This window comes from Salinirussus salinus (assembly GCF_009831455.1).
GTDB classification, from domain to species: domain Archaea; phylum Halobacteriota; class Halobacteria; order Halobacteriales; family Haloarculaceae; genus Salinirussus; species Salinirussus salinus.
Genome location: NZ_WOWO01000003.1, coordinates 326,111 through 435,111, shown reverse-complemented (window position 1 = coordinate 435,111; position 109,001 = coordinate 326,111). Strand labels below are relative to the sequence as shown.

The following is a 109,001-nucleotide window of genomic DNA, read 5'->3' as shown; positions in this document are numbered from 1 at the left end:
CCCTCGCGGAGGGCGAGGAGGTCGGCGCCTTCGCGCTCTCGGAGCCCGGCGCGGGCAGCGACGTCCCCGCCATGGAGACGACCGCCGAGAAGGCCGGCGACGAGTACGTCATCGACGGGGGGAAACTGTGGATCTCCAACGGCTCGGTGGCCGACACCGTCACCGTGTTCGCCAAGACCGACCCCGACGCCGGCAACAAGGGCATCTCCTCCTTCATCGTCCGGCCGGAGGAGGACGACGGCTTCGTCGTCGAGGGGACCGAGGACAAGCTCGGCGACAAGGGCTGTCCGACCGCCGAGTTGCGCTTCGACAACATGCACGTCCCCGAGCACCGCCGGCTGGGCGAGGAGGGCCGCGGGTTCGTCCAGGCCCTGGAGACACTGAATGGCGGCCGGATCACCATCGCCGCCCGCTCGGTCGGGATCGCCCAGGCCGCACTCGACGAAGCCCTGGCGTACGCCGGCGAGCGCGAGCAGTTCGGCCAGCGGATCGGCGACTTCCAGGCCATCCAGCACAAGCTCGCGGACATGGACACCAAGACGCGGGCCGCCCGCCTGCTGATGCACTCGGCGGCGGACAGGAAGATCCGCGGCGAGAGCTTCGCCAAGGAAGCCGCCCAGGCGAAACTGTACGCCTCCGAGGTGTCCCGCGAGGTGGCAAACGAGGGCATCCAGATCCACGGCGGCTACGGCTACGTGAAGGACTTCCCGATGGAGCGGTTCTTCCGGGACGCCAAGCTCAACGAGATCTACGAGGGCACCAGCGAGGTGCTCCGGAACACCATCGCCGGCCAGTTGCTGGACTGAGGCCGCGCTCGTTTCCGGCAGCGTCGGGCACTCCGTCGCTGCTCGCGTCGCTCCCCCGGTCCGAAAGCACCCCTATATAAACGGCCGAATGGCTGAGAGAGCGGCTTAGGCCGGTCCCTCGAAAACGGACGGGTGCATGCCGACGACACAGTCCGCAGACGGAACCGAGATCGCCTACGAACGCCACGGCGAGGGGCAACCGCTGTGCCTGCTTCACGGGGGGATGGCCCCGCGGGAGTACTGGCACCCGGTCATCCCGCATCTCGAAGGGTACAGCGCCGTGGTCCCCGAGCGACCGGGCTTTGGTACCTGTCTCGACGACCTGACGGAGACCGGCCCCGAGGACGTGCTGGCGCGCGAGACGGCGTACGTCGACGCGCTCGCGAGCGCGGTCGACGGTGACCCGGTCCTGTTCGGCCACTCCTTCGGCGCGCTCACCGCCGTCGAGGCCGCGACGGAGACGGCGGTCGAGGCCGTCGTCGCCTACGAGCCGGCGGTCCTCCCGGAGGACTACCGCGAGACGGCCGACCTCGCCGCACGGATGGAGGCACTCATCGCCGAGGGGAACCGCCGCGAGGCGGTCAAACGCTACGTCGAGCAGGTACTCCACTCCGACGGCGTCGACGACCTCGACGCGTGGCTGGCGGAGTGGCCCGTCTGGCCCGACTGCGTCGAACTCGCCGAGGAGGTGGTCCGGATGAACCGCGCCGTCGAGCAGTACCGGCTCCCCGACCGGCTCAACGTCGACGCCCCCGTGCTGGTCCTGACCGGTACCGACGGGCCGGACTTCCTCCGCGAGAGCGCCCGCGCCGTCCACGAGGCGCTTCCCCGCAGCCGCCTCGTCGAGTTCGACGGCGTGAGCCACAGCGGCCCGGGCGAGGCACCGGAACTGGTCTCCGCCGAGGTCGACGCCTTCCTCGGGAGATAGCCGGGAGCGGTCGAGCCCGGTCGCGTCGACCACCCCGCCTGTCGCGCACTACTCCGGGAGCGGCGGCCACGTCGTCGCAACGGTCTCCTCGACCAGCTGTGTCTGTGCGCGGCGCAGGCGCTCGGAGGCCGACGACGCGGAGATGTCCAGTTCCGTGGCGACGTCTTCGAGCGACGCCTTCCGCGGGATCTCGAAGTGGCCGAGTTCGTAGGCCGTCCGCAGCGCCTCGCGCTGGCGGTCTGTGAGGCCGTCGCCGGGCGGTTCGGGGTCGCCCGCACGCGTGAGACGGTGCAGACGGAAGCCGGCGTTGCGCTGCCAGAACTCGCGGAAGGCGTCGAACGCCTCCCGGTGGGCGAACCAGCCGGACTGGCGCCAGCCCGTCCGGAGCACCTCGATGCGCTCGATGACGGCGTCGGTCGTCGCCAGCGCTTCGAGTCCCGAGAGGTCGTCGAGGTGTGGCCCGAGGTGTTCCTCGAGGCTCCGGCCCGGCTTGACCTGGTAGCGACGGGTCTCACCCGCCCTGCCGAGGACGGTGTACTCGCCGGCGACGGCGGCGTCCGCCAGGGCGTCCTCGACGGTCTCGCGGTCGCCGTCGGTCACGGAGAGGATGAACAGCGGCAGTTCGTCGTGGTTGAACTGCAGCGTGAGCACCATCGTCGCGTCGGGGACCGTGGACGCGACGCCGACAAAAGGGAGGTGTTCACAGCCGATGTCGAACTCGGCGACCAGCGGCATGGCCGTCCGATGGCCGGTGACGGACAAATGCGTGTCGCTCGGGTCCGGCTACTGCGTGCCGACCATCCGGTCCTCCTCGCCCCAGTACCGGTCGCGGAGCTCGTACTTCTGGACTTTGCCGGTCGCGGTCTCCGGCAGGTCCTCCACGAAGTCCACACTCGATGGCGTCTTGTAGCCGGCCAGCCGGTCGTCACAGAACTCCAGAATGTCCTCCTCGCTGGGGTCGCTGCCGGGTGCGGGGACGACGATGGCCTTGGGCGTCTCGCCCCACTCCTCGCTGGGGACCGGCACCACCGCCGCCTTCCCGACGTCGGGGTGGTCGTAGAGGGTGTCCTCGAGCTCGATCGAGGAGATGTTCTCGCCGCCGGAGATGATGATGTCCTTCTTGCGGTCCTGGATGGCCACCATCCCGTTCTCGTCCCAGACCGCGAGGTCGCCGGTGTGGAAGTAGCCCTCGGCGCGGGCGTTGAAGGCCTCCTCGGTGGCCTCGGGCTTGTTCAGGTACCGGTCCATCACCTGGTTGCCCCGGACGACGATCTCGCCGACCGTCTGGCCGTCCCGGGGGACGTCCTCGCCGTCGTCGTCGACGACCCGGACCTCGGTGCACAGCGTCTCCGAGCCCTGCTTGATCTTCAGGTCGCGACCGTGCTCGGCCAGCCGGCGCGGGGAGTTGGAGGTGGTGATGATCGGGGCGGTCTCGGTGAGCCCGTAGATGTGGATGATCCGCCAGCCGAACTCGTCCTCGACGGTCTCGATGGTCGCGGTGGCGGGCGCGCTCCCCGCGGTCGCGAGCCGCACCTCGCGGTCGCCGGTCGTCCCGATGTCGTGTTCGTCGTGGTACTGGATCAGGTTGTTCAGCACCGTCGGCGCGCCGCACATGAACGTCACGTCGTACTCCCGGACCCGCCGGAAGGTGTCGGCGGCGTCGAAGGTGCGCTGGCAGACGTGGGTCGCGCCCGTCCCCGTCAGCGCGTAGGTGTGCCCCCAGCCGTTGCAGTGGAACATCGGCAGGGTCCACAGGTAGGTGTCGTCGTCGCGGATCTCCATGTGCTGGTTCAGCACCAGGGCGTGCCAGTGTTCGGTCCGGTGCGTCCGCACCACGCCCTTCGGGTCGCCCGTGGTGCCGGAGGTGTAGTTGATGCTGGCGTCGTCGTCCTCGCTGATCTCGGGGCGCTCCGGTGCCTCCGGGGACGCGTCGGCGAGCACCGCCTCGTAGTCCGCCCAGTCGCCGTCGATGTCGTCGGCCTCGTAGCCGACGAAGGTTTCCGCGGGCACCTCGCCGCGGACGGCCTCCACCTTGTGTGCGAAGTCGTAGTCCGCGATGACTGTCGCGGCCTCGCAGTCGTTGAGGATGTAGGAGACGGTGTCGGGCTGGACCCGGTAGTTCAGCGGGACGAAGACGGCCCCGAGCGTGTTGGTCGCGTACAGGGTCTCGATGAAGTAGTGGGTGTTGGGCGCGAGCAGCGCCACCCGGTCGCCCTGCCCGACGCCGCGGGCCGCCAGGGCGTTTGCCAGCCGGTTCACCCGCTCGCCCACCTCGGCGTAGGTGTACTCCGTCCCGTCGTGGGCGACGACTCCCGTCACGTCGTCGTAGATGTCAACCGCGCGGTCCAGGAAGTCGAGCGTCGTCATCTCCTGTTTCATGCTACCACCTACCGCAGCGATCGTGGGCCTGGGTGAAAATGTTGCCCCTTCCGGCGTCAGTCCCCGCCGCTGGGCCACTCGTCGGCTCCGAGCGGCTCTCCGTCGAGGAAGGCCTCGATCCCGGCCTCGGCGTCGGCCGTCGTACACAGCGCGGCGAACTCCTCGTTCGAGTGCGAGAGCGCCTCGGCGTAGGGCATGCCGTCCATCTGGTAGAACGCACGCTTCCCCCGCTGGACGGCCGCCGGGCTCTTTGCGGCGATGGTCTCGGCCAGGTCCATCGCCCCCTCGACGTGCTCGCCGGGCTCGGTCACGCGGTTGAGCAGCCCCCACTCGCGGGCGGTCTCGGCATCTATCAGGTCGCCGGTCAGCAGGAGTTCGAGACACCGCTTGCGGGTGACCGCGCCCATCAGCGGCACCGCCGGGCCCATACAGAAGAGGCCGACCTTCGGCGCGGTCGCGCCCAGCTGCGTCCCCTCCGCGGCGACGGCGAGGTCACACGCCGCCACCAGGCCGATCCCGTTGGCGGCGGCGTGGCCGTGGGCCGCCGCGACGACCGGCGTCTCCATCTCCGCGAGGGTCAGAAAGGGCCGTTCCATCCGGGTCACCCACTCCTCGTACTCGGCCTCGCCGTCGAACTCGCGGTGCTCCGAGAGGTCGATCCCGGCCGAGAAGGCCTCACCCGCACCGTCGACCACGACCGCCCGTACCGCCTCCTCGGCCTCGAGCTCCAGCAGCGCGTCGTCCAGCGCCGTCGCCAGACCGGTGCTGAAGGTGTTCATCGCCTCCGGGCGGTTCAGCGTCACCAGCCCCACGTGGCCCGCTCTGTCGGTCAGGACTGCCTCGCTCCCGGTCGGGTCGTCACTGTCTGCCATACCCTGACGGGGTGTGCCGCGGGAAAAGAAGATTGCGCACGCAGCCGGCGGGACCCGGGACCGGCACCGGGGCGCCCGAGCCGACCCAAAGGGTTAGGACCGCGGCCGGAGACGGGCCCACATGGAGAAAGTCACCATCGACGAGGTCGAAGTCGAGGTCAATCCGCTGGAGGTTCACGACGTGCGCCGCCCGGTCTCGCGGGCGCTCGGCACCGAGCACTTCGCGATGAACTACTTCGAGCTCGCGCCCGGGGACTCCTTCTCCGGCGGCCTGCACACCCACCACGACCAGGAGGAGGTCTTCTACGTCGAATCCGGGACCGCTGAGTTCGCCGTCGGGGAGGAGCGCGAGACGGTGACCGTCGACGCCGGCGAGGTCATCCGCTTTGCCCCCGGCGAGTTCCAGACCGGCTACGTCCCCGAGGACGCCGAGGAGGATGTCGTCGGGTGGGCGCTGGGCGCGCCGGGCGCGAGCCACGACTGGGAGGACCTCGAGTCGATGGTCTACTGCGACGACTGCGGCGAGGAGCGGGCCCACGCGACCGCGCTCACCCGCGAGGGCCGCTTCGAGTTTACCTGCACCGAGTGTGGCACCGAGACCACACTCTGAGTCGGGGCTGGAGTCACAGCTGTGGGGTGCCAAGCGTTTATGTCGCTCCTCGCGCTTGCAGCGAGCGTGTGCCCTCCGCGCGTCCGGGCGGGAGCCGTGCCCGCTGGCACCGGGCCGGGCGCGCCACAGCCCTGACCGATGAAAGATACGCTCACGTCGGCCGCCACCGCCGTGCTCGGGCTGCTGGCGGTCGGGTTCGCCGCCGCGACCCTGACCTCCACGAGCGACAGCTCCGCGGCCGGGTCGGGCGGCGGCGGTGGCGGGGGCAACGGGAGCCTCATCCCCCTGCCCGAGCCCGACCCGGCCGAGCCGACCACGTTCGACGTCCCCTTCGTCGAGTTCATTCTGCTGGCGCTGGTGTTGACCCTCGTCGCGCTGCTGGTCTACGCGGCCGTCTTCGAGCGCGACCTCTTCAGGCGGGTCGTCGCCGTCGCGGTCCCGTTCGTGGTGGCGGGCGTACTCGCCTACCTCCTGTTCGTCGTGCTCGGTGACCTCTCGCTGGGCACCTCACCCGGGCAGCCGGGGTTCATCGGCGGCGGGTCGACGCCCGGCGGCCCGCCGGGTGGCGGCGACGCCGGCGAGACCTCGTCGCCGTCGCTCCCGCTCGGGCTCCTTGCGGTCCTCGGGCTCGCGCTCGCCGGCGTCGTGCTCGTGGTCCGGCGAGTGCAGGGGGAAAGCGGCGAACCGGGTGTCGAAGAGGTCGCCGACCCCGACGACGGCCGGGCAGCGGCGGTCGGGCGGGCGGCCGGGCGCGCAGCCGACCGGCTGGAGTCGGGTGCCGCCGACAACGAGGTCTACCGGGCCTGGCGGGAGATGACCGACCTGCTCGACGTCGAGGAGCCGGAGACGAGCACGCCCGGCGAGTTCGCCGAGGCCGCCGTCGACGCCGGGCTCGGCGGCGAGGACGTCCACGAACTCACCCGGCTGTTCGAGGACGTGCGGTACGGGGACGCCCCCCCGGAGAACTACGAGGACCGGGCAGCCGACGTCTTCCGCCGGATCGAGGCGCAGTACGCGGAGACAGTCGAGGGAGACGACGACGGCGACGACCGACCGGAGGGGAGAGCGTGAACCGCAGGCTCCTCGCGCTCGCGGCGGGGCTGCTCGCGCTGGCGGTCGGCGTGGCCGTCGCCGTCTCGCCGGGGTTGCTGGGTCTCGATTTCGACCGGGCGCTCGTCACCGCGCTGGGCGTGGTGGTGCTCGTACTCGCCGCCCGGCAGGTGACACTCCGCAGCGGGGTCGACCTCGACGAGGCCGTCACGCCCGACCCCGAGTACCGCGTGCCGACGCCGCCACCGGGCGAGGACCTCCGGGACGCACTCGGGGGGTTTTTCGCCGCCGGTCGGCTCCCGTACAACCAGGCGGTCCGGGGGCTCCGGGCCGCGGCCGTCGAGGTGCTCGTCCAGTACGAGGGGCTGAGCGAGGCCGAGGCCGAACGCCGCGTCGAGGAAGGAACCTGGACAGACGACGGCTACGCCGCCGCCTACCTCGCCGGCGAGGACGGCCCGGACCCCCCGTCGCCCGGCCTCCTCCGGCGGGTCGTCGCCGGCGGCGTCCCGAAACACCGGAAGGTGCGCCACGCCGTCAGCGCCATCGCGGAGCGGGCGGGGCTGGACCCCCGGCCCGACGGGGACGCCGCCCCCTTCCCCGGGGAGCCGCCGGAGGGTTTCTCCGCCAGCCCCTTCTCTGTCACCCGCGAGCGGGCCGCCCGGACCGCCGACGGCGGGAGCGCTGCGGAGCGGGACGGCGACGCCGGCCGTCGCGAGGGACACGGCAGGTCCGGGACCGCCGCCGTCCTTCGGGCGGCAGGTCCGACGAACCGCTGGCAGGGGGTCGGCGCCGTTGCCCTCGTGGGCATCGCCGCCGGCGTCCTCACCTCGGAGCCGGCGGCGCTGCTTGCCGGGGCGGCCGGCATCGGCTTCGCCGCCTACGCCCGGGCGACACCGCTGGGGCCCGGTGCGCCCGCAAGCGACGGTCCGGCCGACGGCGGTGAGGCGGCAGAGAAGCTGTCGGTCGGGCGTTCGCTGGACTCCGGGGAACCCGACCCCGGGGAGACCGTCACGGTGACGGTCACCGTCACCAACGAGGGCGACCGCCCGGTCGCGGACGTGCGGGTCGTGGACAGCGTCCCCGAGGGGCTGTCGGTCACCGGGGGGTCGCCGCGCCACGGGACGGCACTTCGGGCCGGCGAGGACGTGACCTTCGAGTACGAGGTCGGGGCGGGCCGGGGCGTCCACACGTTCGGTCCCGCCGCGGTGATAGCCAAGGACCTGACCGGGAGCGTCGAGGAGACCCGGCTGGTCGGCCCGGAGACGACGGTGACGTGCCGGCCGACGCTGCGGCCGACGACCGAGCCGGTCCCGCTGCGCCAGCGGGCCGCTCGCTTCGCCGGGCGGGTCGAGACCGACACCGCCGGCGCCGGCCTGGAGTTCTACGCCACCCGGGAGTACCGCCCCGGCGACGCGCTGAGCCGGGTGGACTGGAACCGGCGGGCCCGGACGGGCGAGCTCAGCACCGTCGAGTTCCGCTCCGAGCAGGCCGCCACGGTGATGGTCGTGGTCGACGCCCGCGACCCCTCCTACGCCGCGCCCGACCCGGACACGCCCCACGCGCTCGACCGCGGGGTGGAGGCTGCCGGCCGGCTCTACGGCTCGCTGACCGCGACGGGCAACCAGGTCGGCGTCGCCGCGTTTCCCTCGGCGACCTGCTGGCTCGCACCCGGCGCCGGCGTCGAGCACGAGAAGCGGGTCCGCGAGCTGCTCGCCACCCACCCCGACCTCTCGCCGGTGCCCCGCGAGGACGCGATGACGGTCGCGGCGGGGCGGAGCCGCCTGCGCCGGCGGCTCTCGGCGGGGACGCAGGTGGTCTTCGTCTCGCCGCTGTGTGACGGCCGCGGGGCCGACCTGGCCCGGTGGCTCGACGAGTACGGCTACCCGGTGACGGTGCTCAGTCCCGACCCGACGGCCGACCGGACCGCCGGCCACCGGCTCGCGCGGGTCGCCCGCGGACTCCGGCTGCGCGAACTCCGGGGCCGGGGGATCCCCGTCGTCGACTGGGCGGCCGACGAGCCGGTCGACCTCGCGCTCGCGCGCTCGAACCGCCGGGAGGGACCATGACGGACGAGAGGGCGACGGACGGGCGGTCGGTCGACCCGGCTGCCGACGCCGAGGGAGCGCCCGACACCGGGACGGTGACGGTCGACCGCCGCCCCAGTCGGACAGGGGCCGGCCTCGCCCTGGTGCCCGCGCTGGTCGCCGCGCTGGCCGGCGGGCTCTACACCTCGCCCGGCCTGCTCGTCGGCGTGGCCGGCCTCCTCGGGCTCGCGGCGGGGCTGGCACGCGGGTCGCGGACGGCGGTGACACTCGGCGCGAGTGGCCTGTTCGCCGGCGCAGTCCTCGCGGGGGCGGAGGGCGCCCCGGTCGGGCCGGTACTGGTCGGCGCGGCGGCCGCGGCCGTCGCCTGGGACGTCGCCACGACCGCAGTGAGCGTCGGCGAGCAGCTCGGCCGCGACGCCGGGACGGAGCGACTGGAGGCGACCCGCGCGCTCGCGAGCGCCGGCGTCGGCGTCGTGACCGTCGGGCTCTCCTACGGGGTCTACCTGGCCGGCGCCGGCGGCCGACCGGTGGCGGCGCTGCTCTTTTTGCTCGTGGCCGCGGTCCTGCTGGTCGCGGCGCTCGACTAGTCGACCGTCGGGACCGGCACCTCGTCGAGGACGTCCTCGACGACCGACTCCCTGGCGACGTCGTTGACGCGGGCGTCGGCGGTCAGCACGAGCCGGTGGGCGAGCACCGGACGGGCGACCGCCGTCACGTGGTCGGGCGTGACGTACTCCCGGCCCTCGATCACAGCTCGAGAGCGGGCGGCCTCGAACAGCCGCTGCGTTCCCCGGGGGGAGACACCGACGGTGACGCGGGGGTCCTCGCGTGTTTCCCGGCAGACCGCCGAGATGTAGTCGACCAGGTCGTCCTCGACCCGGACCGCCTCGGGGACGCGCTGGAGCGCCGTGACCCCTTCGGCGGAGAGGACCGGCTCGACGGAGGGGCTGCGCGCCGAGCGGTCGGCCCGGCGGTAGAGCAGCTCCCGCTCGCCCTCGGCGTCGGGGTAGCCGATGCTCGCCTTCGCGACGAACCGGTCGACCTGGGCCTCCGGGAGCTCGAAGGTCCCCTCCTGCTCGACGGGGTTCTGGGTCGCGATGACGAAGAAGGGGTCGGGCAGGTCGCGAGTCTCGCCGTCCGTCGTCACCTGCCCTTCCTCCATGGCCTCCAGCAGGGCCGACTGCGTCTTTGGCGGCGCACGGTTGATCTCGTCTGCGAGGACGACGTTCGCGAAGAGGGGGCCCTCGTTGAACTCGAAGGTCCGGTCGCGCTCGTTGAAGACGTGCGTGCCCGTCAGGTCCGCGGGCAGGAGGTCGGGGGTGAACTGCACCCGCGAGAAGGACATGCCGAGCGCCGTCGCGATGCTCCGGGCGGTCAGCGTCTTGCCGGTGCCGGGGACGTCCTCCAGCAGGACGTGTCCCCGCGAGAGAATGCCCAGAAAGACGGTTTCCAGGAACGGGCGGCCGGTGACGACCGCGGCCTCCACCTCGGTGAAGACCTCCTCACAGCGTCGGCTCGCCTCCTCGATGTCCATGTCCCTTCGAGCGCCCGTCGACAAGAAAAGGTTGTCCTCCGGGCGGCTCCGGCCGGCCCGGGTCTACATCTCCGGGTATTCGGTCTCCTTGCAGGTGATGAATTCCAGCACCGCCGGCGTCCCCTGTTCGGTCCGCTCGATGCCCCGCTCGATGGCGGGCACGATGTTCTCGGGTTGCTCGACGCGCTCGCCGTAGCCGCCGAAGGCCTCGGCCATGTCGGCGTAGTTGCCCGAGATGTCGGTCGTGTCGAACTTCTCGGTCGCGGTCGGGAGCAGGTCGATCTCGCAGGCCATCGAGAAGTTGTTGAACAGTATCGAGAGGATCGGTATCTCCTCGCGGACGGCGGTCTCGAAATCCATCCCGGTCATCCCGATGGCGGCGTCGCCCCAGACGTTGATACAGAGCTTGTCGGGGTGGGCGAGCTTCGCGCCCATCGCCAGCCCGAGCCCGTAGCCGAGCTGGGTGGTCTTCCCCCAGCCGATGTAGGAAAGCGGCTCCTCGGGCTGCCAGAAGGGGGCGAGCTGGTCGCGGGGGCTGCCCGAGTCGTGGGTGATGACCGTCTCGCTCACGTCGACGGTCTCCTGGAGGTCGTGGATGACGCGGTACGGCGTCAGGGGCACCTCCTCGGAGGTGAGCTTGTCCTCCCACTCCTCGAGGAAGGCCTCCTGCCGGTCGGCGATATCCTCGGCGAGGTCGTCGTAACGGCCCCGGCCGCCGTCGATTCGGCCGTCGAGTTCCCCGTGGAGCGCGTCGAGGGTCAGCTTGGCGTCTCCGACCAGCGCGAGGTCGGCGGCCAGCCCCTTGTCGATGTCCGCCGGGTCCAGCGTCGAGTGGACGATGGTCGCATCCTCAGGCATGTCGGCGGCGTAGAGGGTACGGGTAAACGAACAGCCGACCCCGAATATCAGGTCGGCTTCCTCGAGGTACTCCCGGACGGGCGTGGGCATCGAGCGCGCCCCCACACCCAGCGAGAGCGGATGGGTCTCGGGGAAGGCGCTTTTCCCCTGGAGGCTGGTGGCGACCGGCGCCTCCAGCAGTTCGGCGACCTCCCGGAGTGCGTCCCAGGCCTCGGCGTAGTGGACACCCTGGCCGGCCCAGATGACCGGGTCCTCCGCATCCAGGAGCGCGTCGGCCACCTCGGGGACCCGCCGGGGGTCCGGCGCCGGGCGGTTCTCGGTCGGCGGGCTGTACTCGATGTCCCCGACCTCCTCGCCGAAGACATCCATCGGGAACTCCACGAGCGCAGGCCGGGGGCGGCCGTTGCGGGCGCTGTTGAACGCGCGCCGGACGGCGTTGACCGCCTCGTCGGGGTCGGTGACCTGCTCGCAGGTCTTGGTCACCTGGTCGTAGTTGTCGGAGGCGTCGAAGTTGGGGTCGACCTCGGTCTTGCTGCGCTCGTAGCCCATCGGCAGCACGACCAGCGGGACGGAGTCGCCGTAGGCCTGCGCGACCCCCGGAAAGGCGTTCTCGGCGCCGGGGCCGAACTGCATGCAGAAGACGCCGATCTCCTCGCCTGCGGTGGTGCGGGAGAAGGCGTCGGCCATGTGCAGCCCGACCCGCTCCTGGCGGACGGGGATGGGGCGGATGTCGACGGCCGCGGCGGCCTCGATGATGGGGTTGATCGGGTAGGTGAACAGGTACTCCACGCCCTCCTCCTTGAGGGTGTGCGCGACGGCCTGGGCGACGTTCATGCGCCCACCTGTGCCGGGCCGTTCCATAACTGTTGGGACGGCGGGCTAGGTCGTATCTAGTCACGCAATCGTACTGCCAGAGGGACTGAAAACAGCAAGAGAGCCCCGGCCTGTTCGACTCGGGGGACTCGCTGCGCGCTTCGCTCCCTACGGTCGCTGCAGTGCTTGCGTCACCGGGAGAGCTTCGCTCTCCCGAGCTCACAGCGGCTGCGCCGCCGTGAACGCCCGCCATCGTCGAACAGGCCGCCCCTTTCAGTCCCGCCCAGCCTGGACAGCCAAATTGGGCGGGACTGAAAGGGGCCGCTCGCTCGGCGTCTGAGACGACGCAAGCACCGCAGGCGAGCGAAGCGAGCCGAGGAGCGCAGCGAGTCGGAATAGCCGAGCGAGCGGGGGCTTTCTTGCTGTTCTCGGTACCCGTAGCAGCACGAATCCCTAACTAAACACGACCGGGGACAGGACTAAGACGGCGCCGCGGGAGGGTGGCGTATGGGACGGATCGACAGTGACGCACTCGAGCGGTTCGCGGCCGCGGTGCTGGCCGAGACCGGTGCCGACGAGGGGGTCGCGGAGACGGTCGCGGCCTCGCTGGTCGCGGCGGACCTGCGCGGGCACCCCTCACACGGCGTCCAGCTCATCCCCGACTACTTCGGGTGGGCCTTCGAGGGACATCTGGAGCCCGCAGCGCGCCACGAGGTCGTCGCCGACCGCGGGGGAGCAGTCCACGTCGACGGCAACCACGCCTTCGGCCACGCGGTCGCCCGCGCGGCGACCGACCTCGCCATCGACCGCGTGCGCGAGGGCGACCATCCGTCGGTAACGGTCGGGCTCCGGAAGGCCACCCACATCGGCCGCGTGGGCTGGTTCGCCGAGCAGGCTGCCGCCGCCGGGCTGGGCTTCGTCGGCTTCACGAACATGACCTCGGGCAACCCGGTCGCGCCGGCCGGCAGCGCCGAACGGAAGTTCGGCACCAACCCCCTGACCTTCGGGCTGCCCGGCTTCGACGCGCTCGACCACCCCGTCGTGATGGACATGGCGACCAGCCAGGTGGCCTACGGGAAGGTCAACGTCCGGCAGATGGCCGGCGAGTCGGACTCGATCGACCCCGAGTGGACCGTCGACGAGGCCGGCGAGCCGGTGCTCGACCCCGACGAGTTCAACGAGGAAGAACGGGGCGCGCTGGCGCCGCTCGGTGGCCAGACCGCGGGCTACAAGGGGACGGGACTGATGCTCGTCGCGGAGCTGTTCGCGGCGACCTGGAGCGACAGCCCCGTCACGCCACAGCCCGACTCCCGGTACGAGAACGCCGCCGCCTTCACCGTCTTCGACCCGCTTGCGTTCACCACCCGGGAGGCCCACGAGGCTCGCCTGCTCGCCTTGGAGGAGTATCTCGACGAGACGGAGTACTCCGATGCCATCAGCGCCGGCACCGGGACCCGGGTCGACCGGGCCTACCTCCCCGGCCGGATGGAACACGACGTCAAAGCCGAGTACGAGCGCGAGGGGATCCCCGTTCCCGAGCGGATCCGCGAGCAGCTCGCGGACCTGGCCCGCGAGCACGGCGTCGACGAGAACATCGTCGCGCCCGTGGCGCCCGAGTAGCGGCAAGCAGGGAAGTGGGGCCGCCGGGCGCTGCCCGCCTATCTGAACGGCCCCTCGTCGCCCGTGGCCTCCTCGGGGATGACTTTCCCGGGGTTGATGATCCCCTGTGGGTCGATGGCCTGCTTGACCGCGCGCATCATCGCCAGGCCGACGGGGCCGTGTTCGCGCTCCATGTGGGCGCGTTTCTCGTGTTGCCCGGTGCCGTGCTCGCCGGTGATGGTCCCGCCGAGTTCGATAGTGCGCTCGAAGATGCGGTCGGTCACCTCGCGAGCGCGCTCGATGGCCTCGGGGTCGTCCTTCGGTGTGAGGATACCGCCGTGGACGTTGCCGTCGCCGGCGTGGCCGAACCAGAAGGACTCGAAGCCGGCCTCGCTGGCCGCCTCCTTCGCGAAGCGGATGATCTCCGGGTAGGCGCTGATCGGGACGACGATGTCCTCCGGCCCCACCGGGATCCGGTCGGGGTCGTACTCGTTGACCGCGTAGGCCAGGTCGTGACGGGCCGCCCAGAGTTCCTCCATCTCGGCCTCGTCCTCGGCGACCTCGAAGCGCTCGACGCCGTGGCTCTCCAGCACCGCCTCGAAGAAGGCGACCTCCTCGTCGACCCCGTGGTTGGCGTGGAACTCGAAGAAGACCAGCGGCTTGTCCGGGAGATCCGTATCCGAGTAGGCGTTCGCGACTTTCGCGGTGGTGTCATCCAGCAGTTCGATGGCCGCCAGGTCCACGCCGGACTGGACGGCGTCGTGGACGGCGGCGGTGGCGTCGTCGAGCGAGTCGAACACGGCCCGCCCTGCGCGGGTCTGCTCGGGGATGCCCGCCAGCTGCATCGTCGCGCGCGTGATGATCCCCAGGGTGCCCTCGCTGCCGACAAACAGGTCCTTGAGGTTGTAGCCGCTGGAGGACTTGACGGCCTTGCTCCCCACCTCGACGACCGAGCCGTCCGCGAGCACCACCTCGAGTTCGAGCACCCAGTCGCCGACCTTGCCGTACCTGACGGTGTTCATCCCGGAGGCGTCCGTCGAGAGCATCCCGCCGATGGTCGAGATGTCCCCCGACGTCGGCAGCGAGGGCAGCGTCAGCCCGTAGCTAGCGAGCGCCTCGTTGAGGTCCTCGCCGACCATGCCGGGCTGAACGTCCACCTGAAGGTCGTCGGGCCGGACCTCCAGGACCCGGTTCATCCGGGTGGTGTCGAGGCTGATCCCCCGCTGGGCGGGGGTCGCGCCGCCGCTGAGCCCGGTCCCGGCGGCGTAGGGCGTGACCGGGACGCCGCGCTCGGCGGCGGCCGCAACGATGTTCGAGACGTCCTCGGTCGACTCGGGGAAGACGACGACGTCCGGTCGGACCTGTTCGTCCTCTGCGGTCCCCCAGTCGCCGGCGTGGTTCTCTGCCGCGGAGTCGCCGAAGGAGACCTGCTCGTCGGGCAACAGGTCCGCGACGAACGAGCAGTCGTACCCGCCCTCTCGGTCGTGAGCCGTTGTCATGGTTGGGACAGGGCCGCGCGCCTACTTGAGTCTGGCTCACCAGCGGCCGCGAGACCACGGCCGGTGCCGGCGTATCCGGCCCCGATAGCAACACTACGCTTATCACGCTCCCGCGGTCGGACGGGGTATGGAGCCACGGACGACGCGCCGGCGGCTGCTGGCCGCGGCCGTCCCGCTCGCGGCCGGGCTCGCCGGCTGCGGAAGCCTGGCCGGGGGGTCGCAGCCGCGCACGGACGCGACGCCCGCTTCCGAATCCACGGCGAGCGACCGGGGCACCGTCCGGCGGGCCGACCTCCCCCCCTTCCCGTCGCTGTCGGTGCCGGAGCCGACCTACCGGGACTGGGTCCCGGGAACCGGGGAGCAACGCGGGGGGTTCGACGCCGCGTACAACATCGCCCGCCTGCGCGAGCGCCGCGAGGCGTTGCCGGCCGACGTCTACGAGGGGGTGAGTTCGTGGGCCATGTTCGGCGGCTACGTCGGCATCGAGTACGGCGAACTCGAGGGGATGCTGGTCGGCCTGTCGTCGAACGTCGTCTATCTGGGCTCCTTCGCCCGCAGCGACGTGGAGTCGCGGCTCGGACCGACGGCTTTCGAGCGATACGCGACCCGCGAGGGGGTCGGCTACTACCGCAGGCAGGGCGATGGAGTCTGGGCGTATCTCGCCGTCAGCGAGGGCGCCGTCGTCGGCGGCGACGAGCCGGTCGACGCCGAGGCGCCGGCGGAGCGGTTCCGCGAGGAGGCGGACACCCTGTTCGCGACGGCCCGCGGCGAGCGCCCCCGCCTCCACGAGGAGTCGTCGGTCTACCGGCGGTACACCGACAGCCTGGGCTGGCCACTGTTCGTCGCCGCCCGGCCGCCGACGACCGTCGACAGGATGGGGGCGGCGTCGGCGCTCAGGCCGCCCCTGGCCGACTTCTTCGCCGACGAAACCCTCGCCGGTGTCCGCGTCGGCGTCGGCCAGTCCGTCAGCGACGGGGACCTCGTCCAGCGGTACTGGCTCTACGTCCCCGAGGCCGCACCGACGACGCCGTCGGAACTCGAGGACGCCTACACGGTCAACGGTATCCAGGGGCTGCTCGACGACGCCGAGTCGCTGGCGGTGCGCCGGGACGGCCGCGCGGTCGAGGTTGCGACGCTCGCGCCCGTCGAGGAGCCGGGCGGCGGGGTCGACCCGCCGCTCGCCTCTCTGGATGCGACGCTGTCGGGCGACCGGATGACCGTCGAACACGTCGCCGGTGACCCGCTCCCGCTTGCCCGGGTCAGGGTCTGGGCCGACGGCGAGACCGTCGACCCGGGTGACGGGACGCTCGCGCCCGGCGACTCGCTGGCCGTCGAGGTGGGTGAAGTCGACCGAGCCGTCGTCGTCTACGAGTCTCCCTCCGGGAATTCGACAGTCACGCTCGCCGACGCCGAGCGGGATGGCGAGGGCTGAGGAGACAGCCGACGGCCCCGGTGCCTTTTTGTCCCGTTCCCCCGCACGCCGAAGCGATGCAGACACACACCAGCAGCCGACGACGCGGGGGGCGAGCGTAATGCCGACGAAACCGCTCGAGGACCTGGAGGCGATGGTCGGCGAGTCGAAGCAGACAGTGGAGGGGCTGCGGGTCGCGCCCGGGAAGGTCGCGGAATTCGCCCGCGCGGTCCGGGACGACAACCCCGCCCACTACGACCCCGACGCTGCACGGGAGCGGGGCTTCGACGCGGTCCCGGCGCCGCTGACCTTCACCCGGGTGTCGGCGTTCCCGCACAACCGCCCGGAGGGCGTCGAGGGGACCGGCTTCGACCTCGGGCTCGAACCCGTCATCATCCACGGCGAGCAGGCCTACGAGTTCGAGCGCCCGCTGGTGGCCGGCGACGTCCTGGACGGGGAGACGACGCTCGCCGACGTCTACCAGCGCGAGGGAGGGCGGGGCGGAACCATGACCTTCGTCGAGTACGAGACTGCCTACTACGACCAGGGCGGCGACCTCGTCGTCACGGACCGGTCGACGGCCATCGAGACCGAGGAGTCCGTCGGCGGCGACGACGGGGACGGCGACGCGGGCGGCGACGGCGGGACCGGCGACGGCCGCGCGAGCGCAAAGACGGCAGCCACCGACGGCGAGCAGATAGAACGGGAGGACCGCACTCGGTACCTCGACCCCGAGGAGGGGACGACCATGACCGGCGAGCCGGTCCGGACCGCCGGGGAGGTGGCCGTCGGAGACGCCGGCCCCGAACTGACCGTCGAGGACGTCCAGCGCCCCGACTTCGTGAAGTACGCCGGCGCCAGCGGCGACTTCAACCCCGTCCACTACTCCGAGCCCTACGCTCACGCGACCGGGAGCCGGAGCGTCTTCGGTCAGGGGATGCTCACCGCGGGCTACGCGGCCCACTTCGTCGCGGACTGGTTCGGGCTGGCGAACGTGTCGAACTTTCGGGTCCGCTTCGAGGAACAGCTCTGGCCCGGCGACACCGTCACCGCCAGCGGCGAGGTCACGGCCGTCGACGAGGGGAGCGAGGGCGCGACCGTCGAGGCCGACATCGCCGTCACGAACGAGGCGGGGACGCGGCTGGTCAGCGGCGACTGCGCGGCACGGCTGCCCCCGGAGTGAGCGAGGGCGCTCCCGGGCGGTCAGATGAGGTCGTCCGCTTCGAGCGCGGCGATCTCCTCCTCGTCGTAGCCGGCGTCGGCCAGCACCGCGCGGGTGTCCGCGCCCAGCCGCGGCGCGTGCTCGGGTTCCTCGATGCCCGTCTCCGACAGCGACAGCGGCGACGACGTCAGCGTGAGTTCCTGAAAGGTGGGGTGTTCGATGGCCCGGAACACATCGCGGGCCGCCATGTGGTCCAGTTCGGCGGCCTCGCCGATGTCGTTGTGTCTGGCGGCAGGGATGCCGGCGTCGTTGAGCGTGTCGACGGCCTCCGCCACGGACCGGTCGGCCAGCCACTCCTCGAAGGCCGCGCTCAGCTCCGCGGCGTCGTCCATCCGGCCCGCGCGGTCCTCGTATTTCTCCTTGCCCGTCAGCTCCGGCCGGTCGACCAGCTCGCGGTAGGCGTCCCAGACCCGGTCCGAGAACAGGAGCAGAGCGACACAGACCCACCCGTCGGCCGCCCGGGCCGCCCCGTAGAGCATGTCGGGGCTGGAGTAGGCGTTGCGCCCGCCGGGCTGGGGCACCTCGCCCTGGTTGTTGTAGACCTCGAAGGCGCCGTCGACGTTGTGGACCAGCGCCTCAAGCAGCGAGACGTCGACCTTCTGCCCGCCGGCGTCGTTGACGTCGCGGTGATACAGCGCCGCCAGCGAACTCGAGAGCGCCGAGAAGGCGGCCATGTAGTCCGCCAGCGAGGACTGCGAGCGGATCGGCGGGCGGTCGTCGTCGTACCCCAGTATGGAGGAAAAGCCGGAGATGTGCTGGGCGATGGTGTCCATCCCGGGGTACTCCGCGAGGGGACCGGTCTCGCCGTAGCCGGTGATGTGGGCGTAGACGAGGTCGGGGTTGCGCTCGCGCAGCGTCTCCCAGCCCAGCCCCAGCCGTTCGGCGACGCCGGGCGGCCAGTTCTGGACGAACACGTCGGCGTCGTCGAGCAGGTCGTACATCACCCCGCGGCCGCGCTCGCGTTTCAGGTCGACGGTCACGCCGCGCTTGTTGCGGTTGTACAGTTCGAACGAGGGGCTGAACGGCTCGCCGTCGATGGTGCGCGCGCCGTCGTACTCCTCGCCCGTCGCGTCCTCCGGCCGAAACAGTTCGCCGTCCGGCGGCTCGACTTTCACCACGTCGGCGCCGAGGTCGGCCATGAAACAGGCACACAGCGGGCCGGCGATCACCTGCCCGCAGTCGACGACGCGGACGTCAGAGAGGGGATACTCCATGCTCCGGCGACAGCCGGGCCGGGCTTGAAGCTTCGGACGGAGTGGGGCCCGCGGTGGCGCTTCGCGTGCCCGGCTCAGAGGGTGTGCTCGTAGTCCTGGTCGACCAGCGGCCAGCGCTCGTCGTCGATCTCTTCCATCCGCTCGCGAGCGGCGTCGGTCAGGCGGTACTCCTTGCCCTCCCGGGTGACGTAGCCGTCGGCCTCGAGGTGTTCGAGGTGGGCGTAGGACTCGCCGGGGCCGTGGAGGATGTGGATCGACTCGAGGTCGCCGAACAGTTCGGCGCTGATCTCCCAGGGCGTCGACGGCCCCCGCTCCCGGAGCACGTCGAGCACGCGCCAGGCTCGCTCCTCGTGATGGTCGATGATGGTCGCCGCGCGGGCGGCGGGGTCCTCGATGGGGTCGCGGTGGCCCGGCCAGGCGCGGTCGTAGTCGGCCTCGATGTACTCCAGCAGCGTCTCGAGGTACTTTCCGAGTGCGCCCTCGACGCGGACGTCCGCGCCGCCGACGTTGGGCGTGTACACCGGCAGGAGCGCGTCGCCCGAGGCGACGACGTTCTCGCCGTCGACGGTCAGCTCGAAACTCGCCAGTCCGAGGGCGTGGCCGGGCGTGTGGCGGGCAGTTATCTCGTAGTCGCCGACCTGGAAGGTGTCGCCGTCGGCGAAGGGCTCGACGTCGGGGCCGGCGCCGAACAGGCCGTTGTCCTCGTGCATGATGGACTTCAGGACCGCCTGCTGGTCCTCCGGGATATCCCACTCGTCGAAGTAGTTGAGCTGTAGCTCCTCCATCTCCTCCTGGGCCTCGGGGTCCTGGCTGATCAGCGCGGCGTCGTCCTCGTGGGCGTAGACGGTCGCACCGCTCGCCTCCTGGATGGTCGCCGCCAGCCCGGTGTGGTCGCCGTGGAAGTGGGTGAGGAAGACGACGTCGATGTCCGCAAAGGTGAGCCCGCGCTCGGCGAGCTCCTCCTCCAGGTGTTCGCGGGTCGCCTCGGTCGCGTCGCCGGTGTCGACCATCGCCGTGGTCCCGTTGCTCTGCAGCAGGTACGCGTTGTTGTTCCCCTCGAAAGCCGTGTTCGACAGCGAGATCCTGTCCATCGTTCGCATTGCACGTCACCCGAACAAACGTATTTCGGAATGCGCGTGACCGGTGTCTTTATGTCGCCGCTGGCGGTGGCATGAGCCATGTCACCGTCTCAACAGACGCGACGGCACAGCCAGCGAACCGCACGACGCCAGGGGGGCGTCTGAGATGGGCGACTACGAGACCGTCCAGGTCGACTGGGACGGCGACCGCGGCGTCGGCACCGTCACGCTCGACCGGCCCGACGCCCTGAACGCGCTCAACGACCAGATCCGCACGGACGTGCTCGCGGCCATGCAGGAACTCGAGGCCCACAACGAGGACGCCGACGGGGTCGCGCTCCGCGTGGTCGTCATCGAGGGCGCCGGGAACCGCGCCTTCTCCGCCGGGGCGGACATCGGCGGCTTCTCCGACGAGTCCGCCGGAGGGAGTTCCGACCCCGGCCTCTACCAGTTCGTCCGGGAGTTCCCCGCGCCCGTGGTGGCGAAGATCGACGGCTACTGCCTGGGCGGCGGGTTCGAACTCTCGCTGGCCTGTGACTTCCGGTTCGCGAGCGAGTCCAGCCGCTTTGGCCTCCCCGAGGTGGATCTGGGACTACTGCCGGGTGCCGGGGCCGTGCAGTACATCACGAAGCTCGCCGGACCGGGACTGGCAAAGGAGATCGCCATGACCGGCGAGCACTTCCCGCCCGAGCGGATGAGCGACGCCGAGGTCATCCACGACGTCTACCCCGACCACGAGTTCGACGACGCGGTCGAGGAGTTCGTCACCGACCTGGCCGGCCAGGCACCCCTCTCGCTGCAGGCGCTCAAGGAGTCCGCCGAGATGGCCACCCAGACCGGGCTCCGGGAGGGGATCGCCCACGACCGAACCATGTTCGAGACCCTGCTGAGCACCGAAGACTTCGAGGAGGGCGCCGCCGCGTTCAACGAGGACCGCGAGCCCGAGTTCCAGGGGAAGTAGGCAGACGGCGCGGGCTTTTTTTTGCCGCAACGCTCACAGCCCCCCGCTCGTCGAAAACGTGGGCGAAAAATACAGAAGGTCAGCGACGTGACTCAGTTCGGCAGCTTGAACTCGATGGCCGCGCCCTGGCTCGACCACCTTTTCTCCTCGGGTGGCGAAGCCACCGCTCGTCGAAAACGTGGGCGAAAAATACGGAAGGTCAGCGGCGTGACTCAGTTCGGCAGCTTGAACTCGATGGCCGCGCCCTGGCCGAAGCCGACACACTCCGTGGCGATCCCGCGGTCGACGTCCTCGCGGTTCATCTCGTGGATGAGCGTCACGGGCAGGCGCGCGCCCGAACAGCCCAGCGGGTGGCCGATCGAGATGGCGCCGCCGTTGACGTTGAGGATCTCGTCGTCGATCCCGAGTTCGCGCTTCGAGGCGATGACCTGGCTCGCGAAGGCCTCGTTGAGCTCGACCAGCCCGTAGTCGTCGATCTCGGTGCCGGCGCGCTCGAGCAGCCCCTCGGTCGCGGGGACGGGGCCGATCCCCATGATGGTGGGGTCGACGCCGTGGACGTGGTGGGTGCCCACCTCCGCCAGGATATCGAGGTCGTGCTCCTCGGCCAGCGCCTCACTGGTGATCAGGACGCCGGCGGCGCCGTCGGAGATCTGGGAGGCGTTGCCGGGCGTGACCGTGCCGTCCTCGCGGAAGACGGTCGGCAGCCCCGCAAGCGTCTCCATGTCGGAGTCGGGCCGGATCCCCTGGTCTTTCTCGATGACCTCCTCGCCGTTGTCGATCGGGACGATCTCCTCGGCGAACTTCCCGCTCTCGGTGGCCTCGTGGGCGCGCTGGTGGCTGCGGACGGCGTACTCGTCCTGCTCCTCGCGGGTGACACCGAACTCCTCGGCGACCTTCTCGGCGGTCTGGCCCATCGGGAGGTTCTCCATCCCGTAGCGCTCGTCGAGCCCGGGGTACATCTCGCCGGAGCCCCCGCCCATCTTCACGCGGCTCATGTTCTCGACGCCGCCGGCGACGATCGCCTGCCGGGTGCCCGCGCGGACCTGGTCGGCGGCCTGGATGATCGCCTGCGCCGAGGAGGCACACTGGCGGTCGACCGTCGTCCCCGGAACCTCCTCGCCGAGCTCGGAGAACATGGCGATCTGGCGGGCGATGTTGGTCGACTGCTCGTCGCGCTGCTGGGCACAGCCCCAGACGACGTCGTCGACTTCCTCGCCGGTGAGCCCCGTCCGGGCGAGCATCTCGTCGACCAGCGGGATCGACAGGTCCTCGCTGCGCACGTCCGCGAAAACTCCGTCCTCCTTTCCTTGCGGCGTTCGCACCGCTTCTACGATGACTGGCGTATTCATGGTTGCACCTCGACCAATCACGACGTGGACGCAATACTCACCGGAAAGGGGCCAGTGTTGCCGTCTACCCGGACGCGTACGTGTCAATCCGAATTGATTTTAGCAGCGGGCCGCCCCCGCTTGCCGGGTCAGTAGAAGGTCTCGCCGTTTTTGGCCTTCTCGACCAGCAGGTCACAGGGCAGTGTCTCGGCGAGTTTGTTGGTGTCCTCGTGGCGGCTCGCCACCTCGGTCAGCTTCGCCAGCACGGTCTCCAGCCCGACCTCGTCGGCCTTCTCGAGGGGCCCCATCGGCCAGTTGCCGCCCAGCCGGGCGCCGGTGTCGATGTCCTCGACGCTGGCGACGTCGTTCTCGACCATCTTCGCGGCCTCGTTGACGATGGGCGCCCACACCAGCAGCGTGTCGAAGCCCTGGCCGGCGTCGACGGGGATGTCGGGCTCGTCCTGGTCGCTGTAGTCGTAGTAGCCGGCGCCGGCCTTCCGGCCGTAGCGGCCCTTCTCGTAGAGCTGGTGGAGGATGGGACACACTTCGGTGTCGTATGCCATCGGGCGGTCGTCTTCCAAATGGTCGCCCTCGCCCTCGACGCGGATCTGGATGCCGCCGGTGTAGTCCGCGAGCTCGAAGGGCCCCATCGGGAACCCCTCCTTGTACTTCATCGCGGAGTCGACCTCCCGCATGGAGTGTTCGCCGCGGTAGACCATCCAGGCGGCCCCCTCGCCGTAGGGGCGCATCAGCCGGTTCACGATAAAGGAGGGGATGTCCATCTTGCAGCGGATCGGCGTCTTGCCGAAGGAGTCGATGAGCGCCTCGGCGGTATCACCGACCTCCGTGGGGGCGTACTCGGTCATGATGACCTCCACCAGGTCCATCAGCATCGGGGGGTTGAACCAGTGGGTGCCCACGACCTGGTCGGGGCGGTCGGTGACCTCCGCGAGCCGGGTGATGTTCAGCCCGGAGGTGTTCGTCGAGAGGATCGCCTCTTCGGGAGCGACCTCGTCGAGCGTCTCGAAGATGTCCTCCTTGACCGACTGCTGCTCGACGGCGGCCTCCGTCACGAAGTCGGCGGTCGCGACCGCTTCCTCCTGGTCGGTGGTGAAGGAGATCCGGTCGAAGGCCGCCTCGGTGTCGGCCTCGGTCACGTCGGGGTCGTTCTCGGCGGCTTTCTCGTAGGACCACTGGATCTGCTCGCGGGCCTCCTCGAGCTGGGACTCGTCGATGTCGTTGATAGCGACGTCGTAGCCGGCCAGCGCGGCGACCGCGCCGATACCGCGCCCCATCTGTCCGCTGCCGATGACTGCGACCTCCTGGATGTCGTCGATGTCTACGACCATGTCCGACGGGACTCCGAGCACCGGCATAAAACCTGTGAGAGGGCGTGGCGAGGGTGACCCTCACTCACCGCCGGCCGGGCCGCCGGACGGTCACAGCCCCAGCAACCCGGCCGCACCCCCACCCAGTACCTGCTCGAGTTCGGCCTCCGTGAGCGCGTGTTCGTCCTCGCGGTCGGCCAGCGCGCGGGTGGCCTCGAGCCACTCCTCCTTGGGGTAGGCGGCGTCGAAAGCGGGGTCGTCGGTCCCCCAGTGGACCCGGTCGGCCCCCAGCGCATCGACAAAGCGGCGGACCGCCCGGGCGAACTCCTCCGGGTACTCCTCGGCGCGGCCCTGCCAGCCCGAGATGTCCACGCGCATCCGGGTGTTCACGTTCACGTCCGCGACCGCGAGCAGGTCTCGCCACCAGCCAAGCGAGATGTGGGCAACGACGAGGTCCAGCTCCGGGAAGTCCGTGACGACTTCGTCGACGTGTGTCGGGTGGGAGTACTTGCTGTACAGCGGTGCGGCGATCGGTCCGGAGTCGGTCAGGACGGGCACGTCGCGCTCGTCACAGAGCTGGAGCAGGCGGTAGGTCTCGGGGTCGTGGAGGTGAAACCCCGACGTGGGGTGGAGTTTCAGGCCGCTCATTCCCCAGTCGTCCAGCGCCGTCCGGACGTGTTCGACGGCGAACTCCCGGCGCGGGTCAACAGTGACAAAGCCCGTCAGCTCGTCGTGGTCGCCGGTGAACTCCGCGACCTTGCGGTTGTACTCCCGGACGGCAAGCGGCGGGTCGCCCAGGGGGATCCCCCAGTCGAGTCCGAAGACGACCTGGTGGTCGATGCCTGCCTCGTCCATCCGCTCCAGGAGTTCCTCGCCGGTCGGGTCCCAGTAGGTGGGGATGTACTCCTCGCGGACCCGCTGGCGGTCGGGGTCGCGGCCGCCCTTCTCCATCTCGCGGACGATGATGTCGGTCATCGCCTCCCAGTACGCCTCCGGGATCCAGTCCTCCGCCCACCAGTGGGAGTGAACGTCGACGACGTGTGACATGCCCTGTCAGGGAAGGCGGCGGGCCATATAGATGGCGGTCGCCCGGCAGGTGAGGGGTCGGAGCACCGGGGAGCTCACGCCGCGTCGCCACCAGCGTCTTTGTCGGCCCGCCCGAAACACAGGGTATGGCCGACCTCCGGCTGGAACCGGCCGGCGAGCGCCAGCTCGACGACGTCGAACGGCTCCTCGCGGCGAACGGCCTCCCGTCGGCGGACGTGCGCTCCGGGTCCGCACAGTTCTACGTCGCAGCCGCGGGTGGCGGCGTCGTCGGAACCGGCGGGCTGGAGCTGTACGGCGACGCGGGACTGCTCCGGTCGGTCGCCGTCCGCGAGTCGGAGCGGGAATCAGGTATCGGCACGGCCATCTGCGATGGGCTGGAGGAGATAGCCCGCGCCGAGGGCGTGGAGGCGCTGTACCTGCTGACGACGACCGCGGCGGGCTTCTTCGCGGACCGCGGGTACGAGGAAACCGAGCGGTCGGATACGCCTCCGGACATCCGGGAGACGAGGCAGTTCGAGGACCTCTGTCCGGCGACGGCGGTCTGCATGCGAACGCGGCTCTGAGCCGCGCCGCGCAGTCGCCGCGACGGCCCCGCAGCCACGGTAGCTCCGCGGTGACGGCAGTCCCGCGGTGGCGATCCACACACCTAACACCGGCCCGGTCGAACCGGGGTCATGCCCGACGTACTCGTCGTCTCCAGTTCCTCTCACCCCGTCGAGGTGGAGACGTTCGCAGACGCGCTCGGCCCCGACTACACGATTTCGGAACTCGAACTCCCGCCGGGGACGCTGCACGTCCGCGCGGACGACGAACTGTCGGCTGCGCTCGACGGCAAAGCGGGCGTCTTCCTGCGCGCTGGCGAGGTCACGGAGACAGTCATCGAATCGGCCGACGACCTCGACGTTATTGCCGTCCACGGGTCAGGCTACGACCACATCGACCTGGAGGCCGCCACACGCAACGGGGTGGTCGTCGTCCACAACCCCGAGGGGCCGGGGCCGGCGGTCGTCGAGCACACCGTCGGGATGATGGTGACGCTCCTGCGCGGGTGGCCCGACCGGCTGGAGCGAACGAGCGAGGGCGAGTGGTCCCGCGAGCCGGTGCTGGAGCTCGGCCAGCGCACCGTGGGGGTCGTCGGCCTGGGCTTCGTCGGCTCGCGGGTGGCGCGGGCGGTCTCGGAGACCTTCGGCGCGGACGTGCTCGGCTACGACCCCTACGTCACCGGGGACCTGGAGACCGGCCGGTGGCCCCGGGTGACCCAGGCCGAGATGGAGGCGGCGGGCGTCGACTTTGTCGGCCGCGAGGAACTGTTCGAGCGGGCGGAGCTGGTGACGCTGCATACCCCACTCACCGAGCGGACCGAGGGGATGGTCGGACCGGCCGAACTCGACGCGCTTGCCGGCGACTACCTCGTCAACACGGGCCGCGGGAAGGTCGTCGACCAGGCCGCGCTGCAGGAAGCGATGGCGGAAGACCTGCTGGCGGGCGTTGCGCTGGACGTGCTGGCGGAGGAACCCCCCGGCGAGGACGAACCCCTGCTGTCGCACCCGGACGTCCACGTCACGCCTCACATCGCCAGCGCGACCGACGGCTACCCGCCGCGTGCCGCCCGGGCCGGCGCCGAGAAGATCAAGGCCGTGCTCGCCGGGGAGCGGCCCGACACCGTCGTCAACCCCGACCTATAAGCGACCGGGCCGACCAGCCCGGGCATGGTCACACCCAGGTCCCGACCCACACCCCCCGAAACGGTCCTCTGTTTCGACCGCGACTGGACCGTCTCGGTCAACCCCCACCCCGAGAAGGAGGTGGTCCCGCTGTCGTGGGTGAAACACTTCGCCCACGAGCGTCCGGACGTTGACGTCTGGGCGACCGGCAACCAGCGCCTGCGGGTGGAGGCCGCCGTCCCGGGCGTGGAGGCCGCCAAGGAGATGCGGGCAGACCTCCGGACGCCCGAGGTCGACAGCACCATCGTCGACCCGGTGACGGGGCAGGACGTCTCCCGGCCGGAGACCAGCCCCAGCCGCCGGGACCGGCTGCGGCTGGTCCAGTCGGTCTACACGGACCACACCGACGCGGTCGAGCACTTCGTCGTCGTCGACGACGTCGACCTCACCGACCTCGAGCCCGAGGGATGGACCCACTACCACTCCTGGGACTTCGTCCCCGCGGCGGAGGCGGGGGAGACGCCGGTCGCCGCCCCCGACTCGACGCCGTTTACCGACACGCCGGCCCCGCGGGCCACCGAGGAGCGCGATATCCACCCGGCAGCGTTCGACCCGCGGGAACTGGAGTGACAGCTTGCACCCGCGTATCAGTCTTGGGAGAGCCGGAACGGATTCAAGGCTCGGGACCGTTCGGGCGTCCATGACGACGCTCGCACGGAGGGGCTGGCCGGCGACGCAGCCGGTGGTGAGACGGTGAACGCCGCGAACTTCGGGCCGCTCGCGGAGGACGAGCCGGTCTGTGGCGCCTGCCGGCCGGGTCACCTCGGCGCCGACCTGGAGCACTGGACGGGACTGTTGCGCGGGAGCGGCGTCTCGACGGTCGTCTGCCTGCTCTCGGAGGGCGAGAGCAAGCGCTGGGGGCTGCCCGACGCCTACGGCGACCGCTTCGAGACCGCACACCTCCCCATCCAGGACCGCCACCTCCCCGACCCCGACCGGCTCGCGGAGACGGTCGACTTCCTCGACCGGGCGGCCGAGAACGGCCGGGTCGCCGTCCACTGCAACGCCGGCCTCGGCCGGACCGGCGTGGTGGGCGCGGCCTGGCTCGCCCGGCAGGGGTACGCACCACGGGAAGCCGTCGAGGCCGTCGAGAGTGCACCGGCCCCGCGCGCGCCACGGGAGGCCGTCCGGGAGGGCAACGCGACCGAGGCCGACCTCTACGACCTGTTGACGACGGTCTGAGACGGAGCAGCTACGGACGGACGACCCCGGGCCGCTCGCCGCTACCGGACGAGGTAGCCGCCGTCGATGAGCACCGATGTCCCGGTCACGTAGGAGGAGGCCTCGGAGGCGAGGTAGACCGCGAGCGGCGCGATCTCTTCCGGGTCGGCGAGACGGTCGAGTAGCGTCTCCTCGCGCCACTGCGGCGGGCGCATCTCCTCGGGCGGGAGCATCTCCGTCTCGACGTAGCCGGGGTTGATGTTGTTGACGCGGATCCCGTACTCGGCCCACTCGGAGGCGAGCTGGTATTTCATGCCTTCGAGGGCAGCCTTCGAGGACTGGTAGCCGGCCTGGTGTTGGGGGTAGTTCGCCATAAACGCAGACATCGATGAGACGTTGATGATGGAGCCGCCGTCGCCCTCCTTCATTTCGCGGGCGGCGTGTTTCGAACAGAGGAAGGCGCCTGTGGTGTTGACCTCGAGTGTCCGCCGGAACTCCTCGACGGCCATCTCCTCGGCCGGGCCGGTGGAGGAGGTGCCGGCGTTGTTCACGAGCACGTCCACGCCGCCGAACTCCGCGGCGGTCTCGGCGACCAGGGCCTCGACGGCTGCCTCGTCGGTCACGTCGGCCGGGACGGCGAGGGTCTCTGCGCCGGTCGACTCGGCGATGTCCGTGGCCGCCGCCCGGCCGGCCTCCGCGTCGCGGTTCGCGACGACGACGTTCGCGCCGACCTCCGCCAGCCCCTCGGCGATGGCGTAGCCGATCCCGCGGTTGCCACCCGTGACGACCGCCGTCTCCCCGTCGAGCCTGAACCGGTCCAGCACTGACATTGCCTACCCGTTTCGTGGGGACCGCATAAGCGTAGCGCCCCGGGAGTGCGGCCGGCGACCGCACCACAGAGGGGTCGCTACACCGTCGCCAGCCAGTCGAACAACCGCGTCCGAAGCCGCCGCTCGCCCGCCTCGGAGAACCGGTGTCCTTCCCCCTGCACTTTCTCCAGCAACACGTCAGTCTCCAGCGCTGCCGCGGCCTCGAAGCTATCGGCGATGTCGATCGACTCGTCCTCTGTCCCGTGGACTACCAGAACCGGGCAGTCCACGGCCGCGACCGCGTCCGCGAAGGGGTGGTCGGCGAGGTCCTCGAAGAAGCGGCCGTCGATGGTCTGTCCCGTCTCGAAGGTGAGCGAGCCCTCCCGCTCGACCTCGCGGCGGGCCTCCGCGAAGGTGCGGTTGTACGTCACGGGCGCACGGGTGGCGATGGCCTCGATAGCCACGTCGTTGACCTCCGCACCGGGGCCGCTGTCGACTGCCAGCTCCGCCGCCGTGTGGAAGGCCACCTTCCCGCCGAAGCTGGAGCCGAACAGCACTGCCGAGTCGGGGTCGAAGTGCGCGAGCACCGCTCGCAGGTCCGCCACCTTGGCCGAGAGCGTCTGGTCGACGAAGTCGCCGTCGGCCTCGCCACAGCCCCGGAAATCGAAACGGATGGCGTGGTACCCCTCCTGAGTTGCCCGCTCGCACCGGCCCTCGTAGCTGCCGGATTTGTCGCTGAGAAAGCCGTGACAGAAGACGAGCCAGGGCGAGCCGTCCGCACCTGCACCGGGCGAGCCGTCACGACCGTCGGGCGCGTGGTGGACGGCCACCACCCGTTCACCGTCGGCGACCGGGATGGCGTGTCGGGTCGGCATCAGGCGTCGACGAGCTCGAACTCGATGCGCTCGACGTCGGCGCCCTTGGATGTCCGGTCGAGAATCGAGATGTGCCCGACCTCGCCAAGCCGGTCGACGTGGGTCCCGCCGCAGGGGCAGATGTCGAACTCCTCGATCTCGACCACCCGGAGCGGGTCGACGTGGTCCGGAATGAGGTCCAGCTGGGTGCGGCCCTCGGGTGTCTCTTGCTCCACTTCCTCGCGAGGGCGCTCGGCCTTCGAGACCGCCAGGTCGCGGTCGAGGACGGCGTTGGTCTCGGTCTCGATAGTCTCCAGGTCGGCGTCGTCGAAGTCGGCGGGCTCGAAGTCGATCCGCGAGCGGTCCTCGTGGATCTGGTTGCCCGCGGTGGTGGCGTCGAACTCCGCGAGGACGACCCGGGAGACGACGTGCTGGGCGGTGTGCATCCGCCGGAGTGTCTCGCGGCGCTCGGCGTCGACTTCCCCGGCGACCGTCTCGCCCTCCTCGGGGAGCGTGCCCTCGAGGGTATCGAGGTAGTGGCGGACGTCGCCGTGATTCTTCCGGACGTCGCGCACGGTGGCCTCGCCGCCGCCCCAGGAGAGCGTGCCGCGGTCGGCGGGCTGGCCGCCGCCCTCGGGGTAGAAGTAGGTCCCGTCGAGAACGATGTACTCCTCGGTCGCCTCCGTGACTGTCGCCTCGAACTCCGTGATGCCGTCGGCGTCGGGCAGGTACAGCAGCTCCGTCATACCACGGGGTTGGCGTCGGGGTAGTAAAAACGCACCAGGTGTCGTCGAAAGCGAGAGAGTGGGGCCGGAACCCAGGCGCCTACGCTATACCGCTCCAGCCCCTACAGGGAGTATGGTCGAAGTCACGTACCACTGCCCCTACTGCGGGGCGGTGACTGGCGTCGAGCGGGAGGGGTATCTCGACGACAAGTGCGTCAGCCGCGAGCCCCTGGAGGGGTGGGAGTACGCCGCCCCGACCGACGACGTCGAGGATATCGAGGCCGCAGACGGCGTCGAGTTCGTCTGTCTGGGCAACGGAGGCGAGAGGGCGACCGGAGACGCCGAGCCGGCGGGACCGGTCGACGGCGGCGGCGCGAACGACCCCGACCCGGAGAAGGACGGCTGCGGGCGGACCTTCTATCTCAGCTTCGTCCGGTACGAGGACGGCCGGCCCGTCGACCACCGGACGCCGAACATCGACCCGCCGCGGTTCGACTTTCGGGGCTGATTTTTTAATAGGATCATACATCGGATAAAAAGAGTCGAGCAGCATGAAAGCCCCAAGCCGTTCGGCTCGGGGGCTTCGCTGCGCTCCTCATTCGTTGCACTCACTGCGGTGCTTGCGTCAGCCGCCGTCGCCGAACGGCTTGCCCCTTTCAGCCCCGCCCAGCGCCACAGACCTCCCCAGCCGATTCGCTCCTTCGCTGGGCTCAGTCGCTCATCCCTCGCACGGTGTCGTCGCGGCCGGAGCCGCGACAGCGTGCGCCCAATTGGAACGTCCAGATCGGGCGGGACTGAAAGGGGCGAGGCGTTGCGGGAAGCACGGCGTTCACGGCGGCGCAGCCGCCGTGAGCTCGGGAGAGCTTCGCTCTCCCGGTGACGCAAGGACCGCAACGAACGGAGTGAGTGAGGACCGCAGCGAGCGCGAGGTCGACCGAAGGGAGACCTCGGCCTGCTCGAACGGTGACCGCAGGGAGCCGTGAGAGCCCCCCGAGTCGAACCGGTCGGGGCTTTCTTGCTGTTCTCGGTTCTTCAGTCAAGGGAGTGAGCGAACAACCCGCATCGCCCGAACGCCAAACCGTTACGGACACCGGCACGAAAGAGAGGGTATGGACGCGGCACGCTACCTCCGGCGGGTCGGCGTCGACCCCGAGGGGGTGACCACCGACCTCGAGAGTCTCCACCGGCTCCAGCGGGCCCACGTCGAGACCGTCCCCTTCGAGAACCTCTCGATCGTCGGCGACCCCTTCGCCGAGGGGCGCGGCGAGGGGGTCACTCTCGACCCCGACGCGCTCTACGAGAAGGTCGTCGGCCGCGAGCGCGGCGGCTACTGCTTCGAACTCAACGGGCTGTTTCACGGCCTCCTGCGCGCGGTGGGGTTCGAGGCCGACCGGGTCGCCGCCTGCGTGCTCAACGAGGACGGGAGCGTCGGCACGCCAGCGAACCACCACACCAACATCGTCGACCTCGACCGGCGCTACGTCGTGGACGTGGGGCTCGCGGTCCCGCCGCTGCGCCGGCCGCTGCCGCTTGCTGGCGGAGTACGAACCGACCGGGCGGGGGTCGACTGGCGGGTCGTCGACAGCGACCGCCCCGACGCGGGCTACCTGACACAGTTCCGCAAACCCGGCGGGGAGTGGACCGACCGGTACGTCCTCCAGGAGCGGCCCCGCGAGCTCTCCTATTTCCGGGCCTCCTGTGACTACCTCTCGAGGGCTCCCGAATCGCCGTTCACCGGCGACCCGGTCGTCACCGTCGGGACCGGGGAAGGGTACAAGAAACTCGACCACGAGACGCTGACGGTCTACCGGGAGGGTACGGAGACCGAGCGCGCCGTCCCGGAAGCGGAGTGGCACGACACCCTGGCCGCGGAGTTCGGGCTGCGGGTCAACGGCGCGGAGTGACAGCCAGGGTCACCGGTACGCACTAAGCGGCGCGGGTCGTACCCGCACTCACAGGATGGCACGGGAGCGGGCCGAACCCTCGGGACCACTCGACGCCTTTCGACAGTTCTTCGCGCTCCAGCGGGACGTGCTCGTGCTGTCACTTGCGATGTTCGCCTTCAGCCTCGCCTTCCAGATGACCAGCCGCTTTCTCCCGCGGTACATCGAGTTGCTGGGCGCGTCGGGCTTCGTCGTCGGCCTGTTCGGGACGGCGAGCAACGTCGTCTCGGCGGTCTACCCCTACCCCGGCGGTGCCATCTCCGACCGGGTCGGCTCGCGGACGGCACTGACGCTCTTCGGCCTGCTCGCCACCGCCGGCTTCGCGGTCTGGCTCGTCGCCCCGACGGTCGGGCCGCTCTCGGTCGCCGGCCTGACCGTCGAGCCGTGGGTCTGGGTGTTCGTCGGCCTCCTGCTCGCCCAGGCCTGGAAATCCCTGGGGCTCGGGGCGACGTTCGCGGTCGTGAAGCAGGCCACCGAGCCCTCCCGGCTCGCGGCCGGCTTCGCGAGCACCGAGACCTTCCGCCGGACCGCCTTCCTTCTGGGGCCGGCGCTGGCGACGGTCCTCATCGGCCTCAGCCCCGTCTTCACGACGAGCTTCCGGTACGTGCTCGCTGCGGCAGTCCTGTTCGGCGCGGTCGGGACCGTCGTCCAGCACCTGCTGTACGACGCCAGTTCGGACACCGTCGGCGACTCGTTTGCGGGCCTCGAGGGGGTCCGCCGGGACCTCCGGGAGATGCCCCCACCGCTCCGTCCGCTTCTGGTCGGCGACACGCTGGTCCGCTTCGCCAACGGGATGGTCTACGTCTTCTTCATCCTCGTCGTCACGGACCTCTACGCCGTGGGCCTGGAGACGACCCTCTCGGTCGGCGGCTTTTCGTACGCGCTGGAGCTCTCGCCGGAGGCCTTCTTCGGGCTGCTGCTCTCCCTGGAGATGGCCGTCGCCCTGCTGGTGATGGCTCCCGCCGCGAAGGCCGCCGAGCGAGTCGGGCTCAAGCCCGTCGTCGCGCTGGGATTCGCCGTCTACGCTGTCTTCCCCGTGGTGCTGATCGCCGCCCCCGCGACCCCGCTCGCGATGGCGCTCGTCTTCGCGTTCTCGGGGCTGCGCTTCGCCGGCCTGCCCTCCCACAAGGCGCTGGTCGTCGGCCCCGCAGAAGCCGACGCCGGCGGCCGGGTCACGGGCACCTACTACCTCCTGCGGAACACCGTCGTCATCCCCAGCGCCGCCCTCGGGGGGTATCTCTGGGACTTCGTGAGCCCCGAGGTCGCCTTCGGGCTCGCGGCCGCCATCGGCCTCGTCGGGACCGGCTACTTCCTCGTCTTCGGCGAGGAGTTCGAGGCCTACCGGTAATCGCGTCCGCTACGACTCCAGTTCCTCGCGCAGGAGTTGATTCACGTCGCCGGGGTCGGCGCTCCCGCCGGTGGCCTGCATCACCTGGCCGACCAGGAAGTTCAGCGCTCCCTCCTCGCCGTCGTGGTAATCCGCGACGGCGTCGGGGTTGTCCTCGATGGCCGCCTCGACGGCCGCCTGGACCTCGTCGCCGGAGGTCTTGCCCAGCCCCTCCTCCTCGACGACGGTGTCGGGGTGGCGCCCGTCGTCGAGCATCGAGCGCAGCACCGTCTCGCGGGCGTTCTTGGCGGTGATCTCGTCGGTCGCCACCAGTTCGACCAGCCGCTGTATCTCGTCCAGCCGGTCGTCGACGTCGGTGACCGCCATGTCGCGGTAGTTGAGTTCGCCGAGCAGGTTGTCGGCGACCCACGTGGCGGCGAGGTCGGCGTCGAACGCCGCGGCCACGTCCTCGAAGAAGTCCGCGACCTGCTTGGTGGAGGTGAGCTTGTCCGCCGCTTCCTCGCCGAGGCCGTACTCCTCGCGAAACCGCTCGCGGCGGGCGTCGGGGAGTTCGGGGATCTCGATGCGCTCTTTCCAGTCGGCGACCTCCAGCGGCGGGAGGTCGGCCTCCCGGAAGTACCGGTAGTCTTTCTCCTCTTCCTTCGAGCGCATCGAGACGGTTATGCCGCGGGATTCGTCCCAGTGGCGGGTCTCCTGCTCGACCGCGCGCCCGCGCTCGATGGCGTTTTTCTGGCGCTGGGCCTCGTAGGAGAGAGCCTTCTCCGCCGCCTTGTGACTGGAGATGTTCTTCACCTCGGTCCGGTTCGCGGCTTCGAGGGTGGCGTCGTCGATCTCCCCGTCGGGGCCGACCTCCTCGCCGTCCACGACCGAGAGGTTGGCGTCGACCCGGAGACTGCCGTCGCGTTCGGCGTCGAACACGCCCAGATACTCCAGTACTTCCTCCAGTTTCGCGAGGAAAGAGCGCACCTCCCCCGCGTCCCGGAAGTCCGGCTCGGTGACGACCTCAAGAAGCGGCGTCCCGGCGCGGTTGTAGTCGACCAGGGTGTACTCGGCAGTGTCGATGGAGCCGCCCTTGTGTTTCAGCGAGCCGGGGTCCTCCTCGAGGTGGGCTCGCTCGATCCCGACCGTCCGGCGCTCGCCCTCCACGGCGAACTCCAGTTCACCGTCCTGGCAGATGGGGGCGTCGTACTGGGAGATCTGGAAGTTCTTGGGGAGGTCGGGGTAGTAGTAGTTCTTCCGGTGAAACCGGGTCCGTTCGGGGATCGAGGCGTCGATCGCCTTGCCGACCTTGACGGCGGCCTCGACGGCCCCCTCGTTGAGGACCGGCAGCGCGCCGGGCAGGCCGAGACAGACCGGGCAGGTGTTGGTGTTGGGCTCCTCGCTGGCCCCGGTCGAACAGCCACAGAAGATCTTGGTGTCGGTTTCGAGCTGGACGTGGACCTCCAGCCCGATGACCACGGCGAGGTCGCGGTCGGCCTGTACCTGAGCCATACCCCGGGTTCGGGAGCCGCTCGCTAAAGGCTAACGCACCCGTTCGGGCGCCGGCCGTCACGGAGCGGCGCCGCGGGGACAGCCCCCCGTTTCACCTCCAGGTGTGGAGACGTCCGTCCGGTCGGCCAAGAGGACGGGTTGTGGCGCGAGAGACGCCGAGCGGGCCGGCGTGGAACGTATCCGCTGGCGAACCAATGTCTGACGCACGTTTATGTGGACGGGGTGAAAGGTGGGGCACATGTGCGGCAACCGCGTCGAGGAACTGGAATCACGCGTCAAAGAGCTCGAGGCGTCGGTCGAGGGGCTGACGGACGAACTCGTCGAGTGCAAGGTCCGGGTGCGCGAACTCGAGAGCGCGGTCGACGAGGAGCTGGATTTCGTCCCCGGACACGAGTTCGACGGGACGGAGTCGGACCCCGAAACGGACCCCACGGAGGCCGACAGTACTAAAGCCGAGCCGGCCGACGGGAAGACCGAAGAGGCAGAGGACTCGGACATCATCATCGCGTAGGCGGCGCGGCCCGCGAGCACCCCAATGCACATCAAAGAGCTCGTCCTTGACAACTTCAAGAGTTTCGGCCGGAAAACGCGGATCCCCTTCTACGAGGACTTCACGACCGTCAGCGGCCCGAACGGCTCGGGCAAGTCGAACATCATCGACGCCGTGCTGTTCGCGCTCGGGCTCGCACGCACCTCGGGCATCCGCGCGGAGAAGCTGACCGACCTCATCTACAACCCCGGCCACCAGGAGGGCGACTCCTTCGAGGGCGAGCGCGAGGCCAGCGTGGAGGTCATCCTCGACAACACCGACCGGACGCTCGACCGCGCAGCGGTCGTCTCGGCAGCGGGCACCGAGGACGTCGGCGACGTCGACGAGGTCGCCATCCGTCGCCGGGTCAAGGAGACCGAGGAGAACTACTACTCCTACTACTACATCAACGGCCGGTCGGTGAACCTGGGAGACATCCGGGACCTGCTCGAGCAGGCCGGCGTGGCCCCCGAGGGGTACAACGTCGTGATGCAGGGCGACGTGACCGAGATCATCAACATGACCGCCGGGTCCCGCCGGGAGATCGTCGACGAGATCGCCGGCGTCGCCCAGTTCGACGCCAAGAAGGAGGAGGCCTTCGAGGAACTGGAGGTCGTCGAGGACCGGATCGACGAGGCCGAACTCCGCATAGAGGAGAAGGAGACCCGCCTCGACCAGCTGGAGGACGAACGGGAGACGGCGCTCCGGTACCAGGACCTGCGCGACGAGAAGGCCGAGTACGAGAGCTACCGGAAGGCCGCCGAACTCGAGGACAAACGCGAGGAACTCGCGGCGGTCGGGGAGGGGATCGAGGACCTGGAGGCCACCCTCGAGGAACGGCAGGCGACGCTCGATGAACGCCAGGGGACGGTGATGCGCCTCGAGGAGGAGCTCGAGGATCTCAACGCCGAGATCGAGCGGAAAGGCGAGGACGAACAGCTGGAACTGAAACGGGAGATCGAGGAGATAAAGGGCGACATCGCCCGCCTGGAGGACAGCGTCGAGAACGCCAAGCAGCGCGCCGAGGAGGCCGAGAACGACCGTCGCCAGGCCTTCGTGAAGATCGACGGCAAGCAGGAGACCATCGACGACCTCGAGGGCGACATCCGCGAGCGAAAGGTCGCCAAATCGTCCATCCAGGCCGACATCCAGGAGACAGAAGCGGACCTGGAGACCGTCGAGGCCCGGATCGACGAGGTCGGCGAGGAGTTCGAGGAGGTCAAAGAGCAACTCGAAGCCGAGAAGGAGGCCCTGGAGGCCGCAAAGGGCGAGAAAAACGACCTCCAGCGCGAGCAGGACCGGCTGCTCGACGAGGCCCGCCGGCGCTCCGACGAGTACGACGAGACCGAAGCCGAAATCGAGGAGCTGGAGGAGCGGATCCCGGAACTCGAAGCGGAGGTCGAGGACCTGGAGGTCGAACTCGAGAAGGCCGAGAAGAACCGCGAGGCCATCGAGGAGGTGGTCGACGACCTCCGGACGGAGAAACGGGAGCTCCAGGACGAACTCGACGACGTCGAGGACGACCTCACCGCCGCCCAGCAGGAGTACGCCGAACTCGAGGCCAAGGCCGGCGAGTCCGGCGACTCCTCCTTCGGCCGCGCGGTCACGACGGTGTTGAACGCCGACGTCGACGGCGTCCACGGCGCGGTCGGCCAGCTTGGCAGCGTCGACGAGGCGTACGCCACGGCCTGTGAGACGGCGGCCGGCGGCCGGCTGGCGAACGTCGTCGTCGACGACGACAGCGTGGGCCAGCACTGTATCGAGTACCTGAAATCCCGCAACGCCGGCCGCGCGACCTTCCTGCCGCTGACGGAGATGGGGCAGCGGTCGCTCCCCCCGCTCCCGGACCGGCCGGGCGTGGTCGACTTCGCCTACGAGCTGGTCGACTTCGACCCCGAGTACGCGGGCGTGTTCTCCTACGTGCTCGGGGACACACTGGTCGTCGAGGACATCGAAACGGCACGGGACCTGATGGGCCAGTTCCGGCTGGTGACCCTGGACGGCGACCTCGTCGAGAAGTCGGGCGCGATGACCGGCGGGTCGACCTCGGGCTCGCGGTACTCCTTCTCGGGGACGACCGGCAAGCTCGAGCGGGTCGCCCAGCGGATCACCGAACTGGAAGACGAGCGGGCCGACGTGCGGGAGGAGCTTCGTGACGTCGAGAGTCGGCTGGACGACGCCCGCGACCGGGAGGCCGAGGCCGCCGAGCAGGTCCGGGACCTCGAGGCCGAAATCGAACGCCGCGAGGACGACATCGCGGAGACCGAGGGGCGCATCGAAGAGCTCGGCGAGCGCCTGGAGGAGATCGAGGCCGAGCGCACGGAAGTCTCCGACCGGATGGACGAGCTGGAGGCCGAAATTGCGGAGAAAAACGACGCGATCGCCGAGATCGAGGCGACGATCGCCGGCCTGGAGGCGGAAGTCGAGGACTCCGAACTACCCGAGCTGACCGCACGGGCGGAGTCACTCCGGGAGGACATCGACGACCTCGAGGCCGAGAAGGAGGAGCTGGACGCCGAGCTGAACGAACTGCAACTGGAGAAGGAGTACGCCGAGGAGGCCATCGAGGACCTCCGCGAGGAGATCGAGGCCGCCCAGGACCGGAAGGCCGCCGCCGAGGAAGAGGCCGAGGAGCTACGGGAGGGGATCGCGGAGAAAGAGGAGCTGCTGGCCGAGAAGGAGGAGGCCGTCGCGGAGCTCGAAGACCAGATCGCCGACCTGAAAGCCGACCGCGAGGGGCTGAAAGCCGACCTGGCAGAGGCCCGCGAGGCCCGCGACGAGGCCAAATCCCGGGTCGACGCCGTCGAGAGCGAGCTCTCGGAGGCTCGCGAGGAGCAGGAACGGCTGGCGTGGGAGGTCGACGAACTCGAGGCCGAGGTCGGGGAGTACGACCCCGAAGAGATCCCCGACCACGAGGCCGTCGAGGCGGAGATCCAGCGGCTGGAAGGCGAGATGGAGGCCCTCGAACCTGTGAACATGCTCGCCATCGAGGAGTACGACGAGGTGCAGGCCGAACTCGAGGACCTGCTCGAGAAGAAGGGAACGATGGTCGAGGAGGCCGAGGGGATCCGCGAGCGCATCGAGAGCTACGAGGCCCGCAAGAAGGAGACGTTCATGGAGGCCTTCGAGTCGATCAACGGTCACTTCGAGGACATCTTCGAGCGACTCTCGAACGGGACCGGGCACCTCCACCTCGAGGACCCCGAGGACCCCTTCGAGGGTGGGCTGACGATGAAGGCCCAGCCCGGCGACAAGCCAGTCCAGCGCCTGGAGGCGATGAGCGGCGGCGAGAAGTCGCTGACCGCGCTGGCCTTCATCTTCGCCATCCAGCGGCACAACCCCGCACCCTTCTACGCGCTCGATGAAATCGACGCCTTCCTCGACGCCGCCAACGCCGAACTCGTCGGCGAGATGGTCGACGAACTGGCCGGCGAGGCGCAGTTCGTCGTCGTCTCCCACCGCTCGGCGATGCTCGAACGCTCCGAGCGGGCCATCGGCGTCACCATGCAGGACGACAATATCTCCGCGGTGACCGGGATCGACCTCTCGGGCGGCGGGAAGGAGGTGCCTGCGGATGACTGAGGACGACATCCCGCTGGACATCGCGGGTCACGAGGAGCGGGAACCGCCTGACGATTCCGAACGGTCGACCGGGGAGCGAAGCGACCCGGAAGACAGCGAGCCACCCGGTGGCTCGGACGGAACGGTCGACGAGCGAACCAACGGCCACGACGCTGGGGCCGACGTGGGAGCGGTATCGGACCTGGCAGACGGGACCGGGAGCGACGGGCAGCAGAACGGAGGGCCAGAGGCCGAGGAGGACGAGGAGGTCGAGCCGGTCGAGGTGCTCGTCCAGCTCGCCGAAGATGGGGAGATTGACCCCTGGGACATCGACATCGTCGCCGTCACCGACAAGTTCCTCGACCGGCTGGACGAGGCCGACCTGCGCACCTCGGGTCGGGCGCTCTTTTATGCGAGCGTGCTCCTGCGGATGAAAGGTGACGCGATGCTCGCCGACGACGAGGAGGAAGAGCCCGAGCCCGAGCCCTGGGAGGAGGCCGCGATGGGCGGCGGGGAGTTGCCCGTCGGGGGCGAGGGCCCGGACCCCTTTGCCGCGCTGGAGTCGGAGATCGACCGCCGGCTGGAGCGCAAGCGGGCCCGCGGGATGCCCCGGACGCTCGACGAACTGGTCCGGGACCTGCGAGAGGCCGAACGCGACAACTGGTGGAAAGAGTCCCGGGAGTACGACACCAGCGACTCCCCCAGCGGCTTCCGGCGCGGCGCCCAGGAACTGGACTACCGGGCGGCCGACGACGTGCGGATGGACGACGAGCCCACGGCCGCCGACGTGACCGGCACCCAGCACACCGAGGACATCGACGAGGTGATCGACGACGTCTACGCGGCGGTCCGGGAACACTACGAGGCGGGCCGGAAGGAGGTGCTCTACCGGGAAGTTTCGGAGGCCGGCGGCTCCCGCGTGGAGACGTTTCTCGGGTTGCTCTTTCTCTCCCATCGCGGCCGGGTCCGCCTCCGGCAGGACGAACTGTTCGGGGACCTGTGGGTGCAGGACCCCAGCGCCGTCAGCGGCTCCGGCGAGGCCGTCGCGGACTGAGCCGGCCGCTCGCTGCTCCGTCAGTGCGTCCGCTGGCCGCTTCGGTAGCTGGGAGGTCTCGGAACCCTCTTTTCGGGTCCGGCCGTACGGAGGGGCGTGTCACGGAACGAGGAGTCCGGAACCGACCTCCGGTTCGAGTCCGACGCCGGGTCCGATGCCGGGGCCGGCGGCGAGGGAACCAGCGACGACGAGGGCCGCGGCGACGCCAGCGAGCCCGGTGACGCCGACGGCGAGGTCAGCGACGCGCTGGCGGTACTGGCCGAGGAGACCCGGGTTCGCATCCTCCGGACGCTCGCGGAAGCGGAGGACCCGATGGCGTTCAGCGAGCTGCGGCGGGCGGTCGGCGTGGCGGACGCCGGGCGGTTCAACTACCACCTCTCGCGGGTCTGCGAGCACTTCGTCCGGGAGGTCGAGGACGGGTACGAACTCGACCGCGCGGGGGCGCGGCTGGTGACGGCGGCGGACGTCGACGTGGCGGGCCGGGAACCCGAAGCGACGGACGCCGTCGAACCCGACCCCTGCGAGCCCTGCCCGGTCTGCGGGGAACCCGAGTGCGGGAAGCTCTTTCACGTCCACCTCTCGCCGGGCAGCCCGGCGACACGATAACGCAGCCGACCCGGGCGTGAGGTGGTTGCCGGCGAGCGAGCCGGCCGGAGACGGCCTCTTTCACGGAAAATCGCGGCACCGGGCAGTCGAGGGGGTCGGCACCGGAATGCTTGATATGATACCTCACCAATAGTATCGCGTATGACCACGGAATCATTCGAAACAGCCGTCGGCGCCGACATGGCCGACAGTCTCGTGAGTGCCACCCGTACCAGTCTCGGGGACACCCTCCGGAGCGTCGTGTATTTCAGCCCGTCGGCGTTCGACGTACTGTACGTCAGACAGGACCTCTACGCGTCCGGGGATGTCGCCCGGGAGGCGAAGGCGCAGCTGGTGGACCTCGAACAGGTGGGGTTCGCCGAGCGGCCGGTTCGGACGGCGCTCGCCCACAGGGAGACCGGGTCGGACATCGGACCGTACAGCTTCACCGTCCGGTTCCACGAGAACGGGTTCGTGGTGAGGGTCCTCGAAGACGATGCCGGTGTGCTCTTTACTGCCGACAGGATGGACGTCTCCGCGTTCAAGGAGGCGGTCAGTGCTATCCGGGGGTTGCTTCGCGGCGAGTGACGCCGTGCCCCCGGCCCCGGTTTCGGGCCCGGCGGGCGTCACCTCCGGCCACCGGTCCCCCTGTCGTGTGTGACGCCAGTCCGTCTCTGACCGCGGGGTCAGTTGTCGAAGCCCCCAGCCGAACTGGACCGGTTCCCCTCACATGCCGGCGAAACCGGCGTTCGGAGACCAGTGGGGTTCACAGGGACGACCGACGGGTCACCTGACGACGGTTACTGGCACTGGGGCCTCCCTGACGACGGTCTGGGCGACGTCGCCGAGCAGAACTCGGGAGAGAAGCGACCTGCCGTGACAGCCCATCACGATGAGGTCGACGTCGTGCTCCGCTGCGTACTCCGGGATGACCCGTGACGGTTTCCCGAACTCCGTGACGGTCCGTACTTCTTCCCCGTGGTCAGCGGCGCGCTCACGGACCTCGTCGAAGAGTTCCTCGGCCTTGTCGGCTGCACGTTGCCGGATCGTTTCGGGACCGACGAGTATCTCGGCTCCGTAACTCTCCTCGACGTAGTCGATGACGCGGAGAACGGTGAGCTCAGCATCCGCGTGAACGTCGAGTACAAACTCGAGTGCGCGCTCGGCGAGCGGGGAATCGTCCATCGGAACGAGCACGTGGTTGACCATGAGACACCTACTACCCGAGGGGGTGTTAGGCTCTCGCACGGACGGCCGCCGGGGGCGAAGACGGTTGCGAAGTAACCCCGCCACAGCGGCGGTCTATCGCAGAGCCAGCGGAACGAGGAGAAGCGCGAGTGGAACCAGCAGGAGCATCAGGATAAACGCGGTAAACGCCGTTCGGTCATCGAGGAGACGGTCGTAAACGGTAGCGATGAAGCGACTGTACGTATCATGAACGGTGAGCGCCCCGAGCGTCACGAGCGTCGCGATGGCCAGCAGTTCGAGAACGACCGCGGCGCCAAACGGCAAGTCGAGGACGACTGCCACGACGAGCGTATCGAACAGTGTTCCGAGATTCGCACCGAGGACGTACGGAATGAGCTCGTCCCGTTCGACGTAGCCGCGGTTGTACAGCGGAACGATGACGCCGAGTGAGAACGCGACGCTGGTCGTGACCGTGGTGACCGCCAGGCCGATCGCAAACGACACCCACGCGTGCTGGAACTGGCTGAAGAATCGCTGACGGAGGGTCGCCGTGTCGACCTTCGTCAGGAGGCGGTCGAACAGCTTCAGGCTCCCGAACAGTATCCCGACTGCCACGAGAACCGAGAGTACGGGCCCGATGCTGGTCGTGATGGCAACCGTGAACGGATCGAATACCGCCAGTGGCTGGAATCCGATGGTCCAACCCCGGCTGGCAGCACGAAACGGCGCGTGGAGATAGGGCGACGTGACGTACCCGAGAACCGTGACGGGGAGATATATCGAGAGTGTCAGCAGGAAGGTGAGAAGACCCATACTGACTGCTTTCCGCAGGGAGTATCGCTTCTTCTGGAAGTAATCGAGTGCGCCGATGAAGACGACGACCGCCGCGGCGCCGAGCCGCGACCCCGCGACCATCAGGAACAGCTGCGGTGGAGAGACGATATCGACGGAGAACAGCGAGAGAGCGAGCGCCGCGATCACCGACCCGTTGGCGAGGACGTACGCCCCCAGCCAGCTCACCCCGAGCGCCGAGGCGTCCCCAACGACGACCTGAAAGAACACCCGTTCGATGGTCGGTGCTGCGGCCTCCGTCGCCGTCCCCAACAGGTGGACGGCGAACAGGAACAGCAGAATGACTCCGACTGCACCGAGCGGAAGACGGGCAGATGAGAGCCGGTCGAACACACGGGACGATCGAGGGCTCATGGGCGGAAATCCGTCCCTGTTCGACCGGCCGGTAGAGAATCACATATCATACAAAACGGTTTTCATTTTGCCAGGACATCTACCTTCGGGTTGCCGACCGCGCTGACTACGCGCGCTGTACTCGTCACACTGTCACCTGCGGGAAGGACACAGCAAAGCTAGCGGGCGCCCCGACGATACCGGCGTGTGGCTCCCGAGAACCGTGACGACACGCTTAAGCCGCTGCTGGAAGCTGTTCGAGTATGTCGCGGGTCGTCGACTGGCGGGTCAGCGTCGGCCTCGTCGGGTCGGTCTACCGCTACCTCTCCGTTCCCCTCGCCGTCCCGGTGCTGGTCGCGCTGGTCTACGGCGAGGACCCCCTCCCCTTTCTGGTCACGATCCTGATTGCGGTCGGCGTCGGCACGGGTCTGGAGCGGCTCACGCCCGACCGCGACCTGGGCCACCGGGAGGGGTTCCTGCTCGTCGCGCTGACCTGGCTGGCCGTCCCGCTTCTGGGTACCATCCCCTATCTCGTGGCGGGCAACGGGACCGTCGCCGCGCCCGCGAACGCCCTCTTCGAGAGTATGAGCGGATTCACCACGACCGGCGCGACCGTCCTCGGTGACATCTCCTTCGACACCCACTCCCACGCGATGCTCATGTGGCGCCAGCTCAGCCAGTGGCTCGGCGGGATGGGCATCCTGGTGCTGATGGTCGCCATCCTCCCCGACCTCTCCGTTGGCGGCGCGGCGGTCATGCGCGAGGAAGCGCCCGGCTTCGGCATCGACAAGCTCACCCCGAAGATCCGCGAGACGGCGCGCATCCTCTGGCTCATCTATCTGGGCTTTACCGTGCTCGCGGCACTGGTCTACTACGGGCTGCACCTGGCCGGCATGGCCCCGGAGATGGGCGTCTACAACGCCGTCGCCCACGCGCTGACGACGCTGCCGACCGGCGGGTTCTCCCCGGAGGCCCGCTCGGTCGAAGCGTTCTCGCCGGCCATCCAGTGGGCGGTCGTCCCCTTCATGGTCGTCGCGGGGACCAACTTCGCGCTGTTCTGGTACGCCGTCGTGGGCCAGCCCCGGCGACTGCTCGCGAACGAGGAGTTCCGGTCGTACCTGCTGGCGATGGTCGCGCTCGGCGCCGTCGTGACGGCGCTGCTGTACGCCGGGCTCGACATCGGGCTGTCGTCTGTCGCCGAGGAGGTCGCACCGGTCGCCGGCGAAATCGAGCGGGCCGCGCGCCACGCCGCCTTCCAGACCGCCGCCATCGTCACCACCACCGGCTACGCGAGCATGGACTTCAACACCTGGAGCGAGGCCGCGAAGGTCCTCCTCCTCTTTGCGATGTTTCTGGGCGGGTCGGCGGGCTCCGCTGCGGGGTCGGTCAAGGTCATCCGGTGGTTGCTGGTCGGCAAGGCCGTCCGCCGGGAGCTGTTCACGACCGTCCATCCCGAGGCCGTCCGGCCGGTCCGGGTCAACGGCAGGGTGCTCGACGAGTCGACGCTGCGGGGGCTGGTCGTGTTCGTCCTCCTCTTCCTGTTGCTGTTCGTGCTGACGACGTTCGTCCTGTTTCTGGACGGCGTCACGAACCCCGAACTGGAGCTGTCGGCGCTGGAGGCGATGAGCGCCGCCATCGCCACCGTCGGCAACGTCGGCCCGGGCTTCGGCGTCGTCGGCCCGATGGGCAGCTACCTGGACTTCTCGGCGCCGGCGAAGGGCTGGATGGTGCTGGCCATGTGGCTGGGCCGGCTGGAGATCATCTCGGTCGTCGTCGTCCTCACGCCGTCGTACTGGCGGCCCTGACTACTCTTCGACCGCCGACCGCAGCTCCTCGATATGGCCGCCCAGTTTCCGGAGGGTCGCGTCGGCGTCGGTGTACCCCTGCTCGTACTCCTCGTAGCAGCTGTCGGCCCGGTCGAGGAAGTCGGCGACCGCCTCCGTGGGTGTGCTCATGTCCGGGCGTAGACGGGCCGGCCCGAAAGCCCCGTCGACTCCGGCCGTCGTCCACGGCCGCGTCGATTCGCCGGAGCCGTCCGTGGTCGTCAGGCCTTTCGCCCTCCCGCCCGGAGCGTGGGTATGGACGCGGTCGCCGACCTCCGGTTTCGCGACCGGGCACTCCTGCTCGAGGATACCCTCGTCCTCGCGGACCTGCACGTCGGCCGCGGCGCCGACTCCGGCGTCGAGGTTCCCGTCGGCGACGGGGCCGACATGGTCGAACGTTTCGAGGCGCTGCTCGCCCGGTTCGAGCCCGGGGAGGCCGTCGTCGCCGGCGACCTGCTGCACTCGTTCCGGACCGTCCCCCGCACCGTCCGGGAGACCGTCGACGGACTCGCCGCGGCCGCCCGCGAGGCCGGCACGCGGCTGGCCGTCGCGCCGGGGAACCACGACACCATGCTCGATTCGGTCTGGGACGGACCGACGGCCGACAGCTACCGGGTCGGCGACACCCTCGTCTGTCACGGCCACGTCGAGCCCGAGGGCGACGTTCCAGACGGCGTCGGGCGCTACATCGTGGGCCACGACCATCCGACGGTGACGATCGAGGGGCGGCGCCGGCCCTGCTATCTCGCTGCCGAGGGGGTCTACCGGGGTGCGGACGTGGTGATACTGCCGGCCTTCAACCGCCTCCTGCAGGGCGTGGAGGTCAACGACATGTCCGCGGGCGATTTCATGTCGCCGCTGGTGACCGACGCCGACGCCTTCGCGCCGGTCGTGCGCGACGAGGCCGGCGGCGAGACGCTCGCCTTTCCCCCGCTCGGGGAGTTTCGTCACCGGCTGTGAGCCGAACGGGGGGTCGGAGCCGGCACGCTTTTCAGGGAGAGCGGGAGTAGGGACAGACATGGTGAACATGGGTCTCGTCTTCGTCGGCATCACGGTGCTGGTCCTCCTGCTGCTGTTGCTCGCCTCGATCTACTTCATCCCCGAGGCGCTCCGGGAGGAAGACCACGGCGGGGAAGACGAAAACGGGCAGGGCGGACAGGGCGGCCACCCCTCGTAATCCTCCCGGCTACCGGCCGTCGAGGACGGCCGCCGCGGCCCGCCGCCCGCTCTCCATCGCGCCCTGGATCGACGACCAGCGGGTGTAGTCACCGGCCAGGTAGACCGCTCCCGCGGGGTCATCGACATCGGGCAGGGACGCCCGGAAGCCCGGCGGCTGGGCGAACTGGGCCACGTCGACCCGGTCGACCGCCACGCGCTCCAGGTTCGCGAACTGGTTCTCCGGATACCACGAGGACAGCGCCTCGCGGACCTCCTCGAGGAGGGTCGTGTCGTCGGCCGCCTGCGAGCCGAGGAAGGTGGCGCTCAGCAGCTGCTGGCCCTCGGGGGCGTACTCGGGAGCCACTTCGGACATCGGCGCGACCTGGTTCGGACGGTCGTCCGCGGCGTTCAGCAGGATCCGCCGGTCCGTGTCGAGTCGCTGGGTGTCCGGAAGCGCGAGGTGGAGGGTGACACAGCCGACCGTCTCCGCCGGGACCCCCGCCACGCCGGTCAGCTCCCGGGCCGTCGGCGGGTCGGTCGCGACAACCGCGGCGTCCGCGTCGAGCGTCTCCGCGGCGGTCTCGACCGTGACGCCGCTGTTCCCGGTGGTCGCCGCGTCGTCGACGCCGGCCGCGTCGACGGCTGTCACCTCCCGCCCGGTCTCGATGGTCGCGCCCGCGGCCCGGGCGTGCTCGGCGAGCTGGGCGGGGATCGCGCCCATCCCGTCGGCCGGGACCGCGGTCGCGCCCTCCGAGAGCATCTTGAAGGTGTACTCGAAGACGGCCTTCGAGGTCGACAGCGAGCGGTCGAGCGTGATCCCCCCATAAAACGGCGCGGCGAAGTTGTCCCGGAACTTCCGGGAGAAGCCCCAGTCGGCGAGTGCCTCGTCGATGGAGCCATCGTCGGCCGAAAGCGCCTCCTCTGGGTCGGTCCGCCTGAGCCGGCGCTGGTGTTGAAACAGCCGGAGCTTGTCGCCGGTGGTCACGTCCCGGTTGAACAGGGTCGCGGTCGCGGCCCGCGGGTCCCGGAGCGGGTCCGACAGCGTCGAGCGCTCGCCCGGACGGGCGATGACCGCGCCGGGCCGGAACCGTCGCAGGGAGAGCGCGCCCAGGTCGAGTTCGCGCTCTACCGCGGGATAGGCGGTGAAGAGCACCTGGAAGCCCCGGTCGAGGGTGTAGCCGTCGGCGTGCTCGGTGTGGACCCGGCCGCCGACGGTCTCGCGGCGTTCGAGCAGGGTGACCTCGGCGCCCCGGTCGGCGAGGTGGCGGGCGGCGACGAGGCCGGCGAGGCCGCCGCCGACGACGACTGTGTGCATGCTCGCCCGTTCGGCCCTGCGGGCAAAAAGGGGACGGAGCCGGTCGGCGACGAGGAGCGTCACCCGCCGGCCGGCGGGTGGCGGGCAGATGCGGGCCGCAGACGGACAGGGCTTAGTCGCCGGCGGCCGTGGCAGGGATATGAACACGACCGCGGCCTTCGCCGGGCTGCGCTGTACCGACTGCGGGACGACCCACGACCCCGCGGCGGCCGGCCGCTGCCCCGAGTGCGGCGGGCTACTCGACGCCGTCTACGACCACGACGGCGACGTGGAGTTTTCCGGTCACGGTCTGGGCCGGTACGCTCCCCTGTTGCCCTTCCGCCGCGAGGCGCTGGTCAGCCTCGAGGCGGGCGGGACGCCGCTGGTCGCCGTGCCGGCCCTGGCCGACGAGCTGGGCGTCGCGGCCGCCTACGTCAAAGACGAGGGGCGAAACGCCACGGGCGCGTTCGTCGACCGCGGGGTGGCGCTCGCGGTCACCGCTGCCAGCGAGGCCGGCGCGAGTGACGTCGCGTTACCGACGACCGGCAACGGGGGGCAGGCCGCGGCCGCACACGCCGCCCGCGCGGGCCTGGCCTCCCACAGTTTCGTCCCCTCGCGGACTCCCTTCGTCAACAAGGCGATGATCAACGTCCACGGCGGCGACATGACCGTCGTCGAGGGGCGGTACCCCGACGCCCGCGCGGCCTTCGAGGACCAGGGGGAGGACTGGTACTCGCTGGCCCCCTTCGAGAACCCCTACCGTCACGAGGGTGCCAAGACCCTGGCCTACGAACTCGCCGAGGCGGTCGACCTCGACGGCGCCCCCGACGCCGTCGTCCACCCGACCGCCCACGGGACCGGCGCCGTCGGCCTCCACAAGGGGTTTCGGGACCTCCGCAAGCACAACCGGGTCGACGCGGCCCCCCGCCTGTACGCGGTCCAGCCGGAGGGGTGTGCGCCGGTGGTCGACGCCGTCGAGCGCGAGGCGGAGACGGTGACGGCCGTCGAGCATCCCGACACCATCTGCGGTCCCCTGGAGGTCTCCGAGCCGACCGGCGGCCGGCAGGTGCTTGAGGCACTCCGGGCGAGCGGGGGCGGGGCCGCGGCGGTGAGCGACGACGCCCTCCTGGAGGGCGCAACCGACCTCGCGGCGGGCGGGCTGACGATGGGTGCGACCGGCGGTGCGGCGGTCGCCGGCGCCCGACGGCTCGCCGACCGGGGTGCGTTCGACCCCGACGACATCGTCGTCCTGGTCAACCCCACCACCGGCAACAAGGAGGAGGACATCCTCCGGAGCCACCTGATGAAACAAGGTATCTAAGTTACCGGGTCAGTCGGCGGCGTACTGCTTGGCGGTGGTGTAGGCCTCCCGCACCCGCTGGAACTCCTCCTCGTCGCCGCCCTGGTCGGGGTGGACCTCCTTGACCTTCCGGCGGTAGGCCCGCTTGACCTCCTCGAGCGTCGCGCCCGGAGTCACGTCCAGTTCGGCGAAGGCCGTCTCCAGCGGGTCCAGGTCACGCTCCCGCTCGAGGTCGGGCGTCTCGAAGGGGAGGCGGTCGCCGAGCATCGCGCCCGGCATCTCGTGTTCGACGAGCACGGGGTGGGTCGGGGAGCGCTCGAGCCGGTAGTAGGCGCGGGCGTCGAAGGTGACCGCGACGTCCCGCTGCGGGAGGTAGAAGGCGACCGGCTGTCCCTCGACGGGGTGGTCCTCGGCGTAGGGCTCCTCGATCGCGTCCAGGTACTCCCGGAACTCCGCCCGGCGCCGGGACTCGCCGGACTGGCGTCCGCCCGCGCGCTCGCGGCCGGGGAACAGCCGGTCGGCCACCAGGAAGGCCGCAGCCACCAGGAGACTCCCCGCCACACCCAGGAGGACCCCGACGACGAGCCACGATGGCAGCCCCGCGCTCACCGTCGCTGACACGGTACCTCGTTGGGTGTCATCGATAAAGAGTGTCCCGCTTTCGGCCGTCGTTGCGGGGGTCTTTTACCGGACCAGTCGGGCCGGGACGGTAGCTCACCCCCGGTACGGTTCCTCGATGTCGGCGTCGCCGCCGACCCACCGGCTCAGCCGCCGGGTCAGCCCGTCGAAGACCCACACCAGTGGTCCGAGGGTCCGTTCGACCATCGCCAGCGGGCGCGCGACCCGAAGCGCCCACGTCCGGGCGTGTCCCAGCCCGTAGGCCTTGGGGACGATCTCCCCGCAAACGAGGATGAGCGTGCTCCCGGCGACGATCGTGACGGCCACCGCCGCCGTCGCCGGGAGATACTGGGTCGCCAGCACCGTGATGATCGACGAGACGGCGATGTTGACGAGGTTGTTCCCCACGAGCAGCGTCACGAGCAGCCGGTGCGGGTCCGCCCGGAGGCGGGCGAGCGTCGCCGCGTCGGGGTCGCCCGGGTCGGTCCCCTCGCCGGAACCCGCCGGCAGCGAGAAGATCGCAGTCTCGCTGGAGGAGAAAAACGCGCTCAACGCGACCAGCGGGACCAGCACGACCGCGCCCAGAAGGAGTGTCTCGACCATACGGACGCGACCGGCGGCGCGGGGAAACCGTTTACGCGGCGGCCGCGTCGGCTACCGGTGCGACACGCGGGCCGCTGCCGATTATTCCGTGCTCGTCACGCTGAACCCGATGACGGCCGCGAGCGACCCGACGGCGACCACCAGCGCGACGACGGCGGCGACCTGCCGGCCCGAGGCGAGCGTCTCGGTACCCAGCGCCCACAGCGCCCCGGCGGCGAACGCGAGCACGACCAGGGCACCGACCGCGGCGAGCAGGCGCTGGAGGCCCATCGACTCGACGACGCCAGTCGGGATACCGCCGATCCGGGGCGCCCACTCCGTCCCCGGCAGCTTCGACCATTGCATACTCCCCGGTAGGCCGACCGGATACATAAAAGGCCGCGACACGACCGGGCGCGGAAACCGGGAGCGACCCAGCCCGTCTCGCTCAGCTGTAGGCGGGGATGCCGGTCAGGTCCTCGCCGAGGATGAGGGTGTGGATGTCGTGGGTCCCCTCGTAGGTGTAGACGGTCTCGAGGTTGGCCATGTGACGCATCGGCGAGTAGTCCGCCGTGATCCCGTTCCCGCCGAGGATCTCGCGGGCGATCCGGGACTGGTCGCGGGCCGTCCGGACGTTGTTGCGCTTTGCCATCGAGACGTGCTGGGGGCGCATGTCGCCGCGCTCCTTCAGGTCGGCCAGCCGGTGAGCGAGCAGCTGGGCGAGGGTGATCTGGGTGGCCATCTCCGCGAACTTGTCCTGTTGCATCTGGAAGCCGGCGATGGGCGTCTCGAACTGCTCGCGGTCGGTCGCGTAGTCGAGTGCGGTCCGGTAGGAGTCCTGGGCCGCGCCCACGGCCCCCCAGGCGATCCCGTAGCGGGCCTGGGTGAGACAGGACAGCGGCCCCTTCATCCCCTCGACGCCCGGCAGGACGTTGTCCTCGGTGACGTGGACGTTCTGGAGGCTGATCTCGCCGGTGATCGAGGCCCGCAGGGAGAGCTTCTCGTCGATCTTGTTGGTGGTGACGCCGTCGCGGTCGGTCTCGACGAGGAACCCGCGGACGGGCGTGTCCGGGTCCGAGGTGTCCCGGGCCCACACCACGGCAACGTCGGAGATGGGGGAGTTGGTGATCCACATCTTCGAGCCGTTGAGGACGTAGCCGTCGCCGTCAGCCTCGGCGGTGGTCTCCATCGCCGCGGCGTCGGAGCCGTGTTCGGGCTCGGTCAGGCCGAAACAGCCCACCTTCTGGCCGGTCGCCAGGTCCGGCAGGAACCGGTCTTTCTGCTCTTCGCTGCCGTAGGCGTGGATGGGGTACATGACCAGCGCCCCCTGGACGGAGGCCATCGAGCGCAGCCCCGAATCGCAGGCCTCCAGTTCCTGCATCAGCAGGCCGTAGGCCTTCTCGCTGACGTCGGGCAGGTCGTAGCCGTCGAGGTTGGGGGCGTAAAACCCCATCTCGCCCATCTTCGGGATGAGCTCGGTGGGGAAGGTGCCCTCGATCCAGTGCTCGCCGATGTCCTCGCGGACCTCCTCCTCGACGAACTCCCGGGCGGTGTCCCGGATCATCTTCTCCTCCTCGGAGAGGTCCTCTTCGATACCGTAGTAATCCAGCATACCCCGACATTCGACTACGCTCACATAGACCTTTGCCACCACGTCGGCGGCGTTGTGGACGGGTGTGGAGAAAGAAAGCGAGCGCCGGTCAGGACGCCGTCAGCGCTTCCGCCAGCAGTTCCGTCGTGCCGACGACCTCGATGTCGTCCTCGTAGCCGCCGGTCTTGCGGCCGTCCTCGTACATCGTCATGCACATCGGACAGGCGACGACGAACTTCTCGACGGCACTGCCGGCCTGGGTGTCCTCCAGGGCCTCCCGCAGCCGTTCCTCGCTGGGTTTCTCTTCCTCCTCGTGGTCGAGCCAGAGGCCGCCACCGCCACCGCCACAGCAGTAGGAGTTGTCGCGGTTGCGGGGCATCTCGTGGAGGTCACAGCCCGTCTCCTGGACGAGCTTCCGGGGGGCCTCGTACTCGTCGTTGTACCGCCCCAGGTGACAGGGGTCGTGGTAGGTGACGGTGTAGTCGAGCGCGCCCGGCACCCGGAGCCGGCCGGTCTCGACCAGCCCTTCGACGACCTGGGTGTAGTGGGCGACGTCCTCCTCGCCCCAGCCGCAGGCCTCGAACTCCGGGTACTCGTTTTTGAACGTGTTGAACGAGTGGGGGTCGGTACAGACGATGGTGTCGTACTCGCAGTCCCCGATGGCCTCGCTGTTCTCCTCGACGAGCTGCTCGTAGAGGCCTTCCTCGCCGACCCGACGGACGTCGTTGCCGTCGGTCTGTTCGTCCTCGTAGAGGATCCCGTAGTCGACGTCGGCCTCGTGGAAGACCCGCGCCAGGGCCTTCGCGACTTCCTTGTTGCGGCCGTCGTAGCTGGGGTAGTCGCCGACGTACCAGAGGTACTCGACGGCCTGGTCGCGGGCGTCGGGCACCTCGAAGTCGAGGTCCTCGGTCCACTCCGGCCGGGTGCGCGCGGAGTCGCCGAAGGTGTTGCCCTCGCGGAAGACGTTCATCATCGCCTCCTGGACGTTCTCGTCCATCTGGCCCGACTCCGTCAGCCGGCGGTTCATGTCCGTGAAGTGGGTCAGGTGCTCGATGTCGACCGGACAGGCCTCCATGCAGGCCATACAGGACATACACGACTCCATCGTGGAGGCGTCGATGACGCTGGTGCCGCCGTCGGCGATGATCGGGACGTCCCCGTCGTGCTCCGAGCGGCCTTCGCGGTACTCCTTGATGTCGAGGATGACCTTCCGCGGGTCAAGCGGGCGCCCGGAGGCGTTTGCCGGACACGCCGAGGAACACCGCCCGCACTTGGTGCAGGCGTCCTGGTCCAGCGTCTGCTTCCAGGAGAAGTCCTCGACCTCGCTGGGCCCGATCTCCTCGGGGCTGGCGTCGGCGGGCACGCCGGGCAGCCGGACGCCGGCCTTGTCGTCGCTGGTCATCAGGTTGGCCGCCGAGGCCAGCATGTGGAACGGCTTGCCGTAGGGCACCCAGGCGACGAAGCCGAGCGCGAGCAGGGCGTGTGACCACCAGATGACCGGGTAGGCGGCGGTCGCCATCCCCTCGGAGATGCCGACGGCGCTGAACGCCGAGGCCAGCCCCCAGCCGACGAAGGAGACGGTCTCGAAGGAGGGGAACCCTTGCCCGAGGATGCGCAGCGCCTCGACGGCGTACCCGCCCACCCCGAGGACGAACAGCGTCCACAGGAAGAGGACGTCCTCGTTGCCGCTGTGGTCGCCCCACAGCCGCTCCATCGAGAGGCCGTGCCGGCGGTAGATGGCGATCCCGATGCCGATGACGAAGAGCAGCCCCATCGCGTCGACGACGAAGGAGTAGGAGAGATAGAAGTCGCCGACGAAGAAGGACTCGCCCATCACCGGCTGCCAGAAGTCCATGTCGATCCCGAGGATGGTCGTCGCGATGAGCAGGGTCAGAAAGCCCCAGAACACGAAGATGTGCCAGAGGCCGGCGAAGGTGTCCCCGCTGAACAGCGTCCGGTTGGAGAACATGTCGGTGATCCCCTTCCGGAGCCGCGTCGAGACGGAGCCGACCCGCTCGAAGGGGTCCTCGCTCGCGGCACGGTAGCTGTTGACCCGGCGGGCGACCCCCACGAGGAGTACGAGGATGGCAACGACCGCCAGGTAGTAGAAGACGGCCTTGCCAGTCGGGCCGATCTGCCAGAACGTCTCCCGGGTCACCTCCGCCTGTAGGGGGATCATTATTCGAACAGCTCTGTGAGTTCGGGGACGACCTCGAAGAGGTCACCCACGATGCCGTAGTCGGCGACGTCGAAGATCGGCGCGTCGGGGTCCTCGTTGATCGCGACGATGGTGTCGGCGCCGCTCATGCCGGCGAGGTGCTGGACCGCACCGGAGATGCCGATGGCGATGTAGACGTCGGGAGTGACGACCTTGCCGGACTGACCGACCTGGCGATTCTGGGGGAGCCAGCCGTTGTCGACGATCGGCCGGGAGGAAGCGAGCGTCGCCCCCAGCGCGTCCGCGAGGTCCCAGACCATGTCGAGGTTCTCCTCCTCCTCGATCCCGCGGCCGATCGAGACGATGAAGTCGGCCTCGCTGATGTCGACGTCGCCGCCGGCGACCTCCTCGAAGCCGGTGACCGTCGACCCGACGGCGTCCTCGTCGATGGCGGCGTCGAAGGCCTCGACCGCGGCGTCGCCGGCCTCGGTGGCCTGCTCCCACTCGGTCGGGCGCAGCGTCACCGCGGCGTTGTCACCCTCGATCTCGATGTCGGCCTCGACCTTCCCGCCGTAGGTCTCGCGGGTGACCGACAGCGAGCCGTTGTGGCTGAAGTCGATGACGTCGGTCGCAAGCGGCAGGTCCAGCGACGTCGCCACGGCGGGCGCGTAGTCCAGCCCGTTGACCGTGTGGGGCATCACGAGGTACTGCGGGTCGAGCTCGGCGTAGAGCTGCTCGACGGCCTGGCTGTAGACGTCGTGGTTGAACTCCTCGCCGTGGTCGACGGTGTGGATGGCGTCGACGCCGGCGCGGTTGACCGCCTCGGCGTAGGCGTCGACGTCGCCGCTGATGACCGCGACGTGGAGGTCCCCGCCGCTGGCGTCGGCCAGCTCGCGGCCGGCGGTGACCAGTTCGTGGCTGACGGGGCGGAGCTCGCCCTGGCGGTGCTCGGCGACGGTCAGAACGTCGCTCATCCCTCGACCACCCCCTCGTCCTCAAGGAGGTCACCCAGCTGCTCGGCCTGCTCGCCGGCGTCACCCTCGAAGAGCGTGGTGTCGCTCTCGGACTCGGGCTCGGCGATCGAGGTCAGCGTCAGTGCGCTGTCGAGCTCCGCGACGTCGACACCCAGCTCGTCGGGCGTGTGGACGTCGAGCGGCTTGGACTGGGCCTGGCGGATCCCCCGCAGACTGGCGTAGCGGGGCTCGTTGATCCCCGTCTGGATGCTCAACACGGCGGGCAGGTCGACGTCGGTCAGCTCCTCGACCCCGCCCTCGAGCTCGCGGTGGACCGAGGCGACCCCCGCGTCGGCGTCCAGGTCGAGGTCGTTGACGACGGCGGCCCACTGGTAGTCGACGGTCTCGGCGAGCGCGACGCCGGTCGCGCCGAAGGCGTCGTCTCCGCCCTGCACGCCCGTGAGCACGAGGTCGGGCTCGACCTCCTCGACGACGCCGGCCAGCAGCCGGGCCTTCATCGTCGGGTCGAGCACGTCCACCTCCGCGAGGTCGTCGTCCCACACGCGGACCGCGCGGTCGGCGCCTTTCGCCAGCGCCTGCCGGATGGTCTCCTCGCTGCGCTCCGGGCCGATGGTGGCGGTGACGACCTCCACCTCGTCGTCTTCGTCGGCCTCGCTGAGCTGGACGGCCTCCTCGACCGCGTAATCGTCCCACTCGTTGAGCTCGTAGGAGACGTACTGTTCGCCGATGTCGAGCCCGTCGATCTCGAACTCGTCGTCGACGACCTCGTCTTCCTTGACTGTTACCAGCACTCGCATACTCGTTGGGTTGGAACCTTCCGGATTAAGCGTTTCCGTTCCCGCTACAGCGCGGATGTAGCGCGGTTTTTTCCGTCGTTCGCGGAGCGCCCCGGGACGGCGGCTCTCGGCCGCCGTGGCACGCCCGCCCTGCCACGCGAACGCCCCGCCCTCGCCCGTGACGACCTCCGCTCGCGGCGGTCTTCGGCCCGCACTGGCCCCCGCAACGTTTAGTTGCCGTTCGGCCGACAGTGCGGGTATGACCGAGCGGACCGAACTCCTCGCCCGCGCCGTGGCCGACGCCGACGCGGTGACCGTCCTGACCGGGGCGGGGGTGAGCACGGCCTCCGGGATCCCTGACTTCCGGAGCGACGACGGCATCTGGGAGCGGTACGACCGCGACCAGTTCGACATCCGGCGCTTCGAGGACGACCCCGGCGGGTTCTGGAACGACTGGCTGGCCGCCCGCGGCGAGGTCTTCCCCGCGGACCCCGACCCGAACCCGGCCCACGGGAGCCTGGCGGACCTGGTCCGCGCGGGCGCGGTGGACACGCTCGTCACCCAGAACACCGACGGGCTCCACCAGGCGGCGGGCGCGCCCGACGATGCCGTGGTCGAGCTCCACGGCTCGGGGGACCGGGTCGTCTGTTCGGGGGCCGCCTGCCGGTACCGCGGCCCGGCCGACCCCGCCCGCGAGCGGGCCGAGGGCGGCGAGCGGCCGCCGGCCTGCCCGGACTGCGGGAGCCCGCTGAAGCCGGGCAGCGTCCTCTTCGGGGAGTCGCTGCCCGAGTACGCACACCTCACGGCCCACGCCGCCGCCGAGCGAAGCGACCTCTTTCTGGTCGTCGGCTCGTCGCTGACCGTCGAGCCGGCCGCGAGCCTCCCCGAGACCGCCGCCGACCGCGGCGCGACGCTCGCGGTGGTCAACCTCGACCCGACCCCGCTCGACGGCCGCGCCTCCTACGTCTTCCAGAACCGCGCCGAGACGGTGCTCCCTGAGGTGCGGGACCACGTGCTCGACGGGGAGTGAGGGGAGACAGCGGCCGAGAGCGGTGGTGGCTGAGTCGTGTTCCAAGCCTGTTCCTGATCCGTCACCGCAACAATGGGCGGAGAGTACGACCCGCTGACAGAAGAGACGTGACCGATATAGAGAGTGTATCTAGCCAATGATTTAAAACCGTACAGGCAGATGCTGGTGAGAGATCATGGACCTGCAGGGAGCGCTTTACAAGGTAGCGGCGGTCGCATGGATAGGACTCGTAATCTGGGCGGGGCTCGCCGTCGGCGACGGCGCGGCAGAGCCCTGGCTGACCATCTCGGACTTCCCAGGTGGTTCGTATGGGGCACTCATCGCCGCTATCGGAGTCGCCTTTGCCGGGTTGCTCGTTCTCCGCTTCATCCAGGAGCGACACGAGGCCAAGCAGTGGGAAGCGGCGGGCCGGCAGGCGGGGCTCAGCCCAGTCGGAGACGGCTCGTCCGATGGCGCACTGGAACTGACGGGGAGCATCGACGGCCGGCCCGTCACTATCCGCTACGTGTATCGCCGTGAGAAACAGGGCAATGAGGGGAGACACCAGTCAGTCAGAAGCGATGGGGATACCAGTACTCATCGAGTCACGTACACGATCGTAGAGGCGGAACTGTCCGGCGCTGCAGACGGGGGAGTAATCGCCTCTCCAGCCAGCCGAGGGGACGGCAGCGCCGGGGGGTCCGGAATGCTCGGAATCGACGACACGTCCGAGACCGACTCCGGCGCGGAGGGGGTCTTCGCCGTCGCCGAGGACGGCCTCTTTCTCAAGGGGACCCCGCCTGCGGCCGTGGAGGCCGTCAGCGAGGGCCAGTCGGGGAGGGCGTTACGCGCGATTCGAGACTTCCAGATCGCTGCCGTCGGGGACGCGTCCGGCGTGGCCGCCAGGTTGACCGAGGAGGCAGGGGGTTCCATGTTCGGGGTTGGAATGGGGGACGCTATCCTAAAGGACATCCCGAGTGACGAGACGATGGTGTACGTCGAGACGATGGCGTCCATACGGGACGGCGACGAACTCAGACGATTCGCCGAAGGAGCCGTCGCCGTCGCAGACGCCTTCGAGGCGGCAACTGCCCGTACTCCGGCCCCTGAATAGAGGGCGAACTCGTCCCACTCGATGTAGTCCTCCGTGCGCGCTCACCCCTCACCATATGCTGACTATGCGCTCTGTATCTTGCACCGTGTGAGAGCAATGGATTGCGTTTGGCAGTTTGATGAAGAAGTGACGTGCCCGCAAATCCACGGCTAAAGTTATACTGAGACGGGGCGGTCGTCAGTCGTGGACGAGCACGTCCACCACGTCGACGCCCTCGCTGTCCATCGCTTCCTCGACGGTGGGGGCGATCTCCTCGGGTGTCTCCACCAGGTGGCCGTCGGCGCCGTGGCTCTCGGCGTTCGCGACGAGGTCGACCGGTGGCTCGAAGTCCATCCCCGTGTACTCGTAGTCCTCGGCGTCGCCGCCGTAGATGTTCGCGGTGTTGTTCTTGAGGATCCGGTAGTTGCGGTTGTCGGAGATGACCACCGTCAGGTCCAGGTCGTACCGCGCGGCCGAGTAGATGGCGTGGGGATAGTACAGGTACGAACCGTCGCCGACGTAGCCCAGCACGTCCCGGGGCTCATCGCGCATCGACTCCGCGAGCGCCGCGCCGATTGAGGCCGGTAGCCCGTAGCCCAGGCCGCCGCCCTTGTTCGAGATGTACTGCTGCGGGGCAAGCGGCCAGCGCACCAGCAGGGGATACTTGGAGGTGACCCCCTCGTCGACGATATAGGCGTCGGGGGCGACCTCCCGGAGCGCGTCGACGAGTTCGTGTTTGCCCGCGCGGCTCTCGCCCTCCTCGGCCTCGTCGACGCTGATCGACATCATCAACTCCGAGAGCGATTCCTTGGTCTCCCGGACCACGTCGAGCCGGCGCTCGCGCTCGCGCTCGGAGACCCGTTCCTCGAGGCGGTCGGCGAGCTGTTCCATCACGAGGCCGGTGTCGCCGACGACGGCCGCGTCGGCGTGGTAGTTCTTGCCGACCTCCCAGGCCTCCGGGCTGACGTGGATGCAGGTGGCGTCGGGGCTCACCAGGTCGTCCTCGTGGTGCATCAGCGTGGTGTGGGTGGAGGTACCGACGAAGACCAGCGTGTCGGTGTCCATCAGGCTCTGGAGGAGGCTCTCGGCGGCGGGCATGTAGGAGATCCACTGCGGGTGGTCGCCGGGGAAGTTCACCTCGCAGGCCAGCACCTCGGCGTAGACCGCGGCCCCGGCGGCTTCCGCGAAGTCGACGGCGGCGTCGACGGCGTCTCCTCCCGCGCGCGCTACCTCGTCGCCCAGCACGAACACGGGCTCGTCGGCCTCCGCGAGCAGGTCGGCGGCCTCCGCGACCTGGCCCGGGTCGCCCGCCCCCGCCGACGGGATCGGGCCCAGGGGCTCGACCTCGGAGGGGTCGGTCTCCTGGAGCATCACGTCCTGTGGAAGGCCGAGGAAGACCGGCCCCTGTGGAGGGGTCAGGGCGACCCGGAAGGCCCGCCGGAGCATCGTGGGCAGCGCCCGGACGTCGAGCACCTCGTCGGACCACTTGCAGAACTGGTCGACCATCTCCTCCAGTTCGCCGTACAGAAGCGGCTCCTCGTGACGGAAGTCGCGCTCGTGGTTGCCCGCCGTCACCACGAGCGGCGTGCCCGCGAAGCTGGCGCCGTAGATGTTGCCGACCCCGTGGGCCAGCCCGGGCGTGATGTGGAGGTTGACCACGCCCGCGGGGTTGATCGACGGGTCGTCGTCGGTGTGGTACCGGCGGGTGGCGGCGTAGCCCGAGGCCATCCCGACCGCGACGTCCTCGTGGGCGCCCAGGATGTACTCCAGCTCGCTGTTCACGATGGACTGCATGATCGGGAGTTCGGTGGTCCCGGGATTGCCGAAGACGTGCTCGACGTCGTAGGCCTCGAGGGCGTCGGTAAACAGGTCCGCACCGGTGTAGCTGTCTGTCATGAGATGTCCGCTTCTGCACGCCCCACGGGCAAAATAGTTGGCGTAGCCGCCACACACCGGGACGGGCCCCCCGCCACCGTCCAGCGAGGGAAGCTTTTACTCCCCGGCGCGCGTCGGCCGGCCACGAGGCAACCAATGAGCGACGCAGTACTACTCGACGTCGAGGACGGCGTAGCGACACTGACGATGAACCAGCCCGACCGGATGAACCCCGTGACCGGCCCCATCTCCGAGGGGATCGAGAACCACCTCGACACCGTCGAGGAGCGGGACGACGTCCGCTGTGTGGTCGTCGAGGGCGCGGGCGGGGCCTTCTCGGCCGGCGGCGACATCCAGGGGATGAAAGACCGACTGGAGGGCGACGAGTCCCTGGACGAGGCCGTCGACCAGCTCGAGCGCGGGCTCAGCGAGACGATGGTGAAACTGGTCACCTGCACCTACCCCACGGTCGCGAAGGTCGACGGGCCCGCCGTGGGCGCGGGCGCGAACCTCGCCATCGGCTGTGACGTCGTGCTCGCGAGCGACTCGGCGAGCATCGGCTTCGTGTTCAACCAGGTCGGCCTGAGCGTCGACGGCGGCACCTCATACCTGCTGCCGCGCGTTGTCGGCGTCAACAAGGCCAAGGAGCTGGTGTTCACCGGCGAGATCCTCGGCGCCGCGGAGGCCGACGACCTCGGACTCTTCAACCACGTCTACCCCGACGAGGAGTTCGAGGACCAGGCTGGAGCCATGGTCGACCGGATCGCCGCCGGCCCGACGGTCGCGCTGAGCCGGGCCAAGCGGCTCATCCAGGACGGCATCGAGAAGGACCTGGAGCAGGCGCTACACGACGAGGCCGCCGCCCAGGGCGTCGTCTTCGACAGCCACGACCACCGCGAGGGCGTCGAGGCCTTCCTCGAGGACCGCGAGCCCGAGTTCGAGGGGCGGTAAGCGTCGGGCCAGGGTCGTGCCTGCGGGTCGCGCCGACAGGCCGACTACCCCGGTTTCGTTCGACACCATTTAAGACGGTCCGGGCGGACACCTGTGTATGGACAACCCGCTCGCGGACTTCGACCACCCGGCAGTGCGGACAGGACTGCTGACCGCCGTCGGCTACGGGGTCGTCATCGGCGTACTGTTCGTCATCATGTTCCTGGTCCCGCTGCTCGTGTTCAGCCTGCTCTGAGCCGGCCGCCGGACGGCCCCACCCGAACTGGTCAACGCCACGAAAACTGTTTTCACCTGTCCGCCCCTCCATTGTGTCGATGTCGAAACAATCATCGGAAGCCGACGCCGAGTGGAGCAGACTCTACATCGACGGCGAGTGGACCGGGCCGTCAAGCGGCGAGACGATCCCGGTCGAGAACCCCGCGACACGGGAGACGGTCGCGGAGGTGCCGGCGGCGACCGAGGACGACGTCGACGCTGCCTACGAGGCCGCCGACGCGGCCCAGCCCGAGTGGGAGGCGATGGGCCGGGAGAAACGGGTCGAACTGGTCGGCGCGTTCCTCGAGGAGTTCGAGGCCCGCCTCGCCGAGGTCGTCGACCTCCTGGTCCGGGAGGGCGGCAGCACCCAGGGGAAAGCGGGCCAGGAGGCAACCATCGCGATGGTCGACTTCCAGACCGCGCTCGAACTCGAGCCGCCCGAGGAGGAGGTCCGGGACTCCCAGTTCTTCGAGGGCAAGAAACACCACATCGTCCACGAGCCGGTGGGGGTCGTGGGGGTCATCTCGCCGTGGAACTTCCCGCTCCACCTGACCACGCGGGCGCTGGCGCCCGCGCTGGTGCTCGGGAACACGGTCGTCGTCAAGCCCGCCTCCGACACGCCGATCACGGGCGGGCTGTGGCTGGCGCGGGTCGCCGACGAGGTCGGCCTCCCCGACGGCGTCGTCAACGTCGTCACCGGCCGCGGCTCCGATATCGGCGACCGGATGGCTGGCCACCCGATTCCGCGGACCATCTCCTTCACCGGCTCGACGAGCGTCGGCAAGCGGGTCGCCAGCCAGGCCGGCAGCAGCATCGCCCTCCCCGCGCTCGAACTCGGGGGCAACGGCCCCAACGTCGTCACCGCCGACGTCGACGTCGAGCAGGCGGCCGAGGTCGGCGCCGTCGGCTCCTTTACCCACCAGGGCCAGGTCTGCATCTCCATCAACCGTCACATCGTCCACGAGGACGTCTACGACGAGTACGTCGACCGGCTGGTCGAGCACGCCGAGTCGCTGACGGTCGGCGACCCCGCCGAGGACGGCGTCGACTTCGGGCCCGTGGTCAACGAGAGCCAGCGCGACGACCTGCTCGCGTACGTCGAACAGACCGTCGAGGAGGGCGCGACGCTCGAAACCGGCGGCGAGGCGGAGGGGCTCTTCGTCGAGCCGACGGTCCTCTCGGACGCGACGAACGACATGGCCGCCTCCTGCAACGAGCACTTCGGCCCCGTCGCACCCGTGATCGAAGTGTCCTCGACGGAGGAAGCCATTGAGGTCGCCAACGACACCGAGTACGGGCTGGCCGCGGCGGTTCAGTGTCGGGACCTCGACCGCGCGCGCGAACTCGCGGACCAGGTCGAGGCCGGGATGGTCCACGTCAACGACCACCCGATCCAGGACGAACCCAACGCCCCCTTCGGCGGCGTGAAGGAGTCGGGGCTGGGCCGGTACAACGGCGAGTGGGTGATGGACGAGATGGTCGAGCCCAAGTGGGTCTCTGTCCAGCACGAGGACCGCGACTACGACCTGCTGGAGTAGGCCACCGCGTTTCTCCCGGCGCCGCCCGCTCAGTCGCCGCCGTCGGCGCCGACGATCTCGAGGACGTCGGCGAGGTCCTCGACGACGAAGTCGACGTACTCGTCGTCGACGCGGTAGCCGTCGCCGGGCTCACCAGCGTTCTCGGCGGCGGTCCCGCCGTAGGCGACCGTCCACAGGCCCGCCTCCGTCCCTCCCCGCATGTCGTGCTCGTAGCGGTCGCCGACCATCAGCGACCGGGCCGGGTCGACCCCGTGGCGCTCGGCCGTCGAGAGGGCGTCCTCGAACATCCGCCCGTCGGGCTTCTTGTAGCCGACCTCCTGGGAGGTGGTGATGCCCTCGAAGGCCGTGTCGAGTCCCTGGTCCTCCAGCATCCGGTGGGCTTCGGCGGTGTCGATGTCGGAGATGATCCCGAGGTACAGGCCGGCGTCGTCGAGCCCCCGAATGGTCTCGGCGGCGTTCGGCTCCAGCTCGCGGGCGGCCCGGAGCGTCCGCTCGAAGTCCGGACGCCACGCCGATTCCTCGATGTCGCCGTCGGCGATGTGCTGGAAGGCCTTCCGGTACCCTTCCTCTGCCGAGCGGTACTCCCGGCCCTCGGCAGCCTTGAAGTGCTCGCCGAGACGGTCGCGCCACGCCTCGAGTGCGGGCTCGGGGTCGAGGCCGCGCTCGGCGGCGAACTGCTCGACGTAGTCGACGTACCCGGCGCGGATCGCCGGGAGGCTGACGATGACACCGCCGATGTCGAAGAAGACCGCGTCCCACTCCGCGGGGGGTTCGCTCATGGACGTATCCCACCAGCCGGGGGTATTTGAGGGCACCGGGACCGCAGTCCCCGGCTACCGGTAGCTTATTCGGCGAGGGGGTGGACCGGCACGGTGTGAAACGCGACGTCTTCCTCCCGGTGGCCGCACAGCCCAGCGTCCAGACCCTCGTCGAGCAGGCCCAGCGCGCCGAGCGACTGGGCTACGACCGCGCCTGGCTCCCCGAGACCTGGGGCCGGGACGCCGTCACCGTCCTGACCAGCATCGCCCACGGGACCGAGGAGATCGGGATCGGCACCTCGATCATGCCGATCTACTCCCGGTCGGCCGCGCTCATCGGGCAGACCGCCGCCACCCTCCAGGAGGTCTCGGGGGGGCGGTTCCGGCTCGGGCTCGGTCCCTCCGGCCCCATCGTCATCGAGAACTGGCACGGCGAGGACTTCGCCAACCCCCTGCGGTACACCCGCGAAACCGTCGACGTGGCAAAGCAGGTGCTCGCCGGCGAGCGGGTGAGCTACGACGGCGAGTACTACGACCTCGACGGCTTCCGGCTGCGGTGCGAGCCCCCCGAGCCGACCCCAGCGATCGACGCTGCCGGCATGGGGCCGAAGGCCGTCGAACTCGCCGGGCGCTTCGCCGACGGCTGGCACGCCCTGATGCTCACCCGCGAGGGGATCCGTGACCGGCTGGCCGACTTCGACCGCGGCTCGGAGATGGGCGACCGGGACCGGGGATCCCAGGAGGTCACCCTCTCGCTGACCTGCTGTGTCGACGAGGACCGCGAGCGCGCCCGCCGCCTGGTCAAACAGCACATCTGTTTCTACGTCGGCGGGATGGGGACCTTCTACCGCGACGCGCTGGCCCGGCAGGGCTACGAGGAGCTGGCCCACGAGATCCACGACAACTGGAACGACGGCGACCGCGACCGGCTCGTCGCCGAATTCCCCGAGGACCTGCTCGACGAGCTGGCCGTCGCCGGCACCCCCGAGGAGTGTCGCGACCGGATCGCGACCTTCGAGGCCATCGACGGCCTGACCGTCGCCTCCGTCTCGTTCCCCCGTGCCGCCGAGCCCGAGGATATCGACCGGACCATCGAGGCCCTGGCTCCCGAGTGAGGTCACTCGGAGCACGGGGCCCGGGCGGAGAGCGAAGTGGCCTCCCGCGACCGCCGACCATCCGGCTTTATGCTCCGTCGCTCCCCCCGGGTTGGTATGCAAGCGATCGAGGTGACCGACTTCGGCGGCAACGACGTTATCGAGGTGACCGACCGCGATGTTCCCGACCCCGGCCCGGGACAGGTCCGGGTCGAGGTGAAGGCCGCGGGCATCAACTTCGCGGACATCATGCAGCGACGCGGCCACTACCAGGGCGGGCCGGAGCCGCCCTACGTCGCGGGGATGGAGGTCGCGGGCGTCGTCGACGCCGTCGGCGAGGGCGCCGACCGCGAGGTCGGCGACCGGGTGATGGGCTTTGCCGATGGTGGCGCCTTCGCGGAGTACGCCGTCGCCAGCGCGGGCGGGCTGCTCGACGCCCCCGAGGGGATGTCCTTCGCCGAGGCCGCCGGCGTCCCCGTGCAGTTCCTGACCGCCCACAACTGCCTGTTCGAGTGGGGCGGCCTGGAGGAGGGCGAGCGCGTCCTGATCCACGCGGCCGCCGGCGGGGTCGGTACCGCCGCCGTCCAGCTCGCCAGCAACGCCGGCGCCGACGTGTTCGGGACGGCCTCCACCGCCGAGAAGCTGGACCTCGCCGCCGACCTGGGCTGTGACCACCCGGTCAACTACACCGAGACCGACTTCGTCGAGGCAGTCGAGGAGATCACCGACGGCGAGAACCTGGACCTGGTGCTCGACGGCATCGGCGGGGAGACCAGCAGCCAGAGCCTCGAGACCCTGCGCGAGTTCGGCCGCATGGTCTGTTACGGTGCGGCCTCGGGCACACCCGGCCAGCTCGACACGGGCGAACTCCTCTTCAACAATTATACCGTGTACGGCTACCACCTCGGCCGCGGGCTGGTGAAGGAACCGGGCCGAGTGCTCTCGGCCGTGGAGCCGCTGAACGAGGGGCTCGCGAGCGGCGACCTCGAAGTGATCGTCGGCCACGAGTTCGACCTGGCGGAGGCGGCCGAGGCCCTGCAGTTCATCGAGGACCGCAACTCCAGTGGCAAGGTCGTCCTGAAGCCCTGAACGGCGGTGAGTAGGCCGGTGCGGTCAGCGACCGCCGGCTACTCCAGCAGCGAGATGAACTCCGCGGAGATGACCGTCTCGTCGTCCTGGTTGACGATGTCGACGTCGTAGCGGACAGTGCCGCCCGCGGTCGGGTGGTCGGGGGTGGGCTCGGTCTCGATGACCTCCATCTCGACGTGGACCGTGTCGCCGATGAAGACTGGACTGACAAAGCGCAGGTGGTCGATCCCGTAGAAGGCGACCACGGCCTCCCGCTCCTCTTCCGACCGGGAGCGCCAGAGCAGGCCCGTGGCGACCGAGAAGACCAGCGCCCCGTGGGCGATCCGCTCGCCGAAAGGCGACTCCTTCATCCGCTCGGCGTCGGTGTGGATGTGGTTGAAGTCGCCGCTGACGCCCGCGAAGTTGGTCACGTCGGCCTCGGTGATCGTGCGGGCCTCCGTCACGCGGGAGTCGCCGACCTCGACGCCGGCGAAAAAGCTGTCCCCGTCCGAATCCCCGCTCGAACTGTCCCCACTCATGTCTCCCCCGCGTGGTCGACGTTCTCGAACATCCGGTAGGTGGTGCCGCCGGTGGCGACGACCTTCTCGGAGCCGTCGGGCGCGGTGCCGGTCACCTCGACGTGGGTCATCCCCATTGACTCGCCCGAGCGGACCACCTCGGCGTCGACCGTGATCGTGGAGGTGGCCGGCCGGACGTACCGGACCGTGAGGTCGGTGGTCACCAGCATCGGGTCCAGCGGGTCCGGGAACGTCGTCCGGAGGGCAAAGGCCGAGCAGCTGTCGATGACGGTGGCCGTGACGCCGCCGTGCAGCGAGCCGCCCGACCAGTTTGCCAGTTTCTCCTGGTGGGGGACCCGCATCACGGCCCGACCCTCCTCGACCTCGACGAACTCGATGCCGAGCCAGGAGAGGAAGCCGTGCTGGTCGAGCACCGCCTGTGCGGCCTCCAGGTCCGTGTGCCGGCCGGACCCGAACTCGCCGTCCTCGGCAGGGTCGCTGACCTCCCCGGAGGCGTCGGCCTCGCGGTCGGCGTCGACCTCACCGTCGGTGTCGGTCATCTCGTCACTTCCCCTCGAACTCGGGCTCGCGGTCCTCGGCGAAGGCCGCGGCGCCCTCCATCATGTCGTCGGTCGTGAGCAGCAGCGAGAACGACTGGCTCTCCAGGTCCAGGCCCGTCTCCAGGTCCTGGTCCTGGCCGCTGTTCATCACGCGTTTGGCGTGGCGGAGCGCGACCGGCGGGCCGTTGACGAGGTCGTCGATGAACTCCCCGGCGACCTCCTCGAAGTTCTCGTCGCTGACGGCGCAGTTGATCAGCCCCCACTTGTGGGCGCGGTCGGCGTCGATGTGCTCGCCGCGGAAGACCAGTTCCTTCGCGCGGGCCTCGGTCAGCATCCGCATCGAGCGCTGGGTCCCTCCGCCGCCGGGGATCAGCCCGAGGTTGATCTCCGGGAAGCCGAACTCGGAGGACTCGGTGGCGACCCGGAGGTCGCAGGCCATCGCGAGCTCGAGCCCGCCGCCCAGACAGTAGCCGTCGATCTTGGCAAGCGTCGGCCGCGGGTAGTTCGCGACCGTCTCGAAGAACTCGCCGGGCTCGGCCTCCTTGGCCGGCTCGATGTCCGAGAAGCCGGAGATGTCCGCGCCCGCACAGAACGCGCGGTCGCCGGCGCCCTCGAAGGTGACCGCCCGGACCTCGTCGTCGTCGATGGAGTTCAGCAGGTCGACGACGGCCTCGGTCAGGTCGCCGCTGAGCGTGTTCATCCGCTCGGGCCGGTCGAGTTCGACCTCGAGCAGGCCGTCCTCGGAGAGCTCCCAGTTGATTGTGTGGTAGTCACCAGGACCGCTGCCGGTGTCGTACTCGTAGAAGCCCTCGCCGGCCTCTTTGCCGGTCTTGCCCTCCTCGACGAGTTCGACGAGATAGTCGACAGGCTCGTAGCGGTCCTCACCGGTGGCCTCGAGCTGGTCTTCCAGCTTCTCCAGCACCGTATCGAGGCCGAGCTTGTCGGCGCGGCGGCAGGGACCCTCGGGGAAGCCGGTGCCCAGCCGCATCCCGGTGTCGATGGCGTCGGGGGTGGCGACGTCGTCGCCGATCAGCCGGGCGGCCTCGTTGATGATCCGCGCCTCGACCCGCAGCCAGTCGAAGTCCTCGGAGACGTCCTCGGGGCCGTAGTCGGCGCCGTCGCCGTCCTCGTAGTCGTAGTAGCCCTTGCCGGTCTTCTGACCCAGCTCCTCGGCCTCGACTTTCTCCTCGACGACCGGCGGGATCGGGTCGCCGGCCTCCTTGCGGACGTGGTAGCCGACGTCGATGCCGGTCAGGTCCGCGAGCTCGAAGGGCCCCATCGGGTAGCCTCGCTCGTGGACCATCGTCGCGTCGGCCTCCCGGACGGTGGCCTCGTCATTCGAAACCATCCAGGCGGCCTCGTCGCCGAACGGCCCCAGGACGCTGTTGACGACGAAGCCGCGGACGTCCTTCCGGACGTAGATGGGCGTCTTGTCGATGGCCTCGACGAACTCGTAGGCGGCCTCGGCGGTCTCGTCGGAGGTCTCGGAGCCGTAGATGACCTCCACCAGGTCCATCTTCACCGGCGGGTTGAAGAAGTGCATCCCGACGACCTGCTCGGGTCGGTCGGTGGCCTCCGCGATGTCGGTGATCGGCAGCGAGGAGGTGTTCGAGGCCAGGATCGTGTGTTCGGGGGTGTACTCGTCGAGGTCCGTGTAGATGTCCCGTTTCAGTTCCAGGTCCTCGGGGGCAGCCTCGATGACGAGGTCGGTACCGTCGACTGCGGCCTCGAGGTCGACCTCGGTCTCGATCCGGCCGAGGATCTCCTCGGGCTCCTCGTCGAGACGGCCGCTCTCGCCGAGTTTCTGGAGGCTCCACTCGATGTCGTCGTAGCCGTCCTCGACCAGTTCCTGCTCGATGTCGCGCATCACGACGTCGTAGCCGGCCATGGCGACGACTTCCGTGATACCGTGTCCCATGTTGCCCGCGCCGAGAACCGTGACGCGGTCGATGTCATCTACGTGCATGACTGTCAGGAGGTGCGTCCGCATCTCCTAAAGTTCCACCGGATGCGGATTTCCACCGCTCGGGCTCGAACCGTCCGCTGTCCGGCGGTATTGGGCGTGGTCGACGCGCAGAAACGGGAAACTCGTTTCGTGTTTCAGCGGACGGTTCTCCCACCCCTCAACCGGACGGTTCGGTTCCCCGGCTCGCGTGTCGCTTCGCTCCCGCTCGCCTATTCCGAGACCTCGCTCTGCTCGGCCTCGCGGCTCCCTGCGGTCGCCGCTCGGTCGTCCGGAGACTTCTCCTTCGCTTCGCTCAGTCGGGCGTCTCCTGCTCGGCCTCGCGCAGCTCGAACTTCTGGACCTTCCCCGTCGTCGTCCGGGGGAGTTCGTCGACGAACTCGACCTCGCGGGGGTGTTTGTAGGCGGCCATGTTGTCCAGGCAGTACTCCTTGATGTCCTCGGGAGTCGCCTCGGCGTCGGGCGTCGGGACGACGAACGCTTTCACCGTCTCGCCGCGGCGCTCGTCGGGGATGCCGACGACGGCCGCGTCGGCCACGTCGGGGTGCTCGAAGAGGAGTTCCTCCACCTCCCGGGGGTAGACGTTGTAGCCGCCGGTGACGATCATGTGCTTCTCCCGGTCGATGACGTAGAAGAAGCCGTCCTCGTCCCAGTAGCCGAGGTCCTCCGTGTGGAACCACGTCTTGCCCTCGGCCTCGGTGAACGCCTCCGCGTTCGCCTCCGGGCGGCCGTGGTAGCCCTTCATCACGTTGGGGCCGGAGACGACGATCTCGCCGACGATCTCCGAGAGGTCGTAGTCGTCCTCGTCGATGGGGCCCGCTTCGACCCGGGGCATCTCCTCGAAGTCGTCGTCGACGACCTTCGCGTCGACGCCGGGGATCGACTTCCCGATGGAACCCTTCCGGCGGGCGCCGGGGCGGTTGGCGTGGGTGATCGGGCTGGTCTCCGTGAGCCCGTACCCCTCGTTGAGTTGGAGGTCGTACATCTCCTCGAAGCGGTCGATGACCTCGATGGGGATCGACGACCCGCCGGAGTTGACAAAGCGCAGCGAGGAGAGGTCGTAGTCGGCGGCGCCGGGCGTGTTGATGATGTCGTTGTACATCGCGGGGACGCCGTGCATGATGGTGATCCCCTCGCTCTCGATCAGCGAGAGGGCCTCCTCGGCGTCCCACTCGGGCATCGGGTAGTACGTCGACCCGTTGTAGAGGCCGGCGTTCATGACGACGGTCATCCCGTAGATGTGAAACAGGGGCAGGACGCCGAGCAGCTTGTCCTCGGGGCCGTAGTCCTCCTCCATCACGTCACCGGCGTGGCGGGTCATCCACCCGAGGTTGTGGTGGGTCAGCAGGACCCCCTTGGGCGTGCCGGTCGTGCCGGAGGTGTACGGCTGGGCGGCGACGTCGTCGTCCGCGCGGTCGACGGTCTCCATGGGCTCCTCGGCCAGGAACTCCTCGAACGGGGTCGCGCCCTCGGCCTCGCCACCGACCGAGACGACCGTCTCGACGCTGTCGTCGACGTCCTCGTCGTCCCGGACCGCCTGGACGAAGGGGACGAGGTCGGCGAGGCCGATGACGGCCTGTGCCTCACTGTCCTCGAGCATGTGACCGATCTCGCGGGCCTTGTACTGGGGGTTCATCGGGACGACCGCGCCCCCCGCACGGAGCACGCCGTAGTAGGAGACGACGAACTGCGGGAGGTTCGGGAGGTACACACCCACACGGTCGCCGGGCTCCAGGCCGGCGTCGGTCAGCGCCTTCGCGAGCTGACCGGTCTGGTGCCAGAACTGCTCATAGGTCATCTCCCGGCCCCGGAAGGAGACCGCCGGCTGGTCGGGATACGCGTCGACCGTCTCCGCGACGTCGGTGACGAGATTCGTCATCGTCTAGAGGAGGCGTGGATGGCCGGATAAAAATTGCTGTATCGTCCGCTTGCAACGGCATCAGCGCGTCAGCGCCGGAAATTCGACGCCGATTCGCGAGGGGTGATACCACGGGTCGCGGCCCGCGCGAACGATGCTCGTCTGCGGGTGTGTGTGGCCAAACCCCACACATTTTCATGCATCCACCGTGGAGAGAGCACCATGGCAGAAGCCGACGACTACTTCGAGCGCCTGGTCGACGTGGACAAGCTCCAGGCCTTTCTGGAGGAGGAACTCGGACCGACAGACAGCTACAGCGTCGAGCGCCACGAGGGCGGCAACTCCAACGAGACGCTCACCGTCGAGTGGGGCGACCGGGAGTTCATCATCCGGCGGCCGCCGCCGGGCGAGACCGCCGACACCGCCCACGACGTCCTCCGGGAGTACGAGGTGATGAGCGCGCTCCAAGGCACCGACGTCCCCCTGCCCGAGACCATCGTCGGCTGCGACGACCACGACATCATCGGCTCCGACTTCTACGTGATGGAGCGGGTCCCCGGCGACGTCCCGCGGGCGGGCGTCCCCGAGCGGTTCCAGACCCCCGAGGGCCGGCAGAAGGTGGGCGAGGAACTGGTTGACACGCTCGCGAAGATCAACCAGGTCGACGTCGAGGCCGTCGGCCTCGAGGACTTTGGCTACCCCGAGGGGTACACCGAACGGCAGGTCGACCGCTGGCACGAGCAACTGGAGTGGGCCTTCGAGGTCACCCGCGAGGAGCGGGAGGTGCCCGCGCTGGACCGGGTCGGCGAGTGGCTGAGCGAGAACACCCCCGAAGAGTACCCCCACACGCTGGTCCACGGCGACTACAAACACGACAACGTCATGTTCGCGCCGGGCACCCCCCCGCGGCTCAACGCCGTGCTGGACTGGGAGATGTCGACGCTCGGCGACCCCTTCTTCGACCTGGGCTGGATGCTCTCCTACTGGCGGGACGCGAAAGACCCCGAGCCCGTGCTGCCCGAACTCGTCACCCGCTTCATGGAACACGAGGACTTCCCGACCCGCCAGGAACTGGTCGCGCGGTGGGAGGAACGCACCGGCCTCGACTACGACAACGACCGCTTCTACCGGACGCTCGCGGTCTACAAGCTCGCCGGGCTGGGCGAGATGTTCTTCCGGCGCCACCTGGAGGGCAACGCCGACAACCCGATGTACCCGAAGATGCGCGAGCGGGTTCCCGCACTCGCCGACCGCGCCGAGCGGATCATCGAGGGCGAGGAGCCGCTGTAGGTCAGGGGAAGCGGGCCTCGCCGGACTCGTCGATCACCACTGTACGATCCCGACCACTATCTTCCCGAACCGACAGTCCCGTGCGGGCCCTCTCCCCAGAATCGAGGCGAACGACGAGAGTGTAGACGCCGGGCTTGAGCGAGCCGACACCGACCTCGCGGGTCGTGCCCGCGCTGGCGAGCGTGCTGGCCTCGCGGACGCGCTCGCCGCTCTGCCGGATGACGGCCGTCACGGTGTAGGCCCTGTCGTCCTCGTTGCGAACCTCGATGGAGGTGTGGAAGGTGGTGCTCCCTTCCAGGTCGTCGTTGGCGGTGCCGGAAGTGTCGTTGGGCCTGGCTTCGATACATCCCGCAAGTCCGGCGGCAGCTACCGACCCGAGGCCGCAGAGCACCGAGCGCCTGGAGGGCAGGCACATGCGCGAATGCTTCCCTCGAACGGCTAACTGTCTTGTGTGCCTCACTCAGATGGCGTTTACTTCAGCAGAACCAGGATTGATTCCAGTAAGAAAGCCCCCGGCGGCTCGCCGGCTGCGACTCGCTGCGCTCCTCAGTCGCTCCGCTCCTTGCGGTGCTTGCGTTGTCTCGCTCGGCGAGCCGCCGGCCCCTTTCAGTCCCGCCCGGCCTGGACAGCCGACTTGGGCGGGACTGAAAGGGGTGGCTGGCTCCGCGAACCCCGCCGTCCGCGGCGCGTCGCGCCGCGGGCTCGGGAGAGCTTCGCTCTCCCGGTGACGCAAGCACGCGAGCACCGTGAGCGCGCGTGGTTCGAGAGAGCGAAGCTCTCTCGTCATCTGCTCACGGCAGCGAAGCTGCCGTTCGCATGGTTCGCGGGACGGAGTCCCGCGCTCATCTCGAAAGAGCGCGCAGCGCTCTTTCGGTGACAGCGAGGCGCGGGAGCGGAGCCAGTCGGGGCTTTCTTGCTGTTCTCAGTACTCCCGACAGCAAGACTGTTTAATCAAACACCACCGTCAGGCGGTACCTCACTTTTCCAATTCACGGCGCCGCCCCTTCGGGACCTGCGAGCGCAGCGTTCCGTAGGTGTAGAGGCCGACCCCGAGCGGTTCGACGCCGCCCGCGATTTCGTGAGCGATGATCAGATACCCCCAGTCGCCCTCCCACTCGACCTCCTGTTCCTCGCCGGCGAGAAACCGTCGGGCGCGCTCGTCGTCGAGTTCCAGAACATTTCGAGTGGCGTGGCCGCCGAACTTCTGGACGCCGGCCATCGTCGGCTTCCAGTGCTCCTGGCGGGTCCTGAGAAGCGTCATCCCCAGGGCCTCGACGTCGACGGCGTCGGGCTCCGGTGTGTCAACTTCCGCGAGACACCATATCTTCCCCGCACCCCGCTCCCAGAAGCTGTATCCCTCGAAGGTCCCGGGCGGGATGCCGAACCGCTCCTCGAACCACTCCAGCACCGCCGCGCGGGTCGGCCGGTTCGGCACCGTCCGCTCGCTGGCCGTGGCGGGCAGGCGGTCGAAGCGGTGGGGGCGGTTCTCGGCCTCGCCGGTGCCCTCGCTGCCGTTCCCGCGCTTGCTCCCGCCGCCTGCCCCGCCTCCGTCGCTCATCCGGTCACCTCCAGTTTCGCACAGAAGAAGCCGCCCGTGTCATTATGATGGGGGTAGATCCGGGCCGCGCGGGTCAGCCGGTCGTCGTAGGTCTCGCCCTGCCACTCGGTGACACCCGAGGCGTGCTCCAGCGGCAGGTCCATCTCCAGGGGCCGGCAGTCCTCCTCGCCCAGCACGTAGTCGACGACGGCCTCGTTCTCCTCGGGGGCGAACGTGCAGGTCGAGTAGACGACGACCCCGCCCTCGCGGGTGGCCTGGACGGCCCGCCGGAGCACGCCCTTCTGGACGGCGGCGACCCCCTCGACGTGTTCCATCGTCCACTCCTCGAGCGTGTCGGGGTTCTTCCGGACGGTCCCCTCACACGAGCAGGGGGCGTCGACCAGCGCGCGGTCGTAGGCGTCGTGGGCAAAGGGTTTCAGCGAGTGGTTGCGGGCGTCCTCGGTAGTGACGGCGGTGTTCGTCACGCCCAGCCGCTCGGTGTTCGAGCGCAGTGCCGACACTCGCCCGATGTTGTTGTCGGTGGCCACCACCCGCCCCGAATCCTCCATCAGCGCCGCGAGCTGGGTGGTCTTGGAGCCGGGCGCGGCGGTGGCGTCCCAGACGACGTCGCCGGGCCGGGGGTCGAGCACGCGGGCCGGGACCGCCGACACCTCCTCCTGGCCGTGGAGCCAGCCGTGGGCGTACGGCCAGTTCGCGCCCGGCTGACCCGAGAGCCGGAAGAGTCCGGGGTGCCACCCGACCGGCTCGGGCTCTAACCCTGCCTCGGCCAGCGCCGCCCTCGCGCGCTCGACGGTCGTCCGGAGCGTGTTGACCCTGACGACCGAGGGCAGCGGGCGCTCGCAGGCCGCCAGGAAGGCCGCGAAGTCACCCACAAGCGGCTCGTACCGCTCCAGGACGTCCATTGGCGGTGCAAGGCCGGGCCGGCGCTTGTGGGTTTCGAAGCGGCGCCAACAGACCTACCCGTGTTCCGCTCCACCCCCCGGTATGGCAGACCCGGACCTCGGAGAGGCGGTCATCGTCTACGAGGACCCCGAGGAGGGGACCGTCGAGCGAACCGTCCCGAACGAGCGCATCGCCTACTTCCAGGACCACTGGATCGTCAAGCTCGACGAGGACGAGGCCGGCAACGACATCGTCCGGCGGGTCCCGCTCCAGCGGGTCCACTACGTCGAGCGGTCGGTCGAGGAGTTCGAGTCGGAGGTGAGCACGCTCCGCAATCAGGTGGAGTCCGTCGCCCGCGACATCGGCTCGACGCTGTTCGGCGACGACGCCGGCGACGCGGACGCCGAACCCAGGACCATCGAGGTCGAGAGCGAGTCCGACGACGACAGCTGAGCCGACGGCTGGGCGCACGACCGTACCGGGCACGCCGTCGCCCCGTGGCGCGGCCCGCGTCAGCCGTCGAGGTCGACGTCCTGCCGGTCGGCGAGCCGCTGGAGGACCCTGGCGGCCCCCTCGTCGTCCAGGTCCTCGACGAGACACTCGACGAAACCGGTCAGCAGCGCCGGCCGGATCCGGAGGTCGACGTACTCGACCCGCCCGTCGGCGACGACGGCGTCGATGTCCCACTCCCCTTCCTGGGGGTCGGTCATCCGGACGTCGACCCAGTCGGTTTCGTCGCCGGTGCCGGAAAACGGCGTCTCCTCGGGCTCGTCGGCCGGTATTTCGCTCATTCCAGGAGGAACACGGCCGACGGACATAATCCCACCGCCGGCGGGATTAAGTCGCTGGGCGTCGCCGTTCCGGTATGGCACACATCGAGGAATTCACCGACGTTGACCTGACGGAGCCGACGCTGGTCGAGGGGCTTCCCGGCGTCGGACTCGTCGGCAAGATCGCGGCCGACCACCTCGTCGAGGAGTTCGGGATGACCGAGTTCGCGGCCTGTCGCTGCGAGGGGCTGCCCGACGTCGCGGTCTACCACGAGGGCAGCCGGGACGTGAAAGCGCCCGTCCGCATCTACGCCGACGAGGCGCGGGACCTGCTGGTCCTCCAGAGCGACATCCCCGTCTCGCCCAGCGCGGCCGAGGAGTTCGCCGGCTGTGTCACCGGCTGGCTCGCTGAACGGGACGTCACACCGGTCTACCTGAGCGGTCTGCCCGTCGAGAAGGAGGGTGTCCCCGGGCTGTACGGGATCGGGACCGGTGCCGGCGGCGCCCTGCTCGAGGAGCACGGGGTCTCGACGCCGGAGGAAAGCGGACTGATCAGCGGGCCAACCGGCGCACTGGTCGCCGAGGCCGGACAGCAGGGCGTCGACGGCGTCGCCCTCGTGGTCGAGGCCAGCCAGGGCTTTCCGGACCCCGAGGCCGCCCGGGTCATCCTGACGGAGGCGGTCGAGCCCATCGCGGGCGTCGAGGTCGACACCGACCGGCTTGTCGAGCAGGCCGACCGGATCGCAACCGCCCGCGAGAACCTCGCCGAGCGGATGCAGGAGGCCCAGGACGAATCCACCCGCGCCCAGCCGCTGGGGATGTACCAGTAGCCGAGCTCGCAGCCACGACATCCCCGTCCCCAGTGGGCCGCCCGCTGCCGCTCAGACCACCGCCAGCCCGCGCCCGACCTGCCCGGTGTAGGCGCCGGGCCACTCGACCGGGAGTGGTTCCCACGCCTCTCCAGCGTCCCGGCTGCGGTAGAGTCCGCGGTTGGTCAGCGCGTAGAACTCGCCGGGCCCGCCCGCGGCCAGCACCGCTCGTACCGTGCCCTCCGGGTCGGGGAGCCCGTCCATCGCCAGGTGCCAGGCGCCGCCGTCGCCTCCGGCGGCTCTGTCGCCGCCCGCCTCCCGCCGGTAGACGTACGCCTCCGCGTTCGCGGGGGTGTGCGCCGAGCGCGCACCGCGGGCCGCCGAGACGACCATTCTGTCGGGGTCGCCGGGGTCGACCGCCAGCCCCCAGACGTAGCGGTGCTCCAGCCCCTCCTGGGGGTACCGCCAGCGCCCGCCGCGGTCCCCGGACTCGGCGTACCCGTCGCCCGCGGCGACGTAGACCCGCTCCGGGGCCTCGGGGTGGGTGGCGACGGTGTGGTTGTCCCGCCGGGCGCCCTCGGGGTGGGGCTCCCAGCTCTCCCCGGCGTCGGTCGACCGGACGAACGCGCCGGCCTCGATTGCCACGTACAGCCGGTCGGGGTCGTCGGGCGCGACCGCGATCCACCGGACGTGGTGGGTGTGGGGACGCGGCGGGAACGACCACCGGTCGCTCGAGGGGAGCGCGGTCAGGTCCGCACACGCCGTGAGAGACTCCACGTCTCCGTTCGGCGCCCGGTAGACGGCGCTGGGTTCGGTGCCGACCCAGACCGTCCCGTCCGGGCCGACCGTGACGCTCGTCACGCGGTCCGCGAGGTCGACAGCCTGCCAGGTGTCGCCGCCGTCGGGGCTGTACTGGAGGCCGGCCTCGACCGTGCCCGCGACGACGTGGTCGCCGTCGGCAGCGAGACACTCGAAGTCGTGGCCGACCAGCGTCTCCTCGGCCTGCCAGCCGCCGTCGGCCTCGCGGACGCGGAGCAGGCGGTCGTCGAGCGCGGCGTGGATGGGCATACCGGAGGTAGCGGTCCCGGCGGTTTATGCCCGGCCCCGCGCTCTCGGGTCAGGCCCAGAGCCCGAACCGGAGGCCGACCATCACGAAGACGATGGCGAGTTGCATCGCGCCCTGGAGGCCGCCGAGCTTGGCGTTGCGCATCCCGATCTCGCCGACGAGCTCGTAGTCGGGGTCGCCGGAGGTGAGCTGGCGGTAGATCCGGACCTCGCCGGGGAGGATCACGCCGAAGCCCTGGACCGACAGCAGCGTGACGATCACGAGTGTGGCGACGATCCACGGCGAGGTCATCCCGAACTCGGGCAGCGTGGTGGCGAGGAAGGCGCCGCTCCCGACGACGGCCACAGCGAGCGCGGCGAGCGTCTTCCGGTCGGTCAGCGCGTCGAACTGGTGGCCGATGAGGAGGACGATGGGGATGGTGGTGGCGGCGGTCATCAGCGCCAGCCAGGGCATGAAGTTCGGGAAGCCGCGGTTCAGCCCCATCACGATCCCGGCGGTGATCGTCACCGTCGCCAGCACCGGCATCAGGAAGGTCATCTTCGGGGTGAACTTCGCGAAGAAACTGCCCCGTTCCTCCGGGTCGAGGCCGCCGACGACCGGGCCCAGGACGGCGCCCATGAAGATGTCGACGCCGGTCCAGAGGACGCCGGCCATCACGTGGACGTAGACCAGCGCCCGCGGGTCGTTCGACGCGATCGCGCCGGCGAGTGCGAGTACCGGTATCGCGACAGCCGCCCCGGCAAACGCCGGGTTCGCACGCTGTGCCAGGCCGCCGATCCCCCCGAGAGTCCGGTCTGCGGTCGCCATGCGTGCCCGTGCTCCCGACGGTGACTAAAACATGGCGCTGGCGACACCATACCCACCCGGCCCGCGCTCTCGGTCGGAGCCGCCAGGGTCAGTCGTCGCCGGCGCCCGCACCGGTCGCCTGTTCGCCCTCGCGCTCGCCTTCCGGGGCCGGTGCCCCGATGGGTTCCCGGTCGGCACGCGGCCCCTCCAGGTCGACGCCGGGCAGGAGGTCCCGGAGGTACCGGCCCGTGTGCGAATCCTCGACCCGGGCGACCTCTTCGGGCGTCCCGGTGGCGACGACGTCGCCGCCGCGCTCCCCGCCCTCCGGCCCGAGGTCGACGATGTTGTCGGCGTTCTTGACGAGGTCGAGCTCGTGTTCGATGACGACGACCGTGTTGCCCTCCTCCGTCAGCCGGTGGAGCACGTCGATGAGCTTGCGCTCGTCGGCGGGGTGCAGGCCGGTGGTCGGCTCGTCGAGCAGGTAGAGCGTGTCGCCGGTGTCCTTCTTGCCCAGCTCCTCGGCGAGCTTGACGCGCTGGGCCTCGCCACCCGAAAGGGTCGTCGAGGGCTGGCCCAGGCGCATGTACCCCAGGCCGACGTCTTTCAGCAGCTTCAGCCGCCGGCGGAGCTGGCTGTGGCTCTCGAAGAAGTCGTAGGCCTCGTCGACGGTCATGTCGAGCACGTCCGCGATGGTCTTCCCGCGGAACTCGACCTCGAGGGTCTCGTCGTTGTAGCGGGCGCCGCCACACTCCTCGCAGGGGACCTGCACGTCCGAGAGGAAGTTCATGTCGATTTTGACGGTGCCCTGGCCGCCACACTCCTCGCAGCGGCCACCCTTGACGTTGAAGGAGAAGCGACCTTTCTGGTAGCCCCGCCGGTTGGCGAGGTCGGTCTCGGCGAACAGCTCCCGGACGTAGTCGAAGACGTTGGTGTAGGTTGCCGGGTTCGAGCGGGGCGTCCGGCCGATCGGCGACTGGTCGATCAGCCTGACGGTCTCCACCTGCTCCAGGCCCTCGATGGCGTCGTGCTCGCCGGGGTCGACGCTGGTGTTGTCGTTCATCTCGCGGGCCAGCCCCTTGTAGAGCACCTCGTGCATCAGGGTGGACTTGCCCGACCCCGAGACGCCCGTGATCGCCGTGAAACAGCCAAGCGGCAGGTCCACGTCGACGTCCTTGAGGTTGTGCTGGCGGGCGCCCCTGACCGTGAGGTGGCCGTCCGAGCCCTCCCCGCAGTCGGGCTCGCGGCGCGTGTCGGGAACGGGAATGGAGCGCTCGCCGGAGAGGTAATCGCCGGTCACCGACTCCTCGGTGGCGAGCACCTCCGCCAGCGGGCCGTTCACCACGACCTCGCCGCCGCGCTTGCCGGGGCCCGGCCCCATGTCGATGACGTTGTCCGCCCGCCGCATCGTCTCGGTGTCGTGCTCCACCACGAGGAGGGTGTTCCCCAGGTCCCGCAGTTCCTCCAGGGTGTTCAGCAGGCGGTCGTTGTCCCGCTGGTGGAGGCCGATGGAGGGCTCGTCGAGGACGTAGAGCACCCCGACCAGCCCGGAGCCGATCTGGGTCGCCAGCCGGATCCGCTGGCTCTCCCCGCCCGAGAGCGTCGAGGCCTCCCTGTCCAGGGTCAGATATTCGAGACCGACCTCGCACATGAACCCCAGCCGGGCGCGGATCTCCTTGAGGATCTCCTCGGCGATTTTCGTCTCCCGCTGGTCCATCCGGCTCTCCATCCCCTCGAAGTGGTCGCGGGCGTCGCCGATGGACATCTCGTTGACCTCGGTGATGGAGGTGCCGTCCACGAGGACCGCCCGTGACTCCGCTTTCAGCCGCGTCCCCTCACACGCAGGACAGGTGGTGACGGCCATGAACTCCTCGATGTGCTCGCGGGCCCGGTCGCTGTCGGTCTCGACGTGCCGGCGCTCCAGGTTGTTGATGACGCCCTCGAAGCGCTCGGTCTTCTCACGGGTGCCGTTCTTGGTGGTCCACTCGAAGTGGACGACGTCGTCGGTGCCGTACAGGAACTGCCGGCGGACCTCTGGGTCCAGGTCCTCGAAGGGCGTCTCCAGCGAGACGCCGAAGTGTTCGGCGACGTTGTCCAGCTGCCGGGAGTAGTAGGTGCGGTTGTAGCTCCAGGGCTCGAAGACGTGCTTGAGTGGCTTGGAGGGGTCCTGGACCACCAGGTCTTCGCTGACCTCCTTGGTCGATCCTAGCCCTTCGCACTCCGGGCAGGCGCCGTGAGGGCTGTTGAACGAAAAGGAACGGGTCTCGATGGCGGAGATGTCGATGTTGCAGTGGGTGCAGGCCAGGTCCTCCGAGAACTCGACGGTCAGGCGGTCGTCACCGTCGCCGGCCCCTCCCTCGTCGTCGGCGAGGTCGCCCGTCGAGCGGGCGGTCGACCCGCCGAGGTCGCCGGTATCGGCGGGCGGGTCCGGGAGGATCACCTTCAGGACGCCGCCGGCTTCCGCCAGGGCGGTCTCGACCGAATCCGTGATGCGCGAGCGGGCCTCCTCGCTGACCTTGACGCGGTCGACGACCACGTCGACGGTGTGGTCGTAGTTCTCGTCGAGCTCCGGCCGTTCGACCGTCAGATCGTACTCTTCGCCGTCGACCTCGACGCGGGTGTACCCCTCGCTCACGAGGTCGTCGAAGCGGTCCTCGAAGGCTCCCTTCTGGTCCCGAACGACGGGCGCACACAGCTTCGCACGTGTCCCCTCGGGCAGCGAGAGCAGCCGGCGGACCATCTGCTGGGCGCTCTGCTCGCCGACTTCCCGACCGCACTCCGGGCAGTGTGGGGTGCCGACCCGGGCGTAGAGGAGACGGAGGTAGTCGTGCAGTTCAGTGACGGTGCCGACCGTCGAGCGGGGGTTGTTGGCGGCGTTTTTCTGGTCGATGCTGATCGCGGGCGAGAGCCCCTCGACGTTCTCGACTTTGGGCTTGTCCATCTGGCCCAGGAAGTTGCGGGCGTACGCCGAGAGGGACTCGATGTAGCGCCGTTGCCCCTCGGCGTAGACGGTCTCGAAGGCAAGCGAGGACTTCCCCGACCCCGAGAGACCGGTCACGACGGTCAGCTCCTCCCGGGGGATGGTGACGTCGATGTCCTTGAGGTTGTGTTCCTCGGCCCCGCGGACCTCGATGGTGTCCCGGCTCATTGCACAGTGGCAGGGACGGGACCCGTGAAACGCTGTCGGTTCCCCGCCGCCGCCGCCGGAGCGACGGCCACGGGGTCGAACGGACACAAGGATTATTCCACACAGCGGTCTCGGTTCGACCGATGGCCACCGACGACACGCGCCGGGGCTCCGCGCTCGACCTCGACGACGACCAGTACACGGTCGAACAGTCGCTGATCCGCAACAAGTACGCCGCCTACGACTCGGACGGCGATCTCGTCGTCCGGGGGAAACAGAAACTCCTCAAGATGAAAGAGGAGTTCCCCTTCGTGGACGCCGACGGCGAGGAGGTCTTCACCGTCGAGGCCGGTCAGATTCTCGATGTCGCCGGCAACTACGCTATCATCGACGCCGAGACCGGCGACCGGGTAGCGCTTCTCGACAACGACTTCTCGATATTTCAGGACGTCTGGACCGTCCGGCACGGCGAGACGGAGGCGGTCGTCGGCCGGATCACCTCCCGCGGGGCCGCGGTCACCCTCGCCCGAAACCTCATCCCCATCGTAGGCCCGCTGATCCCCCACAAGTACGAGATCACCGGCCCTGACGGCGGCCACGTCGGTCAGATCGACGGCGAACTCTCCCTGCGGGACCGCTACCAGATCACCATCGACGACGCCGGCGGCGTGCCCACCGACGCCATCGTCACCGCGGCGATGGTCATCGACGCCATCCAGGGGAACTAGACCCGCTCGGGCAGCCACCCGCCGCTGACCTCGACGTTCTGCCCGCTGATGTAGTCGCTGTCCTCCTCCAGGAAGAACAGCATCGACTGGGCCATGTCCTCGAAGTCCGCGGGGCGGTCCCGCGGGAGTTCCTCGGGGAACTCGTCGGAGTTCTCGACGACGTAGGGGGAGACGGCGTTGACCGTCACGTCGACGTCCTGCGTATCGGCGGCGAGCATCCGCGTGAACATCAGGACGCCGGCCTTGGCGGCAAAGTACGGGAAGTTCTTCGGGCTCACGAGCCCCTTCTCGCTGGAGGCGTAGCCGACGTTGACGATGCGGCCGAACCCGACTTCCCGCATGGTCGGCAGCGCGCGCCGACAGCAGAGGTAGGTGGCGGTGAGGTTGGTGTCCATCACCGTCGCCCAGGTCTCCGGGTCGATCTCGGTCCAGTGGCGGGGCGCGAACGCGCCGACGTTGTTGACCAGGGCGTCCACGCGCCCCAGGCCGGCCTCGACGGCGTCGAACAGCCCGTCCACGTCGTCGGGGTCGGTGACGTCGGCCTGAACGACTGCCGCGTCGACGCCGCGCTCGCGGGCCGCCTCCGCGACCTCCTCGGCGGCCCCGTCGCTGGTCCGGTAGTGGATTGCGACGTCCGCGCCACAGTCGGCCAGCGACAGGAGCAGTTCGCGGCCGACACCCTTCGCGCTGCCCGTGACGAGTCCGACTCGCCCCGACAGATCCGGCGAGATCATACCCCCGCTCGGGGCTCCGTGGGGTTGAACGCTCTGCTACCGGCCGGTGTCCCCGGCCGACGCCGCCCGCTCAGAACTCGGTGATGACGGGGAAGCCGATGGTGTCGAAGTCGGACATCGACTCCAGCACCTCGGGGACGTCGTCGAGCGCGACGGTGTCGCCGATGATCTTCGAGGGGTCGAGCTTGTCCGAGCCCATCATCTCGAAGATCTCGTCGAACCGGTTGGGCTGCATCCCGAAGGAGGCGACGAAGTCGCGCTCGGTGAACACCATCTCGTCGACCGGCAGCGGCACCTCGCCCTCCTCCTCCCCGGTCGTCAGCCCGAGCTGGAGGTGGGTGCCCCGCTTGCCGAGGCTGTCCATGGCGTTGCGGCAGGTGGTCTCGATCCCGAGCGCGTCGACGGCGACGTCACAGCCGCCGCCGGCGATCATCGCGGCCTGGCCCGCGGGGTCGTCGACCTCGGCGGCGTTGACCGTCTCGACGGCCCCCAGGTCCTCGGCGAACTCGAGCTTCTCGTCCTGGAGGTCGACCGCGATGACGTTCGCGCCGGCGGCGTTTGCGATCTGGACCGCCGAGAGGCCGATCCCGCCACAGCCGTGGACGGCGACCCAGTCGCCGGGCTCGACGTCGGCGCGGTGGTTGACGCCGTGGAAGGAGGTGGCGAAGCGACAGCCCAGGCCGGCGGCGTCGACCGGGTCGACCCCGTCGGGGAGGACGACCGCGTTCTGGTCGGCGTCGGGCACCCTGAACCGCTCGGCCCAGGCCCCCTGGGCGTCCGGTGTGAACCCCAGCGGGACGAGGTTGTCACAGATGTTCGACAGCCCCGCCCGGCAGTGCGGGCAGGTCCCGTCGCTCAGGTTGAAGGGGACGGTCACCTGGTCGCCGACCTCGACCGACCCGACCTCCTCGCCGGTCTCGACGACGGTCCCGGCGGGCTCGTGGCCGAAGATCTGCCCCTCCTGTGGGAGCATACCGACCCAGCTCCAGTCGCCCTGCCAGACGTGCCAGTCCGACCGGCAGATCCCCGACGCCTCGGTCTCGATGACGACGTCCTCCGGTCCACACTCCGGCTCGTCGACCTCGGTGATCTCGAACGGTTCGTCGACGTCCTGGAAAACTGCTGCGCGCATTGTACTGATCGCGTCTCCTGATACGACCATAAAGGTGTGTGCCGGCACTCGCTCCGGAGTGGTGCTCGCCCCGGGACAGGGCTCGCGACACCGGCGCGTCCGCCGTCACCGGCGCCGGTCGGTGCCGTCGCCGTCCTCCCGGGCCCGCTCGCGCCACTCCCGCTCCTGGTGGCGCTCGGCGACGTGGCGTCTCCCGTCGGCGACTTCCTCGCGAGCGCGCTCCTCGAAACCGGCCAGGTCCGACAGAAAGCCCTCCTCGAAGCTCTCCAGCAGGTCGTAGGTCCACCGGTCGTCGATGGCTCCCCTGGGCAGGTACTCACACCGGAGCGCGTCCGCCAGCCCGTCGTAGTCAGACGCACGCAACTGTGCCTCCGCCCGCTCGAAGTGGTCCATCGCGTGGCCGGTCTTGTGGTGGACCCCGACCAGGTCACCGTGGGCGCGCCGGAGCCACTCCAGGCCGAGTTCGACGCTGTGTAACGCCTCGCGTTCCTCCTCGCTGAGGTCCGGTAGCTGGTCGACCATGGTGGTTGATAGCATACAACAGGATAAATCACTGTCGCCGCTACAGCGCGTTCTCGACGGCGTCGGCGACCTGGCGCGCCCGCTCGGCCAGCGGTTCGGGGACCTCGCCGGCCTCGACGGCGGCATCGAGTTCGTCGTCGTCGACGCGCTCGACAGTTCCGTCGGGCCGCTTGACCACGTCGACGTGGAGGTCGACGTAGCGGACGGCCTCCGGGAACACCTCGACGGGCGTACAGACGTTGACGTAGGTCCCCCTCGACTCGCCGTCGGCGCTCCGGTAGACCGTCGGGTACCACCACTTTCCTTCCGTGAGCTTCGTCACCGCGACGTCGCCGGGCCGGCGCTCGGTCCCGAGCGCGTCGTAGGTCCCCCGCGAGGCCATCTCCCGGCGCACTCTGATGGTCCCGCCCGTGTCGCGCTCGATGACGTCGGCCTCGCCGAGGACGACCCGCCGGCCGTCGGGTTTGCCGTGGTCGAGCCGCACGGTGTCGCCCTCCCGTGGCCCGAACTGCCGGGTGACGGCGCCGAAGGGGAACGCGTCGCCGCCGTCGCCGGTGACGCTGCCGCCGCGACTGCCGCCAGCGCCGGCCTCGGGACAGACCGCCTCCACGAAGTCGACGGCCGCGCTCGCGGCCCGGGCGCCGGCCTTGACACGGTGGTGGCCGGGCATGGTCGCAGTCACTTCGCGGCGTCGCTCGTCCAGCGCGAACCGCGACTCCCGGCCGAACCAGACGAAGGCGGTGTCGAGGCCGGCCCAGTAGCGGTGTGGTCCGTCCCCGACGGGCGGCCCGTCGGCCAGCCCCGCGTCGATGGCCTCGGCGTGCCCGGCGGCCGCCGCGAGTGCCTCATCCAGCGCGTTGAGGTCGGCGTCGTCGCTGTCCCGGCCCCAGCTCGGCGCCCACCCCTCCGGCGGTTCGGTGGGGACGAGGTCGGCCAGCTCCGGGCTCCCGGTCCCGACACTCGCCGTCCCCCCGCGGACGAGTTCGACCAGGTGACCCGGCACCCGGACGGTGGTCTCCAGGCGCGGGCGGTCGTCGGCCCACGGCGGCGCGGGCTCGGCGACCTGCACCCGCAGGCTGTCCCCGGTCTCGACGTGGCGCTCGGTCTCGGAGTAAGGGAGAAACCCCTCGCCGTCGCCGCAGTCGACGACCGCGCCGGGACGGAGCTCCTCGGTGACCGTCCCGGCGTAGACGCCGCCCAGCGGCAGGTCGGCGTCCCAGGCCAGGGTGTCGACGGCCACGTCCCGCAGCCGGCCGACGACAGCGGCGACCCGGTCGGGCTCGCCCGAGACGACGACGCCCTGGCGGTCGTCGGTCGTCGCGACGCCCGCCGCAGCGGGCTCGGCCGGCAGGGTGGCCTCGAACCGCTCGCGGATCGGCGGCGAGGCCTGGACGATATCCTCAAGCAGCGCGGTCAGGGCGGTCGCGTAGATCCCGCGGATCCGGACGGTCATGGTCGGCCTGGGGCTGCCCGGTTCAAAGCTCCCCCGGCTCGAATGCGCGTCCGGCTGGAGGGGACGCCTAGATGATGAGCCGCAGGAGGAGCACGAGCACGCCGAACAGGGCGCCGAAGGTGAACACCGTCTTGGGGTCGATGCGGATGGCGTTCGAGTCCTCGGCCTCGAAGTACCGGACGAGGCCCGCGCTGGACATCAGCCCGCCACCGTCGCTTGAGCTCATACCCTGCTTTCGTGGGCCGGCGGGCCTAAGCGTTTCGACCCGCGTGCGCGTCCCCTACTCGTCGCTGCGGCCGCGAGGCGCCGGTCGCGTCCGGCGCTCGTGTCGCCGCCACGCCGGAGTGGACAACGCTTATCAGACGCCGTAGCCAACGTCCGGGCCGTATGACAGTCACGCTCAAGGACTTCTACGCCGACTGGTGTGGCCCGTGCAAGACCCAGGACCCGATCCTGGAGGACCTCGAGGAGGAGTACGAGGACGTCTCCTTCGAGAAGATCAACGTCGACGAGCAGCAGGACGTCGCCAACGAGTACCAGGTCCGCTCGCTCCCGACGCTGATCATCGAGAACGAGGACGGCATCGTCGAGCGCTTCGTCGGCGTCACCCAGGCCGAGGACATCGAGGCGGCCTTCCAGGAAGCCGGCGCCTGACCGACCGGTCTCTGCGTCTTCAGGTCTCCCGCGTTTCGTGACGGTGTAGCGGCCGCACTCCGCGGCGCCGTCTCCGGTCGCGGCCTGCCTCCGGCCGGGAGGATTTACGCCGTCGACCGGTAGGTCAACGCGGCATGTCCCACATGACCGCCGAACTCAGCGACGGTACCGAGATCGACGGCGTCCACGAGGTCGTCGAGGGGTCGAACGGCGTCCACCTGAAGCGGGAGGTCGACGGCGAGATACGCCGGGCGGCGTACATCCCCTACCCACAGCTCACCTACGTCTACCAGAACAGGTAGCCCGTTCACTCCCCGGAGCCGACGTCCTCGCCGGCGTCGCCCGCATCGACCCCCAGCGTGTTCGCCGTCTCTATCGCCTCGATACCGTCGAGCCCACGGAGCACGTCGAGGCGGGGCTGGGGGACGGTCACCCGGAAGGCCCCAAACCGGAGGCGCTTCTCGACGGTGCCGACCTCGTCGAGACGGCCGGCCAGGGCCCCGGGGTCGGTGTCCTCCGCGGCGGTCACGCGCAGCGAGACGTCCTCACCCTCGACGGGTTCCTCGCACATCCGCCGGACGGGATGGGAGAGGTAGGTCATGGCGCCGGCGGACCCTCAGTCGGCGGTGGTGCCGGACTCCGACCCGCCGGCCGCCGCGTCGTCGGCCGGCACGACGGGCGTTCGCTCGACGACCGTCCCCTCCACCGTGGGGTACTGCTCGACGATCTCCCCTTCGGGAACGTCGCCGTCCTCGACCATCTCCTCGAGCAGCCACCAGGCGAGTTCGAGGTGGTCGGTCTTCTCGGTGTAGAACTCCCCGGGGACGCCGAGCTCCTCGAACCGGGCGGGCTCGACCCACGTCTTCCCGTAGACGAGCGTTCCGTCGTCGGTCACCTCGTCGAAGGGCCGGCGGACGTTTTGAGCCATCCGCTTGAGGCGGTTGCGGTGCTGGGCGGCGTCCTTGAACACGGAGGTACAGAAGTAGACTTTCTCGTGGTCGCCCATCGTCTCCAGCACCTCGTGGCTCCCCTCGACGGCGCTCATGTGGCCTTCCCGGCGCTCGAACCCCTCCTCCTGCATCCGCCGGAAGTTGCCGTCGCTCATCTCGAACTCGTTGACGTTACAGAAGTCGGCGGCGCCCTCGTCCAGGAACTCCAGGAACTCCTCCTCGCCGCGGATCCCGGGGATCTCGAAGGCGGGGGTGATCCCCTCCTCGCGGGCGATATAGAGAATGTCCTCCCACTCGGTGCCGTGGAGGTCACCCCACAGCTCCAGCGGCGGGTGAAAGCGGATCTCGTCCAGCCCCGCCTCGGCCAGGCGGCGCATGTTCTCGCGGCCGCCGGTGATACCGGTGTAGAGGTGGACGTGGTGGTCGTCGCCGAACTCGTCTTTCAGCAGCGAGATGTACCGACAGGTCCGGTCGAGGACCTCCTGGGGCTCGCCGCCGGTGATAGAGGACCCCAGCGCGTCCATCCGGCGGGCCTCCTCGATCAGGTCCTGGTCGCACTCGACTTTCCGCTCGTTGGCGTAGACGTCGGTGACGTTCTTGCGGTTTTCCCCGAGCGGACAGTAGAAGCAGTCCCGCTGGTCACAGTAGCCGTAGACGAAGACGACCATCTTGCCGCCCTTGGCGCACTGTTCGCAGCCTCGCGAGTGCATCTACACCCGTTTTCACCGCCAGCGACAAAAGCCGTGCGGAACGCCGGCTCGCCGGCTGGCCCCGGACCCTCCGACCCGGGGCCGACGGGGTATCCGCCGGCGACCGAACTGGACAAACGTTGTGAGCGAGTTACACGGCTCAGGACCATGGAAAGATACTTTCCCGCGTATTCCGACGGATCGACTATGAGCTTCCAGCTCACCGACGAACAGCAGGCGATCCGTAACGCCGTGAAGGAGTTCGGCGAGGAGGAGATCAAGCCGGTCGCGCGCGAGCACGACGAGAACCGGGAGTACCCCGAGGACCTCCGCCGGAAGGCGGCGGAACTGGACTTCGTCGCGCCGGGCATCCCCACCGAGTACGGCGGCGCGGGGATGAACGCCCTCTCGTCGATGATCGTCACCGAGGAGCTGTGGCGCGCGGACCCCGGCATCGGGAGCGCCATCGGCTCCGCCGGCTTCGGCACCAACATGATCATCGAGTACGGCGACGAGTGGATGAAAGAGGAGTGGCTGCCGCCGATCGCCGCCGGTGACGCCGTCTCCTGTTCCTGTATCTCCGAGCCCGCCCACGGCTCCAACGTGGCGGGCATGGAGACCACCGCCGAGAAGGACGGCGACGAGTACGTTATTAATGGCAACAAGATGTGGATCACCAACGGCACCGTCGCCGACGTCGGTGTCGTGATGGCGAAGACCGACCCCGGCGAGGGCCACGCCGGCATCACCGCCTTCCTCGTGCCCACCGACCGCGAGGGCTTCAAGACCGAGAAGATCGACAACAAGCTCGGCATCCGCTCCTCCGACCTCGGCGAGGTCATCCTCGACGACGTCCGCGTCTCCGAGGAGAACGTCATCGGCGAGGAGAACAAGGGCTTCTACCAGCTGATGAACTTCTTCGCCTCCGGCCGCACCGGCGTCGCCGCCCAGGCGGTCGGCGTCGCCCAGGCCGCGCTGGACTCCGCCCAGGAGTACGCGGGCGAGCGCGAGCAGTTCGGCCAGAAGATCAGCGAGTTCCAGGCCATCCAGCACAAGATCGCCGAGATGGCCACCAACGTCGAGGCCGCCCGGTCGCTGACCTACCGTGCCGCCGCCCAGATCGAGGAGGACAACGAGATGATGGCCGCGAAGTACGCCTCGATGGCCAAGCTGTTCGCGAGCGAGCACGCCGTCGACGTCGCCGACGAGGCCATCCAGGTGCACGGCGGCGCCGGCTTCGTCACCGACCACCCCGTCGAGCGCTACTACCGCGACGCCCGGATCACGAAGATCTACGAGGGCACCTCGGAGATCCAGAAGAACATCATCGCCGACCAGATCCTCTAGACTGCGACCGTTTGCCTGCGTTCTCTCCGTCTCTTCGGGACGAGTTGCGCACACCCGTCTTCCGTTGCGGTCCACACCTGTTCCCGTCGCAGCCCACAGTAGCAGCACGCGCGACGTACTTTCCGGAGCGTGTCCCGCGTCCAACCGACGCCGACTGGTAACAACGTTGCCAGTACCGCGAAGGTAGCTTCATACCCTCGCTCCGGTAAGCGGACCTTACGCGTCGTATGTTCCGCCTCTTGAAGACGAAACTGACGGTGAACGAGAACGTCCTCGACCAGGTTGCCGGGATCACCGGCGTCGGATGGACGGCCTCCCTCCTCGGGTACCTGAGTACGGCTGTCGGCTACGGCAACGCTCTCATTACGAATCCCCAGTCGCTCCTGTACCTGGGCAGTGCCCTGTTCGTCGTGACACTCGGGCTCGACCGGCTCAAAACCGCCCTCTCGAACAGAAACACGTAGCGCGGGGCCTCCCTCTGCGGCTGTCGCGTCCCGCCGGGCGGTGTGGCGGACCTTTATTAGCCGACCTCACGCAGTCGTAGGTGCACCAATGACACACAGGAGTGATATCCGATGAGCCTCGACCGGTTCAGCGTCGACGGACAGACCGCGATCATCACGGGCGCGAGCCAGGGGATCGGCCGCGAGATCGCCGAACAGTTCGCCGCCGACGGCGCCGACGTGGTGGTCTGCTCGCGCGAGCAGTCGAAAGTCGACGAGGTCGCCGACGGGATCAACGACGCCGACGGCGGCCGGGCGCTGGCCATCGAGTGTGACGTGACCGACCGCGACGCCGTCGAGGCGCTCGTGGAGGCGACCGTCGAGGAGTTCGGCGGGCTGGACTGCCTGGTCAACAACGCCGGCGCCAGCTTCATGGCCCCCTTCGACGAGCTCAGCCCCAACGGCTGGAAGACGATCGTCGACATCAACCTCCACGGCACCTACCACTGCACGCAGGTCGCCGGCGACTACCTCGCCGACGGCGGCGGGACGGTCATCAACTTCGCCAGCGTCGCCGGCCAGCAGGGCTCCCCTGAGATGAGCCCCTACGGCGCCGCCAAGGCCGCCGTGATCAACCTCACGAGCACGCTCTCGGTCGAGTGGGCCGAGAAGGGCGTCCGCGTCAACTGCATCGCGCCCGGCCTCGTGCTCACGCCCGGCGTCGAGTCCCAGATGGGCGTCGAGGCACAGGAGATCGACCGCGAGGAGGTCGACCGCCGGATCGGCGTCCCCTCGGAGATCTCCGACCTCGCGCAGTTCCTCGCGAGCGACGCAGCCTCCTATCTCATCGGCGAGACGGTCACCGCCAAGGGCGTCCCGCGGATCAGCGAAGGCGGCGACTGAACGGCGCCAGTCCGGGCGGCCGGGGTCCGACACTGGCTTTGACTCCGTGTCCGGACGGCTCCGTCCCGACACGGACGACCGACGCCGTCTCGACACGGACGACCGACGCCGTCACGGTCGGGCCGACCCGCATCACGGATCTTTATTATCGGCGGCCGCGTCAGTGGCGTGTGGTAACATGACAGGGATACGCGGCTACGGTGCGTACGTCCCGCTCTACCGGGTCGAGCGGGCCGACATCGCACAGCAACACGGCGGCTACGCCGGCGGCGGGGAGACGGCCGTCCCCGCCCACGACGAGAACGTCGTCACGCTGGGTGTACAGGCGGCCAAGAACGCCCTCGCGAACGCGGGCGCCGACGGCGAGGCGGTCGACGCGGTGTTCACCGCGACGACCTCCGACCCCTTCGACGAGCGGGGCGTGGCGGCCCACGTGGGCCACGCGCTCGGCGCCGGCACCGACGTCCGGACCGGCGACTTCCAGGGCTCGGCGCGGGCGGCCACCGACGCCGTCCTCGCCGCCCGCGACGCCGTCGCGAACGACTGCGAGACCGCACTCGTGGTCGCGGCTGACGTCCTCCGGGCCGACCCCGACAGCGGCGAACTCCAGACCGCGGGCGCGGGCGCCGGCGCGCTCGTGCTCGGCGACGAGGAGGTCGGGGCCTTCGCCGACGCCGCCAGCCACACCACGGGCTACGTCGGCCGGTTCAAGCGGGACGGCTCGCCCGTCACCGGCGACGGCCGGTTCAACCGGAAAAACTACCTCGAGGCCGTCACCGGCGCGGTCGAATCTCTCGAGGACGCCGACGCCGACCACGGCGTCTTCCCGGAACACGACGGCGGCTGGGGCGAGCGGGCCGCCGGCGCCGTCGACCTCGATGCGGACCTGCACAGCACCTTCGACGCGGTCGGGTACGCGGGTGCCGGCGGCGTCCTGCTCGACCTCGCGGCGGCGCTCGACGAGGCGTCGGCCGGCGAGCGCGTCCTGCTGGCCTCGTACGGCCCCGGCGGCAGCGACGCCGTCGCGGTCGACGTCTCGGAAGATACGACACCAGAGATGACAGTCCAGGAGTACCTCGACAGCAAGGAGTACGTCACGTACGCCAAACACCTCTCCTTCCGCGAACAGCTCGGAGGTGACGCCTGATGCACGAGCCGCCCTTCGTCCGCGACCGCGCGGCCAACGAACGGCTCGAGGCCTGGGAGTGTGGCTCCTGTGGCTACGTGACCATCCCCGAACGACGGGAGGTCTGCAAGCGGTGTGGGGAGTACCCCGACTGGAACGAGGTCCAGCTGGCCGAGCGCGGGACGGTCCAGTCCTACGTCGTCCAGCAACGCCTCCCCGACGAGTTCGAGACGCCCCTTCCCGTGGCGGTGGTCGACATCCCCCAGCAGGGGGGCGGCGAGCCCGCCCGGGTGTACGGTCTCTTTACCGAGACCAACCCCGACGACGTCGAGATCGGGATGGAGGCCGAGGCCGACTTCCGGACCATGTTCGACATCGACGGCCTGCCGGTGAATTCCTTCAAGTTCAAGCGCCCGCGGGGTGACCGGCTATGAGGGACGTCGCCATCGCCGGTGCCGGCATCATCGACTTCGGCGAGCTCTTCGAGCAGTCCTTCGACGAGATGGCCGAGCAGGCCTTCATGAACGCGGTCGAGGACGTCGACCACGGGATCGAACCCGGGGAGATCGACGCCGCCTTCTTCGGGACGCTCGACATCGCCAACGACGCCTCCAGTGGCCTGGGAGCCTCCCACTCCACGGGCCTGTTCGGCATCCCCTCCAGCCGGGTCGAGAACGCCTGTGCGACCGGGAGTACTGCCTTCCGGCAGGCGACCACCGCGGTCCGGGCGGGGCAGGCCGACGTGGCGCTGGTGCTGGGCGCCGAGAAGATGCGGGACTCCGCCGAGGGGCTGATCGAGGGGGCGGCACTCGACCAGGTCTGGCGGGGCCGGGGCGTGACCATGCCCGCCTTCTTCGGGATGCGCGCCACCCGCCACATGCACCAGTACGGGACCACCCGCGAGCAGATCGCGAAGGTCTCGGTCAAGAACCACGAGAACGGCGCGAAGTACCCCCACGCCCACTACCAGTTCACCTGCAGCGTCGAGGACGTCGTCGAGGGGCCGCAGGTGACCTACCCGCTGAACCTCTACGACTGCTGTCCGGTCACCGACGGCGCCGCCGCGACCATCGTCGTCAGCGAGGACGTCGTCGAGGAGTACACCGACGACCCCGTCTGGGTCGCCGGCTCCGGTCTCTCGACCGACAGTCTGCTGCGCGGCGACGACGAGGCGCTCGTGGGTTTCCCCGCCAGCACCCAGGCCGCCAGCCAGGCCTACGACGAGGCCGGGATCACCGCTGAGGAGATCGACGTCGCCGAGGTCCACGACTGCTTCACGATCACCGAACTCGTGACCTACGAGGACCTCGGCTTCTGCGAGAAGGGCAAGGGCGGGGAGTTCATCGACTCCGGCGCGCCCGAACTCGACGGCGAGACGCCCGTGAATCCGTCGGGCGGCCTGCTCGCGAAGGGCCACCCCATCGGCGCCACCGGCGTCGCACAGATCAACGAGATCTACGAACAGCTGCGGGGCGAGGCCGGCGCCGTCCAGGTCGGCAACGACCCCGAATACGGCCTCCAGCACAACGCCGGCATCGGCCGCAACGCCACCGGCAGCATCTCCTGTGTGAACGTCCTCTCGGCCGAGCGGCCCTGACCGGGCCCGGGACCCTTCTCCGGCGCACACGCGCCGTCGCGGTCGTGACCGGCGGGGGTTACACCGGCGGTCGCTCTTAAAACCCGGGAGTACTTGGCGGCGTGACGTATGGTTGGGCATCGACTAGCCGGCACCGCTGATGACCGGACGCGACCCCGGCGGACGGATGCTCGCGCGGCGCTGGACCATCGCGGCCAACTACCGCGAGCCCGCGGACTTCGGGATCCCGGAGGCGCCCACCTTCGAGACGTGCCACACGACCTGCGGGCGGGTGGCCTTCTACCCGGAGACCGCGGAACCGAACACGACGACCGACCCGGTGCTGGTCGCGGAGTCGGTCCGGCGGGTCCGCCGCTGACGGCCGGCGCGCCGGAACACATACAACCGTCCCGCGAGACGCCCCGCACATGACGACACACGAGGAGTGGACCGCCAAGCAGGACAGCACGACAGTCGGGCTCGACGACCACGAGGTCGAGGTCGCCTACTACGAGGGCGGCGACCCCGCGGACCACACCGTCGTCTTCCTCCACGGCATCCCCACCTGGTCCTTTCTCTGGCGGGACGTCGTCGGAGTACTGGAAGACGATTACCACGTCCTCGCGCCGGACATGGCGGGCTACGGCAACTCCGACATGCGCGACGGCTTCGACCGCTCGGTCCGTGCACAGGAGGACATGCTCGGGAATCTGCTCGACGACCTCGGGGTCGACCGGCCGGTCTCGCTGGTCGCCCACGATATCGGCGGGGGTGCCGCGCTCCGGATGGCCGCCCACGAACCGGAAGCGGTCGAGAATCTCGTCCTCTCGAACGCCGTCTGTTACGACTCCTGGCCCGTCGAGTTCGTCTCGAACCTCGGGCTGCCCGACACCACGGAGATGGATTTCGAGGAACTGGAGGGACAGCTCGATTTCGCCTTCGGGGACGGCCTCTACGGCGACGCGGAGGACCACAAGGACTTCGTCGAAGGGATGAAAGTCCCCTGGCTCACCGAGGAGGGCCGACGCTCCCTGTCGCGAGACGCCGTGGCGACGAACACCAACCACACGACGGAGCTCGACTACGCGGCGATCACCGCCGACGTCACCTGCCTGTGGGGGGTCGACGACGTGATGCAGCCGCTCGCCTACGGCGAACGCCTCGCCGAGGACGTCGCCGGCGACGGCGAGGTCGTCCGGCTGGAGGGGGCCTTCCACTGGGTCGTCGAGGACCGGACGGAGGGCTACCGCGAGGGGCTGGCCGACGCCTTCGGCGTGTAGGGCGCGCCGACAGTTCCCGGCGGACGGGAATCGCCGACGTTCTTTACCCGCTCCGTGGCAAACGGTAGCACATGGGAGAGCAAGAGGTCGACCCCTACGACAGGGAACCGCCGTTCACCTACGAGTGTATGGAGTGTGGGAAGCGCGTCGAGGCCGACCACCAGCCCGAGGAGTGTCCCGGCTGTGGCGGGCAGATGCAGGACCTCGGGGTGCCGCGGGAGTGAGGGAGGTGCGACAAGACGGCCAAACCAGGTGTGTGAGGGGAGTGTTTAGTTAGGCTGTCGTGCTGTCAGGGACACTGAGAACAGCAAGAAAGCCCCCGGCTGGCTCCGCTCCCGCGCCTCGCTGTCACCGAAAGAGCGCTGCGCGCTCTTTCGAGATGAGCGCGGGACTCCGTCCCGCGAACCATGCGAACGGCAGCTTCGCTGCCGTGAGCAGATGACGAGAGAGCTTCGCTCTCTCGAACCACGCGCGCTCCCTGCGGTCGCGTGCTTGCGTCACCGGGAGAGCGAAGCTCTCCCGAGCCCGCGGCGCGACGCGCCGCGGACGGCGGGGTTCGCGGAGCCAGTCGCCCCTTTCAGTCCCGCCCGGCTTGGACAGCCGAAGTGGGTGGGACTGAAAGGGGCGACCTGTTCGACGACGGTCGGAAATCGCAGCGCGATTTCGGAGCACATCAGAAATCGGAGATTTCTGAGGACGGCGGGCGACGTAAGGACCGCAACGAACGCAGTGAGTGAGGACCGCAGCGAGCGCGAGGTCGACCGAAGGGAGACCTCGGCCTGCTCGAACGGTGACCACAGGGAACCGTGAGAGCCCCCCGAGTCGAACAGGTCGGGGCTTTCTTGCTGGACTGAACCTCGAGCCGGAATCCTCCTAACTAAACACCACCCACCTCACCCCGCCAGGTCGTAGGTCACGACGCCATCGGCCTCCTCGATGGCGACCCGGTCCTCGTCCTCCAGCAGGTCGAGGTGACCGATGGTCTCGGACATCCCGGGAAAGAGCTCGGTGGCGGGCAGGTCCGGGAACAGCTCCTGGGTGACGTCGTAGGCCGTCATCGGTCCCTCGGCGGCGAGGATGTTCGCGACCCGTTCCTCGCGCTCGCGGTGGTGTTCGATGATCTCCGCGACACGGCCGTCGACGTCGGTCACGGGGTCGCCGTGGCCCGGCCGGCCGACCGGGGCGTCGATCCCCTGGATCTTCTCCAGGGCGTCGAGGTAGTCCGGGAGGCTCCGGGTGCGCTCGGTCGGGTCGTCGGGCCGGGTCGTAAGCAGGGGGTTGGGGGAGATGTGGCCGAGGAGGTGGTCGCCGGTGAAGATGGCCTCGCCGGCGGCGAGAAAGCAGACCGAGCCCGGCGCGTGGCCCGGCGTATGGATGACCTCGAGGTCGATGCCGGCGTCGACGACGTCACCTTCCTCGAGTTCGCGGTCGACGGTCACGGGGTCCCGGAAATCCCGGTAGGTCTCGGGCAGCGAGATGACTGTATCGCTCAGCCGTTCGGGCAGCCCCATCGAGACGAGGAAGGGCTCGAACAGCTCCTGCTCGCGCTCGAACTGGGCGTCGGGGTCGGCCAGCCACTCGACGGCGTCGGTGTGGGCACAGACCTCCGCGCCCGACTCGGCGGCGATGGCGGCGGCGTCGCCGAAGTGGTCCATGTGCGGGTGGGTGACGAGCACGCGGTCGACGTCGCTCAGCTCGTGGCCCTCTTCGGCGAGCCCCTCCGCGAGCGCCTCGCGGGAATCCTCACTGGCCGGTCCGGGGTCGACCAGCGTGAGGCCGTCGCCGTGGAGCACGTAGCAGTTCACCCGGCCGACGGCGAAGGGCGTCGGGACCCTGATGCGGTAACAGTCGTCCATGCCGGACGGGGTAGCGCCGCAGTGAAAAGCGTACCTGCCGGGCGCGGCAGTCTGGGGAAGCGAGCACCTGTGTCAGTCCCCGCGGAGCCGGTCGAGCGGGCCGTCGTAGGCGACCCACAGCCCGACGCCGAGGCCGAGGCCGCCGGCGCCCGCAGTGAGCAGGCCGCGGAGAAAGCCCGTCACCGTGCCGGTCAGCGCGAGCCTGGCAGCCAGCGCGAACGCGGCAGCCAGCCCGACGGTCACCAGAACGGGGAGCGGGGTGAGCCGGACCCGACGGTAGTCGAAGGCGACGACCAGCAGCAGGGCCACGAAGCCCGTAAAGGAGAGGGAAACGCCCAGGTAGATGGCGGCCGCCAGCGGCGTCGGCGGCGCGACGACCGGGGCGCAGGCGAGGATTGCGAGCAGGAAAACCGTCACCGTATCCCGCATCGCGGGGGCGGGGGCGCGAGTCACGACAGGAGCCCGGGCAGGTCGTTGACAGTCTCGACGACCGCCTCGGCGCCGGCGCGCTCGAAGCGCTCGCGGCCCTCCGCTCCCGTCAATCCGCCGGTGAGCACTCCCACCCCGAGGTAGGTCCGGTCGTCGGCCTCGGTGGCGTTGACCGCGGTCTGGACGTCGTCCAGTGTGTCGCCGGCGAAGGCCACCCGGTCGGCCTCGAAGGCCTCGGCCAGCGATACCAGGGCACCGGGGTCGGGTTTCGCGGCCGGCCAGTCGTCCATGGTGAAGCGGTGGTCGGGGGGGACGTCCAGCCCGGCCCGCTCAAGGGCGATCTCGGCCTCGGCGGCCGGCCGACCGGTGAGCACGCCGACGGGCCAGCGGTCGGTCAGCGCCGCCACGGTGTCGGCCGTCACGAGGACGGGTTCGTCGTGGATGTACCCCGGCGCCGAGAGCGGGGGCTCGCCGCCCTCCAGGTCGCGGTAGAGGTCCGCGCCGAGATACAGCGCCTGGAAGGTCTCGCGCAGGCGGTCGCGGTCCCACTCGCCCAGAACCTGCTCGTTGGCGGCGGGCGGGAGTTCCTCGGCGACGACCGACAGCGCGGCGTCGAGGCCGCCGCCCATCCCCTCGACCGCCGCGGTAAAGCCCGACAGCGAGCGGTCCATCCCCTCGCGGCGCGCCAGGACAAAGAGGGCGGCGGCGTAGGTCAGCTCCCAGTCGTTGTTGAAGCCGCCGGCGTTCTTGAACGACTGCACGTCGTCTTTCGCGATGGTGGCGCCGTAGACCCGGTCGACCGACTCGACGATGGCGCGCCGGTAGGAGTCCGCGACGTCGACCAGCACGCCGTCGACGTCCAGCACGACGGCATCGACGTTCATCACCCGGGAGAACGGCCGCCTCCCTCAAGCCGGTTCCGGCTTCCGGCAGGCTCCCTGCCCGTCGTCACTCCCCGGCAGCCGGGTCCGGACGGGAGTCCGTCTCGGGATCGACGACGAAGACGGTGCCGTCCCCGGCACTCACGCGGCGGGTCTCGACGAGGGCGGGGTCGCCGCCGAGCGTCGTGAACAGAAAGGGGGCACCGACGGCCCGGGCGACGTCGCGGGCGGGGCGCTGGAGTTCGGGCGGGCAGTGGCACGCGTAGATGGCGTCGGCGTCGCGATAGACCTGGAGGTCGGGGTCGGTGACGTCGTCGCGGACGAAGCGGACGCCCTCCGGTGTGGAGCGGTCCCGGACGTCCGTGGCCGTCACGTCGACGCCTCGCTCGGCGAGGTCGGCAGCGACCCCGGGACGGCGGCCGACTCCGACTTCGACGACCCGCTCGCAGTCCGACAGGCGTGTGACGAGCGTGTGGCGTCTGTCCGCGAGCACGCGAGATTTTTATACCGGTCCCACACATATGCGTTCGCATGCACGTCGACATCGTGCCGGTGGATAACGTCGACGCTGTGGTCAAGCGGGAGGCTTCCGCCGGCCTGCGGACCGTCTACGACTGCGAGGTGACGGTCCACGACTCGCAATCGGTCCCTGCCGGGTCCTACGATTCCGGGCGCGACCAGTACCGCGCCGAGGAGTTCATCGACCTCGCAAAGCGGGTCGGGAGCGGGGAGAAAAACATCGCCATCACCCCCAAGGACCTGTTCTACCACCGGCGCAACTACGTGTTCGGCCTGGCGTACCTGGGTGGCAGCGGCAGCGTCATCTCCACCTACCGGCTGAACACCTCCTCGGACGGCGGTTTCTCGAACCGCTCTGCCGACGACATCTTCGCCGACCGCGTCCGCAAGGAGGTCGTCCACGAGGTCGGACACACGCTCGGGCTCGAGCACTGCGACAACAAACGCTGTGTCATGAACTTCTCACCCACCGTCCGCGAGGTCGACGTCAAGGAGGAGACCCTCTGTGGCTCCTGCAACCGGAACGTGCTCTGAACCGGGCGGGAGCGAGCGCCTCGTGTCGGCGAATCTGCCTTGCGTTGGCCGTGCACAGGCGCACGCGCCGTGACCCAACTCTGTTAGGTGGCAGTGGTATGCGGATGGGGGCTATACAGTAGAGTGTAATGAGTGAAAGCCAACGGCGCTCCCGGACGGAGGAGCTCGGGTCGATCTTCGTCTCCGTCACGGGCGACGAGACGGTCACCGAGGAACAGGACGAGAACCCCACGGACCGCGAACTCGACGAGGAGGACACCCGGCTCTCGGAGGCCGTCGCGGACGGGCTCGACGAGGCCGTCGCCGGCGCCGAGCCCGACACCGGCGACCCCGGCGAGATCGAGGGCTGAACGGACGGGCCGAACGACCGCGGATGGCTATCGTTTTCCGTCTTCCACGCACCGAGCCGCCGGCCCGTTCCTCCCGCGGAAGGGGGCCCGCTCAGGGCGCGTAGTAGTACTCGCCCTGACTCTTCTGCTCGCGGTCGAGCTGGCTGCCCGGCTTGTTGATGCGGGGCCGGGCGGTGCGCTCGTCCCGGCGGAAGGTGATATCGAGGTTCGAGAGGAAGTCGTTCATCCCCTCGCGCATCCCTTGCGGAGGGGCGGCGTGGCCACGTTCGGCAGGTTCGCCCTCGAAGACCAGCAGCCGGTCGCTGAGCAGGTCGACCATGTAGATGTCGTGGTCGATGACCAGCGCGGTGGCGTCGTGGTTCTCGGCGTACCGGCGGATCGCCGAGGTCGCGAGCACCCGCTGTTCGACGTCGAGATGGGCGGAGGGCTCGTCGAGCAGGTAGAGGTCGGCATCCTCCGAGAGGCAGGCGGCGATGGCGACCCGCTGGCGCTCCCCGCCCGAGAGGTCGGTGAGCTGCTGTTCCATCACCGCATCAAGCTGGAGGGGCTGGGCGATCTCCGTCGTCCAGTACGAGGAGCCGAAGTCGTCAGTAATGGAGGAGAGGAAGGCGTCGACGCGCATCGGCTGGTCGATCTCGATGTACTGGGGCTTGTAGGCGATGTCGAGCCGGGCGGGCACCTCGCCCTCGTCGGGTTCGAGCCGGCCCGCGAGCAGCTGTGCGAACGTCGACTTCCCGATCCCGTTGGGGCCGACGACGCCGAGCACCTCGTTTTCGCGGATCGTCCCGCCCTCGACGGTCAGCGAGAACTCCCCCTCGCCGTAGCTCTTCGCGAGGTCGGGGTACTCGATGACCGTCTCGCCGGTCGACTGCGTTCGGGGGGCGTGCTCCTCGAACTCGATGGTGGTCTCCCGGATCCGCATGTTCTCGGCCTCCAGATACCCCGAGATGTACTCGTTGACCCCGTTGGTGGTTGATTTGGGCGTGGTGATCACGCCGAAGGCGCCGGGTTCGCCGTAGGCGACGTGGATGTTGTCCGCCAGCAGGTCGAGGATGGCGAGGTCGTGCTCGACGACGAGCATCGAGCGCCCGCCCTCGTCGGCGAGTTCGCGGACCAGCCGGGCGGCGGTCATCCGCTGTCCGATGTCCAGGTAGGGGGTGATCTCGTCGAGAAAGTAGAAGTCGGCGTCGCGGGCGAGCGTCGCGGCCAGCGCGACCCGCTGGAGCTCCCCGCCCGAGAGGGTGTCGATGTCCTGGTCGACCACGGGGCCGATCGAGAGCCGCTCGACCAGCTCGTCGAGCGCACCGCGCTCGTCGGTCCGCTCCAGGAGCGCGCGGGTCGTCCCGTCGAACTGGTCGGGGATCTGGTCGACGTACTGTGGCTTGCGGGCAACGGTCACCTCGCCCTCCCGCATCGCCTCCAGATAGTCCTGGAGGGCGGTCCCGCGGTACTCCTCGAGGATGTCCGCCCAGTCGGGCTCGTCGCCGACCCGCCCCAGGTTGGGGGCGAGTTCGTCGGCGAGGATGCGGACGGCCGTCGTCTTCCCGATCCCGTTGGGGCCAAGGATGCCCGTCACCTGGCCGTCCTGGGGCGCCGGGAGCCCGTAGAGGGCGAAGGCGTTCTCGCCGTAGCGGTGGACCGGCTCGTCCTCAAGTTCCTGCGGGAGGTTGATGATCTGGATGGCGTCGAAGGGACATTTCTCGACGCAGATGCCACAGGACTCGCCCAGGCAGATGTCCTCGGAGATCCACACCTGGTCGGGGTCGCCGGCGTGGGGCTCGTCGGCCTCGTAGCGTTCCTCGCGGGTGATGATGCACTCTTTACCCGTCCGGTTTGGCGGACAGAAGTTCGCGCACTCGTAGTTACAGCGGTCGGGCTGACACCTGTCGAGGTCGACCACGGCGATGCTGTCGTCGGCCATCGTTACAGCCCGGCGCCGGCAGTCAGGAGCAGTCCCCAGGTGACAAACCACATTGCGAAGGTCATGAACGCGACGTAGAGGTTGTCCTTGATCCCGAACTCGCTGACGTCGATCCCGAGGAGGTGGAGGACCGGCAGCTGGAGCAACAGCGCCCCGATCATCAGGAAGAGGCCGGTCCGGTCGGTGGGACCGGTCGTCAGCAGCGCGGACCCGACGCCGGCGGCCACACCCATGATCGTGGCGAGCGTGGTGACGGTCACCCCGCGGACGTGCGGGCTGAACCCCTCGCCGCTCTCGGTAGCCATACCCACAGGTCGGCTATCCGTCCCCAAAAGCCGTTCGTTCCCCGGCGTCTGCCGGCGGCGGCCGACCCGACCGCCGGGAGCGCGGTCGCAGCCCCGTCAGCGTCGCGGCCACAGCCCCGGCGGTTTTTTGCCCGCGCCGGGCGTGTGAGGGGTATGACCGATGACCGGTCGGGGGAGTCGGCGCCGGGGACGGGAAGTGGCTCCACAGTCGGGGACTCCGGGGCCGACGACGGCGGACCGACGGCCGGGCCCGACCACGACGGAACAACGGCCGGGGCCGACGGAACGCAAGAAGACGCCTCGCGGCCGGTGACGGCACCGCTGCTCTTTCTGGTGGGGTTGATAGCGTTCGCCGGCGGCGCGGTCGGGTTTCTCGCGGACCTGGTGACCGGACACGACATCCTGCGAAGCCTGCTGGTCAACGGCGGCGGCGCGGGGTTGCTGGTGACCTGGGCCGCGGTCGATACGCTTGACGACCCCGACGCGCGGGTCGCGACCGCGACCGGGGCGGCCGGGACGGCCCTGCTTCTGTACGGGCTGTACATGGTCGTCGTCGGGCTGGTCGTGGCGGTGACCACGTTCCGGCACGGGCGGCTGTGGCTCGGGGTCGGGATGAGCGCCAGCGGCGCGGCGGGGATGCTGGTCGGCTTTCTGGTCTTCCCGCGGGAGTCCGTGCTGAGCGGCGCCGAGGGAGCGTCGGCCGGGGCAGAATCGGCGGGCGAAGACTCCGGCGAGTAGCCGACACAATCCCTCAATCTTTATACAGCCGGCGCGCACAGATCACCCCGATGTCAGAAACCGATGGGGACGGGATCGCGGACCTCCCCCCGAGCGCGAAACTGGTCTACAAGGTGCTTGAGTACAACGGCCCGCTGACACAGAAGGGGATCGTCGAGGAGTCGATGCTCTCCGCGCGCACGGTACGGTACGCGCTCGAACGGCTCGACGAGGTGGGGGTAGTCGAGGAGGACGTCTACTTCGCGGACGCGCGACAGAACCTCTACGAGATCACCGAGGAGTCGGCCCCGGAAGCGGCCGTATCGGACTGACGGGCTCCGGCGTTTCCGTTCTCTCTTTGCTACTTCGCCGCGACCTGCCAGCCCCGCCTACCGGGGAGGTGTCCGTCACGACGGGGAAACGGTGACCGTCTTCCCGCGGTCGATGGCCGACTCCAGTTCCTCCGCGATCGCCGACCCGCGCGAGACCTGGATCTCCCCGCCGCGGGAGACCGTGGCGGTGAACAGGTACTCGCCGTCGGCCTCGACCTCGACGGTCTCGCCGGCGTGTCCCTCCAGCGGGATGATGACGTGCCGGCTGGTGATCTCCGGCGTGACTGCCTTCCCTCCGGCGCCTTGCCGGCCGCTGGAGCCGCCGGGCCCGGACCCGCCGGCGCCCCCGCCGCGCTCGCTGAAGGTTCGGACGTCGATGTCGATCCCGAGGCGGTTCTCGATGTCGGATATCCGGCCGCCACCCTTGCCGATAACGCCGGAGATGTCCGCGTCCTCGACCCACACCACGGCCCGGTCCCGGCCTCGCAACTCCACCTCGACGTGGCCGCTGGCGACCGAGCGGATCTCGCGTTCGACCTCCTGTTTGGCGATCCGGTCGACGCCGGACTCGGTGGGAGCGCCGGGACTGCCGTCCCCCTCGTCCCCTCCGAGCGGCACGGTGACGACCTGTCGGTTGAAGGTGTAGATCTCGTACTCGGGGCGTCCGGTCTCGAAATCGCGCACGAGGATGACCGGTCGGGCGAGGTCCTCCTCCATCAGCCCCTCCGGCACCTTGACTTCCGTCTTCACGTCGTATACCTTCTCCACCTGGCCGGCCTCGATGTAGACGACGGTGTCGACGACCTGCGGAATGAGGCCGAGTTCGACGCGGCCGATCAGCCGCTGGAGGGCGTCGATCGCGCGGGTGGCGTGGACGACCCCGACCATCCCCACGCCCGCCAGGCGCATGTCCGCGAACACCTCGAAGTCGTCGGTCTTGCGGACCTCGTCGTAGATGGTGTAGTCGGGCCGGACCATCAACAGCGAGTCCGCGGTGTTGGCCATGCTCCCGCCGAGTTCGGTGTACTGGGTGATGTTCGGCCCGACCTGGAGGTCCCGTGGTTTCTCCATGGTCTTGACCGCGTAGTCGGCGTCGGCGAGGTACTCGGCGACGGCCTGGGCGAACGTCGATTTCCCGGCCCCGGGCGCGCCGGAGATGAGCACGCCGCGCTGGCGCTCGGCGAGGCGGTCGCGCAGTTCGTCGGCGTGCTCGTAGTCGTCCAGTTCGGTCTTGACGATCGGCCGGACCGCCGTGATCTCCCGCCCGTCGGCGAAGGGCGGACGGGCGATGGCGACCCGGAACTGGCGGAACTGGACGATCGTCATCCCCGGCTGGTCCAGCTCCACGAACCCCTCGGGGCTGTCCCGCGTTGCTTCCTCGATGTCCGCGGCGAAATCGCGCAGTTGGTCGTCGGTCAGGACCTCGTCGCCGACCGCTTCGTAGTGCATGTCGCCGATCGTCCCGCGTTTGGCCATCGGGACGACCCCGGTCTTGAGGTGGACACTCATCGTCCCTTCGTCGAAAAAGCGCTCGATCGCCAGCCCCTCGACGGCCCGCTCGCGGGAGCGGGGGTCGAGAAACTCCACGTCCAGCCCCTTCGCGCGGGCGACCTCGGCCTGGACGTCGTCGCTGGTCACCAGGGTGGCGGCGCGGTCCTCCGCGACCTCGCGGATGAGCGCGTCGACCTCCCCCTCGCCGGCCTCGCGCTTCTCGATCGCCTGGGGGCGGCGGCCGACGTACTCGACGTCGATAGTGCCGTCGGCGTCCAGCTCCACGAGGCGCTGGAGCTCCGCCAGCCCCTCCCACCCGGTCTCGCGGCCGTCGTTTGCCTGTGCTTCGAGCTCGCCGACGACCGCCTCGGGGACGACGACGGTCGCGCCGGCAAAGCCCGTGCCGGCGGCCGTCGAGTCGGCGTCTGCGTCGGCGCGTACCCGCTCGGACACCCGACCGTCGACGACGACGCTCGTGTCCGGAACGATCTCCATACCCGACCTTCGCCGCGTTCGTTGATAAGGGCCGTGATGCGCACCGTCAGACGCCGAGCAGGACGGAGAGGTTCCAGCCGGTCGCGGCGACGCCGACCAGCGCCAGCCCCAGGGGAATGCCCGCGGCGTGGGGAGCGGGGAGGAGCCGCCACGCGGCGTAGCCGGCGACGACCGTCCCGAGCTTCACGAGCGGGATGACGCCGAGGCCGTGCCGGCGCAGCAGCGGTCCGACGAGGGGGCCGGTCTCGACGACCCCCGCGGTCGAGAGCCCGGCGAGCGTCGTCGCCGCGTCGCCGACGACGAAGCCGGCGACTGCCAGCCCCCACAGGAGGCGGGAGCGGGCGCGCGGGGACAGCGCCGGGACCGACCGGACGGGGCCCATGCCGGCCGCGACGGGGAGCCGGGCGTTAGTTATCGGGCGGTTGAAACGACCGGGCGGGCGGTAACGTGTCGCTACGGCCCGTCCGGGCACGTCCGCGTCCGGGGTCGCGACGGCAGACTCAACACCCGTCCGGTCCACACCCCCGCATGGACGAACGCGAACTCGCCCGCCAGCTCGTGGCCATCCCCAGCCACGAGGACGAACGGGAAGCGGGTGACTACATCGAGCGGTGGCTCCGCGAGCACACCGACGCCGCCGTCGAACGGGACGACGCCGGCAGCGTCATCGGCCGCCGGGGACCGGGTGGGGAGGGAACAGACTCGCTGGCGCTGGTCGGCCACCACGACGTGGTGCCGCCCGACGAGTCACAGACCGCCGGCGAGGGAACGGGAGGGGGGTACGTCCTCGAGGAGCACTCGGGGCGGCTGTACGGCCGCGGGAGCGCCGACATGAAGGGGGCGCTGGCGGCCGCGATGGTGGCCTTCCGGGACGCGACGCCGGACTGCGAACTCGTCTTCGCCTCCTTCGTCGGCGAGGAGCAGGGCGGCGTCGGCGCCCGTGCGGCCATCGACGGGGGATTCGCGCCGGACTACGCCGTCGTCGGCGAGGGGTCGACGGGGTACTCCGCGCCCGGCGTCACCGACGTCGCCGTCGCCCACAAGGGCCGGCGGGGGTCGACGGTTCGCGCCGCCGGTGCGGCCGCCCACGCCAGCGAGCCCGCGGCCGGCGAGAACGCCATCTACCGCGCGGGCGACGCCGTCGATGTCATCCGCGACATGGAGGGCCCCACAGCCGAGGTTCTGGGCCACGAGCTCCGGGGGTCGGTCGTGGTCACGGAGATCCACGGGGGGACTGCCTGGAACGTCATCCCCGAGGCCTGCGAGGCGACCGTCGACGAGCGGACCGTCCCCGGCGAGCGCGCGCCCCTGGAGCGCGTCGAGGAGGTCGAGGGTGTCACCTGGGAGGTCGACCAGGACCTCCCGCCGATGGCGTGTGGCGACCCCGACTTCGCCGACCTGGTCGTCCGGGCGGCCCGGCCCGTCCAGCACGGCGACCCCAAGCAGGTGGTCAAACCCCACGCTACCGACGCCGGCTGGCTGGCCGGGGCGGGGACGACCTGCGTGGTCTGTGGCGCCGCCGAACCCGGGGAGGCACACACCGCCGACGAGAGCGTCTCCCCCGAAGTGATCGAGCGCTGTGAGCGCATCTATCGCGGGGTCGCCGAGCGGCTGTGAGCGGTGGGGACACGGAGCCCGTTCCGGGGCGTTCCACAAGTGTTGGTGTGTAACATAGTCTCGCGAATAGACAAATTTTTATAGAACCGCGAACAAGCAACGATTGGAACCGAGGTGACCAGCCATGGCACTGCCGACGACACCGACCGACTCCTGGCTGCAAGGCCTCGACTTCCCGAGCCAGCTCTTCGGGACCGGGAGTAACGACTACGAACTGTACGAGGAGGGCGACGAGTTCGTCCTCAGCGTCGAGATGCCGGGGTTCGACCCCGAGGACGTCACGGTGACGTGGGACGACGGCGTGCTCAACGTCGCCGCCGAGAGCGAGGACGAGCGGCACAACCGCCGTCGCACCTACCACCGGCGGTTCCGGTTCCCCCGACGGGTCGACGAGGAGGGGATCGTCGCCTCCTACAACAACGGCATCCTCGAGGTCCGCCTGCCGGCGGAAGTCGACGCGACCGCCCGCGGCCGGGAGATCCCCATCGAGAGCTGACGGGTCCGGCCGCTCCCGTACCGTCCCGAACCCGCCGCATTGATTGTTTTCGGGCCGCAATTCCCGGCCGATGAGTACCTACGACGCCTTCGAGGCACACGTCGAGCGAATGACCTACGTCAACGACGCGGCCGGCCTGCTGAACTGGGACCAGCAGGTGATGATGCCCGAGGGTGGGACTCCCGCCCGCTCGAAACAGCAGTCCGCGCTGTCGGCGGTCAGCCACGAGATGCTGACCGACGACGAGCTCGCGGGCTACCTCGACGAACTCGAGGACGCCGACCTCGACGGCGACCAGCAGGCCGTCGTCCGGGAGGTCCGCCGGGAACACGAGCGCGCCAAGCGCGTGCCCGAGGAGCTGGTCGAGCGCCTCTCCCGGAAGACCTCCGAGGCGCTGCCGGTCTGGGAGCAGGCCCGCGAGGATTCGGAGTTCGAGGCCTTCGAGGACGAGCTGGAGGAGCTGGTGCAGTTGCGCCGGGAGTACGCCGAGGCCATCGACCCCGACCGCGACCCCTACGAGGTGCTGTTCGAGGAGTACGAGCCCTACCTGGGGGTCGACACCGCCGAGCGGGTGCTGGAGCGGCTGGCCGACGAGCTCCCGCCGCTGGTCGAGGATATCGCCGACAGCGACGCCGAGCTGGCCGACCCTTTCGAGGGGAGCTACGACGTCGAGATCCAGGAGGAAATGGTCCGGGACGCGCTGGATCTCCTGGGCTACGACTTCGAGCGGGGCCGGCTGGATACGTCGACCCATCCGTTCACGATGGGCACGCAGTTCGACGCCCGGATCACGACCCGATTCGACCCGGAGAACCCCCTGGAGTCGGTGGGCCCGACGGTCCACGAGTTCGGCCACGCGACCTACATGCAGGGGCTCCCCCGGGAGGCCTACGGGACGCCGCTGGGCGAGGACCGGGACCTGACGGTCCACGAGTCCCAGTCGCGGTTCTGGGAGAACCACGTCGGCCGCTCGGCGGCCTTCTGGGAGCTCTTTGCGCCGACCGTCGAGGAGCACCTCGGGGAGTCGGTCACCCCTCGGGAGTGTTACGAGGTCGCAAACGAGGTCTACGACGACAACCCGATCCGGGTCGAGGCCGACGAGCTCACCTACCACATGCACATCATCCTCCGCTTCGAGATCGAGCGCGACCTCATCCGCGGCGACCTGGAGGTGAGCGAGGTGCCGGCGGTCTGGAACGACAAGATGGAGGAGTATCTGGGCTTCCGGCCCGACAACGACGCGGAGGGGTGTCTCCAGGACATCCACTGGACCCACGGCTCCTTCGGCTACTTCCCCACCTACACGCTGGGGTCGGTGCTGGCCGCCCAGATCGACGCCGCCGCCCGCGAGGACATCGACGTCGACGCCCGGGTCCGCGCCGGCGAGTTCGACCCGATCCGCGAGTGGCTCCGCGAGCAGGTTCACAGCCACGGCGCCCGCTATACTACCCCGGAGCTGGTCGAGGAGGCCACCGGCGAACCCTTCACTGCCGACCACTTCCTCGATTACGTCGACGACAAGTACCGCGCGCTGTACGACTGCTGACGGCGCGATACCCGAACCCCGCCGGCCGATCGGTGTGTGACGCGCCGGACAACTTTTGCTCCCGGCCCGTCAACCGGAGGGTATGAACCTCGACGCCGAACAACTCGACAGGTACTCCCGGCAGATCATCCTCGACGAGGTCGGGCCGGAGGGACAGGGCGCCATTTCGGACGGGTCGGTGCTCGTCGTGGGCGCGGGCGGGCTGGGCTCGCCGGCCATCCAGTATCTCGCCGCGGCGGGCGTCGGCCGGCTCGGGATCGCCGACGGCGACGTCGTCGAGCGCAGCAACCTCCAGCGCCAGATCGTTCACGGGACCGACGACGTCGGCCGCTCGAAGACCGAGAGCGCCGCCGAGTACGTCGCCGACCAGAACCCCCACGTCGACGTCGAGACCTACGGGGACGTCGACGAGGGCAACGCCGCCGACCTGGTCGCCGACTACGACGTCGTGGTCGACGCCTCCGACAACTTCCCGACCCGGTTCGTGCTCAACGACGCCTGCGTCCTCGAGGACACGCCGCTGACCCACGGCGCGGTCTACCGCTTCGAGGGTCAGACCACCACCTTCTCGGGCGGCGAGCCCTGCTACCGGTGTCTGTTCCCCGAGGCCCCTCCGGAGGGCACAGTGCCGGACTGCGCCGAGGCCGGCGTGTTCGGCGCGGTCACCGGCACCGTCGGCTCGGTCCAGGCGACCGAGGCGCTCAAACTGTTGATGGACGTCGGCGACACGCTGGAGGGGCGGCTGCTGGTCTACGACGCCAAACACCTCACCACCGACTTCGTCCCCGTCACCGCCGACCCCGACTGCCCGGTCTGCGGGTCCGACCCCATCGACTCGCTGTCCGGCGGCAGCTACACCGGACGCTGCTCGCTGTCGGACTGAGGTCGGAGGGAAGAGCGGACGGAGCGCTGTCAGACCCGCCCGACGCGGGCGGCGACGCCGTCGGTGTCGGCGTCGCGGACGTTCGCGATCGCGTCCTTGAACGCGACGTGGTAGCTCGCCGGGCCGTGGTAGGCGCCGAACTGCTCGGCGGCGGCCGCCTCGCCCGCCAGCCCGAACGCCGCAGTCCCGAGCAAGGCGGCCTCGGCGTCCTCGAGCGCGCCCGCGAGCGTGGCGACGGTGCCCCCGAGCATGCAGCCGGTTCCGACGACCTCGCCCATCATCGGGTGGCCGGCGGTCACCTCGTAGGCGGCCTCGCCCGTGGCGACGATATCAGTCTCGCCGGAGGCGACGACGACGGTGTCGTAGGCCTGCGCACAGGCGACCGCGGTGGCGGCGATGTCGCTGTACTCGCCGACGGACTCGACGCCCCGGACCTCGGCGCCCTCGCCGACCAGCGCCGTGATCTCCCCGTAGTTGCCCTTGATCGCGGCGACGTCGACCTCGCTGACCAGCCGCTCGGCCACGCGGTCGCGGGTGGGCGTCGCGCCCACGCCCACGGGGTCGACCACGACCGGGACGCCGTGCTCGTTTGCGGACTCGCCGGCCTCGAGCATGGTCGCCTCGCCGGCCTTGCTTACGGTCCCCATGTTCAGCAGGCAGGCGTCGGCGCCGGCGACCATCGTCCCCACCTCGCGCTCGTCGTCGGACATCACCGGGAGCCCGCCCCAGTGGAGGACCACCTGCGCGACGTCGTTGACGGTCACGTTGTTCGTGACGGCGTTGACAAGCGGTGCGGCCTCGGCAACTGCATCGAGGTCCGCGAGCGAGAGGTCGGCGGGGTCGGGCGCGGTCACGCTGCCCCCTCCAGGCCCGCGCTCTCGCGGCGTCGCCGGCCCTCGGCGACCGCCTCGCCGAGTTTGCGAGTGGCCCGCACCGGGTTCTCGGCGGCGGTGATGGCGGTGATGACCGCCACGCCGTCGGCGCCAGCCGCGACCACCTCGGCGGCGTTCTCGGGTGTGACGCCGCCGATCCCCACGAAGGGGATGTCGACGGCCTCGGCGACCTCGCGGACGCGCTCCAGGCCGACCTCGTACTCCTCGTCGTCGATGTCCTCCTTCGAGCCGGTGGCGTAGACGGCGCCGACGCCGAGGTAGTCCGCCCCCGCTCGTTCGGCCTCGCGGGCGGCCCCGGGCGTCGAGACTGACCGGCCGATGAGAGCGTCCTCGCCGAGTTGCTCGCGGGCCGCGGCGACG

The 109,001-nt window shown here is 69.7% G+C and carries 112 protein-coding genes (2 of these 112 running past the window's edge); 56 read left to right on the top strand and 56 right to left on the bottom strand.

Annotated features, from left to right (window positions below; genetic code table 11):
- Both GN153_RS12135 and GN153_RS12130 read left to right on the top strand, forming a co-directional pair.
- Positions 1-806, top strand: the 3' portion of a protein-coding gene (locus tag GN153_RS12135; protein ID WP_159903140.1) for an acyl-CoA dehydrogenase. The gene continues 337 nt to the left of window position 1, outside the view; the window shows 806 of its 1,143 coding nt (coding positions 338-1,143); the start codon falls outside the window, past its left edge; it ends in the stop codon at positions 804-806.
- A 136-nt stretch (positions 807-942) separates the two neighbouring features.
- Positions 943-1,734 (top strand): alpha/beta fold hydrolase, encoded by a 792-nt coding sequence (locus GN153_RS12130; protein WP_159903138.1) that lies wholly within the window; start codon positions 943-945, stop codon positions 1,732-1,734.
- 48 nt (positions 1,735-1,782) lie between these two features.
- On the opposite strand, the gene GN153_RS12125 is transcribed toward GN153_RS12130, so the two are convergent.
- The 3 genes from GN153_RS12125 to GN153_RS12115 are packed head-to-tail and all read right to left on the bottom strand — an operon-like array spanning position 1,783 to position 4,985.
- Complete coding sequence (locus tag GN153_RS12125) at positions 1,783-2,469, bottom strand: helix-turn-helix domain-containing protein (protein WP_159903136.1); 687 nt, start codon at positions 2,467-2,469, stop codon at positions 1,783-1,785.
- A gap of 48 nt (positions 2,470-2,517) precedes the next feature.
- Positions 2,518-4,113: a long-chain-fatty-acid--CoA ligase gene (locus GN153_RS12120; RefSeq protein ID WP_159903134.1), complete on the bottom strand. Its 1,596-nt coding sequence runs from the start codon at positions 4,111-4,113 to the stop codon at positions 2,518-2,520.
- A 56-nt stretch (positions 4,114-4,169) separates the two neighbouring features.
- A complete protein-coding gene (locus tag GN153_RS12115; protein ID WP_159903132.1) occupies positions 4,170-4,985 on the bottom strand; it encodes an enoyl-CoA hydratase/isomerase family protein in 816 nt (271 codons plus the stop codon).
- A 121-nt stretch (positions 4,986-5,106) separates the two neighbouring features.
- Here GN153_RS12115 and GN153_RS12110 point away from each other — a divergent pair, with 121 nt between their 5' ends.
- The 4 genes from GN153_RS12110 to GN153_RS12095 all read left to right on the top strand — a co-directional run bounded on the left by GN153_RS12110 (position 5,107) and on the right by GN153_RS12095 (position 9,277).
- The gene (locus tag GN153_RS12110) at positions 5,107-5,595 is read left to right on the top strand and encodes a cupin domain-containing protein (protein ID WP_159903130.1); all 489 of its coding nucleotides are present in this window, start codon (positions 5,107-5,109) and stop codon (positions 5,593-5,595) included.
- A gap of 138 nt (positions 5,596-5,733) precedes the next feature.
- Positions 5,734-6,666, top strand: a complete 933-nt coding sequence (locus tag GN153_RS12105; RefSeq protein ID WP_159903128.1) for a DUF4129 domain-containing protein — start codon at positions 5,734-5,736, stop codon at positions 6,664-6,666.
- Positions 6,663-8,711 carry a DUF58 domain-containing protein gene (locus tag GN153_RS17705; RefSeq protein WP_159903126.1) on the top strand — a complete coding sequence of 683 codons (2,049 nt, stop codon included), beginning with the start codon at positions 6,663-6,665 and terminating at the stop codon, positions 8,709-8,711. Before GN153_RS12105 ends, GN153_RS17705 begins: the two co-directional genes overlap by 4 nt.
- Positions 8,708-9,277 carry a DUF7519 family protein gene (locus GN153_RS12095; RefSeq protein ID WP_159903124.1) on the top strand — a complete coding sequence of 190 codons (570 nt, stop codon included), beginning with the start codon at positions 8,708-8,710 and terminating at the stop codon, positions 9,275-9,277. The genes GN153_RS17705 and GN153_RS12095 overlap by 4 nt, the downstream gene beginning before the upstream one ends.
- On the opposite strand, the gene GN153_RS12090 is transcribed toward GN153_RS12095, so the two are convergent.
- Together GN153_RS12090 and GN153_RS12085 are read right to left on the bottom strand one after the other, a co-directional pair.
- The gene (locus GN153_RS12090) at positions 9,274-10,224 is read right to left on the bottom strand and encodes an AAA family ATPase (RefSeq protein ID WP_159903122.1); all 951 of its coding nucleotides are present in this window, start codon (positions 10,222-10,224) and stop codon (positions 9,274-9,276) included. The two genes, GN153_RS12095 and GN153_RS12090, sit on opposite strands and share 4 nt — an antisense overlap.
- Positions 10,225-10,287: 63 nt before the next feature.
- Complete coding sequence (locus GN153_RS12085; RefSeq protein ID WP_159903120.1) at positions 10,288-11,916, bottom strand: thiamine pyrophosphate-requiring protein; 1,629 nt, start codon at positions 11,914-11,916, stop codon at positions 10,288-10,290.
- Positions 11,917-12,402: 486 nt separating this feature from the next.
- Here GN153_RS12085 and GN153_RS12080 point away from each other — a divergent pair, with 486 nt between their 5' ends.
- Positions 12,403-13,515, top strand: a complete 1,113-nt coding sequence (locus GN153_RS12080; protein WP_159903118.1) for an Ldh family oxidoreductase — start codon at positions 12,403-12,405, stop codon at positions 13,513-13,515.
- Positions 13,516-13,553: 38 nt separating this feature from the next.
- On the opposite strand, the gene GN153_RS12075 is transcribed toward GN153_RS12080, so the two are convergent.
- Positions 13,554-14,993, bottom strand: coding sequence for an FAD-binding oxidoreductase (locus GN153_RS12075; protein WP_159903116.1), 1,440 nt, complete (start codon positions 14,991-14,993; stop codon positions 13,554-13,556).
- Positions 14,994-15,120: 127 nt separating this feature from the next.
- Between GN153_RS12075 and GN153_RS12070 the strand changes: the two genes are divergently transcribed.
- Both GN153_RS12070 and GN153_RS12065 read left to right on the top strand, forming a co-directional pair.
- The gene (locus GN153_RS12070) at positions 15,121-16,425 is read left to right on the top strand and encodes a hypothetical protein (protein ID WP_159903113.1); all 1,305 of its coding nucleotides are present in this window, start codon (positions 15,121-15,123) and stop codon (positions 16,423-16,425) included.
- A 100-nt stretch (positions 16,426-16,525) separates the two neighbouring features.
- The gene (locus GN153_RS12065; RefSeq protein WP_159903111.1) at positions 16,526-17,587 is read left to right on the top strand and encodes an FAS1-like dehydratase domain-containing protein; all 1,062 of its coding nucleotides are present in this window, start codon (positions 16,526-16,528) and stop codon (positions 17,585-17,587) included.
- A gap of 20 nt (positions 17,588-17,607) precedes the next feature.
- Here the strand turns inward: GN153_RS12065 and GN153_RS12060 are convergent, their stop codons facing one another.
- Positions 17,608-18,840, bottom strand: coding sequence for a CaiB/BaiF CoA transferase family protein (locus tag GN153_RS12060; RefSeq protein WP_159903109.1), 1,233 nt, complete (start codon positions 18,838-18,840; stop codon positions 17,608-17,610).
- 74 nt (positions 18,841-18,914) lie between these two features.
- Positions 18,915-19,931 carry an MBL fold metallo-hydrolase gene (locus tag GN153_RS12055; RefSeq protein WP_159903107.1) on the bottom strand — a complete coding sequence of 339 codons (1,017 nt, stop codon included), beginning with the start codon at positions 19,929-19,931 and terminating at the stop codon, positions 18,915-18,917.
- A gap of 154 nt (positions 19,932-20,085) precedes the next feature.
- On the opposite strand from GN153_RS12055, the gene GN153_RS12050 reads away from it, so the two are divergent.
- Entirely contained in the window at positions 20,086-20,880 is a 795-nt protein-coding gene (locus tag GN153_RS12050; RefSeq protein ID WP_159903105.1) for an enoyl-CoA hydratase/isomerase family protein, read from the top strand.
- A gap of 212 nt (positions 20,881-21,092) precedes the next feature.
- On the opposite strand, the gene GN153_RS12045 is transcribed toward GN153_RS12050, so the two are convergent.
- The 3 genes from GN153_RS12045 to GN153_RS12035 form a co-directional block, all read right to left on the bottom strand.
- Positions 21,093-22,229 (bottom strand): thiolase family protein, encoded by a 1,137-nt coding sequence (locus tag GN153_RS12045; protein ID WP_159903103.1) that lies wholly within the window; start codon positions 22,227-22,229, stop codon positions 21,093-21,095.
- Between the two features lie 128 nt (positions 22,230-22,357).
- Positions 22,358-23,557, bottom strand: coding sequence for a 3-hydroxyacyl-CoA dehydrogenase (locus GN153_RS12040; protein ID WP_159903101.1), 1,200 nt, complete (start codon positions 23,555-23,557; stop codon positions 22,358-22,360).
- Between the two features lie 90 nt (positions 23,558-23,647).
- Positions 23,648-24,583, bottom strand: a complete 936-nt coding sequence (locus tag GN153_RS12035) for an amidohydrolase family protein (RefSeq protein ID WP_159903099.1) — start codon at positions 24,581-24,583, stop codon at positions 23,648-23,650.
- Between the two features lie 125 nt (positions 24,584-24,708).
- Here GN153_RS12035 and arsN2 point away from each other — a divergent pair, with 125 nt between their 5' ends.
- From arsN2 to GN153_RS12015, 4 genes are all read left to right on the top strand, one after another.
- Entirely contained in the window at positions 24,709-25,146 is a 438-nt protein-coding gene (arsN2, locus tag GN153_RS12030) for an arsenic resistance N-acetyltransferase ArsN2 (RefSeq protein ID WP_159903097.1), read from the top strand.
- A gap of 111 nt (positions 25,147-25,257) precedes the next feature.
- Positions 25,258-26,268: an NAD(P)-dependent oxidoreductase gene (locus GN153_RS12025; RefSeq protein WP_159903095.1), complete on the top strand. Its 1,011-nt coding sequence runs from the start codon at positions 25,258-25,260 to the stop codon at positions 26,266-26,268.
- A 24-nt stretch (positions 26,269-26,292) separates the two neighbouring features.
- Positions 26,293-26,877, top strand: coding sequence for an adaptin protein (locus tag GN153_RS12020; protein ID WP_159903093.1), 585 nt, complete (start codon positions 26,293-26,295; stop codon positions 26,875-26,877).
- 123 nt (positions 26,878-27,000) lie between these two features.
- Complete coding sequence (locus tag GN153_RS12015; protein ID WP_159903091.1) at positions 27,001-27,489, top strand: protein-tyrosine phosphatase family protein; 489 nt, start codon at positions 27,001-27,003, stop codon at positions 27,487-27,489.
- 41 nt (positions 27,490-27,530) lie between these two features.
- On the opposite strand, the gene GN153_RS12010 is transcribed toward GN153_RS12015, so the two are convergent.
- The 3 genes from GN153_RS12010 to GN153_RS12000 all read right to left on the bottom strand — a co-directional run bounded on the left by GN153_RS12010 (position 27,531) and on the right by GN153_RS12000 (position 29,877).
- Complete coding sequence (locus GN153_RS12010) at positions 27,531-28,298, bottom strand: SDR family NAD(P)-dependent oxidoreductase (RefSeq protein ID WP_159903089.1); 768 nt, start codon at positions 28,296-28,298, stop codon at positions 27,531-27,533.
- Positions 28,299-28,375: 77 nt separating this feature from the next.
- On the bottom strand, positions 28,376-29,152 hold the full coding sequence (locus GN153_RS12005; RefSeq protein ID WP_159903087.1) for an alpha/beta hydrolase family protein: 777 nt from the start codon (positions 29,150-29,152) through the stop codon (positions 28,376-28,378).
- Positions 29,152-29,877 carry an alanyl-tRNA editing protein gene (locus GN153_RS12000; protein ID WP_159903085.1) on the bottom strand — a complete coding sequence of 242 codons (726 nt, stop codon included), beginning with the start codon at positions 29,875-29,877 and terminating at the stop codon, positions 29,152-29,154. Before GN153_RS12000 ends, GN153_RS12005 begins: the two co-directional genes overlap by 1 nt.
- Before the next feature lie 112 nt (positions 29,878-29,989).
- On the opposite strand from GN153_RS12000, the gene GN153_RS11995 reads away from it, so the two are divergent.
- The 3 genes from GN153_RS11995 (at position 29,990) to GN153_RS11985 (ending at position 33,147) form a co-directional block, all read left to right on the top strand.
- The gene (locus GN153_RS11995; protein ID WP_159903083.1) at positions 29,990-30,364 is read left to right on the top strand and encodes a hypothetical protein; all 375 of its coding nucleotides are present in this window, start codon (positions 29,990-29,992) and stop codon (positions 30,362-30,364) included.
- Between the two features lie 601 nt (positions 30,365-30,965).
- Entirely contained in the window at positions 30,966-31,760 is a 795-nt protein-coding gene (locus GN153_RS11990) for an arylamine N-acetyltransferase family protein (RefSeq protein WP_159903081.1), read from the top strand.
- Between the two features lie 55 nt (positions 31,761-31,815).
- On the top strand, positions 31,816-33,147 hold the full coding sequence (locus tag GN153_RS11985) for an MFS transporter (RefSeq protein ID WP_159903079.1): 1,332 nt from the start codon (positions 31,816-31,818) through the stop codon (positions 33,145-33,147).
- 9 nt (positions 33,148-33,156) lie between these two features.
- On the opposite strand, the gene gatB is transcribed toward GN153_RS11985, so the two are convergent.
- Positions 33,157-34,638 carry an Asp-tRNA(Asn)/Glu-tRNA(Gln) amidotransferase subunit GatB gene (gene gatB / locus GN153_RS11980; RefSeq protein WP_159903077.1) on the bottom strand — a complete coding sequence of 494 codons (1,482 nt, stop codon included), beginning with the start codon at positions 34,636-34,638 and terminating at the stop codon, positions 33,157-33,159.
- A 238-nt stretch (positions 34,639-34,876) separates the two neighbouring features.
- Between gatB and GN153_RS11975 the strand changes: the two genes are divergently transcribed.
- The 5 genes from GN153_RS11975 to GN153_RS11955 all read left to right on the top strand — a co-directional run bounded on the left by GN153_RS11975 (position 34,877) and on the right by GN153_RS11955 (position 40,955).
- Complete coding sequence (locus GN153_RS11975; RefSeq protein WP_159903075.1) at positions 34,877-35,149, top strand: DUF7518 family protein; 273 nt, start codon at positions 34,877-34,879, stop codon at positions 35,147-35,149.
- Between the two features lie 24 nt (positions 35,150-35,173).
- A complete protein-coding gene (smc, locus tag GN153_RS11970; protein ID WP_159903073.1) occupies positions 35,174-38,749 on the top strand; it encodes a chromosome segregation protein SMC in 3,576 nt (1,191 codons plus the stop codon).
- The gene (locus GN153_RS11965; RefSeq protein WP_159903071.1) at positions 38,742-39,782 is read left to right on the top strand and encodes a segregation and condensation protein A; all 1,041 of its coding nucleotides are present in this window, start codon (positions 38,742-38,744) and stop codon (positions 39,780-39,782) included. Before smc ends, GN153_RS11965 begins: the two co-directional genes overlap by 8 nt.
- A 96-nt stretch (positions 39,783-39,878) precedes the next feature.
- A complete protein-coding gene (locus tag GN153_RS11960; protein ID WP_236544799.1) occupies positions 39,879-40,388 on the top strand; it encodes an ArsR family transcriptional regulator in 510 nt (169 codons plus the stop codon).
- A 141-nt stretch (positions 40,389-40,529) separates the two neighbouring features.
- On the top strand, positions 40,530-40,955 hold the full coding sequence (locus tag GN153_RS11955; RefSeq protein ID WP_159903069.1) for a DUF7522 family protein: 426 nt from the start codon (positions 40,530-40,532) through the stop codon (positions 40,953-40,955).
- Positions 40,956-41,153: 198 nt separating this feature from the next.
- Here GN153_RS11955 and GN153_RS11950 read toward each other — a convergent pair whose 3' ends face one another.
- Positions 41,154-41,576, bottom strand: a complete 423-nt coding sequence (locus GN153_RS11950; protein ID WP_159903067.1) for a universal stress protein — start codon at positions 41,574-41,576, stop codon at positions 41,154-41,156.
- Positions 41,577-41,669: 93 nt separating this feature from the next.
- Complete coding sequence (locus GN153_RS11945; protein ID WP_236544798.1) at positions 41,670-42,740, bottom strand: sodium:phosphate symporter; 1,071 nt, start codon at positions 42,738-42,740, stop codon at positions 41,670-41,672.
- Between the two features lie 263 nt (positions 42,741-43,003).
- On the opposite strand from GN153_RS11945, the gene GN153_RS11940 reads away from it, so the two are divergent.
- The gene (locus GN153_RS11940; protein ID WP_159903063.1) at positions 43,004-44,545 is read left to right on the top strand and encodes a TrkH family potassium uptake protein; all 1,542 of its coding nucleotides are present in this window, start codon (positions 43,004-43,006) and stop codon (positions 44,543-44,545) included.
- Here GN153_RS11940 and GN153_RS17545 read toward each other — a convergent pair whose 3' ends face one another.
- Positions 44,546-44,695: a hypothetical protein gene (locus GN153_RS17545; protein ID WP_201287885.1), complete on the bottom strand. Its 150-nt coding sequence runs from the start codon at positions 44,693-44,695 to the stop codon at positions 44,546-44,548.
- A 123-nt stretch (positions 44,696-44,818) separates the two neighbouring features.
- Here GN153_RS17545 and GN153_RS11935 point away from each other — a divergent pair, with 123 nt between their 5' ends.
- On the top strand, positions 44,819-45,523 hold the full coding sequence (locus tag GN153_RS11935) for a metallophosphoesterase (protein WP_159903061.1): 705 nt from the start codon (positions 44,819-44,821) through the stop codon (positions 45,521-45,523).
- 58 nt (positions 45,524-45,581) lie between these two features.
- Positions 45,582-45,740, top strand: coding sequence for a hypothetical protein (locus GN153_RS11930; protein WP_159903059.1), 159 nt, complete (start codon positions 45,582-45,584; stop codon positions 45,738-45,740).
- A 9-nt stretch (positions 45,741-45,749) separates the two neighbouring features.
- Here GN153_RS11930 and GN153_RS11925 read toward each other — a convergent pair whose 3' ends face one another.
- A complete protein-coding gene (locus GN153_RS11925) occupies positions 45,750-47,036 on the bottom strand; it encodes an NAD(P)/FAD-dependent oxidoreductase (RefSeq protein ID WP_159903057.1) in 1,287 nt (428 codons plus the stop codon).
- A gap of 139 nt (positions 47,037-47,175) precedes the next feature.
- Between GN153_RS11925 and GN153_RS11920 the strand changes: the two genes are divergently transcribed.
- Positions 47,176-48,336 carry a threonine synthase gene (locus GN153_RS11920; protein WP_159903055.1) on the top strand — a complete coding sequence of 387 codons (1,161 nt, stop codon included), beginning with the start codon at positions 47,176-47,178 and terminating at the stop codon, positions 48,334-48,336.
- A 9-nt stretch (positions 48,337-48,345) separates the two neighbouring features.
- Here GN153_RS11920 and GN153_RS11915 read toward each other — a convergent pair whose 3' ends face one another.
- From GN153_RS11915 to GN153_RS11885, 7 genes are all read right to left on the bottom strand, one after another.
- Positions 48,346-48,936, bottom strand: a complete 591-nt coding sequence (locus tag GN153_RS11915; protein ID WP_236544797.1) for a J domain-containing protein — start codon at positions 48,934-48,936, stop codon at positions 48,346-48,348.
- Positions 48,937-49,029: 93 nt separating this feature from the next.
- On the bottom strand, positions 49,030-49,536 hold the full coding sequence (locus GN153_RS11910) for a DUF21 domain-containing protein (RefSeq protein WP_159903053.1): 507 nt from the start codon (positions 49,534-49,536) through the stop codon (positions 49,030-49,032).
- An 81-nt stretch (positions 49,537-49,617) separates the two neighbouring features.
- Positions 49,618-49,881, bottom strand: coding sequence for a hypothetical protein (locus tag GN153_RS11905; RefSeq protein ID WP_159903042.1), 264 nt, complete (start codon positions 49,879-49,881; stop codon positions 49,618-49,620).
- Between the two features lie 82 nt (positions 49,882-49,963).
- Positions 49,964-51,127: an acyl-CoA dehydrogenase family protein gene (locus GN153_RS11900; protein ID WP_159903040.1), complete on the bottom strand. Its 1,164-nt coding sequence runs from the start codon at positions 51,125-51,127 to the stop codon at positions 49,964-49,966.
- A gap of 88 nt (positions 51,128-51,215) precedes the next feature.
- Entirely contained in the window at positions 51,216-53,285 is a 2,070-nt protein-coding gene (locus GN153_RS11895) for a heterodisulfide reductase-related iron-sulfur binding cluster (RefSeq protein WP_201287884.1), read from the bottom strand.
- Entirely contained in the window at positions 53,285-54,238 is a 954-nt protein-coding gene (locus GN153_RS11890) for an electron transfer flavoprotein subunit alpha/FixB family protein (protein ID WP_159903038.1), read from the bottom strand. Before GN153_RS11890 ends, GN153_RS11895 begins: the two co-directional genes overlap by 1 nt.
- Entirely contained in the window at positions 54,235-55,035 is an 801-nt protein-coding gene (locus GN153_RS11885) for an electron transfer flavoprotein subunit beta/FixA family protein (protein WP_159903036.1), read from the bottom strand. The genes GN153_RS11890 and GN153_RS11885 overlap by 4 nt, the downstream gene beginning before the upstream one ends.
- A 238-nt stretch (positions 55,036-55,273) precedes the next feature.
- On the opposite strand from GN153_RS11885, the gene GN153_RS11880 reads away from it, so the two are divergent.
- Positions 55,274-56,044: an SIR2 family NAD-dependent protein deacylase gene (locus GN153_RS11880; RefSeq protein WP_159903034.1), complete on the top strand. Its 771-nt coding sequence runs from the start codon at positions 55,274-55,276 to the stop codon at positions 56,042-56,044.
- A gap of 175 nt (positions 56,045-56,219) precedes the next feature.
- On the top strand, positions 56,220-57,137 hold the full coding sequence (locus GN153_RS11875; protein WP_159903032.1) for a hypothetical protein: 918 nt from the start codon (positions 56,220-56,222) through the stop codon (positions 57,135-57,137).
- 177 nt (positions 57,138-57,314) lie between these two features.
- Here the strand turns inward: GN153_RS11875 and GN153_RS11870 are convergent, their stop codons facing one another.
- Complete coding sequence (locus GN153_RS11870) at positions 57,315-59,012, bottom strand: thiamine pyrophosphate-binding protein (RefSeq protein ID WP_159903030.1); 1,698 nt, start codon at positions 59,010-59,012, stop codon at positions 57,315-57,317.
- Between the two features lie 135 nt (positions 59,013-59,147).
- Between GN153_RS11870 and GN153_RS11865 the strand changes: the two genes are divergently transcribed.
- The 3 genes from GN153_RS11865 to GN153_RS11860 all read left to right on the top strand — a co-directional run bounded on the left by GN153_RS11865 (position 59,148) and on the right by GN153_RS11860 (position 61,735).
- The gene (locus GN153_RS11865) at positions 59,148-59,942 is read left to right on the top strand and encodes an enoyl-CoA hydratase/isomerase family protein (protein ID WP_159903028.1); all 795 of its coding nucleotides are present in this window, start codon (positions 59,148-59,150) and stop codon (positions 59,940-59,942) included.
- Between the two features lie 97 nt (positions 59,943-60,039).
- Positions 60,040-60,177 carry a hypothetical protein gene (locus tag GN153_RS17540; RefSeq protein ID WP_201287883.1) on the top strand — a complete coding sequence of 46 codons (138 nt, stop codon included), beginning with the start codon at positions 60,040-60,042 and terminating at the stop codon, positions 60,175-60,177.
- Positions 60,178-60,256: 79 nt separating this feature from the next.
- Positions 60,257-61,735: an aldehyde dehydrogenase family protein gene (locus GN153_RS11860; protein WP_159903026.1), complete on the top strand. Its 1,479-nt coding sequence runs from the start codon at positions 60,257-60,259 to the stop codon at positions 61,733-61,735.
- Positions 61,736-61,764: 29 nt separating this feature from the next.
- Here the strand turns inward: GN153_RS11860 and GN153_RS11855 are convergent, their stop codons facing one another.
- Complete coding sequence (locus GN153_RS11855) at positions 61,765-62,514, bottom strand: HAD family hydrolase (protein WP_159903024.1); 750 nt, start codon at positions 62,512-62,514, stop codon at positions 61,765-61,767.
- Between the two features lie 95 nt (positions 62,515-62,609).
- Here GN153_RS11855 and GN153_RS11850 point away from each other — a divergent pair, with 95 nt between their 5' ends.
- Both GN153_RS11850 and GN153_RS11845 read left to right on the top strand, forming a co-directional pair.
- The gene (locus GN153_RS11850) at positions 62,610-63,608 is read left to right on the top strand and encodes a TIGR04024 family LLM class F420-dependent oxidoreductase (protein WP_159903021.1); all 999 of its coding nucleotides are present in this window, start codon (positions 62,610-62,612) and stop codon (positions 63,606-63,608) included.
- A gap of 96 nt (positions 63,609-63,704) precedes the next feature.
- Positions 63,705-64,676: a quinone oxidoreductase family protein gene (locus tag GN153_RS11845; RefSeq protein WP_159903019.1), complete on the top strand. Its 972-nt coding sequence runs from the start codon at positions 63,705-63,707 to the stop codon at positions 64,674-64,676.
- 38 nt (positions 64,677-64,714) lie between these two features.
- Here the strand turns inward: GN153_RS11845 and GN153_RS11840 are convergent, their stop codons facing one another.
- The 4 genes from GN153_RS11840 to GN153_RS11825 form a co-directional block, all read right to left on the bottom strand.
- Positions 64,715-65,194 carry a MaoC/PaaZ C-terminal domain-containing protein gene (locus GN153_RS11840; protein WP_159903017.1) on the bottom strand — a complete coding sequence of 160 codons (480 nt, stop codon included), beginning with the start codon at positions 65,192-65,194 and terminating at the stop codon, positions 64,715-64,717.
- Positions 65,191-65,733 carry a PaaI family thioesterase gene (locus GN153_RS11835; protein ID WP_159903015.1) on the bottom strand — a complete coding sequence of 181 codons (543 nt, stop codon included), beginning with the start codon at positions 65,731-65,733 and terminating at the stop codon, positions 65,191-65,193. The genes GN153_RS11840 and GN153_RS11835 overlap by 4 nt, the downstream gene beginning before the upstream one ends.
- 4 nt (positions 65,734-65,737) lie before the next feature.
- A complete protein-coding gene (locus GN153_RS11830; protein ID WP_159903013.1) occupies positions 65,738-67,699 on the bottom strand; it encodes a 3-hydroxyacyl-CoA dehydrogenase/enoyl-CoA hydratase family protein in 1,962 nt (653 codons plus the stop codon).
- A gap of 292 nt (positions 67,700-67,991) precedes the next feature.
- Positions 67,992-69,575 (bottom strand): long-chain-fatty-acid--CoA ligase, encoded by a 1,584-nt coding sequence (locus tag GN153_RS11825; protein WP_159903011.1) that lies wholly within the window; start codon positions 69,573-69,575, stop codon positions 67,992-67,994.
- Positions 69,576-69,776: 201 nt separating this feature from the next.
- Between GN153_RS11825 and GN153_RS11820 the strand changes: the two genes are divergently transcribed.
- Complete coding sequence (locus tag GN153_RS11820; protein ID WP_159903009.1) at positions 69,777-70,844, top strand: phosphotransferase family protein; 1,068 nt, start codon at positions 69,777-69,779, stop codon at positions 70,842-70,844.
- Position 70,845: 1 nt separating this feature from the next.
- Here GN153_RS11820 and GN153_RS11815 read toward each other — a convergent pair whose 3' ends face one another.
- The 3 genes from GN153_RS11815 to GN153_RS11805 form a co-directional block, all read right to left on the bottom strand.
- Positions 70,846-71,259, bottom strand: a complete 414-nt coding sequence (locus tag GN153_RS11815; RefSeq protein WP_159903007.1) for a hypothetical protein — start codon at positions 71,257-71,259, stop codon at positions 70,846-70,848.
- A gap of 561 nt (positions 71,260-71,820) precedes the next feature.
- Positions 71,821-72,402, bottom strand: a complete 582-nt coding sequence (locus GN153_RS11810) for a DUF7122 family protein (RefSeq protein WP_159903005.1) — start codon at positions 72,400-72,402, stop codon at positions 71,821-71,823.
- Positions 72,399-73,304 carry an RsmB/NOP family class I SAM-dependent RNA methyltransferase gene (locus GN153_RS11805; protein ID WP_159903003.1) on the bottom strand — a complete coding sequence of 302 codons (906 nt, stop codon included), beginning with the start codon at positions 73,302-73,304 and terminating at the stop codon, positions 72,399-72,401. The genes GN153_RS11810 and GN153_RS11805 overlap by 4 nt, the downstream gene beginning before the upstream one ends.
- Positions 73,305-73,386: 82 nt before the next feature.
- Between GN153_RS11805 and GN153_RS11800 the strand changes: the two genes are divergently transcribed.
- Positions 73,387-73,737, top strand: a complete 351-nt coding sequence (locus GN153_RS11800; RefSeq protein WP_159903001.1) for a hypothetical protein — start codon at positions 73,387-73,389, stop codon at positions 73,735-73,737.
- 59 nt (positions 73,738-73,796) lie between these two features.
- Here the strand turns inward: GN153_RS11800 and GN153_RS11795 are convergent, their stop codons facing one another.
- Positions 73,797-74,075, bottom strand: a complete 279-nt coding sequence (locus tag GN153_RS11795; protein WP_159902999.1) for a hypothetical protein — start codon at positions 74,073-74,075, stop codon at positions 73,797-73,799.
- A gap of 74 nt (positions 74,076-74,149) precedes the next feature.
- On the opposite strand from GN153_RS11795, the gene GN153_RS11790 reads away from it, so the two are divergent.
- Positions 74,150-74,884 carry a proteasome assembly chaperone family protein gene (locus GN153_RS11790; protein WP_159902997.1) on the top strand — a complete coding sequence of 245 codons (735 nt, stop codon included), beginning with the start codon at positions 74,150-74,152 and terminating at the stop codon, positions 74,882-74,884.
- A 51-nt stretch (positions 74,885-74,935) separates the two neighbouring features.
- Here GN153_RS11790 and GN153_RS11785 read toward each other — a convergent pair whose 3' ends face one another.
- The 3 genes from GN153_RS11785 to uvrA all read right to left on the bottom strand — a co-directional run bounded on the left by GN153_RS11785 (position 74,936) and on the right by uvrA (position 79,860).
- Positions 74,936-75,931: a WD40/YVTN/BNR-like repeat-containing protein gene (locus GN153_RS11785; protein WP_159902995.1), complete on the bottom strand. Its 996-nt coding sequence runs from the start codon at positions 75,929-75,931 to the stop codon at positions 74,936-74,938.
- 49 nt (positions 75,932-75,980) lie between these two features.
- Entirely contained in the window at positions 75,981-76,736 is a 756-nt protein-coding gene (locus GN153_RS11780) for a hypothetical protein (protein WP_159902993.1), read from the bottom strand.
- An 88-nt stretch (positions 76,737-76,824) separates the two neighbouring features.
- The gene (gene uvrA / locus GN153_RS11775; RefSeq protein ID WP_159902991.1) at positions 76,825-79,860 is read right to left on the bottom strand and encodes an excinuclease ABC subunit UvrA; all 3,036 of its coding nucleotides are present in this window, start codon (positions 79,858-79,860) and stop codon (positions 76,825-76,827) included.
- Between the two features lie 122 nt (positions 79,861-79,982).
- Here uvrA and GN153_RS11770 point away from each other — a divergent pair, with 122 nt between their 5' ends.
- Positions 79,983-80,567 (top strand): LURP-one-related/scramblase family protein, encoded by a 585-nt coding sequence (locus tag GN153_RS11770; protein ID WP_159902989.1) that lies wholly within the window; start codon positions 79,983-79,985, stop codon positions 80,565-80,567.
- On the opposite strand, the gene GN153_RS11765 is transcribed toward GN153_RS11770, so the two are convergent.
- The 5 genes from GN153_RS11765 to GN153_RS11745 form a co-directional block, all read right to left on the bottom strand.
- A complete protein-coding gene (locus GN153_RS11765) occupies positions 80,564-81,301 on the bottom strand; it encodes an SDR family NAD(P)-dependent oxidoreductase (protein ID WP_159902987.1) in 738 nt (245 codons plus the stop codon). The genes GN153_RS11770 and GN153_RS11765 overlap by 4 nt on opposite strands.
- Positions 81,302-81,371: 70 nt before the next feature.
- Positions 81,372-82,433, bottom strand: a complete 1,062-nt coding sequence (locus GN153_RS11760; RefSeq protein ID WP_159902985.1) for a zinc-dependent alcohol dehydrogenase family protein — start codon at positions 82,431-82,433, stop codon at positions 81,372-81,374.
- Between the two features lie 105 nt (positions 82,434-82,538).
- Positions 82,539-82,955: a hypothetical protein gene (locus GN153_RS11755; RefSeq protein ID WP_159902983.1), complete on the bottom strand. Its 417-nt coding sequence runs from the start codon at positions 82,953-82,955 to the stop codon at positions 82,539-82,541.
- 40 nt (positions 82,956-82,995) lie between these two features.
- Positions 82,996-84,408, bottom strand: coding sequence for a DUF402 domain-containing protein (locus GN153_RS11750; RefSeq protein WP_159902981.1), 1,413 nt, complete (start codon positions 84,406-84,408; stop codon positions 82,996-82,998).
- Positions 84,409-84,475: 67 nt separating this feature from the next.
- Complete coding sequence (locus GN153_RS11745) at positions 84,476-84,634, bottom strand: preprotein translocase subunit Sec61beta (RefSeq protein ID WP_159902979.1); 159 nt, start codon at positions 84,632-84,634, stop codon at positions 84,476-84,478.
- 161 nt (positions 84,635-84,795) lie between these two features.
- On the opposite strand from GN153_RS11745, the gene GN153_RS11740 reads away from it, so the two are divergent.
- On the top strand, positions 84,796-85,062 hold the full coding sequence (locus GN153_RS11740; RefSeq protein ID WP_159902977.1) for a thioredoxin domain-containing protein: 267 nt from the start codon (positions 84,796-84,798) through the stop codon (positions 85,060-85,062).
- Between the two features lie 134 nt (positions 85,063-85,196).
- A complete protein-coding gene (locus GN153_RS17535) occupies positions 85,197-85,364 on the top strand; it encodes a hypothetical protein (RefSeq protein WP_201287882.1) in 168 nt (55 codons plus the stop codon).
- Between the two features lie 5 nt (positions 85,365-85,369).
- Here GN153_RS17535 and GN153_RS11735 read toward each other — a convergent pair whose 3' ends face one another.
- Together GN153_RS11735 and GN153_RS11730 are read right to left on the bottom strand one after the other, a co-directional pair.
- Positions 85,370-85,663 carry a hypothetical protein gene (locus tag GN153_RS11735; RefSeq protein ID WP_159902975.1) on the bottom strand — a complete coding sequence of 98 codons (294 nt, stop codon included), beginning with the start codon at positions 85,661-85,663 and terminating at the stop codon, positions 85,370-85,372.
- 15 nt (positions 85,664-85,678) lie between these two features.
- Positions 85,679-86,722 carry a radical SAM protein gene (locus tag GN153_RS11730; RefSeq protein WP_159902973.1) on the bottom strand — a complete coding sequence of 348 codons (1,044 nt, stop codon included), beginning with the start codon at positions 86,720-86,722 and terminating at the stop codon, positions 85,679-85,681.
- A gap of 186 nt (positions 86,723-86,908) precedes the next feature.
- Between GN153_RS11730 and GN153_RS11725 the strand changes: the two genes are divergently transcribed.
- The 9 genes from GN153_RS11725 (at position 86,909) to GN153_RS11685 (ending at position 93,600) form a co-directional block, all read left to right on the top strand.
- The gene (locus GN153_RS11725; protein ID WP_159902971.1) at positions 86,909-88,048 is read left to right on the top strand and encodes an acyl-CoA dehydrogenase family protein; all 1,140 of its coding nucleotides are present in this window, start codon (positions 86,909-86,911) and stop codon (positions 88,046-88,048) included.
- A 227-nt stretch (positions 88,049-88,275) separates the two neighbouring features.
- Positions 88,276-88,512 (top strand): hypothetical protein, encoded by a 237-nt coding sequence (locus tag GN153_RS11720; RefSeq protein ID WP_159902969.1) that lies wholly within the window; start codon positions 88,276-88,278, stop codon positions 88,510-88,512.
- A gap of 111 nt (positions 88,513-88,623) precedes the next feature.
- Complete coding sequence (locus GN153_RS11715) at positions 88,624-89,394, top strand: SDR family NAD(P)-dependent oxidoreductase (protein WP_159902967.1); 771 nt, start codon at positions 88,624-88,626, stop codon at positions 89,392-89,394.
- A 178-nt stretch (positions 89,395-89,572) separates the two neighbouring features.
- On the top strand, positions 89,573-90,541 hold the full coding sequence (locus GN153_RS11710; protein WP_159902965.1) for a hypothetical protein: 969 nt from the start codon (positions 89,573-89,575) through the stop codon (positions 90,539-90,541).
- Positions 90,541-90,954: a Zn-ribbon domain-containing OB-fold protein gene (locus tag GN153_RS11705; protein ID WP_159902963.1), complete on the top strand. Its 414-nt coding sequence runs from the start codon at positions 90,541-90,543 to the stop codon at positions 90,952-90,954. The genes GN153_RS11710 and GN153_RS11705 overlap by 1 nt, the downstream gene beginning before the upstream one ends.
- Positions 90,951-92,117, top strand: coding sequence for a thiolase C-terminal domain-containing protein (locus GN153_RS11700; RefSeq protein ID WP_159902961.1), 1,167 nt, complete (start codon positions 90,951-90,953; stop codon positions 92,115-92,117). Before GN153_RS11705 ends, GN153_RS11700 begins: the two co-directional genes overlap by 4 nt.
- Positions 92,118-92,256: 139 nt before the next feature.
- Entirely contained in the window at positions 92,257-92,475 is a 219-nt protein-coding gene (locus tag GN153_RS11695) for a hypothetical protein (RefSeq protein WP_159902959.1), read from the top strand.
- A gap of 49 nt (positions 92,476-92,524) precedes the next feature.
- Positions 92,525-93,376 carry an alpha/beta fold hydrolase gene (locus GN153_RS11690; RefSeq protein ID WP_159902957.1) on the top strand — a complete coding sequence of 284 codons (852 nt, stop codon included), beginning with the start codon at positions 92,525-92,527 and terminating at the stop codon, positions 93,374-93,376.
- A gap of 71 nt (positions 93,377-93,447) precedes the next feature.
- Positions 93,448-93,600, top strand: coding sequence for a rubrerythrin-like domain-containing protein (locus GN153_RS11685; RefSeq protein WP_159902955.1), 153 nt, complete (start codon positions 93,448-93,450; stop codon positions 93,598-93,600).
- 669 nt (positions 93,601-94,269) lie between these two features.
- Here the strand turns inward: GN153_RS11685 and GN153_RS11680 are convergent.
- The 4 genes from GN153_RS11680 to GN153_RS11665 all read right to left on the bottom strand — a co-directional run bounded on the left by GN153_RS11680 (position 94,270) and on the right by GN153_RS11665 (position 97,035).
- Complete coding sequence (locus GN153_RS11680) at positions 94,270-95,232, bottom strand: MBL fold metallo-hydrolase (RefSeq protein ID WP_159902953.1); 963 nt, start codon at positions 95,230-95,232, stop codon at positions 94,270-94,272.
- Between the two features lie 72 nt (positions 95,233-95,304).
- Positions 95,305-95,685: a hypothetical protein gene (locus tag GN153_RS11675; RefSeq protein ID WP_159902951.1), complete on the bottom strand. Its 381-nt coding sequence runs from the start codon at positions 95,683-95,685 to the stop codon at positions 95,305-95,307.
- On the bottom strand, positions 95,682-96,545 hold the full coding sequence (locus GN153_RS11670) for a TIGR01548 family HAD-type hydrolase (protein WP_159902949.1): 864 nt from the start codon (positions 96,543-96,545) through the stop codon (positions 95,682-95,684). Before GN153_RS11670 ends, GN153_RS11675 begins: the two co-directional genes overlap by 4 nt.
- Positions 96,546-96,609: 64 nt before the next feature.
- Positions 96,610-97,035 carry a UPF0146 family protein gene (locus GN153_RS11665; protein WP_159902947.1) on the bottom strand — a complete coding sequence of 142 codons (426 nt, stop codon included), beginning with the start codon at positions 97,033-97,035 and terminating at the stop codon, positions 96,610-96,612.
- A gap of 38 nt (positions 97,036-97,073) precedes the next feature.
- Here GN153_RS11665 and GN153_RS11660 point away from each other — a divergent pair, with 38 nt between their 5' ends.
- Both GN153_RS11660 and GN153_RS11655 read left to right on the top strand, forming a co-directional pair.
- The gene (locus tag GN153_RS11660; protein WP_159902945.1) at positions 97,074-97,595 is read left to right on the top strand and encodes an archaemetzincin family Zn-dependent metalloprotease; all 522 of its coding nucleotides are present in this window, start codon (positions 97,074-97,076) and stop codon (positions 97,593-97,595) included.
- A 128-nt stretch (positions 97,596-97,723) separates the two neighbouring features.
- Complete coding sequence (locus tag GN153_RS11655) at positions 97,724-97,945, top strand: hypothetical protein (protein WP_159902943.1); 222 nt, start codon at positions 97,724-97,726, stop codon at positions 97,943-97,945.
- Between the two features lie 91 nt (positions 97,946-98,036).
- On the opposite strand, the gene GN153_RS11650 is transcribed toward GN153_RS11655, so the two are convergent.
- Together GN153_RS11650 and GN153_RS11645 are read right to left on the bottom strand one after the other, a co-directional pair.
- Positions 98,037-99,866 (bottom strand): ribosome biogenesis/translation initiation ATPase RLI, encoded by a 1,830-nt coding sequence (locus GN153_RS11650; protein WP_159902941.1) that lies wholly within the window; start codon positions 99,864-99,866, stop codon positions 98,037-98,039.
- Positions 99,867-99,868: 2 nt separating this feature from the next.
- Entirely contained in the window at positions 99,869-100,171 is a 303-nt protein-coding gene (locus tag GN153_RS11645; protein WP_159902939.1) for an EMC6-like membrane protein, read from the bottom strand.
- Positions 100,172-100,324: 153 nt separating this feature from the next.
- On the opposite strand from GN153_RS11645, the gene GN153_RS11640 reads away from it, so the two are divergent.
- A complete protein-coding gene (locus GN153_RS11640; RefSeq protein WP_159902937.1) occupies positions 100,325-100,909 on the top strand; it encodes a hypothetical protein in 585 nt (194 codons plus the stop codon).
- Between the two features lie 50 nt (positions 100,910-100,959).
- Positions 100,960-101,220: a MarR family transcriptional regulator gene (locus GN153_RS11635; RefSeq protein ID WP_159902935.1), complete on the top strand. Its 261-nt coding sequence runs from the start codon at positions 100,960-100,962 to the stop codon at positions 101,218-101,220.
- Positions 101,221-101,295: 75 nt separating this feature from the next.
- Here GN153_RS11635 and GN153_RS11630 read toward each other — a convergent pair whose 3' ends face one another.
- Both GN153_RS11630 and GN153_RS11625 read right to left on the bottom strand, forming a co-directional pair.
- Positions 101,296-103,206 (bottom strand): PINc/VapC family ATPase, encoded by a 1,911-nt coding sequence (locus tag GN153_RS11630; protein WP_159902933.1) that lies wholly within the window; start codon positions 103,204-103,206, stop codon positions 101,296-101,298.
- 46 nt (positions 103,207-103,252) lie between these two features.
- A complete protein-coding gene (locus GN153_RS11625) occupies positions 103,253-103,588 on the bottom strand; it encodes a hypothetical protein (RefSeq protein ID WP_159902931.1) in 336 nt (111 codons plus the stop codon).
- 146 nt (positions 103,589-103,734) lie between these two features.
- Here GN153_RS11625 and GN153_RS11620 point away from each other — a divergent pair, with 146 nt between their 5' ends.
- The 4 genes from GN153_RS11620 to GN153_RS11605 all read left to right on the top strand — a co-directional run bounded on the left by GN153_RS11620 (position 103,735) and on the right by GN153_RS11605 (position 107,748).
- Positions 103,735-104,823 carry a M20 family metallopeptidase gene (locus GN153_RS11620; protein ID WP_159902929.1) on the top strand — a complete coding sequence of 363 codons (1,089 nt, stop codon included), beginning with the start codon at positions 103,735-103,737 and terminating at the stop codon, positions 104,821-104,823.
- Between the two features lie 124 nt (positions 104,824-104,947).
- Positions 104,948-105,319, top strand: coding sequence for an Hsp20/alpha crystallin family protein (locus tag GN153_RS11615; RefSeq protein WP_159902927.1), 372 nt, complete (start codon positions 104,948-104,950; stop codon positions 105,317-105,319).
- A gap of 70 nt (positions 105,320-105,389) precedes the next feature.
- Positions 105,390-106,865, top strand: a complete 1,476-nt coding sequence (locus tag GN153_RS11610) for a carboxypeptidase M32 (protein WP_159902925.1) — start codon at positions 105,390-105,392, stop codon at positions 106,863-106,865.
- A gap of 82 nt (positions 106,866-106,947) precedes the next feature.
- Entirely contained in the window at positions 106,948-107,748 is an 801-nt protein-coding gene (locus GN153_RS11605; protein ID WP_159902923.1) for a HesA/MoeB/ThiF family protein, read from the top strand.
- A 29-nt stretch (positions 107,749-107,777) separates the two neighbouring features.
- Here the strand turns inward: GN153_RS11605 and thiM are convergent, their stop codons facing one another.
- Complete coding sequence (gene thiM, locus GN153_RS11600; RefSeq protein ID WP_159902921.1) at positions 107,778-108,602, bottom strand: hydroxyethylthiazole kinase; 825 nt, start codon at positions 108,600-108,602, stop codon at positions 107,778-107,780.
- Positions 108,599-109,001, bottom strand: partial view of a thiamine phosphate synthase gene (thiE, locus tag GN153_RS11595; protein WP_159902919.1) — the 3' portion only. Its footprint extends 266 nt past the window's final position; only the last 403 of its 669 coding nucleotides appear in the window; its start codon lies off the right edge, out of view; it ends in the stop codon at positions 108,599-108,601. Before thiE ends, thiM begins: the two co-directional genes overlap by 4 nt.

Coding starts and splice junctions, on each gene's coding strand:
- GN153_RS12105 (WP_159903128.1), top strand. CDS start 5,734: ATGAAAGATACGCTCACGTCGGCCGCCACCGCCGTGCTCGGGCTGCTG.
- GN153_RS11610 (WP_159902925.1), top strand. CDS start 105,390: ATGAGTACCTACGACGCCTTCGAGGCACACGTCGAGCGAATGACCTAC.
- GN153_RS11920 (WP_159903055.1), top strand. CDS start 47,176: ATGAACACGACCGCGGCCTTCGCCGGGCTGCGCTGTACCGACTGCGGG.
- GN153_RS11925 (WP_159903057.1), bottom strand. CDS start 47,036: ATGCACACAGTCGTCGTCGGCGGCGGCCTCGCCGGCCTCGTCGCCGCC.
- gatB (WP_159903077.1), bottom strand. CDS start 34,638: ATGGCTCAGGTACAGGCCGACCGCGACCTCGCCGTGGTCATCGGGCTG.
- GN153_RS11950 (WP_159903067.1), bottom strand. CDS start 41,576: ATGGTCAACCACGTGCTCGTTCCGATGGACGATTCCCCGCTCGCCGAG.
- GN153_RS11700 (WP_159902961.1), top strand. CDS start 90,951: ATGAGGGACGTCGCCATCGCCGGTGCCGGCATCATCGACTTCGGCGAG.
- GN153_RS11670 (WP_159902949.1), bottom strand. CDS start 96,545: ATGAACGTCGATGCCGTCGTGCTGGACGTCGACGGCGTGCTGGTCGAC.
- GN153_RS12050 (WP_159903105.1), top strand. CDS start 20,086: ATGGGCGACTACGAGACCGTCCAGGTCGACTGGGACGGCGACCGCGGC.
- GN153_RS11890 (WP_159903038.1), bottom strand. CDS start 54,238: ATGAGCGACGTTCTGACCGTCGCCGAGCACCGCCAGGGCGAGCTCCGC.
- GN153_RS11820 (WP_159903009.1), top strand. CDS start 69,777: ATGGCAGAAGCCGACGACTACTTCGAGCGCCTGGTCGACGTGGACAAG.
- GN153_RS11800 (WP_159903001.1), top strand. CDS start 73,387: ATGGCAGACCCGGACCTCGGAGAGGCGGTCATCGTCTACGAGGACCCC.
- GN153_RS11810 (WP_159903005.1), bottom strand. CDS start 72,402: ATGAGCGACGGAGGCGGGGCAGGCGGCGGGAGCAAGCGCGGGAACGGC.
- uvrA (WP_159902991.1), bottom strand. CDS start 79,860: ATGAGCCGGGACACCATCGAGGTCCGCGGGGCCGAGGAACACAACCTC.
- GN153_RS12130 (WP_159903138.1), top strand. CDS start 943: ATGCCGACGACACAGTCCGCAGACGGAACCGAGATCGCCTACGAACGC.
- GN153_RS11965 (WP_159903071.1), top strand. CDS start 38,742: ATGACTGAGGACGACATCCCGCTGGACATCGCGGGTCACGAGGAGCGG.
- GN153_RS12125 (WP_159903136.1), bottom strand. CDS start 2,469: ATGCCGCTGGTCGCCGAGTTCGACATCGGCTGTGAACACCTCCCTTTT.
- GN153_RS17540 (WP_201287883.1), top strand. CDS start 60,040: ATGGACAACCCGCTCGCGGACTTCGACCACCCGGCAGTGCGGACAGGA.
- GN153_RS11835 (WP_159903015.1), bottom strand. CDS start 65,733: ATGACCGACACCGACGGTGAGGTCGACGCCGACCGCGAGGCCGACGCC.
- GN153_RS11870 (WP_159903030.1), bottom strand. CDS start 59,012: ATGACAGACAGCTACACCGGTGCGGACCTGTTTACCGACGCCCTCGAG.
- GN153_RS11790 (WP_159902997.1), top strand. CDS start 74,150: ATGGCACACATCGAGGAATTCACCGACGTTGACCTGACGGAGCCGACG.
- GN153_RS11740 (WP_159902977.1), top strand. CDS start 84,796: ATGACAGTCACGCTCAAGGACTTCTACGCCGACTGGTGTGGCCCGTGC.
- GN153_RS12085 (WP_159903120.1), bottom strand. CDS start 11,916: ATGAACGTCGCCCAGGCCGTCGCGCACACCCTCAAGGAGGAGGGCGTG.
- GN153_RS12120 (WP_159903134.1), bottom strand. CDS start 4,113: ATGAAACAGGAGATGACGACGCTCGACTTCCTGGACCGCGCGGTTGAC.
- GN153_RS11910 (WP_159903053.1), bottom strand. CDS start 49,536: ATGGTCGAGACACTCCTTCTGGGCGCGGTCGTGCTGGTCCCGCTGGTC.
- GN153_RS12000 (WP_159903085.1), bottom strand. CDS start 29,877: ATGACGGAGCTGCTGTACCTGCCCGACGCCGACGGCATCACGGAGTTC.
- GN153_RS11630 (WP_159902933.1), bottom strand. CDS start 103,206: ATGGAGATCGTTCCGGACACGAGCGTCGTCGTCGACGGTCGGGTGTCC.
- smc (WP_159903073.1), top strand. CDS start 35,174: ATGCACATCAAAGAGCTCGTCCTTGACAACTTCAAGAGTTTCGGCCGG.
- GN153_RS11995 (WP_159903083.1), top strand. CDS start 29,990: ATGGTCGAAGTCACGTACCACTGCCCCTACTGCGGGGCGGTGACTGGC.
- GN153_RS11990 (WP_159903081.1), top strand. CDS start 30,966: ATGGACGCGGCACGCTACCTCCGGCGGGTCGGCGTCGACCCCGAGGGG.
- GN153_RS17535 (WP_201287882.1), top strand. CDS start 85,197: ATGTCCCACATGACCGCCGAACTCAGCGACGGTACCGAGATCGACGGC.
- GN153_RS12090 (WP_159903122.1), bottom strand. CDS start 10,224: ATGGACATCGAGGAGGCGAGCCGACGCTGTGAGGAGGTCTTCACCGAG.
- GN153_RS12045 (WP_159903103.1), bottom strand. CDS start 22,229: ATGAATACGCCAGTCATCGTAGAAGCGGTGCGAACGCCGCAAGGAAAG.
- GN153_RS11635 (WP_159902935.1), top strand. CDS start 100,960: ATGTCAGAAACCGATGGGGACGGGATCGCGGACCTCCCCCCGAGCGCG.
- GN153_RS12035 (WP_159903099.1), bottom strand. CDS start 24,583: ATGTCACACGTCGTCGACGTTCACTCCCACTGGTGGGCGGAGGACTGG.
- GN153_RS12040 (WP_159903101.1), bottom strand. CDS start 23,557: ATGGTCGTAGACATCGACGACATCCAGGAGGTCGCAGTCATCGGCAGC.
- GN153_RS11755 (WP_159902983.1), bottom strand. CDS start 82,955: ATGGTCGACCAGCTACCGGACCTCAGCGAGGAGGAACGCGAGGCGTTA.
- GN153_RS11860 (WP_159903026.1), top strand. CDS start 60,257: ATGTCGAAACAATCATCGGAAGCCGACGCCGAGTGGAGCAGACTCTAC.
- GN153_RS11750 (WP_159902981.1), bottom strand. CDS start 84,408: ATGACCGTCCGGATCCGCGGGATCTACGCGACCGCCCTGACCGCGCTG.
- GN153_RS17545 (WP_201287885.1), bottom strand. CDS start 44,695: ATGAGCACACCCACGGAGGCGGTCGCCGACTTCCTCGACCGGGCCGAC.
- GN153_RS11895 (WP_201287884.1), bottom strand. CDS start 53,285: ATGATCCCCCTACAGGCGGAGGTGACCCGGGAGACGTTCTGGCAGATC.
- GN153_RS11735 (WP_159902975.1), bottom strand. CDS start 85,663: ATGACCTACCTCTCCCATCCCGTCCGGCGGATGTGCGAGGAACCCGTC.
- GN153_RS11690 (WP_159902957.1), top strand. CDS start 92,525: ATGACGACACACGAGGAGTGGACCGCCAAGCAGGACAGCACGACAGTC.
- GN153_RS11825 (WP_159903011.1), bottom strand. CDS start 69,575: ATGACGAATCTCGTCACCGACGTCGCGGAGACGGTCGACGCGTATCCC.
- GN153_RS11900 (WP_159903040.1), bottom strand. CDS start 51,127: ATGCTGGATTACTACGGTATCGAAGAGGACCTCTCCGAGGAGGAGAAG.
- GN153_RS12095 (WP_159903124.1), top strand. CDS start 8,708: ATGACGGACGAGAGGGCGACGGACGGGCGGTCGGTCGACCCGGCTGCC.
- GN153_RS12010 (WP_159903089.1), bottom strand. CDS start 28,298: ATGTCAGTGCTGGACCGGTTCAGGCTCGACGGGGAGACGGCGGTCGTC.
- GN153_RS11615 (WP_159902927.1), top strand. CDS start 104,948: ATGGCACTGCCGACGACACCGACCGACTCCTGGCTGCAAGGCCTCGAC.
- arsN2 (WP_159903097.1), top strand. CDS start 24,709: ATGGCCGACCTCCGGCTGGAACCGGCCGGCGAGCGCCAGCTCGACGAC.
- GN153_RS11985 (WP_159903079.1), top strand. CDS start 31,816: ATGGCACGGGAGCGGGCCGAACCCTCGGGACCACTCGACGCCTTTCGA.
- GN153_RS11720 (WP_159902969.1), top strand. CDS start 88,276: ATGTTCCGCCTCTTGAAGACGAAACTGACGGTGAACGAGAACGTCCTC.
- GN153_RS12060 (WP_159903109.1), bottom strand. CDS start 18,840: ATGGAGTATCCCCTCTCTGACGTCCGCGTCGTCGACTGCGGGCAGGTG.
- GN153_RS11745 (WP_159902979.1), bottom strand. CDS start 84,634: ATGAGCTCAAGCGACGGTGGCGGGCTGATGTCCAGCGCGGGCCTCGTC.
- GN153_RS11645 (WP_159902939.1), bottom strand. CDS start 100,171: ATGGCTACCGAGAGCGGCGAGGGGTTCAGCCCGCACGTCCGCGGGGTG.
- GN153_RS11975 (WP_159903075.1), top strand. CDS start 34,877: ATGTGCGGCAACCGCGTCGAGGAACTGGAATCACGCGTCAAAGAGCTC.
- GN153_RS11905 (WP_159903042.1), bottom strand. CDS start 49,881: ATGCAATGGTCGAAGCTGCCGGGGACGGAGTGGGCGCCCCGGATCGGC.
- GN153_RS11695 (WP_159902959.1), top strand. CDS start 92,257: ATGACCGGACGCGACCCCGGCGGACGGATGCTCGCGCGGCGCTGGACC.
- GN153_RS11685 (WP_159902955.1), top strand. CDS start 93,448: ATGGGAGAGCAAGAGGTCGACCCCTACGACAGGGAACCGCCGTTCACC.
- GN153_RS11855 (WP_159903024.1), bottom strand. CDS start 62,514: ATGAGCGAACCCCCCGCGGAGTGGGACGCGGTCTTCTTCGACATCGGC.
- GN153_RS11840 (WP_159903017.1), bottom strand. CDS start 65,194: ATGAGTGGGGACAGTTCGAGCGGGGATTCGGACGGGGACAGCTTTTTC.
- GN153_RS11710 (WP_159902965.1), top strand. CDS start 89,573: ATGACAGGGATACGCGGCTACGGTGCGTACGTCCCGCTCTACCGGGTC.
- GN153_RS11640 (WP_159902937.1), top strand. CDS start 100,325: ATGACCGATGACCGGTCGGGGGAGTCGGCGCCGGGGACGGGAAGTGGC.
- GN153_RS11815 (WP_159903007.1), bottom strand. CDS start 71,259: ATGTGCCTGCCCTCCAGGCGCTCGGTGCTCTGCGGCCTCGGGTCGGTA.
- GN153_RS11660 (WP_159902945.1), top strand. CDS start 97,074: ATGCACGTCGACATCGTGCCGGTGGATAACGTCGACGCTGTGGTCAAG.
- GN153_RS12065 (WP_159903111.1), top strand. CDS start 16,526: ATGCCGACGAAACCGCTCGAGGACCTGGAGGCGATGGTCGGCGAGTCG.
- GN153_RS11880 (WP_159903034.1), top strand. CDS start 55,274: ATGACCGAGCGGACCGAACTCCTCGCCCGCGCCGTGGCCGACGCCGAC.
- GN153_RS11865 (WP_159903028.1), top strand. CDS start 59,148: ATGAGCGACGCAGTACTACTCGACGTCGAGGACGGCGTAGCGACACTG.
- GN153_RS11845 (WP_159903019.1), top strand. CDS start 63,705: ATGCAAGCGATCGAGGTGACCGACTTCGGCGGCAACGACGTTATCGAG.
- GN153_RS11605 (WP_159902923.1), top strand. CDS start 106,948: ATGAACCTCGACGCCGAACAACTCGACAGGTACTCCCGGCAGATCATC.
- GN153_RS12080 (WP_159903118.1), top strand. CDS start 12,403: ATGGGACGGATCGACAGTGACGCACTCGAGCGGTTCGCGGCCGCGGTG.
- GN153_RS12075 (WP_159903116.1), bottom strand. CDS start 14,993: ATGACAACGGCTCACGACCGAGAGGGCGGGTACGACTGCTCGTTCGTC.
- GN153_RS11770 (WP_159902989.1), top strand. CDS start 79,983: ATGGCCACCGACGACACGCGCCGGGGCTCCGCGCTCGACCTCGACGAC.
- GN153_RS11730 (WP_159902973.1), bottom strand. CDS start 86,722: ATGCACTCGCGAGGCTGCGAACAGTGCGCCAAGGGCGGCAAGATGGTC.
- GN153_RS11655 (WP_159902943.1), top strand. CDS start 97,724: ATGAGTGAAAGCCAACGGCGCTCCCGGACGGAGGAGCTCGGGTCGATC.
- GN153_RS12020 (WP_159903093.1), top strand. CDS start 26,293: ATGGTCACACCCAGGTCCCGACCCACACCCCCCGAAACGGTCCTCTGT.
- GN153_RS12055 (WP_159903107.1), bottom strand. CDS start 19,931: ATGGACAGGATCTCGCTGTCGAACACGGCTTTCGAGGGGAACAACAAC.
- GN153_RS11885 (WP_159903036.1), bottom strand. CDS start 55,035: ATGCGAGTGCTGGTAACAGTCAAGGAAGACGAGGTCGTCGACGACGAG.
- GN153_RS11785 (WP_159902995.1), bottom strand. CDS start 75,931: ATGCCCATCCACGCCGCGCTCGACGACCGCCTGCTCCGCGTCCGCGAG.
- GN153_RS11760 (WP_159902985.1), bottom strand. CDS start 82,433: ATGCGCGCAGCAGTTTTCCAGGACGTCGACGAACCGTTCGAGATCACC.
- GN153_RS11650 (WP_159902941.1), bottom strand. CDS start 99,866: ATGGCCGACGACAGCATCGCCGTGGTCGACCTCGACAGGTGTCAGCCC.
- GN153_RS11935 (WP_159903061.1), top strand. CDS start 44,819: ATGGACGCGGTCGCCGACCTCCGGTTTCGCGACCGGGCACTCCTGCTC.
- GN153_RS11955 (WP_159903069.1), top strand. CDS start 40,530: ATGACCACGGAATCATTCGAAACAGCCGTCGGCGCCGACATGGCCGAC.
- GN153_RS11795 (WP_159902999.1), bottom strand. CDS start 74,075: ATGAGCGAAATACCGGCCGACGAGCCCGAGGAGACGCCGTTTTCCGGC.
- GN153_RS11830 (WP_159903013.1), bottom strand. CDS start 67,699: ATGCACGTAGATGACATCGACCGCGTCACGGTTCTCGGCGCGGGCAAC.
- GN153_RS12115 (WP_159903132.1), bottom strand. CDS start 4,985: ATGGCAGACAGTGACGACCCGACCGGGAGCGAGGCAGTCCTGACCGAC.
- GN153_RS11875 (WP_159903032.1), top strand. CDS start 56,220: ATGGACCTGCAGGGAGCGCTTTACAAGGTAGCGGCGGTCGCATGGATA.
- GN153_RS12025 (WP_159903095.1), top strand. CDS start 25,258: ATGCCCGACGTACTCGTCGTCTCCAGTTCCTCTCACCCCGTCGAGGTG.
- GN153_RS11680 (WP_159902953.1), bottom strand. CDS start 95,232: ATGGACGACTGTTACCGCATCAGGGTCCCGACGCCCTTCGCCGTCGGC.
- GN153_RS12110 (WP_159903130.1), top strand. CDS start 5,107: ATGGAGAAAGTCACCATCGACGAGGTCGAAGTCGAGGTCAATCCGCTG.
- GN153_RS12005 (WP_159903087.1), bottom strand. CDS start 29,152: ATGCCGACCCGACACGCCATCCCGGTCGCCGACGGTGAACGGGTGGTG.
- GN153_RS11715 (WP_159902967.1), top strand. CDS start 88,624: ATGAGCCTCGACCGGTTCAGCGTCGACGGACAGACCGCGATCATCACG.
- GN153_RS11765 (WP_159902987.1), bottom strand. CDS start 81,301: ATGATCTCGCCGGATCTGTCGGGGCGAGTCGGACTCGTCACGGGCAGC.
- GN153_RS11725 (WP_159902971.1), top strand. CDS start 86,909: ATGAGCTTCCAGCTCACCGACGAACAGCAGGCGATCCGTAACGCCGTG.
- GN153_RS12070 (WP_159903113.1), top strand. CDS start 15,121: ATGGAGCCACGGACGACGCGCCGGCGGCTGCTGGCCGCGGCCGTCCCG.
- GN153_RS11780 (WP_159902993.1), bottom strand. CDS start 76,736: ATGGCGACCGCAGACCGGACTCTCGGGGGGATCGGCGGCCTGGCACAG.
- GN153_RS11705 (WP_159902963.1), top strand. CDS start 90,541: ATGCACGAGCCGCCCTTCGTCCGCGACCGCGCGGCCAACGAACGGCTC.
- GN153_RS11625 (WP_159902931.1), bottom strand. CDS start 103,588: ATGGGCCCCGTCCGGTCGGTCCCGGCGCTGTCCCCGCGCGCCCGCTCC.
- GN153_RS11805 (WP_159903003.1), bottom strand. CDS start 73,304: ATGGACGTCCTGGAGCGGTACGAGCCGCTTGTGGGTGACTTCGCGGCC.
- GN153_RS11620 (WP_159902929.1), top strand. CDS start 103,735: ATGGACGAACGCGAACTCGCCCGCCAGCTCGTGGCCATCCCCAGCCAC.
- GN153_RS11930 (WP_159903059.1), top strand. CDS start 45,582: ATGGTGAACATGGGTCTCGTCTTCGTCGGCATCACGGTGCTGGTCCTC.
- GN153_RS11940 (WP_159903063.1), top strand. CDS start 43,004: ATGTCGCGGGTCGTCGACTGGCGGGTCAGCGTCGGCCTCGTCGGGTCG.